General features: G+C 68.9%; 116 protein-coding genes, 1 pseudogene and 2 riboswitches (2 of these 119 only partly in view). Of the genes and pseudogenes, 46 read left to right on the top strand and 71 right to left on the bottom strand.

Going from position 1 to position 111,090, the window contains the following annotated elements:
* The 3 genes in view from G6N45_RS01705 to G6N45_RS01715 are tightly spaced (at most 5 nt apart) and all read left to right on the top strand, a layout consistent with a single transcriptional unit that may run on beyond the window.
* Positions 1-172 carry the 3' end of a peptide deformylase gene (locus G6N45_RS01705; protein WP_163720146.1) on the top strand. The gene continues 422 nt to the left of window position 1, outside the view, so only the last 172 of its 594 coding nucleotides appear in the window; its start codon lies off the left edge, out of view; it ends in the stop codon at positions 170-172.
* Between the two features lie 3 nt (positions 173-175).
* Positions 176-1,069 (top strand): N-acetylglutamate synthase, CG3035 family, encoded by an 894-nt coding sequence (locus tag G6N45_RS01710; protein ID WP_163720147.1) that lies wholly within the window; start codon positions 176-178, stop codon positions 1,067-1,069.
* Positions 1,070-1,074: 5 nt separating this feature from the next.
* Positions 1,075-1,878, top strand: a complete 804-nt coding sequence (locus tag G6N45_RS01715; RefSeq protein WP_163720148.1) for an exodeoxyribonuclease III — start codon at positions 1,075-1,077, stop codon at positions 1,876-1,878.
* A 3-nt stretch (positions 1,879-1,881) separates the two neighbouring features.
* Here G6N45_RS01715 and G6N45_RS01720 read toward each other — a convergent pair whose 3' ends face one another.
* On the bottom strand, positions 1,882-2,820 hold the full coding sequence (locus tag G6N45_RS01720; protein WP_163720149.1) for a lysophospholipid acyltransferase family protein: 939 nt from the start codon (positions 2,818-2,820) through the stop codon (positions 1,882-1,884).
* Between the two features lie 68 nt (positions 2,821-2,888).
* Here G6N45_RS01720 and G6N45_RS01725 point away from each other — a divergent pair, with 68 nt between their 5' ends.
* Complete coding sequence (locus tag G6N45_RS01725) at positions 2,889-4,490, top strand: HNH endonuclease signature motif containing protein (protein ID WP_179965257.1); 1,602 nt, start codon at positions 2,889-2,891, stop codon at positions 4,488-4,490.
* Here G6N45_RS01725 and G6N45_RS01730 read toward each other — a convergent pair.
* On the bottom strand, positions 4,487-6,244 hold the full coding sequence (locus tag G6N45_RS01730) for an MFS transporter (RefSeq protein WP_163720150.1): 1,758 nt from the start codon (positions 6,242-6,244) through the stop codon (positions 4,487-4,489). The genes G6N45_RS01725 and G6N45_RS01730 overlap by 4 nt on opposite strands.
* A gap of 142 nt (positions 6,245-6,386) precedes the next feature.
* Positions 6,387-6,498: riboswitch (TPP riboswitch) on the top strand.
* Here G6N45_RS01730 and thiD point away from each other — a divergent pair.
* The 6 genes from thiD to G6N45_RS01760 all read left to right on the top strand — a co-directional run bounded on the left by thiD (position 6,488) and on the right by G6N45_RS01760 (position 11,598).
* Complete coding sequence (gene thiD, locus G6N45_RS01735; RefSeq protein WP_163720151.1) at positions 6,488-7,327, top strand: bifunctional hydroxymethylpyrimidine kinase/phosphomethylpyrimidine kinase; 840 nt, start codon at positions 6,488-6,490, stop codon at positions 7,325-7,327. It overlaps the preceding riboswitch by 11 nt.
* A complete protein-coding gene (locus tag G6N45_RS01740; protein ID WP_163720152.1) occupies positions 7,320-7,931 on the top strand; it encodes an alpha/beta hydrolase family protein in 612 nt (203 codons plus the stop codon). Before thiD ends, G6N45_RS01740 begins: the two co-directional genes overlap by 8 nt.
* Positions 7,932-7,945: 14 nt before the next feature.
* Entirely contained in the window at positions 7,946-8,539 is a 594-nt protein-coding gene (locus G6N45_RS01745; RefSeq protein WP_163720153.1) for a septum formation family protein, read from the top strand.
* Positions 8,540-8,576: 37 nt separating this feature from the next.
* Positions 8,577-10,067 (top strand): flavin-containing monooxygenase, encoded by a 1,491-nt coding sequence (locus G6N45_RS01750; RefSeq protein WP_163720154.1) that lies wholly within the window; start codon positions 8,577-8,579, stop codon positions 10,065-10,067.
* A gap of 10 nt (positions 10,068-10,077) precedes the next feature.
* Positions 10,078-10,344, top strand: coding sequence for a DoxX-related protein (locus G6N45_RS01755; RefSeq protein WP_163720155.1), 267 nt, complete (start codon positions 10,078-10,080; stop codon positions 10,342-10,344).
* A 45-nt stretch (positions 10,345-10,389) separates the two neighbouring features.
* Positions 10,390-11,598, top strand: coding sequence for an APC family permease (locus G6N45_RS01760; protein WP_163727595.1), 1,209 nt, complete (start codon positions 10,390-10,392; stop codon positions 11,596-11,598).
* Here the strand turns inward: G6N45_RS01760 and G6N45_RS01765 are convergent.
* The 10 genes and pseudogenes from G6N45_RS01765 to G6N45_RS01815 all read right to left on the bottom strand — a co-directional run bounded on the left by G6N45_RS01765 (position 11,595) and on the right by G6N45_RS01815 (position 23,829).
* The gene (locus tag G6N45_RS01765; RefSeq protein ID WP_057150365.1) at positions 11,595-12,275 is read right to left on the bottom strand and encodes a response regulator; all 681 of its coding nucleotides are present in this window, start codon (positions 12,273-12,275) and stop codon (positions 11,595-11,597) included. The two genes, G6N45_RS01760 and G6N45_RS01765, sit on opposite strands and share 4 nt — an antisense overlap.
* Positions 12,272-14,815 carry a DUF4118 domain-containing protein gene (locus tag G6N45_RS01770; protein WP_163720156.1) on the bottom strand — a complete coding sequence of 848 codons (2,544 nt, stop codon included), beginning with the start codon at positions 14,813-14,815 and terminating at the stop codon, positions 12,272-12,274. Before G6N45_RS01770 ends, G6N45_RS01765 begins: the two co-directional genes overlap by 4 nt.
* Before the next feature lie 7 nt (positions 14,816-14,822).
* The gene (locus G6N45_RS01775) at positions 14,823-15,695 is read right to left on the bottom strand and encodes a potassium-transporting ATPase subunit C (protein WP_163720157.1); all 873 of its coding nucleotides are present in this window, start codon (positions 15,693-15,695) and stop codon (positions 14,823-14,825) included.
* Position 15,696: 1 nt separating this feature from the next.
* Complete coding sequence (gene kdpB / locus G6N45_RS01780) at positions 15,697-17,850, bottom strand: potassium-transporting ATPase subunit KdpB (protein ID WP_163720158.1); 2,154 nt, start codon at positions 17,848-17,850, stop codon at positions 15,697-15,699.
* The gene (kdpA, locus tag G6N45_RS01785) at positions 17,850-19,520 is read right to left on the bottom strand and encodes a potassium-transporting ATPase subunit KdpA (RefSeq protein ID WP_163720159.1); all 1,671 of its coding nucleotides are present in this window, start codon (positions 19,518-19,520) and stop codon (positions 17,850-17,852) included. The genes kdpB and kdpA overlap by 1 nt, the downstream gene beginning before the upstream one ends.
* Positions 19,520-19,609 carry a potassium-transporting ATPase subunit F gene (locus G6N45_RS01790; protein WP_057150360.1) on the bottom strand — a complete coding sequence of 30 codons (90 nt, stop codon included), beginning with the start codon at positions 19,607-19,609 and terminating at the stop codon, positions 19,520-19,522. Before G6N45_RS01790 ends, kdpA begins: the two co-directional genes overlap by 1 nt.
* 366 nt (positions 19,610-19,975) lie before the next feature.
* Positions 19,976-20,632 (bottom strand): GntR family transcriptional regulator, encoded by a 657-nt coding sequence (locus G6N45_RS01800; protein WP_163720160.1) that lies wholly within the window; start codon positions 20,630-20,632, stop codon positions 19,976-19,978.
* A 44-nt stretch (positions 20,633-20,676) separates the two neighbouring features.
* Positions 20,677-21,660, bottom strand: coding sequence for a transketolase family protein (locus G6N45_RS01805; protein WP_163720161.1), 984 nt, complete (start codon positions 21,658-21,660; stop codon positions 20,677-20,679).
* Positions 21,657-22,495, bottom strand: a pseudogene (locus G6N45_RS01810) (transketolase). The gene G6N45_RS01805 and the pseudogene G6N45_RS01810 overlap by 4 nt, the downstream one beginning before the upstream one ends.
* Complete coding sequence (locus G6N45_RS01815; RefSeq protein WP_163720162.1) at positions 22,495-23,829, bottom strand: MFS transporter; 1,335 nt, start codon at positions 23,827-23,829, stop codon at positions 22,495-22,497. Before G6N45_RS01815 ends, G6N45_RS01810 begins: the two are co-directional and overlap by 1 nt.
* Positions 23,830-23,998: 169 nt before the next feature.
* On the opposite strand from G6N45_RS01815, the gene G6N45_RS01820 reads away from it, so the two are divergent.
* From G6N45_RS01820 to G6N45_RS01830, 3 genes are read left to right on the top strand one after another with little or no spacing between them, the layout of a single operon-like run.
* Entirely contained in the window at positions 23,999-24,829 is an 831-nt protein-coding gene (locus G6N45_RS01820; protein ID WP_163720163.1) for a sugar phosphate isomerase/epimerase family protein, read from the top strand.
* Positions 24,830-24,841: 12 nt separating this feature from the next.
* On the top strand, positions 24,842-25,603 hold the full coding sequence (locus G6N45_RS01825) for an SDR family NAD(P)-dependent oxidoreductase (RefSeq protein ID WP_163720164.1): 762 nt from the start codon (positions 24,842-24,844) through the stop codon (positions 25,601-25,603).
* 9 nt (positions 25,604-25,612) lie between these two features.
* Positions 25,613-26,902 carry a uracil-xanthine permease family protein gene (locus G6N45_RS01830; RefSeq protein ID WP_163720165.1) on the top strand — a complete coding sequence of 430 codons (1,290 nt, stop codon included), beginning with the start codon at positions 25,613-25,615 and terminating at the stop codon, positions 26,900-26,902.
* Positions 26,903-26,924: 22 nt separating this feature from the next.
* On the opposite strand, the gene G6N45_RS28355 is transcribed toward G6N45_RS01830, so the two are convergent.
* Both G6N45_RS28355 and G6N45_RS28360 read right to left on the bottom strand, forming a co-directional pair.
* Positions 26,925-27,131, bottom strand: coding sequence for an acyl-CoA dehydrogenase family protein (locus G6N45_RS28355; protein WP_407664269.1), 207 nt, complete (start codon positions 27,129-27,131; stop codon positions 26,925-26,927).
* Positions 27,128-27,286, bottom strand: a complete 159-nt coding sequence (locus tag G6N45_RS28360) for a hypothetical protein (protein ID WP_163719573.1) — start codon at positions 27,284-27,286, stop codon at positions 27,128-27,130. Before G6N45_RS28360 ends, G6N45_RS28355 begins: the two co-directional genes overlap by 4 nt.
* A gap of 269 nt (positions 27,287-27,555) precedes the next feature.
* Between G6N45_RS28360 and G6N45_RS01845 the strand changes: the two genes are divergently transcribed.
* Entirely contained in the window at positions 27,556-28,179 is a 624-nt protein-coding gene (locus G6N45_RS01845) for a TetR/AcrR family transcriptional regulator (RefSeq protein ID WP_163720166.1), read from the top strand.
* Between the two features lie 356 nt (positions 28,180-28,535).
* Here G6N45_RS01845 and G6N45_RS01850 read toward each other — a convergent pair whose 3' ends face one another.
* The 10 genes from G6N45_RS01850 to thiO form a co-directional block, all read right to left on the bottom strand.
* On the bottom strand, positions 28,536-30,002 hold the full coding sequence (locus G6N45_RS01850) for a M28 family peptidase (protein WP_163720167.1): 1,467 nt from the start codon (positions 30,000-30,002) through the stop codon (positions 28,536-28,538).
* Complete coding sequence (locus G6N45_RS01855) at positions 29,999-31,516, bottom strand: M28 family metallopeptidase (RefSeq protein WP_246228841.1); 1,518 nt, start codon at positions 31,514-31,516, stop codon at positions 29,999-30,001. Before G6N45_RS01855 ends, G6N45_RS01850 begins: the two co-directional genes overlap by 4 nt.
* A 10-nt stretch (positions 31,517-31,526) precedes the next feature.
* The gene (locus tag G6N45_RS01860) at positions 31,527-32,426 is read right to left on the bottom strand and encodes an alpha/beta fold hydrolase (protein WP_163720169.1); all 900 of its coding nucleotides are present in this window, start codon (positions 32,424-32,426) and stop codon (positions 31,527-31,529) included.
* Between the two features lie 12 nt (positions 32,427-32,438).
* Positions 32,439-33,920: a flavin-containing monooxygenase gene (locus G6N45_RS01865; protein ID WP_163720170.1), complete on the bottom strand. Its 1,482-nt coding sequence runs from the start codon at positions 33,918-33,920 to the stop codon at positions 32,439-32,441.
* Positions 33,921-33,996: 76 nt separating this feature from the next.
* The gene (locus G6N45_RS01870) at positions 33,997-34,689 is read right to left on the bottom strand and encodes an ABC transporter permease (RefSeq protein ID WP_163720171.1); all 693 of its coding nucleotides are present in this window, start codon (positions 34,687-34,689) and stop codon (positions 33,997-33,999) included.
* Positions 34,686-35,600, bottom strand: a complete 915-nt coding sequence (locus G6N45_RS01875) for an ABC transporter ATP-binding protein (protein WP_163720172.1) — start codon at positions 35,598-35,600, stop codon at positions 34,686-34,688. Before G6N45_RS01875 ends, G6N45_RS01870 begins: the two co-directional genes overlap by 4 nt.
* Entirely contained in the window at positions 35,597-36,358 is a 762-nt protein-coding gene (locus G6N45_RS01880; protein ID WP_163720173.1) for an SGNH/GDSL hydrolase family protein, read from the bottom strand. The genes G6N45_RS01875 and G6N45_RS01880 overlap by 4 nt, the downstream gene beginning before the upstream one ends.
* Positions 36,355-37,122 carry a thiazole synthase gene (gene thiG, locus G6N45_RS01885; protein ID WP_163720174.1) on the bottom strand — a complete coding sequence of 256 codons (768 nt, stop codon included), beginning with the start codon at positions 37,120-37,122 and terminating at the stop codon, positions 36,355-36,357. The genes G6N45_RS01880 and thiG overlap by 4 nt, the downstream gene beginning before the upstream one ends.
* Positions 37,115-37,312, bottom strand: coding sequence for a sulfur carrier protein ThiS (thiS, locus tag G6N45_RS01890; RefSeq protein WP_163720175.1), 198 nt, complete (start codon positions 37,310-37,312; stop codon positions 37,115-37,117). The genes thiG and thiS overlap by 8 nt, the downstream gene beginning before the upstream one ends.
* Complete coding sequence (gene thiO, locus G6N45_RS01895; protein WP_246228842.1) at positions 37,309-38,346, bottom strand: glycine oxidase ThiO; 1,038 nt, start codon at positions 38,344-38,346, stop codon at positions 37,309-37,311. The genes thiS and thiO overlap by 4 nt, the downstream gene beginning before the upstream one ends.
* Positions 38,336-38,445: riboswitch (TPP riboswitch) on the bottom strand. It overlaps the preceding gene by 11 nt.
* 45 nt (positions 38,446-38,490) lie before the next feature.
* On the opposite strand from thiO, the gene thiE reads away from it, so the two are divergent.
* Positions 38,491-39,159, top strand: coding sequence for a thiamine phosphate synthase (gene thiE / locus G6N45_RS01900; protein WP_163720177.1), 669 nt, complete (start codon positions 38,491-38,493; stop codon positions 39,157-39,159).
* Here the strand turns inward: thiE and G6N45_RS01905 are convergent.
* Positions 39,143-39,634, bottom strand: coding sequence for an NUDIX hydrolase (locus G6N45_RS01905; RefSeq protein WP_163720178.1), 492 nt, complete (start codon positions 39,632-39,634; stop codon positions 39,143-39,145). The two genes, thiE and G6N45_RS01905, sit on opposite strands and share 17 nt — an antisense overlap.
* A gap of 168 nt (positions 39,635-39,802) precedes the next feature.
* Here G6N45_RS01905 and glnX point away from each other — a divergent pair, with 168 nt between their 5' ends.
* The 4 genes from glnX (at position 39,803) to G6N45_RS01925 (ending at position 45,027) form a co-directional block, all read left to right on the top strand.
* On the top strand, positions 39,803-41,122 hold the full coding sequence (glnX, locus tag G6N45_RS01910) for a protein kinase G-activating protein GlnX (RefSeq protein ID WP_163720179.1): 1,320 nt from the start codon (positions 39,803-39,805) through the stop codon (positions 41,120-41,122).
* Positions 41,123-41,125: 3 nt separating this feature from the next.
* On the top strand, positions 41,126-42,091 hold the full coding sequence (locus G6N45_RS01915; RefSeq protein ID WP_057150331.1) for a glutamate ABC transporter substrate-binding protein: 966 nt from the start codon (positions 41,126-41,128) through the stop codon (positions 42,089-42,091).
* Complete coding sequence (locus G6N45_RS01920) at positions 42,091-44,373, top strand: serine/threonine-protein kinase PknG (RefSeq protein ID WP_163727598.1); 2,283 nt, start codon at positions 42,091-42,093, stop codon at positions 44,371-44,373. The genes G6N45_RS01915 and G6N45_RS01920 overlap by 1 nt, the downstream gene beginning before the upstream one ends.
* Before the next feature lie 222 nt (positions 44,374-44,595).
* Positions 44,596-45,027 (top strand): STAS domain-containing protein, encoded by a 432-nt coding sequence (locus G6N45_RS01925; RefSeq protein ID WP_163720180.1) that lies wholly within the window; start codon positions 44,596-44,598, stop codon positions 45,025-45,027.
* Here G6N45_RS01925 and G6N45_RS01930 read toward each other — a convergent pair.
* The 4 genes from G6N45_RS01930 to fgd are packed head-to-tail and all read right to left on the bottom strand — an operon-like array spanning position 44,947 to position 50,243.
* On the bottom strand, positions 44,947-46,107 hold the full coding sequence (locus G6N45_RS01930; RefSeq protein WP_163720181.1) for an acetate kinase: 1,161 nt from the start codon (positions 46,105-46,107) through the stop codon (positions 44,947-44,949). The genes G6N45_RS01925 and G6N45_RS01930 overlap by 81 nt on opposite strands.
* Positions 46,104-48,191 carry a phosphate acetyltransferase gene (gene pta / locus G6N45_RS01935; protein WP_163720182.1) on the bottom strand — a complete coding sequence of 696 codons (2,088 nt, stop codon included), beginning with the start codon at positions 48,189-48,191 and terminating at the stop codon, positions 46,104-46,106. The genes G6N45_RS01930 and pta overlap by 4 nt, the downstream gene beginning before the upstream one ends.
* A gap of 56 nt (positions 48,192-48,247) precedes the next feature.
* The gene (locus G6N45_RS01940; protein WP_163720183.1) at positions 48,248-49,213 is read right to left on the bottom strand and encodes an endonuclease/exonuclease/phosphatase family protein; all 966 of its coding nucleotides are present in this window, start codon (positions 49,211-49,213) and stop codon (positions 48,248-48,250) included.
* A 19-nt stretch (positions 49,214-49,232) separates the two neighbouring features.
* Entirely contained in the window at positions 49,233-50,243 is a 1,011-nt protein-coding gene (gene fgd, locus G6N45_RS01945) for a glucose-6-phosphate dehydrogenase (coenzyme-F420) (protein WP_163720184.1), read from the bottom strand.
* Between the two features lie 23 nt (positions 50,244-50,266).
* Between fgd and G6N45_RS01950 the strand changes: the two genes are divergently transcribed.
* Positions 50,267-51,007, top strand: coding sequence for an MBL fold metallo-hydrolase (locus G6N45_RS01950; RefSeq protein WP_163720185.1), 741 nt, complete (start codon positions 50,267-50,269; stop codon positions 51,005-51,007).
* Here the strand turns inward: G6N45_RS01950 and G6N45_RS01955 are convergent.
* The 4 genes from G6N45_RS01955 to G6N45_RS01970 are packed head-to-tail and all read right to left on the bottom strand — an operon-like array spanning position 50,989 to position 52,537.
* On the bottom strand, positions 50,989-51,252 hold the full coding sequence (locus G6N45_RS01955; protein ID WP_048470673.1) for a hypothetical protein: 264 nt from the start codon (positions 51,250-51,252) through the stop codon (positions 50,989-50,991). The genes G6N45_RS01950 and G6N45_RS01955 overlap by 19 nt on opposite strands.
* A gap of 37 nt (positions 51,253-51,289) precedes the next feature.
* A complete protein-coding gene (locus tag G6N45_RS01960; RefSeq protein WP_246228843.1) occupies positions 51,290-51,763 on the bottom strand; it encodes a GNAT family N-acetyltransferase in 474 nt (157 codons plus the stop codon).
* Positions 51,764-51,773: 10 nt separating this feature from the next.
* Positions 51,774-52,208 (bottom strand): SRPBCC family protein, encoded by a 435-nt coding sequence (locus G6N45_RS01965; RefSeq protein WP_163720187.1) that lies wholly within the window; start codon positions 52,206-52,208, stop codon positions 51,774-51,776.
* Positions 52,205-52,537: an ArsR/SmtB family transcription factor gene (locus tag G6N45_RS01970; protein WP_163720188.1), complete on the bottom strand. Its 333-nt coding sequence runs from the start codon at positions 52,535-52,537 to the stop codon at positions 52,205-52,207. The genes G6N45_RS01965 and G6N45_RS01970 overlap by 4 nt, the downstream gene beginning before the upstream one ends.
* 88 nt (positions 52,538-52,625) lie before the next feature.
* Here G6N45_RS01970 and G6N45_RS01975 point away from each other — a divergent pair, with 88 nt between their 5' ends.
* Together G6N45_RS01975 and G6N45_RS01980 are read left to right on the top strand one after the other, a co-directional pair.
* Entirely contained in the window at positions 52,626-53,309 is a 684-nt protein-coding gene (locus tag G6N45_RS01975) for a DUF899 domain-containing protein (protein ID WP_163720189.1), read from the top strand.
* 131 nt (positions 53,310-53,440) lie between these two features.
* A complete protein-coding gene (locus tag G6N45_RS01980; protein WP_163720190.1) occupies positions 53,441-53,941 on the top strand; it encodes a nitroreductase family deazaflavin-dependent oxidoreductase in 501 nt (166 codons plus the stop codon).
* A gap of 175 nt (positions 53,942-54,116) precedes the next feature.
* Here the strand turns inward: G6N45_RS01980 and G6N45_RS01985 are convergent, their stop codons facing one another.
* On the bottom strand, positions 54,117-54,533 hold the full coding sequence (locus G6N45_RS01985) for a hypothetical protein (RefSeq protein ID WP_163720191.1): 417 nt from the start codon (positions 54,531-54,533) through the stop codon (positions 54,117-54,119).
* A 329-nt stretch (positions 54,534-54,862) separates the two neighbouring features.
* Here G6N45_RS01985 and G6N45_RS01990 point away from each other — a divergent pair, with 329 nt between their 5' ends.
* Positions 54,863-55,273: a hypothetical protein gene (locus G6N45_RS01990; protein ID WP_163720192.1), complete on the top strand. Its 411-nt coding sequence runs from the start codon at positions 54,863-54,865 to the stop codon at positions 55,271-55,273.
* 173 nt (positions 55,274-55,446) lie between these two features.
* On the opposite strand, the gene G6N45_RS01995 is transcribed toward G6N45_RS01990, so the two are convergent.
* Entirely contained in the window at positions 55,447-55,932 is a 486-nt protein-coding gene (locus tag G6N45_RS01995) for a hypothetical protein (protein ID WP_163720193.1), read from the bottom strand.
* 1,236 nt (positions 55,933-57,168) lie between these two features.
* Here G6N45_RS01995 and G6N45_RS02000 point away from each other — a divergent pair.
* A complete protein-coding gene (locus tag G6N45_RS02000) occupies positions 57,169-58,377 on the top strand; it encodes a type I restriction endonuclease (RefSeq protein WP_163720194.1) in 1,209 nt (402 codons plus the stop codon).
* 56 nt (positions 58,378-58,433) lie between these two features.
* Here the strand turns inward: G6N45_RS02000 and G6N45_RS27780 are convergent, their stop codons facing one another.
* From G6N45_RS27780 to G6N45_RS02020, 4 genes are all read right to left on the bottom strand, one after another.
* On the bottom strand, positions 58,434-58,637 hold the full coding sequence (locus tag G6N45_RS27780; RefSeq protein WP_179965258.1) for a hypothetical protein: 204 nt from the start codon (positions 58,635-58,637) through the stop codon (positions 58,434-58,436).
* A 272-nt stretch (positions 58,638-58,909) separates the two neighbouring features.
* The gene (locus tag G6N45_RS02010) at positions 58,910-60,145 is read right to left on the bottom strand and encodes an IS256 family transposase (RefSeq protein ID WP_163720195.1); all 1,236 of its coding nucleotides are present in this window, start codon (positions 60,143-60,145) and stop codon (positions 58,910-58,912) included.
* Between the two features lie 65 nt (positions 60,146-60,210).
* Positions 60,211-60,747, bottom strand: a complete 537-nt coding sequence (locus G6N45_RS02015; RefSeq protein ID WP_197746863.1) for a RelA/SpoT domain-containing protein — start codon at positions 60,745-60,747, stop codon at positions 60,211-60,213.
* A 73-nt stretch (positions 60,748-60,820) separates the two neighbouring features.
* A complete protein-coding gene (locus tag G6N45_RS02020) occupies positions 60,821-62,092 on the bottom strand; it encodes an HNH endonuclease signature motif containing protein (protein WP_163720196.1) in 1,272 nt (423 codons plus the stop codon).
* Between the two features lie 168 nt (positions 62,093-62,260).
* Between G6N45_RS02020 and G6N45_RS02025 the strand changes: the two genes are divergently transcribed.
* Positions 62,261-63,124: an SDR family oxidoreductase gene (locus G6N45_RS02025; protein ID WP_163720197.1), complete on the top strand. Its 864-nt coding sequence runs from the start codon at positions 62,261-62,263 to the stop codon at positions 63,122-63,124.
* Here the strand turns inward: G6N45_RS02025 and G6N45_RS02030 are convergent.
* Complete coding sequence (locus G6N45_RS02030; RefSeq protein ID WP_163720198.1) at positions 63,121-63,732, bottom strand: TetR/AcrR family transcriptional regulator; 612 nt, start codon at positions 63,730-63,732, stop codon at positions 63,121-63,123. The two genes, G6N45_RS02025 and G6N45_RS02030, sit on opposite strands and share 4 nt — an antisense overlap.
* 61 nt (positions 63,733-63,793) lie before the next feature.
* Here G6N45_RS02030 and G6N45_RS02035 point away from each other — a divergent pair, with 61 nt between their 5' ends.
* Positions 63,794-64,639, top strand: coding sequence for an alpha/beta fold hydrolase (locus G6N45_RS02035; RefSeq protein WP_163720199.1), 846 nt, complete (start codon positions 63,794-63,796; stop codon positions 64,637-64,639).
* Here the strand turns inward: G6N45_RS02035 and G6N45_RS02040 are convergent.
* The 7 genes from G6N45_RS02040 to G6N45_RS02070 are packed head-to-tail and all read right to left on the bottom strand — an operon-like array spanning position 64,636 to position 70,478.
* Complete coding sequence (locus tag G6N45_RS02040) at positions 64,636-66,273, bottom strand: amidohydrolase (RefSeq protein WP_163720200.1); 1,638 nt, start codon at positions 66,271-66,273, stop codon at positions 64,636-64,638. The two genes, G6N45_RS02035 and G6N45_RS02040, sit on opposite strands and share 4 nt — an antisense overlap.
* Before the next feature lie 19 nt (positions 66,274-66,292).
* Positions 66,293-66,697, bottom strand: coding sequence for a hypothetical protein (locus G6N45_RS02045; protein WP_163720201.1), 405 nt, complete (start codon positions 66,695-66,697; stop codon positions 66,293-66,295).
* A complete protein-coding gene (locus tag G6N45_RS02050) occupies positions 66,698-67,903 on the bottom strand; it encodes an O-succinylhomoserine sulfhydrylase (protein ID WP_179965259.1) in 1,206 nt (401 codons plus the stop codon).
* Entirely contained in the window at positions 67,900-68,313 is a 414-nt protein-coding gene (locus G6N45_RS02055; protein ID WP_163720202.1) for a rhodanese-like domain-containing protein, read from the bottom strand. Before G6N45_RS02055 ends, G6N45_RS02050 begins: the two co-directional genes overlap by 4 nt.
* 19 nt (positions 68,314-68,332) lie before the next feature.
* A complete protein-coding gene (locus G6N45_RS02060) occupies positions 68,333-68,776 on the bottom strand; it encodes an Rv0361 family membrane protein (RefSeq protein WP_163720203.1) in 444 nt (147 codons plus the stop codon).
* Positions 68,773-69,945 carry a formate-dependent phosphoribosylglycinamide formyltransferase gene (gene purT, locus G6N45_RS02065; protein ID WP_163720204.1) on the bottom strand — a complete coding sequence of 391 codons (1,173 nt, stop codon included), beginning with the start codon at positions 69,943-69,945 and terminating at the stop codon, positions 68,773-68,775. The genes G6N45_RS02060 and purT overlap by 4 nt, the downstream gene beginning before the upstream one ends.
* Entirely contained in the window at positions 69,942-70,478 is a 537-nt protein-coding gene (locus G6N45_RS02070) for a MarR family winged helix-turn-helix transcriptional regulator (protein ID WP_275996898.1), read from the bottom strand. The genes purT and G6N45_RS02070 overlap by 4 nt, the downstream gene beginning before the upstream one ends.
* A 36-nt stretch (positions 70,479-70,514) precedes the next feature.
* Here G6N45_RS02070 and G6N45_RS02075 point away from each other — a divergent pair, with 36 nt between their 5' ends.
* From G6N45_RS02075 to G6N45_RS02085, 3 genes are read left to right on the top strand one after another with little or no spacing between them, the layout of a single operon-like run.
* On the top strand, positions 70,515-72,599 hold the full coding sequence (locus G6N45_RS02075) for an MMPL family transporter (RefSeq protein WP_163720205.1): 2,085 nt from the start codon (positions 70,515-70,517) through the stop codon (positions 72,597-72,599).
* 29 nt (positions 72,600-72,628) lie between these two features.
* Entirely contained in the window at positions 72,629-73,855 is a 1,227-nt protein-coding gene (locus G6N45_RS02080; protein WP_163720206.1) for a cytochrome P450, read from the top strand.
* 50 nt (positions 73,856-73,905) lie between these two features.
* Positions 73,906-74,064: a ferredoxin gene (locus tag G6N45_RS02085; protein WP_246229001.1), complete on the top strand. Its 159-nt coding sequence runs from the start codon at positions 73,906-73,908 to the stop codon at positions 74,062-74,064.
* On the opposite strand, the gene G6N45_RS02090 is transcribed toward G6N45_RS02085, so the two are convergent.
* The 5 genes from G6N45_RS02090 to G6N45_RS02105 form a co-directional block, all read right to left on the bottom strand.
* Positions 74,006-74,677: a hypothetical protein gene (locus G6N45_RS02090; protein ID WP_163720208.1), complete on the bottom strand. Its 672-nt coding sequence runs from the start codon at positions 74,675-74,677 to the stop codon at positions 74,006-74,008. The genes G6N45_RS02085 and G6N45_RS02090 overlap by 59 nt on opposite strands.
* A 22-nt stretch (positions 74,678-74,699) precedes the next feature.
* Complete coding sequence (locus tag G6N45_RS02095) at positions 74,700-75,488, bottom strand: GGDEF domain-containing protein (protein WP_246228844.1); 789 nt, start codon at positions 75,486-75,488, stop codon at positions 74,700-74,702.
* Between the two features lie 21 nt (positions 75,489-75,509).
* Complete coding sequence (locus G6N45_RS27955; protein WP_179965260.1) at positions 75,510-75,812, bottom strand: hypothetical protein; 303 nt, start codon at positions 75,810-75,812, stop codon at positions 75,510-75,512.
* A 19-nt stretch (positions 75,813-75,831) separates the two neighbouring features.
* The gene (locus G6N45_RS02100) at positions 75,832-76,467 is read right to left on the bottom strand and encodes a PaaI family thioesterase (RefSeq protein ID WP_163727609.1); all 636 of its coding nucleotides are present in this window, start codon (positions 76,465-76,467) and stop codon (positions 75,832-75,834) included.
* A 62-nt stretch (positions 76,468-76,529) separates the two neighbouring features.
* Positions 76,530-77,819 (bottom strand): adenylosuccinate synthase, encoded by a 1,290-nt coding sequence (locus G6N45_RS02105; protein ID WP_163720209.1) that lies wholly within the window; start codon positions 77,817-77,819, stop codon positions 76,530-76,532.
* A gap of 90 nt (positions 77,820-77,909) precedes the next feature.
* Between G6N45_RS02105 and G6N45_RS02110 the strand changes: the two genes are divergently transcribed.
* From G6N45_RS02110 to G6N45_RS02120, 3 genes are read left to right on the top strand one after another with little or no spacing between them, the layout of a single operon-like run.
* A complete protein-coding gene (locus G6N45_RS02110) occupies positions 77,910-78,482 on the top strand; it encodes a peptidase M50 (protein WP_179965333.1) in 573 nt (190 codons plus the stop codon).
* A gap of 9 nt (positions 78,483-78,491) precedes the next feature.
* Entirely contained in the window at positions 78,492-79,271 is a 780-nt protein-coding gene (locus G6N45_RS02115) for a site-2 protease family protein (RefSeq protein ID WP_163720210.1), read from the top strand.
* Between the two features lie 42 nt (positions 79,272-79,313).
* Positions 79,314-80,219 (top strand): cation diffusion facilitator family transporter, encoded by a 906-nt coding sequence (locus G6N45_RS02120; RefSeq protein WP_163720211.1) that lies wholly within the window; start codon positions 79,314-79,316, stop codon positions 80,217-80,219.
* Between the two features lie 52 nt (positions 80,220-80,271).
* On the opposite strand, the gene G6N45_RS02125 is transcribed toward G6N45_RS02120, so the two are convergent.
* Positions 80,272-80,688 (bottom strand): DUF3151 domain-containing protein, encoded by a 417-nt coding sequence (locus G6N45_RS02125; protein WP_163720212.1) that lies wholly within the window; start codon positions 80,686-80,688, stop codon positions 80,272-80,274.
* 92 nt (positions 80,689-80,780) lie between these two features.
* Here G6N45_RS02125 and G6N45_RS02130 point away from each other — a divergent pair, with 92 nt between their 5' ends.
* Positions 80,781-81,530, top strand: coding sequence for an Rv0361 family membrane protein (locus G6N45_RS02130; RefSeq protein ID WP_163720213.1), 750 nt, complete (start codon positions 80,781-80,783; stop codon positions 81,528-81,530).
* Here G6N45_RS02130 and fbaA read toward each other — a convergent pair.
* Both fbaA and G6N45_RS02140 read right to left on the bottom strand, forming a co-directional pair.
* A complete protein-coding gene (fbaA, locus tag G6N45_RS02135; protein WP_057150298.1) occupies positions 81,527-82,564 on the bottom strand; it encodes a class II fructose-bisphosphate aldolase in 1,038 nt (345 codons plus the stop codon). The two genes, G6N45_RS02130 and fbaA, sit on opposite strands and share 4 nt — an antisense overlap.
* A 51-nt stretch (positions 82,565-82,615) precedes the next feature.
* A complete protein-coding gene (locus tag G6N45_RS02140) occupies positions 82,616-83,629 on the bottom strand; it encodes an alcohol dehydrogenase catalytic domain-containing protein (RefSeq protein ID WP_163720214.1) in 1,014 nt (337 codons plus the stop codon).
* Between G6N45_RS02140 and G6N45_RS02145 the strand changes: the two genes are divergently transcribed.
* Positions 83,628-84,353: a DedA family protein gene (locus tag G6N45_RS02145; RefSeq protein WP_163720215.1), complete on the top strand. Its 726-nt coding sequence runs from the start codon at positions 83,628-83,630 to the stop codon at positions 84,351-84,353. The two genes, G6N45_RS02140 and G6N45_RS02145, sit on opposite strands and share 2 nt — an antisense overlap.
* On the opposite strand, the gene map is transcribed toward G6N45_RS02145, so the two are convergent.
* Positions 84,310-85,080 (bottom strand): type I methionyl aminopeptidase, encoded by a 771-nt coding sequence (gene map, locus G6N45_RS02150; protein WP_163720216.1) that lies wholly within the window; start codon positions 85,078-85,080, stop codon positions 84,310-84,312. The genes G6N45_RS02145 and map overlap by 44 nt on opposite strands.
* A 52-nt stretch (positions 85,081-85,132) precedes the next feature.
* On the opposite strand from map, the gene G6N45_RS02155 reads away from it, so the two are divergent.
* Positions 85,133-85,399 carry a helix-turn-helix transcriptional regulator gene (locus G6N45_RS02155; protein ID WP_163720217.1) on the top strand — a complete coding sequence of 89 codons (267 nt, stop codon included), beginning with the start codon at positions 85,133-85,135 and terminating at the stop codon, positions 85,397-85,399.
* 10 nt (positions 85,400-85,409) lie between these two features.
* On the opposite strand, the gene nhaA is transcribed toward G6N45_RS02155, so the two are convergent.
* Both nhaA and G6N45_RS02165 read right to left on the bottom strand, forming a co-directional pair.
* Positions 85,410-87,266 carry a Na+/H+ antiporter NhaA gene (gene nhaA / locus G6N45_RS02160; protein ID WP_163720218.1) on the bottom strand — a complete coding sequence of 619 codons (1,857 nt, stop codon included), beginning with the start codon at positions 87,264-87,266 and terminating at the stop codon, positions 85,410-85,412.
* The gene (locus tag G6N45_RS02165) at positions 87,259-88,368 is read right to left on the bottom strand and encodes a glycoside hydrolase family 76 protein (RefSeq protein WP_163720219.1); all 1,110 of its coding nucleotides are present in this window, start codon (positions 88,366-88,368) and stop codon (positions 87,259-87,261) included. The genes nhaA and G6N45_RS02165 overlap by 8 nt, the downstream gene beginning before the upstream one ends.
* Positions 88,369-88,440: 72 nt before the next feature.
* Here G6N45_RS02165 and G6N45_RS02170 point away from each other — a divergent pair, with 72 nt between their 5' ends.
* Both G6N45_RS02170 and G6N45_RS02175 read left to right on the top strand, forming a co-directional pair.
* The gene (locus tag G6N45_RS02170; RefSeq protein ID WP_246228845.1) at positions 88,441-88,977 is read left to right on the top strand and encodes a TetR/AcrR family transcriptional regulator; all 537 of its coding nucleotides are present in this window, start codon (positions 88,441-88,443) and stop codon (positions 88,975-88,977) included.
* The gene (locus tag G6N45_RS02175; protein ID WP_163720221.1) at positions 88,974-90,563 is read left to right on the top strand and encodes an MFS transporter; all 1,590 of its coding nucleotides are present in this window, start codon (positions 88,974-88,976) and stop codon (positions 90,561-90,563) included. The genes G6N45_RS02170 and G6N45_RS02175 overlap by 4 nt, the downstream gene beginning before the upstream one ends.
* On the opposite strand, the gene G6N45_RS02180 is transcribed toward G6N45_RS02175, so the two are convergent.
* The 4 genes from G6N45_RS02180 to ttfA are packed head-to-tail and all read right to left on the bottom strand — an operon-like array spanning position 90,456 to position 93,594.
* A complete protein-coding gene (locus G6N45_RS02180) occupies positions 90,456-91,100 on the bottom strand; it encodes a TrmH family RNA methyltransferase (protein WP_163720222.1) in 645 nt (214 codons plus the stop codon). The genes G6N45_RS02175 and G6N45_RS02180 overlap by 108 nt on opposite strands.
* The gene (locus G6N45_RS02185) at positions 91,100-91,987 is read right to left on the bottom strand and encodes a hypothetical protein (RefSeq protein ID WP_163720223.1); all 888 of its coding nucleotides are present in this window, start codon (positions 91,985-91,987) and stop codon (positions 91,100-91,102) included. The genes G6N45_RS02180 and G6N45_RS02185 overlap by 1 nt, the downstream gene beginning before the upstream one ends.
* A gap of 6 nt (positions 91,988-91,993) precedes the next feature.
* Positions 91,994-92,770, bottom strand: coding sequence for an SDR family NAD(P)-dependent oxidoreductase (locus G6N45_RS02190; protein WP_163720224.1), 777 nt, complete (start codon positions 92,768-92,770; stop codon positions 91,994-91,996).
* 14 nt (positions 92,771-92,784) lie between these two features.
* The gene (gene ttfA, locus G6N45_RS02195) at positions 92,785-93,594 is read right to left on the bottom strand and encodes a trehalose monomycolate transport factor TtfA (protein ID WP_163720225.1); all 810 of its coding nucleotides are present in this window, start codon (positions 93,592-93,594) and stop codon (positions 92,785-92,787) included.
* Positions 93,595-93,702: 108 nt separating this feature from the next.
* Between ttfA and G6N45_RS02200 the strand changes: the two genes are divergently transcribed.
* On the top strand, positions 93,703-94,374 hold the full coding sequence (locus G6N45_RS02200) for an SDR family NAD(P)-dependent oxidoreductase (protein WP_163720226.1): 672 nt from the start codon (positions 93,703-93,705) through the stop codon (positions 94,372-94,374).
* Between the two features lie 75 nt (positions 94,375-94,449).
* On the opposite strand, the gene clpB is transcribed toward G6N45_RS02200, so the two are convergent.
* The 4 genes from clpB to G6N45_RS02220 all read right to left on the bottom strand — a co-directional run bounded on the left by clpB (position 94,450) and on the right by G6N45_RS02220 (position 98,929).
* Positions 94,450-96,996: an ATP-dependent chaperone ClpB gene (gene clpB, locus G6N45_RS02205; RefSeq protein ID WP_163720227.1), complete on the bottom strand. Its 2,547-nt coding sequence runs from the start codon at positions 96,994-96,996 to the stop codon at positions 94,450-94,452.
* Positions 96,997-97,143: 147 nt separating this feature from the next.
* Positions 97,144-97,521, bottom strand: coding sequence for a GtrA family protein (locus G6N45_RS02210; RefSeq protein ID WP_281353817.1), 378 nt, complete (start codon positions 97,519-97,521; stop codon positions 97,144-97,146).
* A gap of 53 nt (positions 97,522-97,574) precedes the next feature.
* Positions 97,575-97,928 carry a VOC family protein gene (locus G6N45_RS02215; RefSeq protein WP_163720228.1) on the bottom strand — a complete coding sequence of 118 codons (354 nt, stop codon included), beginning with the start codon at positions 97,926-97,928 and terminating at the stop codon, positions 97,575-97,577.
* A gap of 29 nt (positions 97,929-97,957) precedes the next feature.
* The gene (locus tag G6N45_RS02220; RefSeq protein WP_179965261.1) at positions 97,958-98,929 is read right to left on the bottom strand and encodes a putative antibiotic biosynthesis monooxygenase; all 972 of its coding nucleotides are present in this window, start codon (positions 98,927-98,929) and stop codon (positions 97,958-97,960) included.
* Between the two features lie 45 nt (positions 98,930-98,974).
* On the opposite strand from G6N45_RS02220, the gene G6N45_RS02225 reads away from it, so the two are divergent.
* A complete protein-coding gene (locus G6N45_RS02225; protein WP_163727622.1) occupies positions 98,975-99,646 on the top strand; it encodes a GAP family protein in 672 nt (223 codons plus the stop codon).
* On the opposite strand, the gene G6N45_RS02230 is transcribed toward G6N45_RS02225, so the two are convergent.
* Positions 99,641-100,276 carry a TetR/AcrR family transcriptional regulator gene (locus tag G6N45_RS02230; protein WP_163720229.1) on the bottom strand — a complete coding sequence of 212 codons (636 nt, stop codon included), beginning with the start codon at positions 100,274-100,276 and terminating at the stop codon, positions 99,641-99,643. The genes G6N45_RS02225 and G6N45_RS02230 overlap by 6 nt on opposite strands.
* 98 nt (positions 100,277-100,374) lie before the next feature.
* On the opposite strand from G6N45_RS02230, the gene G6N45_RS02235 reads away from it, so the two are divergent.
* Genes G6N45_RS02235 through G6N45_RS02245 form a run of 3 tightly spaced genes read left to right on the top strand, consistent with a single transcriptional unit; the run spans position 100,375 to position 103,482 of the window.
* On the top strand, positions 100,375-101,379 hold the full coding sequence (locus tag G6N45_RS02235) for an ABC transporter permease (RefSeq protein ID WP_163720230.1): 1,005 nt from the start codon (positions 100,375-100,377) through the stop codon (positions 101,377-101,379).
* 16 nt (positions 101,380-101,395) lie between these two features.
* A complete protein-coding gene (locus tag G6N45_RS02240; protein WP_163720231.1) occupies positions 101,396-102,556 on the top strand; it encodes an FAD-binding oxidoreductase in 1,161 nt (386 codons plus the stop codon).
* A gap of 23 nt (positions 102,557-102,579) precedes the next feature.
* Positions 102,580-103,482 (top strand): aldose 1-epimerase, encoded by a 903-nt coding sequence (locus G6N45_RS02245; RefSeq protein WP_163720232.1) that lies wholly within the window; start codon positions 102,580-102,582, stop codon positions 103,480-103,482.
* A gap of 77 nt (positions 103,483-103,559) precedes the next feature.
* Here the strand turns inward: G6N45_RS02245 and G6N45_RS02250 are convergent, their stop codons facing one another.
* Genes G6N45_RS02250 through dnaK form a run of 4 tightly spaced genes read right to left on the bottom strand, consistent with a single transcriptional unit; the run spans position 103,560 to position 107,613 of the window.
* On the bottom strand, positions 103,560-103,934 hold the full coding sequence (locus G6N45_RS02250; RefSeq protein WP_057150279.1) for a heat shock protein transcriptional repressor HspR: 375 nt from the start codon (positions 103,932-103,934) through the stop codon (positions 103,560-103,562).
* The gene (gene dnaJ, locus G6N45_RS02255) at positions 103,931-105,115 is read right to left on the bottom strand and encodes a molecular chaperone DnaJ (protein ID WP_163720233.1); all 1,185 of its coding nucleotides are present in this window, start codon (positions 105,113-105,115) and stop codon (positions 103,931-103,933) included. The genes G6N45_RS02250 and dnaJ overlap by 4 nt, the downstream gene beginning before the upstream one ends.
* Before the next feature lie 42 nt (positions 105,116-105,157).
* Complete coding sequence (gene grpE / locus G6N45_RS02260) at positions 105,158-105,757, bottom strand: nucleotide exchange factor GrpE (protein WP_163720234.1); 600 nt, start codon at positions 105,755-105,757, stop codon at positions 105,158-105,160.
* Entirely contained in the window at positions 105,754-107,613 is a 1,860-nt protein-coding gene (gene dnaK / locus G6N45_RS02265; RefSeq protein WP_163720235.1) for a molecular chaperone DnaK, read from the bottom strand. The genes grpE and dnaK overlap by 4 nt, the downstream gene beginning before the upstream one ends.
* A 309-nt stretch (positions 107,614-107,922) precedes the next feature.
* On the opposite strand from dnaK, the gene G6N45_RS02270 reads away from it, so the two are divergent.
* The 4 genes in view from G6N45_RS02270 to G6N45_RS02285 are tightly spaced (at most 45 nt apart) and all read left to right on the top strand, a layout consistent with a single transcriptional unit that may run on beyond the window.
* Positions 107,923-108,462 carry a hypothetical protein gene (locus tag G6N45_RS02270; RefSeq protein WP_163720236.1) on the top strand — a complete coding sequence of 180 codons (540 nt, stop codon included), beginning with the start codon at positions 107,923-107,925 and terminating at the stop codon, positions 108,460-108,462.
* A 45-nt stretch (positions 108,463-108,507) separates the two neighbouring features.
* Positions 108,508-109,908, top strand: a complete 1,401-nt coding sequence (gene zwf / locus G6N45_RS02275; protein WP_163720237.1) for a glucose-6-phosphate dehydrogenase — start codon at positions 108,508-108,510, stop codon at positions 109,906-109,908.
* A gap of 21 nt (positions 109,909-109,929) precedes the next feature.
* Positions 109,930-110,553, top strand: a complete 624-nt coding sequence (locus G6N45_RS02280; protein ID WP_163720238.1) for a TIGR03085 family metal-binding protein — start codon at positions 109,930-109,932, stop codon at positions 110,551-110,553.
* A gap of 15 nt (positions 110,554-110,568) precedes the next feature.
* Positions 110,569-111,090, top strand: the 5' portion of a protein-coding gene (locus G6N45_RS02285) for an LLM class F420-dependent oxidoreductase (RefSeq protein ID WP_163720239.1). It continues 411 nt past the right edge of the window; 522 of the gene's 933 nt are visible here — the first part of the coding sequence; it begins with the start codon at positions 110,569-110,571; the stop codon falls past the right edge of the window.

The following is a 111,090-nucleotide window of genomic DNA, read 5'->3' on the forward strand; positions in this document are numbered from 1 at the left end:
GTTCGCGCGGATGCTGCAGCACGAGACGGGTCATCTCGACGGCTTCCTGTACCTGGACCGGCTGGTCGGCAGGAATGCGCGCAGCGCCAAGCGGGCGGTGAAGTCGCACGGCTGGGGCGTGCCCGGTCTGACCTGGATGCCCGGCGAGGACCCCGATCCGTTCGGGCACTGAGCCGTGACGGATCTGCCGGCGCTCGGCGCGCGGGTCAGCCTGCGGTACCGGCTGCCGGTCGGCGAGACCCGGCCGTTCACCGACGTGGTCGGCCACGTCGAGCAGGTCGACCCGACGGTGCAGGTGCGTACCCGCCACGGTGAGGTGGTCACCGTCGGCCGCGACGATGTCGTCGCCTTCCGGGTGGTGCCCGAGCAGCCGGTGCGCGCGGGACAGATCCGCAACCTGGAGCACGCGGCGGCGCTGGCGTGGCCGGGCACCGAGCAGCAGTGGCTCGACGGGTGGTTCCTGCGCTTCGGCGACGGCGCCACCAGACGCGCCAATTCCGCTGTGCCGCTGCGGTTCACGTCGGTGGCCGAGATCGCCGCGGTTTCCGGCTGGTATGCCTCGCGCGGGGTGCCCGCGGTCATCTCCGCGCCCGACCGCCTGTTCCGCGTTCCCGCGGGGGTACCCACCGACGCCGAAAACCTGGTGATGACAACGGAAATCGGTCCGGGCGGGCAGGGCGAGGTGACGGTGTCGGCGGTCCCCGACGATGAATGGCTGACGCTGTACGAACGCGACGTCCCGGCACCGGTGCTGACCGCGGTCGTCGACGGTGAGGTCGGGTTCGGCACGCTGGCCGGTGCGGCGGTGGGCAGGGTGGCACTCACCGAGGCGCCCGACGGGACCCGCTGGGCGGGCGTGTCGGCGGTGCACGTCGTCGAATCCGCAAGGCGCCAGGGATTGGCGCGGAGGCTGTGTGAGGGGTTGCTGGCCTGGGCGGGCGACCGGGGCGCGACGCGCGCGTACGTGCAGGTCGTCACCGACAACGACGCCGCCCGCCGGTTGTACGAACAGATGGGTTTCACACTGCACCACCGCTCCCGCTATGTGCGGGCCGAGGACATAGTCTGAGGGGCATGCGACTGGCGACGTGGAACGTCAACTCGATTCGCGCCAGGGTCGATCGGGTCACCGATTGGCTGGAGCGCGCCGACGTCGACGTGCTGGCGATGCAGGAGACCAAGTGCTCCGACGAGCAGTTCCCGACGATGCCGTTCGCCGCGCTGGGCTACGAGGTGGTGCACTGCGGGTTCAATCAGTGGAACGGGGTGGCCATCGCCTCGCGGGTGGGCATCGATGACGTCGCGGTCGGCTTCGAGGGCCAACCGACGTGGAGTTCGGACGACAGCGTGGAGGCCGCGGCCGAAGCCCGCGCACTCGGCGCCACCTGCGGCGGGGTGCGGGTGTGGAGCCTCTACGTCCCCAACGGCCGTTTCGTCGGTTCGCCCCACTACGCCTACAAGTTGGAATGGCTTGCGGCGCTGCGCGACACCGCACAAACATGGCTCACCGACGATCCGGCCCTACCGATCGCGATGGTCGGTGACTGGAACATCGCCCCCACCGACGACGACGTCTGGAGCGTCGAGGCCTATCAGGACAGCACCCACGTCACGCCGCCGGAACGTGACGCCTTCGCCGCGGTCGTCGACACCGGTTTCGCCGACGTGGTGCGTCCGTTCACGCCGGGTCCCGGCGTCTTCACGTACTGGGACTACACCCGGTTGGCGTTCCAGAAGCGCCGCGGTATGCGCATCGACTTCATCCTCGGCTCGCCCGCGTTCACCAACCGCGTCACCCACGCCGAGATCGTCCGTGAGGAACGGAAAGGCAAGGGCGCCAGCGATCATGCCCCCGTGCTGGTGGAGCTCGCAGACTGAGCGTCAGCCGAACAGCGGGAAGGCCCGCTTGCGCGCCAGCTCGTCCATGCCGCGCTGAATGCTGTCCTGCACCTCGCGATACACGCGGTCCACATAGTCGGCGTCGTCGGCACGTGCCGGGTCGTGATCCACCTCGACCGCGGGCATCAACCGGGTCCGGATCTTCGCGGGCAGCGGGAGCTGCGGCAGCGCTGCGGGCGCGATCCCCCAGGGTAGCGATACGGCGATCGGAAAGACCTTGAGGCGCAACAGTTTGTCCAGACGGAGTGCCCGCGAGAGCCCGTCGCCGCGGATCAGCACCGGCATCGCGTCGGCGCCACCCACCGTCGCGATCGGCACGATGGGCACCCCCGCCTTGATCGCCATGGCCACGAAACCCTTGCGTCCCGCGAGGTTCGCCTGGTCCCGTTCGCTCCACGGCCGTAGTGAGTCGACTTCACCGCCGGGCCACAGCGCGACGTCGCGGCCTTCGGCCAGGGCGGTCGCGATGGAGTCCGGCGCGGCGGGCAGCACGCCCATCGCACGGAAGTACCGGCCGATCACCGGGATCGCCATCAGTGCGTCGTGCGCGGTGCCGTGCAGCGGACGCGCCTGACCGAACCGGCGCCACCACTGCACCCCGACGGTCCACGCATCCCAGACGAACGGCGCGCCCGAGTGGATCCCGACCAGCAGCACGGGCGAGTCGGGCAGGTTCTCCCACCCGTCGAACTCCATCCGGAACCAGTGGTCGACCAAGGTGTTCCAGAAGTACTTCTGGCGCTGCATCGTCGCCTCGTCCTGGCCCGCGAGGTCCCAGTCACCGGCGCGCTGCGCCACCCAGCCGGACAGCCCACCCTCGCTGCGGTCCCGCTTGGCGGCCATCGCCGTCCTTTTCTCCTGCGCGTGGTCGCGCGCCTGCACGCGCACCTGTTCGGGTCGGGTATCACTGGTGGTCGCCATGGGAGTGCGCATACCCACCATGTGTGCTGGGCCACACCTTGGCGTTGGCTGTGAAGCAGACCGCGTCGATGTCAGTGGACGCAGCTATACTCGAACACATATTCGACAATTGCTCCGACGGCGCCATCCTCGCGGTCGTCGAGGATGCGCTTCGTCAGGAGTCGATGCAGGTCGCGCGGAAGCTCGCGGCCATCGCGCAGTTGCTGCGCCGTCGGATCGACGAGGAGCTGGCCATCGACGCCGACGCACGCTCGATGATCACCGGGTTCGCCCGCACCACCGCCGAGGTCGCCGCGCTGATCAACATGTCCACCGCTGCCGCGCGGGCGATGGTGTTCGCCGCTGAGACCCTCGATCAACGGTTGCCGGCAGTGGGAGAGCTGCTTGCTCGCGGCGAGGTGAGCTGGCCGACGGTCGAATTGGTGATCAAGCGCACTGAACTGGTCGCCGACGACCTGATGCCCCAGATCGACCCCGACATGGCCGAGCGTCTCGGCAGCTGGTCGTCATGGTCACGGCGGAGGGTCATCGACGCCGTCGATCATGTGGTGAGCACCGTGGACCGCGATGGGGTGAAGAAGCGTCGCCAACGCGCCTATGACGAGCGCGGGGCGTACGTCAGCTCAGACGGCGACGGGATGGCCACGCTGCGGATCAAGCTTTCTGCGCCAGCGGGCAAGATGGTCGACGCCGAACTCTCGGCGATGGCCGCCTCGGTGTGTCCGGCGGATCCGCGCAGCCTGCAGCAACGCCGCGCCGATGCCTTCGAAGCCCTGGCCGAACGCCGCGGCCTCGAATGCCGCTGCGGTGCGTCCGACTGCCCCAAGAACGACCCGGCAACCGGTCAGCCCTCCGCGTCGTCGACGCAGGTCTCGCCGAAGGTGGTGCTGAACGTGGTGGCCGGCGCCGACACCGTGAACGGACAAAGCCAGGCGCCGGGATATCTGGTCGGGTTCGGGGTCATCGACGCCGAACTGGTCCGTGAACTGGCCCGGGACGCCACCCGCAGGCTGGTCGAGGAGCCCGTCGTCAGCCAGCACGAGGCACTGCGATACCGGCCGGGCGCCGCGCTGGCGCGCTGGATCCGCCTGCGCGATCTGACATGCCGGGCACCCGGATGCTCAGTCCCGGCCGAGCAGTGCGACATCGACCACATCACCCCCTTCAACCACCGCGACCCGGCAGCAGGCGGGCACACCGTGCCGTGGAACCTGGCCTGCTTCTGCCGACAACATCATCGCTGCAAGACTTTCGGCGGCTGGTGTGTCGAGCTCCTGGCCGACGGAACCATCGTGTGGACCTCTCCGACCGGCGCGGTATCGCGCACCACACCCGGCTCCACCGGCCTGTTCGGTATGACCGTTCGACCACGGCGCCGCGAAGACCGCACAAGGGTCGAACGCGCCCGCGCCCGGCTCTGCGCCCACCGGGCCACCACCGAGTACAACCGCTACCGTAACCAGGCCGCCACGCGAGAAATCAGAGACCGCCGATGGCGCAACGACACTCGCCGCTGGAGAGGGCTGTTTCACGGCCCGATCAGCGACAAGCCGTCGAACGCCCCCTACATGCAGTGGGTCAACGATCCGTTGGAACCCGAAGAGCTGCAACCGCATTGGCAACCGCCACCACGGACGCCTTCCGATCCCGACGAACCGCCACCGTTCTAGGCGTCGGCGCTGTCCTCGGCGTAACGCCCGGGGTTGAACATCGAGGCCACGGCGCCGATGAGCATCATCGCCGCCGCGGCGATGAACACGACCACCAGGCCGTTGTGAAACGGCTCCGTGATCAGCTCAGGGAAGAACGTCTTGCCGGTCAGCACGTCGGCGTTGACACCGGGCTGCTGCAGAGCGTGCGAGGGTTCGAGCAACTCGGCGATCGGGTTGTATCCCAGGAACGCCGCGAACAGGCTGCCCACCGGCGGCAGATTGGCGACGTCCTGTGCCACCGCGCTGGACACGCCCTGGGCCTGGAGGCCGCTGCTCATCGCGCCGGGCAGGGAATTGGCCAGTCCGACGATCATCAGCGAGAAGAAGATGCCGATCGACAGCGACGAGCCGGCGTTGAAGAACGTGGCCCGCACGCCGGAGGCCGCGCCGCGCTCGGCCGACGGGACGCTGGACATGATCGCCGCGGTGTTGGGCGCGGTGAAGATGCCGCCGCCGAGCCCGTTGAGGAAGACCAGCACCGCGAACAACCAGTAGTCGAAGTTCACCGGGATGAGCACCAGCGCCACGAACGTCACCGCCATCAGCAGCATGCCTCCGACGGTGAACGGCCGCGCACCGAAACGGTCCGACAGTGACCCGGCCAGCGGACCGGCGATCAGGAAGCCGGCCGTCATCGGCAGCATGTAGATGCCCGCCCACAGCGGGGTGGACTCGAAGCTGTAGCCGTGCAGCGGCAACCAGATGCCCTGCAGCCAGATGATCAGCATGAACTGCAGGCCACCGCGGCCGACCGACGACATCAGCCCGGCGAGGTTGCCCATGCCGAACGACGCGGAGCGGAAGAGCCGGATGTTGACCATCGGCTGCTTGACCCGCAACTCGACGAAGCAGAACACCACGAGCAGGGCCACCCCGAACACGATGGCGCCGAGCACCCACGGGTTCGTCCACCCGGTGGTCGACGACCCGTAGGGCTGGATGCCGTAGGTGATGCCGATCAGCAGCACGGTCAGTCCGACGCCGAAGGTCAGCGTCCCGGCCCAGTCCAGCTTGCCCGGCGTGCGCACCCCCAGCTCTTTGAGGGAACGCACGCTCCAGATGGTGCCGAGGATGCCGATCGGCACGCCGACCCAGAAGATCGCCTTCCAGTGCCATTCGGACAGGAAGCCGCCGATCAGCAGGCCCAGGAAGGATCCGGCCACCGCGGCCACCATGTTGACGCCGAGCGCCATGCCGCGCTGGTTGGCCGGGAACGCGTCGGTCAGGATCGCCGACGACGACGACATCAGCATCGCCCCGCCGATGCCCTGCACCACCCGCCACGCGATCAGCCAGATCGCGCCGCCGTCGAGCTGGAACGGGTCGAACGACAACGCGACCGCGGCGACGGTGAAGACCGCGAAGCCCAGGTTGTAGATCCGGACCCGGCCGAGCATGTCGCCGAGCCGGCCGAACGGCACCACCAGCACCGCGGTCACCACGAGGTAGCCCATCAGCATCCACAGCAGGTAGCTGACGTTGCCCGGCGCGAGGGGGTTGAGGCCGATACCGCGGAAGATGGCGGGCAGGGAGATCAGCACGATCGAGGCGTTGATGGTGGCCAGCAGCGTGCCCAGGGTGGTGTTGGACAGCACGATCCACTTGTAGAACGGGTGATCGTGGTCCATCCGCGCCCGCTTGATCGAGGTCTCGCTGAGTCCGGCGGTCGGGGCGGGTCCTGTCGCCGGAGTGGCTGGGGTCTCTGTCGTCATATCCGTCGTCGTTTCGTCGTCGCGTTTCGTAGCCATGACGGGCGCAACCCTGCGCCTGCAAAACACATATATTAGCTATACAAATCATCGACGCCAAAACGTATTCCCGCGGCCATCGGCCGGGAGGGGTCGGTTACGTTGAGGGAGTCCACGCGGGAGCGCGCGCCGAGCGCGCTGAGAGGACGGCTGACGCGCCGTCGACCGTACGAACCTGACCGGGTCATGCCGGCGTAGGGAGATGTCATGAATGTTCTGCCCCTGGCCCCGCCGGGGCGGGCGCCGTTGCGCGTCCTGACCATCGCAGGCTCCGATTCGGGCGGAGGCGCAGGCATTCAAGCCGATATGCGCACGTTCGCGCTGCTCGGCATGCACAGCCTCGTCGCGGTCACCGCAGTCACAGTGCAGAACTCGTTGGGCGTCAAAGGCTTCCACGAGATTCCGGTGGACATCATCGCCGGGCAGATCGAGGCAGTGGCCACCGACATCGGCGTGCAGGCCGCCAAGACCGGGATGCTGGCCTCGTCCGAGATCATCGACACCGTCGCCGACACCTGGGTGCGGCTCGGCCTCGCCGGGACGGTGCCGCTGGTCGTCGATCCCGTCTGCGCGTCGATGCACGGTGATCCCCTGCTGCACCCCAGCGCGCTCGAGTCGCTCACCGCGCGGCTGTTCCCGCTGGCCACCCTGGTCACCCCGAATCTCGACGAGGTCCGGCTGATCACCGGCATCGACGTCGTCGATGCCGACACCCAGCGCGCCGCGGCGCAGGCCCTGCACGCACTCGGCCCGCGCTGGGCGCTGGTCAAGGGCGGTCACCTGCGGTCCTCGTCGCACAGCCCGGACCTGCTGTTCAACGGCACCGACTTCTACGAGTACGACTCGGTGCGCATCGACACCCCGCACGACCACGGCGCCGGGGACACCCTGGCCGCGGCCGCCGCCGCCGCGCTGGCGCACGGATACCCGCTGCCCGACGCCGTCGCCTTCGCCAAGGCCTGGATCACCGAATGCCTGCGCGCGGCCTATCCGTTGGGCGGCGGCCACGGCTCGGTGTCGGCGCTGTTCCAGTTGTCCGATGGATGAGATCGCAGGCGTCGTCCACGAGCCGGCCGGCACACCGGCCGGGGCGGTCGCGCTGACGCACGGTGCCGGCGGCAGCCGCGACGCCCCGATGCTCGTCGCGCTGTGTGACGAATGGGCCCGGCGGGGATGGCTCGCGGTCCGCTACAACCTGCCGTACCGGCGGCGCCGGCCCAAAGGTCCGCCGTCGGGGTCGTCGGCCGCCGATCTTTCCGGCATCCTCGAGGCCATCGCGGCGGTGCGGTCCCTGACCGACGGACCCGTCGTCGCCGGCGGCCATTCTTACGGCGGACGGCTCACGTCGATGGCGGTCGCCGACCACGGACTGCGACCGGACGTGCTCACGCTGTTCTCCTATCCGCTGCATCCGCCCGGCAAGCCCGAGCGGGCCCGCACCGAGCACCTGCCGCGCATCACCGTGCCGACGGTGTTCACCCACGGCACCGCCGACCCGTTCGGCACGCTCGAGGAGCTGCGGCCGGCCGTCGCACTGATCGACGCCCCGACCACGATCGTCGAGGTCACGGGAGCCCGCCACGACCTCCGTTCGAAACGCCTCGATGTGCCCGCGCTCGCAGTCGAAGCGGCGCTGAAAATGCTGCCCTGAGTTATCGTCAGCTCGTGACGACTCCGCCGGGGCCACCCCCGCCGCCACCGCCGTATGGACCACCGCCGTACGGTCCCGGGGGGCCTGGCGGCGCCTACCCCCCGCCTCCGCCTCCTCCCCTGCCCTACCAGGGCCAACCCGGCCCTTACCCGCCGCCGCAGAAGAAGAAGTCGATCAAGTGGTGGGTCATCGGCGGCCTGCTGACCGTTGTTCTGCTCTTCGTCATCGGCGGGGTGATCGTGTGGGGTGTCGTCGATTCCGGCAACGTCACCGCGACCGATGTGAAGGTCGGCGACTGTCTGGCCGAGATCCCCGACGGCGACAAGGTGCTGCGGGTGCAGACCGTCGGCTGCGACCAGCCGCACGCGGGCGAGGTGTTCGCGGTGCTGATGATGCCCGAGGGCGACTTCCCCGGGCAGTCGGCCGTCGAGGCCTACCACGAGAAGTGCGGGCCCGAGCTGGCCAGTTACTCTCCGGCGGCGATGACCGACGACTCGGTGCAGCTCTACGTGCTCTACCCCACCGCCGAGACCTGGGCCAGCGGAGACCGAGCCGTCACCTGCATCGCCACGCTGGACCCGCCACGCACGGGCTCGCTGGCGGGCTGATCCCGCGGTTGGGGGGACCTCTAGTACCGTTTACCGCATGACGTCGGTGCAGTACGACGCGGTCATCGTAGGGGCCGGATTCGCCGGAATCGGGACCGCCATCGCGCTCAAGCGGATGGGCTACGAGAACTTCGTGATCCTCGACCGGGAAGACGACCTGGGCGGTACCTGGTACGTCAACCACTACCCCGGTCTGGCGGTCGACGTTCCGACCACCACCTACTCCTACTTCTTCGAGCCGAACCCGAACTGGTCGCGGCTGTTCTCCACCGGGACGGAGATCAAGCAGTACGCCGACAACGTCGCCGACAAGTACGACGTGCGCAGGCACATGCGGTTCCGGACTGTCGTCCAGGGCGCCCGCTGGGACGAGGAGGCCGCGGCGTGGCGGGTCTCCGTCGCCGACGGGGAGACGTTGACCGCGCGGTACCTGTTCACCGCCACCGGCTTCCTGTCCCAGCCGCGCCTGCCCGAGATCCCCGGGATCGAGAGCTTCGAGGGGCGGGTGGTTCACACCACCGCGTGGGACGACTCCTACGACCCGACGGGCGAGCGGGTCGGCATCATCGGCACCGGCGCGACCGCCGTGCAGCTCATCCCCGAGCTGGCCAAGAAGGCCGCCGACCTGACGGTCTACCAGCGCACCGCGATCTGGGTCGCCCCCAAGCTCGACTTCCGGATCTCGGAGCGCGCCAAGCGACTGTTCGCCCGGATACCGTTGACGCAGCGCGTCGTTCGCGCGGTCACCGACACCATCTACGAGATGATGATCAATGTCGGCGTGGTGCACTACCGGGTCCCGCTGTTCCGCCGGCTGAACATCTCGGCGATGGACCTGTGCAAGATCAACCAGTTCATCCAGGTTCGCGACAAGGAGCTGCGGCGCCGCCTGACCCCCGACTACGACATCGGGTGCAAGCGGCCGACCTTCTCCAACAGCTACTTCCGCACGTTCACCAAACCGCACGTGCACCTGCGCAGCGACGGCATCGACCACATCGTCGCCGATGGGATCGTCAACGCCGACGGCACCAAGACCGTCATCGACACCTTGGTGCTCGCCACCGGTTTCGACCTGTGGGAGGCCAACTTCCCCGCCATCGAGGTGATCGGCCGCGAGGGCCGCAATCTCGGAAAGTGGTGGCGGGAGAATCGGTTTCAGGCCTACCAGGGCGTGTCGATGCCCTACTTCCCGAACTACCTGTCGCTGGCAAGTCCGTACGCATTCCTCGGGCTGAACTTCTTCAACACCATGGAATACCAGATGCGGCTGATGGAACGGCTTTTCGGTGAGCTCCAGCGCCGCGGCGCCACCACCTTCGAGGTCACCGAGCAGGCCAACGCCGCGTACCTGGACCGGATGACCGAACTGCTCGGCGACTCGCTGTGGACACTGGGCAACTGCGCGTCATCGCGGTCGTACTATTTCAATCCGCACGGCGAACCGAGCCTGCTGCGGCCGATGTCGACGCGCGACGCCATCGCCGAGGCGTCGGGGTTCCCGCTCAGCGACTACCAGATCAGTTAGGACTTGCGAAGTGCCCGAACAGAATTCACGTACCGCGAAGGTGGCCGGCCTCGTCCTCGCCGGAACCGGCCTGTCCCACTTCGTCGTCCCGCAGGTCTACGAGGGCTTCACCAAGCCCGCGTTCCCGACGAACACCCGCACCCACGTGTACATCGACGGCGGGATCGAGACGGCCGTCGGCCTGGGTATCGCGGGGCGTAAGACCCGCAAGCTCGCCCTGCTCGGCCTGGTCGCCTACCTGGTGTACCTCGGCGGGAATGTGGTCCGCCAGAAATAGCGCTACCGTGTGCGCGTGAGCGCCTCCGGGCCGGGAGACAACGCCTTGCAGCGACGTCTCGGCACCCTCGACACGGTCGTCCTCGGGCTCGGCTCCATGATAGGGGCCGGCATCTTCGTGGCGCTGGCGCCCGCAGCGGCCGCCGCCGGGACGGGGCTGCTGATCGGGCTGGCGCTGGCCGCAGTGGTCGCGTCCTGCAACGCGATGTCCTCGGCGTGGCTGGCCGCCCGCTATCCGAGTTCGGGCGGCTCCTACGTCTACGGCCGGGAGCGGCTCGGGCCGTTCTGGGGCCACACCGCGGGATGGAGTTTCGTCGTCGGGAAGACGGCGTCGTGTGCGGCGATGGCGCTGACCGTCGGGCACTACGCGTGGCCGGCCCACGCCACCGCGGTGGCGGTGGCCTCGGTGGTGGCGCTGACCGCGATCAGTTATGCGGGCGTGCAGAAGTCGGCGCTGCTGACCCGTGCGATCGTGGCCGTGGTGCTGGCCGTGTTGGCGATGGTCGTGGTGCTGGCCCTGCGTTCCGGGGACGCCGACGCGGCCCGGCTGGTGGGTGAGGGCACGTCGTTCTACGGGGTTCTGCAGGCCGCCGGTCTGCTGTTCTTCGCGTTCGCCGGTTACGCCCGCATCGCGACGCTCGGCGAGGAGGTGCGCGACCCGGCAAGGACCATCCCGCGCGCCGTGATGCTGGCGCTGGGCATCACGCTGGTGGTCTATGCTGCAGTGGCCGTGGCGGTGCTCGTCCAGCTGGGCAGCGACCGGCTCGCCGCTGCCGGCGCGCCGCTGTCCGAGGCCGTGCGCGCGGCCGGGTTCGCCGGTCTGGTGCCGGTGGTCAGCGCCGGCGCCGCGATCGGCGCGCTGGGTGCCCTGCTGGCGCTGCTGCTCGGCGTCTCGCGCACCACGCTGGCGATGGCGCGGGATCACCATCTGCCGCACACGCTGGCCGCGGTGCATCCCCGCCTCGGCACTCCGCACCGCGCCGAGCTGGCGGTGGGCGCGGCGGTCGCACTGGTGACCGCGTTCGTCGACCTGCGCGCCGCGATCGGGTTCTCGTCGTTCGGTGTGCTGCTGTACTACGCGATCGCCAATGCGTCGGCGCTGACGCCGGGCCGTCGTGTGCTGCCCACCGTGGGCCTGATCGGTTGTCTGACACTGGCTTTCACGCTGCCGCTCAGCTCGGTGCTGGCCGGTGCCGCGGTGGTGATCGTCGGCATGCTCACCTACGCGGTGCAGGCCCGCAGGGCAGCGGCCTAGGGCCGGAAGCGGTGGCCCATCCCGGCCTCGGTCAGCAGGTGGACGGGGTGGGCAGGGTCGTCTTCGAGCTTGCGGCGCAGCTGAGCGAGATACACCCGCAGATAGTGACTCGACTTGGCGTACGTCGGTCCCCACACCTCGGTGAGGAGCTGTTCCCGGGTGACGAGCTTGCCGCTGTTGCGGACGAGGATCTCCAGGATGCCCCACTCGGTCGGGGTCAGGTGGATCTCCCGGCCGTTCTTGGTGACCACCTTGTTCGCCAGATCGACGGTGAACGAGGAGGTTTCGACGATCGGCTCGGAACTGGTCTCGGTCGTCGACGACCGGCGCACCGCCGCCCGCAACCGGGCGAGGAACTCATCCATCCCGAACGGCTTGGTGACGTAGTCGTCAGCGCCCGCGTCGAGAGCGGCCACCTTGTCGAAGGCGTCGGTGCGCGCCGAGAGCACGAGGACCGGCGCCGACGACCAGCCGCGCAGCCCACCCAGCACGTCGATGCCGCTCATGTCCGGCAGCCCGAGGTCGAGCACGACCACGTCGGGCCGGAAATCCGCTGCGGCCCGGAGCGCCTCGGCACCGGTGGCTGCCGTCCTGACGTCGTATCCGCGCACCGACAGATTGATGCGCAGCGCCCGCAGGATCTGGGGTTCGTCGTCGATCACCAATACGCGGGTCACGACCGGACCTCCTGTGGTGCGGCGAGGTCGATCTCCACCGTCAGACCGCCGCCGGGGGTGTCCCCGACCGAGATCGACCCGCCCATGGCGTGGACGAAGCCGCGGGCCACCGACAGGCCCAGACCGACGCCGGTGCTGTTGTCCTGGTCGCCGAGCCGCTGGAACGCGTCGAAGATCTGCTCCTCACTGCCGCGAGCGATACCGGGCCCCTCGTCGGCGACCGCGATCAGCACGCGATCGCCGACCTGTCCGGCCGAGACGCGCACCGGGCCGTCGGGTGCGTACCGCAGCGCGTTGTCGATCAGGTTGGCCAGCACGCGTTCCAGCAGCCCGCCGTCGGCCATCACGACCTCGTCCCCGACGTCGACCTTGACCCGCTCGAGCTCCGCGCGGCCGTAGCCGGTGGTTCCCCTGCTGATGCCGAGCAGAGCGCGCTGCACCGTCTCCTCCAGGTACACCTGGTGTAGCTCGGGCCGGACCACGCCGGCGGCCAGGCGCGACGAGTCGAGCAGGTTGCCGACCAGCGCGGTGAGCTGATCGATCGATTCCTCGACGGTGGCGAGCAACTCGGCGGTGTCCTCCGCGGAGAACGCGACGTCGGTGCCGCGCAGGCTGGACACGGCGGCCTTCGCGGCGGCGAGGGGGGTGCGCAGGTCATGGCTGACGGCCGACAGCAGCGACCGCCGCAGGTTGTCGGCCTGCGCGATCGCCTCGGCCTGCCCCGCCTCCGCGGTCAGTTCCCGCTGCCGGACCAGGCCGGCAGCCTGCTTGGCGACCGCGGTCAGCACGCGGCGGTCCCGGGCGGGCAGCGTCTTGCCCGCGAGCAGCAGCCAGAACTCGTCGTCGCCCACCTCGATCGCCGTGTCCGCAGTCTCGACGTCGACGCAGGGGTCCGCGCCCACGCAGCCCACGATGCGCTCACCGTCGCCGTCGCGGCGCATCAGGCTGACCGCGTGCTGCGAGTAGGTCACGCGGACCTTTTCGAGCAGCGTATCGAGGTCGGCGCCGCGAAGCACCGACCCGGCGAACAGGGCCAGCAGCTCGGCCTCTTGCGAGGCGCGCCGTGCCTCCCGGCTGCGATTCACCGAACTGTCGACCAGGGCGGCGACGGCCACGGCGACCATCAGCAGCACCACGATGGTGATGGCGCTGTCGGGTTCGGCGATCGTGAAGGTGTGGCGGGGCTCGACGAGGAAGTAGTTCAGCAGTAGACCGGACAGCACCGCCGACACTGCGGCGGGGGCGACGCCGCCGAGGAGCGCGACGACGAGAACCCCGACGAAGAACACCGCGCTCTCCCCGCTGACATTGAGGAAGGCGTCCAACACGAAAACGCTCAGGGCGCAGATTGCGGTGGGGACGATCACAGAGGCCAGCCAGGACACCAGGTGGCCGCTGCGCGGCGCCAACGAGGGCCACCGGAATCCGTGCGCGGCCTCCGGATGGGTGACCATGTGGACGTCGATCTTCTCCGAGTCCTGGACCACCGTCGCGCCGATGCCCTCGTCGAAGATGCGCGCCCACCGGGATCGCCGGGAGGTGCCGAGCACCAGTTGGGTGGCGTTCATCTCACGGGCGAAGTCGAGCAGAGCAGCCGGAACATCGTCGCCGACCACGGTGTGTAGCGTCGCGCCCAGACTGGCCACGAGTTCGCGGACCTTGCCCATGTGTGACGCGGACACGCCGGCCAGTCCGTCACCGCGGACGACGTGCACCACCATCAGCTCGGCGCTGGACTTGGACGCGATGCGAAACGCTCTGCGCAGCAACGTTTCCGACTCCGGCCCACCGGTGACCGCGACCACGACACGCTCGCGCGCCTCCCACGTCGCGGTGATGGCGTTCTCTTCCCGGTACTTCGCCAGTGCCGCGTCGACCTGGTCGGCCAGCCACAGCAGCGCCAGCTCGCGCAGCGCGGTGAGGTTTCCCCGGCGGAAGTAGTTGGACAGCGCAGCGTCGATCCGCTCCGGTGCGTACACGTTCCCGTGGGACAGCCTGCGGCGCAACGCTTCGGGGGTGATGTCGACGAGCTCGATCTGGTCGGCCGAGCGCACCACCTCGTCGGGCACCTTCTCCCGCTGCTCGATGCCGGTGATCTGGGTGACGACGTCGTTGAGGCTCTCCAGATGCTGCACGTTGACCGTGCTGACCACGGTGATCCCGGCGGCGAGCAGTTCCTCGACGTCCTGCCACCGCTTGGTGTTCGCGCTGCCCGGGGTGTTGGTGTGGGCGAGTTCGTCGACCAGGACCACCTGCGGGCGGCGGGCCAGGATCGCCGGCACGTCCAGCTCGGGGAAACGGCTGCCGCGGTAGGGGATGTAATGCGGCGGGATGACCTCGATGCCCTCGAGCAGTTCGGCGGTCTTCTTCCGGCCGTGGGTCTCGACCACACCCACCACCAGGTCGGTGCCGCGCTCCAGGCGCCGGTGCGCCTCACCGAGCATGGCGTAGGTCTTGCCGACGCCGGGAGCCGCGCCGAGGTAGATGCGCAGCTCTCCGCGTTTCGGCTTGTGGCCGACTGGGTCAGGCGACTCCGGCACGCTGAATTCAGCTCCTGGCGGGATACTGCTCGTCGAGGGCGAGGTTCAATTCCAGCACGTTGACGCGTGGCTCGCCGAGGAACCCCAGAGTGCGGCCCGAGGTGTGGTCGGCGACGACCGCCCTGACCGCGTCCGCCGACACCCCGCGCGCCTGGGCGACCCGGTTGATCTGCAGGTCGGCGTAGGCCGGCGAGATGTGCGGGTCCAGGCCGCTGCCGCTGGCGGTCACCGCGTCGGCGGGAACGGCCGGGTCCGCTGCGCTTCCGCGTATCGGCACGATCAGGCCGGCGCTGTAGTCCTCACCGGCTTTCGCGCACTCAACGCGCACTCCTTCGTAGGTGTCCACGAACGGGGCGGAGACGGCGTCGCATGCTTCGTTGACGCTGACCACCCGGGTCGGGTCGACGACGTTGCCGCGCGCGTCGCGCGGGCCGAAGACCGACAGCACCGCGCCGACGCCGCCGCCGGTGCAGTAGGGCCGCAAGCCGTCGACGCCCTCCAGCTCACCGACGGCCTTGCTGCGCGAGCAGACCAGCGTGAGCAGGCCGGCCTTGTCGGACGTGTCGACGATGCTCTCCGGACCCAGGTTGCTGGCGTTGGTGGCCATCGGGTCGTAGCCGTCGCCCGCTGCGGACGGCCGGCTCTGGAAGTACTGGGGCAGTGCTGCGCCGTCGGCATCGGTGAACGACTGGCCGATCAGGCTGCTGCCCACGGGTTCACCGTCGACCTCGACGACCGAACCGTCCGCGCGGTGCGAGAGACCGGGCAGCTGGGCCACCAGCCAGATGAACACCGGGTAGGCGATCCCGAGGATCACGGTGAGGACGAGCAGCGCGCGCAGCGCCGCCCAGTGCTGACGTAGAAGAGTGGAAATGTTCATCTCACATTCCTGGGAAGAGTTGGACGATCAGATCGATCAGCTTGATGCCGATGAAGGGTGCGAGGATCCCGCCGAGGCCGTACACGGAGAGGTTGCGGCTCAACAGCTTCGAGGCGCTGCCGGGCGTGTAGCGCACACCGCGCAACGCCAGCGGGATCAGCGCCACGATCACCAGCGCGTTGAAGATCACCGCCGACAGGATCGCCGACTGCGGGCTGTGCAGCCGCATGACGTTCAGCAGGTCCAGGCCGGGGAACAGCCCGACGAACAACGCGGGGATGATCGCGAAGTACTTCGCGATGTCGTTGGCGATGGAGAACGTGGTCAACGCACCGCGGGTGATCAGCAGTTGCTTGCCGATCTCGACGATCTCGATCAGCTTGGTCGGGTCGGAGTCGAGATCTACCATGTTGCCGGCCTCTTTGGCCGCCGACGTGCCGCTGTTCATCGCCACGCCGACGTCGGCCTGGGCGAGTGCGGGCGCATCGTTGGTGCCGTCACCGGTCATCGCGACGAGCTTGCCGCCGGCCTGCTCCTTCTTGATCAATGCCATCTTGTCTTCCGGGGTGGCTTCGGCGAGGAAGTCGTCGACACCCGCCTCATCGGCAATGGCCTTGGCGGTCAACGGGTTGTCGCCGGTGATCATCACAGTGCGGATCCCCATGCGGCGCATCTCGTCGAACCGCTCACGCATGCCCTGCTTGACGACGTCCTTGAGGTGGATGACACCGAGCAATTTCGCGTAACCGTCCCGGATCTCACCCACCGCCAACGGGGTGCCGCCGGCAGCGGAGATGTCGTCGACGACGTCACCGAGCTGGGTCGGCACGTCGACGCCATGGGAGCGTACCCACTCGGCGACTGACGCGGTCGCGCCCTTACGCAGCTGATGGCCGTCGTCAAGGTCGACGCCGGACATTCGGGTGGTGGCGGAGAACTCGATCCAGGTAGCGTGTTCCAACTCTCCCGGCGTGCGCGCCCGCAAGCCGTACTGCTGCTTGGCGAACACGACGATCGAGCGGCCCTCGGGCGTTTCGTCGGCCAGGCTGGACAGCTGTGCGGCGTCGGCGAGTTGCGCCTCGGTGACGCCGTCGAGCGGCACGAACGCCGCGGCCTGCCGATTGCCCAGCGTGATGGTGCCGGTCTTGTCGAGCAGCAACGTGTTCACGTCGCCCGCCGCTTCCACCGCACGGCCGGACATGGCCAGGACGTTGCGCTGCACGAGCCGGTCCATGCCGGCGATGCCGATGGCCGAGAGCAACGCGCCGATGGTGGTCGGGATGAGGCATACCAGCAACGACACCATGACGATTCCCGAGACGCCGTTCCCGTTGAGCGCCAAGCTGTCCGGCACACCGGGGTTGTTCATCTTGGAATAGACGGCCAATGGCTGCAGTGTCGCTACCGCGAACACGAAGATGATCGTCAGCGAGGCCAGCAGGATGTTGAGCGCGATCTCGTTGGGAGTCTTCTGCCGGTTGGCGCCCTCGACCAGGGAGATCATCCGGTCGATGAAACTCTCCCCCGGCTTCTGGGTAATCCGGACGACGATGCGGTCCGACAGCACCGTGGTGCCGCCGGTGACGGCCGACCGGTCACCGCCGGATTCCCGGATCACCGGTGCGGACTCACCGGTGATGGCCGACTCGTCCACCGAAGCGATGCCCTCGACGACGTCGCCGTCGCCCGGAATCACCTGTCCCGCTTCGACGACCACGACATCACCCTGCGCGAGTAAGGACGCGGCGACAGATTCTTCCACGTCCTCACGCCCGTACGCGCCCGGTTGCCAGTCGACGAGCCTGCGTGCCACCGTGGAGGTCCTGGTCTTGCGGAGCGACTCCGCCTGGGCTTTGCCGCGGCCCTCCGCGACGGCCTCGGCCAGATTGGCGAAAACGACGGTGAGCCAGAGCCATACCACGATCAACCAGCCGAACCAGGTGGGGTCGGCGATCGCGAGGATGGTGCTCCAGACCGCGCCCACTTCGACGATGAACATCACCGGGTTGCGCCACAGGGTGCGGGGATCGAGCTTGGTCAGCGCACTGGGCAGCGATTTCCACAGCATTCTCGGATCCAGCAGACCGCCCTGGATCTTGCCGGACGGCGCCGATGCCGCGTGATTGTGCGCGGCGTCGATGGTGGTCACAGACATCAGTGGATTCCTTCAGCGAGGGGCCCGAGCGCGAGCACGGGCAGGAAGGTCAGGGCGACCAGGATCACCGTCACGCCGGCGACCATGCCGACGAACTGCGGGCGGTGCGTGGGCAGCGTGCCGATCGACTCCGGTGTCTTGCCCTGGCGGGCAAGCGAACCGGCCAACGCGAGCGCGAAGATGATCGGCAGGAGCCGGCCGAACACCATCGCCAGGCCGAGGGCGGTGTTGTACCACTCGGTGTTGACGGTGATCCCGGCGAACGCGGAACCGTTGTTGTTAGCCGCGGAGGTGAACGCGTACAGCACCTCCGAGAGTCCGTGCGGTCCGGTGTTCAGCATGCCGGCCCGTTGACCGGGCATCGCCATCGCGACGGCGGTACCGGTCAGCACCAGTAACGGTGTGATGAGGAAATATGTTGCAGCGAGTTTGATTTCGCGCGGGGTGATCTTCTTGCCCAGGTACTCCGGCGTGCGGCCGACCATCAGGCCGGCAATGAACACCGTGATGACAGCCAGGATCAGCATCCCGTACAGGCCTGAACCGACACCGCCGGGCGCGACCTCGCCCAGCTGCATGTTGAACATCGCCATCATGCCGCCGAGGCTGGTGTACGAGTCGTGGAAGGAGTTCACCGCGCCCGTCGAGGTCAATGTCGTCGACGCGGCGAACACCGCCGAATCGGCCACTCCGAAGCGCTGTTCTACGCCTTCCATCGCGGCACCCACCGCGGTCGGCACCGTACCGTGCGCCTGCAACTGGAACAGCAGGGTCAGACTCCAGCTGATCGTCGCGATGACGCCCATCACGGCGACGATCGCGTAGCCCTGCTTCTTGCTGCCGACCATCCGGCCGAACGTGCGCGGCAGCGAGAATGCGATCACCAGGATCAGGAAGATCTCGATCCAGTTCGTCCACGTGGTCGGATTCTCGAACGGATGCGCGGAGTTGACGTTGAAGAACCCGCCGCCGTTGGTGCCGAGTTCCTTGATGACCTCCTGGCTCGCGACGGGACCGCCGGGGATGACCTGGCTGCCACCGGCGATCGTGCCGACCACCTGGTCGTGGAGCGCAAAGTTCTGGATCACCCCGCCGGCGATGAGCACGATCGCGCCGAGCACGGAGAGCGGCAACAGGATCCGGACACAGCCCCGCACGAGATCGACCCAGAAGTTGCCGAGCTCCCCGGTGTTGCGGCGGGCCAGCCCGCGCACGAACGCCATCGCCACAGCCATGCCGACAGCGGCGGAGACGAAGTTCTGCACGGCGAGGCCGGCCATCTGCACCAGGTGGCCCTGCGTGGACTCACCGGAGTAGGCCTGCCAATTCGTGTTCGTCACGAAGCTGACCGCGGTGTTCCACGCCAGCGCCGGGGTCATCGGTGTCGCCGGGTCGTTGAGGTGCAACGGCAGCCTGCCCTGCACCAATTGCAGAATGAACAGGAACAGGATGCTGATCGCCGAAAAGGCGAGCACGCTGCGGGCGTAGGCGCCCCAGGTCTGCTCCGCCTTGGGATCCGCGCCGATCAACCGGTAGATGGCGCGCTCCCCGCCGAAGTGCTTCGCGGACGAATAGACGCGGTACATGTAGTCGCCCAGCGGCACGTGGACGGCCGCCAGTGCGACGACGAGCGAAACGAGGAAGAGAATCCCCGCGGTGGTCGAGCTCACTAGAACCTCTCGGGAAAGAGCAGGGCGGCGAAGAGGAAGAGGGCGATGAGGATCGCGAGCACCAGGCCGACGATGTTGTCGTAGCTCATAGCCGCTCGACCAGCCTCTGCACCAGGCCGAGCAGGGCGAAGACCGCCACCGTCAGCACCAGAAAAATGACTACTGCCATGGGTTCTCCCACACGAGCGTGGGCCGGCGGATCTCGCAGGCCGCACTCAGCATCTGCCCGGCCCCCAGCCACCGCTAGGATCTTTATGCCTTTTTGACGGTCCGGCGCGACTCCTTAACGGCTTTCGACCGGAACCCCTACCGCCGGAGGGGCTTCGCCATATGCCCGGATCGCCATCTCGCATTGCACATCGCCGCCGCGGGGTGACTCGAGTTGGCGGAACGTGCGTCGGGCGGTTGATGCGGCCCGCGGAACCTTTACGGCATCACAGCGGCGGGGCCGCTCCTCACACGAGATTCGCGGCCGCGCCGGCCATGTGCTCGCGCACCGTGGCCGCCGCGGCGGTGCCGTTCCCGGCCTCGATCGCATCGACGATCGCCAGATGACGGTGGGCATCCATGTTCTTCAGCGCCCGGTCCACCCCGGCGAACATGATCGACATCCGGATACTGCCTTCCAGAGACGACCAGGAATGCAGGAGGGTCTCATTGCCCGTCAGCTGGCACATGGTCCGGTGGAACCTGAGGTCGGCCTCGATGCGGTCCTCCAGATTGGAAGCCGACCACCGATCCATGTCCTCGACGGCCCGGCGCAGCACCTGTGCAGTCTCCGCGCGGTCCGATCGCGCGGCCAACAGGGTGGCCGCCAGCGATTCCAGGGCGGCGCGGACGTCGAAGATGTCGGTGATCTCCTTGGCGTCGAGGTGACGCACCGACAACCTGCCCCGCGCGCCCGCCGAGATGAGACCCTCCTGCTGGAGTTGACGCATCGCCTCCCGCAGGGTGCCCCGGCTGATCTGCAGCGCTTCGGAGAGTTCGGTCTCCACCAGGTGCGTGCCGGGTGTCAGCGCGCCGGTGGTGATGGCCCGCCGCAACGCGGTCAGGGCCTGCTCCCGGAGACTGGTCTTCTCCAGTCGCAGCAGCGACGTCGACTCGACCGACATGAAGCGCTCCCTGACTGTCAACATTTGGCTGTCGACATCGAATCCTACAGTCGCTCGAGGACCGTCGCGACGATCCGCGGGGTGGACAGGCCGTAGCGCTCGTGCAGGGTGGGCAACGCACCGGCGGCGAGGAACTCGTCGGGAAGGCCGATCGGGGTGATCTGCGTGGCGATGCCGCGCCGCACCGCCGCTGCGGCAACCGTCTCGAACAGCCCGCCGACCACGGTATGGTTCTCGCAGGTGAGCACCAAGCGGTCCGAGTCGACCTGGGCGAGAACGGTTTCCGCGTCGAAAGGCTTGATCGTCGGAGTGTGTACGACGGCCACGTCGACGTTGTGGCCCGCGAGCCGGTCGGCCGCCTGCAGCGCGCGCATCGTCATCAGCCCCGACGAGATCAACACGACGTCGGTTCCGTCGCGCAGCACCTTCGCCTTGCCGAGTTCGAAGCGGTAGTCGTACTCATCAAGGACCGTTGGCACGTTGCCGCGCAACAGCCGCAGACACGTCGGGCCCGGGTGGTCGGCCAGCTGCGGGACGGCCTGCTCGATGTCGACCGAGTCGCAGGGATCCACGATGGTCAGGTTCGGCATGCCCCGGAAAATCGCGATGTCTTCGGTGGCCTGATGCGAGGGACCGTATCCGGTGGTGAGTCCCGGCAGCCCGCCGACGACGTTGACGTTGAGGTTCGGCTCAGCGATATCGAGGCAGATGAAATCGTAGGCGCGTCGCGCCGCGAACACCGAGTACGTCGACGCGAAAGGCACCAGGCCGGTCTCGGCCATGCCCGCGGCGGCGCCGAACAACAGCTGTTCGGCCATGCCCATCTGGAAGAACCGGTCGGGAAAGGCCTGGGCGAAGATGTGCATGTCGGTGTACTTGCCGAGGTCGGCGGTCAGCCCGACGATGCGGTCATCGCGCCGCGCGGCCTCGACCAGTGCGTGCCCGAACGGCGCCGGCGCGGTCTTCTGGCCCGGATCGGCGAACGACGCGATCATCGCCGAGGTCTTGAGCTTGGTTGCCGTGGTCATGCCGGTACTCCTCGGTATCCGTCGGTCAGCTGGTCGCGGCAGAGCTGCCACTCGTCGGCGTCGATGCGCATGAAGTGCGCCTTCTCCCGTTCCTCGAGCATCGGCACGCCGCGGCCGACCGTGGTGTCGCACAGGATGACCGACGGCTGTTGGATGCTGACGCCGTCGAATGCGGCCAGCAGGGCGTCGACGTCGTTGCCGTCCACCCGCTGGGCATGCCAGCCGCAGGCGGCCCACTTGTCAGCCACCGGTCAGCCACCGGTTCGGTGCGTAGCACCCCGGCGGTGGGACCGTCGGCCTGCAGCGCGTTGATGTCCACCATCGCGATCAGGTTGCCCAGCCGATGGTGGGAGGCGCCCATCGCGGCCTCCCACGTCGAGCCCTCGTCGAGCTCACCATCGGACAGGAAATTGATCACCCGGGCCTGCGACCCCTGGTGGCGCAGCCCCAGCGCCATGCCCACCGCCACCGTGAGGCCGTGTCCGAGCGATCCGCCGGAGATCTCCATTCCCGGTGTGTAGCTTGCCATTCCGGACATCGGCAGCCGGGAGTCGTCCGAGCCGTAGCTGTCGAGCTCATCGGGGTCGATGATGCCCGCCTCCGCGAGTGCGGCGTAGAGGCCGATCGCATAGTGGCCCGTCGACAACAGGAAGCGGTCGCGGCCCTCCCAGTGTGGGTCCTCGGCGCGGTAGGTGAGCTGGTCGACATACACGGCGGCGAGCATGTCGGCGGCACCGAGGGCCTGACCGACGTAGCCCTGGCCTTGCGCCTCACCCATGTTCAGCACGTGGTGACGCATCCGGTAGGCAGCGTCACGCACCCGTTGCGCGCGCATCAGGCGGCCAGCACATGGGACTGGCGGGCGGCGATGTCGGCGGCCTTGCGCTCGGCCGGCCCCCATGTCTCGCGGGTGGCCAGCGCGGCGATCAGACCGATCGCGGCGTATCCGGAGAACAGCAGCGCGGGGCCGATCCACCCGAAGGACTCGTACAGCAGCGTGGTGATGAACGGGGTGAAGCCGGAGACCATCGCCGAGATCTGGTAGGCCAGTGAGGCTCCGGAGGCGCGGGTGTTCGCGGTGAAGAGTTCGGGGAACCAGGCGCCCTGCGCGCCGGCGAGCGCGTTCTGGCAGACGCCGTAGGAGATCGCGAACGTTGCGATGACCACCAGGAACAGCCCGGTGTTGACGAGCATGAACATCAGCACACCGAACGGGATGCCGAAGGCGCAGACCGCGAGATAGACCGGCCGGCGGCCGAGCCTGTCGGTCAAGCGCGCCCACCCCATCGTGGCGAAAATGCCGAGGAACGACGCGATGCAGAGTGCCACGAGGGTTTCGGTCTTGGTGGCCAGGTCGGCGTTCTTCAGGTAGCTGATCATGTAGGTGATGGACACCGCGTAGCCGGCGGTCTCGGCGATGCGAAGACCGATGCCGCGCAGGATGTTTCGCCAGTCCTTCTTGACGACCTCGGCGACCGGGGACTTGACGATCGTGCCCGAGTCCTTGACGTCTTCGAACACCGGCGACTCGGGAACCTTGGCGCGAATGATGAGACCGACGATGACCAGGACGATGCTGGCGAGGAACGGCACCCGCCATGCCCAGTCGCCCCCGAGGTGGACGCTGACCAGGAACACCAGGTTGGCCAGCAGCAGACCGACCGGGAAGCCGGCCTGCACGATGCCGGTGAAGCGGCCTTTCTGCTTCCACGGTGCGTGCTCGTAGCTCATCAGGATCGCGCCGCCCCATTCGGCGCCGAAGGCGAGGCCCTGGATGATGCGGACGGTCACCAGCAAGATCGGCGCCAGCACCCCGACCGCGGCGTAGGTCGGCAGCAGGCCGATCGCGAAGGTGGCCAGGCCCATCACGATCAGTGACGCGACCAGCACGGGCTTGCGACCGACCTTGTCGCCGAGATGGCCGCCGATGATGCCGCCGAGTGGGCGGGCGGCGAACCCGACGCCGAGCGTCGCGAACGCGGCCAGCGTGCCGGCGACGGGACTGGAGTTCGGGAAGAACGCGGTGCCGAAGTACAGCGCGGCGGCGGTTCCGAAGCCGATGAAGTCATAGGTCTCGATGACGGCGCCAACCCCGGAGCCGATCGCGACCCGCTTGGCGTCCTTCGTGCCGTGCACCGGACCCCGCATCGTCAGAGCGTCATCGCTCATGATGGTCATCCTTTCAAAGATCTGCGTCACTGTCGACGGTCAACAGTGGGCTGCGTCACCTAGTGTGACCGCCGGCACATTCATTGTCAACAGTCAACATTTCGTAACCGTCGGTAGTTGACTGTCAACAGTTAACTGATCTAGTGTGGTCGTCATCACAGGAGGTGACATGACCGGACCGTTCGACTCCCGGCTGGGCTGCTCGACGATCAGCTTTCGGCATCAGCCGCTCGCCGATGCTCTCGCGACCATCGTCGGCCTGGGCTTTTCCGAGATCGACCTCGGCGCGCTGCCCGGGGTGTGCGACCACGTGCCCTACGTGCTGGATGAGCCCGCCGTCCGCACGGTGGCGGCCGCCGTCGCCGGCTCCGGCGTGCGGGTTCGCTCGATCAACGGCGACATCGGCGACCTGAACAAGCCACTGCACGCCGACGAGGCGGCCGCGCGCCGCCGGCACCTCGACATGCTCGTCGCGCTGGCCGCCGCCACCGGGGCGCGCGCACTGGTGCTGCCCTGCGGGGGCCCCGACCACGAACCGTTCACGTCACTGGACGACGACCTCGACCGGGTGGCCGACGAGCTCATCGCCGCCGCGCACGTGGCCGCGGCCTCGCGCGTCGAGTTGTGGACGGAGTCGCTGCACTTCCACCGGCTGTGCTTCGACATCGACCGCGCTCACGCACTCACCAGCAGGTTCGGCGCCGAGGTGGGCGTCGTCATGGACTTCAGCCACATCGTCGCCTCCGGCGGGGATCCGCTCGAGTTCGTCGCCCGCTTCGGCCCGCGCATCGCACACGTCCACATCCGTGACGCGGTGCCCGGCAACATCAATCTCTCAGTAGGCAACGGCGCCGTGGATTTCGGCGGTGGCCTCAAGGCGCTGGCCGACGCCGGCTACCACGGCCACTTCTCGCTGGAGCTCGAGACCCGCGACATCAGCAACGACCACCGACCTGACGCGACAGCCGCTGCCGCGCAATTGATTTCAGAACTGATCTAGGAGAAACCTGACATGAGAACCGCAGTGATCACCGGTGCCACCTCCGAGCGCGGCATCGGCATGACCGTCGCGCAACGCTATGCCCGCGAAGGGTGGGCCGTCGTCATCCTCGACCTGGACGGCGAGAAGTCGGCCAAGGTGGCCGCCGAGATCGGCAACCAGTACGCGGTGCCGGCCTTCGGGTGCGCGATCGACGTCACGGCCGAGGCGTCGGTGGATGCCGCCCACGACGCCGTCGCCGCCGAGGTGGCGTCGGGCAACCTGCCACCCGTCGGCGCGCTGGCCAACATCGCCGGGATCACCTCCCCCGTCCCGTTCCTCGAGACCACGCTGGAACTGTGGAACACCGTGATGGCCGTCAACGCCACCGGCACCTACCTGGTGACCCGCGCGTTCCTGCCCGACATGATCGCGCAGGGCAGGGGCCGCATCGTGAACATGTCCTCGGTGTCCGCGCAGCGCGGCGGCGGGGTGTTCGGCAAGGTGCCCTACTCGTCGGCCAAGGCCGCGATCCTCGGCTTCACCAAGGCGCTGGCCCGCGAGATCGCCGACACCGGGGTCACCGTCAACGCGGTCACACCGGGCGCGGTCGACACCAACATCAGAGTCGGATCCACCGACGAGCAGGAGGCCAAAATGGCCGCCGACATCCCCGTCGGCCGTACGGCGACCACCGAGGAGGTGGCGGCGGTGATCACCTTCCTGTCCGGAGACGACGCGAGCTACCTCACCGGTACGACCGTTGATATCAACGGAGGCAGCCACATTCACTAGAGTCGCAGGATGCCCGTCACCTGGAAACGTGTCGACTCACACGCCGATCCCGATGCTGTCGTCGCCCCCGATGAACGGCTGAGCTGGCCCCGCACCGTCGGGCTGGGCGCCCAGCACGTCGTCGCGATGTTCGGCGCCACCTTCCTGGTGCCCGTCCTGACCGGATTCCCGCCCGCCACCACGCTGCTGTTCTCCGGTGTGGGCACGTTGCTGTTCCTGCTGATCACCGGCAACCGACTGCCGAGCTACCTGGGGTCGAGCTTCTCGGTGATCGCGCCCATCACCGCGGCGGTCGCCTCGGACGGGGCGGGAAGTGCGCTGGGCGGCATCATCGCCGTCGGTCTGCTGCTGGTCATCGTCGGCGTCGTTGTGCACATCGCAGGCACCCACTGGATCGACCTGACCCTGCCGCCCGTTGTGACGGGCGCGATCGTAGCGCTGATCGGGCTGAACCTGGCCCCGGTGGCCAAGACCAATTTCGAGAAGGGCCCGGTGCTGGGCCTGGTCACCCTGGTGCTGCTGGTGGCGGTGCTGGCGTTCTTCCGCGGCATGATCGGCAGGCTGGCCATCTTCCTCGCGGTCGCGGTGGGGTACGCGCTGGCGCTGGTGCTCGGGGACGTCGACACCTCGGGCATCGCGTCCGCCCCGTGGATCGGGCTGCCCGAGTTCCAGGCCCCGACGTTCTCGCTGTCGGTGTTGCCTCTGTTCCTGCCCGCCGTGGCGGCGCTGATCGCCGAGAACATCGGCCACGTCAAGTCCGTGGGGCAGATGACCCAGCGCGACATGGATCCGCTGATGGGCCGGGCGCTGGCCGCCGACGGCGTCGCGACCACGCTGGCAGGGTTCGGCGGCGGCTCGGCGACCACGACGTACGCCGAGAACATCGGGGTGATGGCGGCGACGCGGGTGTACTCGACAGCGCCGTACTGGGTCGCGGCGGGGGTCGCGATCCTTCTGTCGTTGTGCCCCAAGGTGGGTGCGGCGATCTCGGCGGTTCCGGCGGGTGTGCTCGGCGGGGCGACGGTCGTGCTGTATGGACTGGTCGGCATCCTCGGCGTGCGGATCTGGCTGACCAACCACGTCGACTTCTCCCAGCCGGTCAATCAGATGACCGCGGCGATCCCGTTGGTCATCGGCATCGCCGACTTCACCTGGACCGCAGGCGATCTCCAGTTCACCGGGATCGCCCTCGGATCGATCGCCGCGCTGGTGATCTACCACGGCATGCGGCTGCTCGGTTTCAGAGCGGATCGAGAAGCGCGGCCGGACCCCGATTCATCAGTTGACGCGCCACGATGATGCGCTGAATCTCGCTGGCGCCCTACCAGATTCGCTCGACGCGTAGCTCGCGGAACAGCCGCTCGGCGACGTTCTCCCGCATGTAACCGCGGCCGCCGAAGATCTGCACCGCTCGGTCGGCCGCCCGGCCGGCCATCTCAGAGCAGTACAGCTTGGCCATATCGAGCAGATCGGACGGCCGGCGTGAGCCGATGGCGGGCGGCACCTGGCTGAGCAGGGGGCCCGTCACATCGGCGATGCCCTCCAGCCACGCGCGTTCCACCGCGGCCAGGCCTCGGCGTCCTTCTTCGACCACTTCGCCAGCTGCTCGTGGGTCCGTGCGGGGTCGTCCTCGTAGATCGTCAGCGAACCACCTTCGGCAAACGCCTGATAATAGGAGCCCATCGGGTGCACCTTGTACCCATGGCGTTGCAAATGCAGTTCTCGCACGATCGTGGGCGGCATCAGGCTCATGACATAGGACAGCCGCGTTACCCGCAAATGCGGGGCGTCCTCACACGCTGTTTCCGTGGTGGCCGCCACCGATCACGAGAGCGTCGCAGTTGTGGGGCAATCGATGACCTCTCCCGAGCATCCTGACTGACTGTTCAATCTAACGCAGTGTTAGGCTGCAGAGAAGGGGCTGCGCCGCACATGATGGGAGGATCGCCGCCATGGCAGAACCCGCGCCCGCGACCGAGCAGAACGAGGGTCGGCGCATCGAAATGCTCCGTGCCGCAGCCGAGCTGATCTGCGAGCGCGGCTTCGGTGACACGCGCATCGCCGACGTGGCCAAGCGTGCCGGCGTGAGTTCGGCGCTCGTCATCTACTACTTCGGCACCCGGGACCGCCTGCTCGTCGACGCGTTGCGGTACTCGGAGGAGTCGTTCTACGAGGCCGCCGAGAAGATGCTCGCCGAGGTGCCCTCGCTGCGTGAGCGGTTGTCCCTGCTGATCCGGTGGACCTGCGTCCCCGGGACCGACGACGAGATCCCCGGCGCCTGGGGGCTGTGGTTCGACCTGTGGGCGCAAGCCTTTCGGCACGACGAGATCAAGGCCGGCAGGGTCGAACTCGACGCGCGGTGGCGCACGATGATCGTCGACGCGGTGCGCTCGGGCGCCGATCAGGCCAATGTCGATCCGCGGATGTTCGCCCTCGAGTTCGCCGCGCTGCTCGACGGGCTGTCGATTCAGGTCGCGCTCGAGGATCCCGAGGTCGATTCCGAGGTCGCCTACGACATCGCGATGCGCTTCGCCGAGCGCGAGCTCAACCTCGAGCCCACCGCTAAGCGGGACTGAGGGCCGACACCGGATCGGGCGACGGGGACGGCGGTGCTGCGTTGCAGCACCCGCACCGCGTCGTGGGTGCAGACGCACGCCACCCGCTGTCCCGGCGCGTGGGTCACCGACGCGGGCCCGCGGCGGTTGGGCACCTCGACCACCAGATCGGCCCTGGCCCCGACAGCGGGTGTACCTGAGTGGAATTACTCAGATAGACAACGTGTTTGACGGTGCCGCCACGACGTTCGCGCCCGCGGAGGTGGAATTCCCATTGTCCTGCAGGGTGATTCGCTCCGGCCGGATCACGACTGCGGCGGCGCCCGGGGCCGGGGCCCCGGACGAGGACGGCGTGTACCAGTTCGTCACGCGGGCGGCTAGGGCGTACGCCGATTCCGTTGGTCGTGCGCCGGAACCCCGTTGACGCCCTCGATCGACTGCGCGTAACCGCCCACCGCGTACGCCGCGGTGGCGGCCATGATGCCGAGAGCATCCCGGTCGACGTTGTCGATGGTGTCCGCCCGGGTGTGGTAGTTCCGGTCGAAGGGCACGCCCGCCTTCCCACCCCAGATCCGGGCCTGTACCTCCGATTTGCGCTGCGACGTGCCGGTCGTCACCCCACCCACTGGCACGCCCGCGGCCAGGAACGCGGCGTAGTCGGTGCCGCGCGTCAGCGGCATGTCGGCCGGCCGCACGCCCTGCGCGTACAGCCGTCCTGCCAGGGTGCGCTCGATGCCGGCGGAGCCCTGCGGCAGAGCGGGGACCGTGGTCGCCGTCTGTGCGGACTGGTCCCCGTCGTCGGTGAAGTAGCCCGCGTTGATCGACCCGAGCACGTCGAAGTCCAGGTACAGCGCGACGGCGTCGAGCTGGCTCTGGTCGAGTGATCGCAGATAGCTCGTCGAGCCGTCGGCGGACACCTCGCCGGCGCCCCAGAACGCGAACCGCACGGCGTTGGCACCGCCGGGCTCCGGGCCCATCTGGAGCGCTGTCTCCAATACGGTGGCGACCCCGGTGCCGTTGTCGTTGATCCCGGGCCCCGAGCTGACACTGTCGAGGTGGGCGCCGACCACCACCACGCTGTCGGGGTCACCGGAGCGGGTCTGGGCGATCACGTTGCGCGAGGTGGTCATCACCGGTTTGTTGTCCAGCACCAGCGTGACCGGCGCTTCCGTCCGGCGCAGCGCGGCGTCGGCCGTCGGATCGATGACGCCGACCGGGATCCTCATGTTCTGGTAGTACCCGGGGGTGAACAGGCCCGGCGGGGCACCCACCGGGCGGGTGGGCGTGGCCTGGCTGACCACGAGCATACCCACGGCGCCGCGGGCCACGGCCGCGTCGTGTTTGGCCACGATCGAACACGAGGTGTCGTCGACAACGGCGATGGCGCCCTTGACCGCCACGGTCCCGTAGTCGGACGCTGTGCACCCCGCGGGCTTGCGGGGCCGCAGTGTGATCGCCCGCAAGCCACCCGGGTCGGTGGTGAGCAGCAGCGATGCCTGATCCGTGCGGTAGCTCCGTCCCGCGACCGTCAGCGCCGGCTTTCCGCCCCGTGATCCGGACAGTCGCTGAAACTCCGGAGTCTGCACATCGAAGCCCTTGTCGCGCAGCATGTTCGCGACATAGTCCACGCTCGCCTGGTAGCCGGGAGTGCCGTCGGCACGGTTACCGTCGTGAGCGTCGGCGATCTTCTGCAGCTCCGTCAGGTGGCGGAAGACACCGTCGACCGTCACCTTCCCGGCCAGGTCGGCCCCCAGGTCAGCCGGCGGCGCGGGCGCGTTCGACGAGCAGGCGGCCAGCGCGCAGCACACCAGCGCCAGAACGGCCGCGACGTGCCTGCGCGTCATGACTCGGGCAGTTGATGGCGGGTGCGGTCGTCGCGCACCGGAATCCCGTTGCGACCGCGCTGATCCTGTGCGTACAGACCCACCGAGTACGCCACCCCGCTGCCGTGGATCTGCAGGGCGGTGCGGTCGACGTGGTCGAGCGTGTCGGTGTCCTTGTGATAGTTCGGGTCGAACGGTTGATCCGCGGCGCCGCCCCAGATCTCGGCCTGCCGGACGGTCTTCTTCTCTTCGGCTCCCGAGAACAGGCCCCCGGCAGGCACTCCCGCCTTCGTGAAGTCGTCGTAGTCCGACCTGCCGTCGAAGGAGGTGTCCTCGGCCGGTTTGCCGGCGCGGTCGAGGTAACCGACGAGCACGCGCTCGATGCCCGCCGAGCCCTCGGGCACCCGCGGAACACCGTCCTGCGGGCCCGGCGCGGTAGACTGGTCGCCGTCGTAGGTGAAGTATCCGGGATTGGGCGAGCCGAGCATGTCGAAGTTCAGGTACAGCGCGATGTCCTTGAGCGCCTCGACGTCCAGCGATCCGACGTAGTCGCTCGATCCCAGCAGGCCCAGTTCCTCGGCGCCCCAGAAACCGAACCGCACGGCATTGGCGACCTGAGGCGAACTGCCCAGCTGCAGAGCGGTTTCCAGGGTGGCGGCGACACCGGAGCCGTTGTCGTTGATGCCGGGCCCGTCCGGCACGCTGTCCAGGTGCGCGCCGACCATCACGACATCCGACGTCGAACCGGTCGCGGTCTGGGCGATCACGTTGCGGGTCTTCTCGACGCGGACGCCGGCGTTCATGACGATCGTTGCCGGCGCACCCGCCTCGCCGCGCAGTCGGGCCCCGTCGGCCTTGGGGACGCTGATCACCGGGATCTTCACATCGGTGTTCTGGCCGAGGGTGCCTCCGCTCATCTCACCCTCCTGGTTGTTCGCGACAATCAGCGCGACCGCGCCGCGCGCGGCGGCAGCCGTCTGCTTGGCCCCGAACGGGCACGACCCGCGATCGACCAGCACCACCGCCCCCTGCGTCGGCAGCCCGTCGTAGTCCTCGGCCGTGCATCCCGGGGTGTCCTCGGCGCGGGCCGCGACGATCGGGCCGGACACGCCCTCACCGGGCGCACCGACCGTGTACTCGAGGGGCTTGGCGGTGACACGGGCGCCGGCCACGGTCAGCACCGGGGCGTCGGCCCAGGGCAACTTCACCTCGAACTCCGGCGTCTGGACATCGAAACCCTTGTCGCGCAACGCCTTGGCGACATAGTCCACGCTGGCGTCATAGCCGGAGGTGCCGAGCGCGCGGTTCCCGCCGTTGGCGTCGGCGATGTCCTGCAGGGCGCGCAGGTGTTTCATCGTCGCATCGACGGTGACCTTGCGCGAGAGCGCATCGGCGAAGTCGGCGGCGGCGCCCGCATCGGCGGCGGGTGGCGGTGACGAGGGGGCGGGTCGGTTCTGATCGCCACAGCCGCTGGTCGCCAGCAGCGCGACGGCGAACAGGGCAGCCAGCCGTACCGCCGGTCGGGTGGGGGTCACGGGCACCACGTTAGCGCGCGCCGAGATGGTCCAGCACCGCCTCGGCGGCGAGCCGGGGCTCCTCGATCTGCAGGAAGTGCCCAGCCGTCGGCAGCGTGACCACCCGGCTGCCCGCGGGCAACACATCGGTGATCGACTCGGCGTAGGCCGCCAGCATCGCGCCGTCCTGCAGGCCCTGCACGTGCAGGATCGGCACCCGCGGGAGTTCCAGCGCCCACCGGTGTAGATCGGCGTACCGCGCGGCGGGCCGGCCCGGCCGCACCATCGCGCGGTAGTAGCCGACCGCCGCCCGCCGGTGCACCGGGCTCGGCAGCGCAGCCAGCGCGGCGTCGAGTTCGGCGTCGGTGGCGAAGCCGGGCGGCCCCCAGTCCCGCCAGAGCCGCGGAATCACCCGCGACACAAGGTTTTCCGGCAGCGCGGGCAGCTGGAAGAACAGGATGTACCAACTGTTGCGCAGCTGCCTGGGCAGCATCCGCAGCTGCCTGCCGGCGTCGCCGCGGGTACGAATGATCGCCCCGATCGGAGCGACCGCCATCGTGATGTGGGTGGCGAACGGCGAGTCCGGCGACGCGGCCAGTCCCGCGGCGGTGAACGCGCCCCAGTCGTGTCCGATCAGCACCGCGTCCGTCGGTGCGCCGAGGGCGCCGTGGACCGCCAGGGCGTCGTACATCAGCGCGCCGATGTGGTAGTCGCCGTCGGGGGCGGGGCCGGTCGGCGCGTAGCCGCGGGAGAACGGGGCGACCACCCGCAGGCCTCGTTCGGCCAGCAGCGGCGCCACCTTCTGCCACCCCCACGCACTGTCCGGGAAGCCGTGCAGACACAGCACCAACCGGCCGTCGGCCGGCCCCCAGGACAGCGCGTGGATCTTCAGGTGAGGGAGGTCGAACACCAGCCGTTGCGCAGTGGTCATCCCCTCATCGTCTCAGCCGCGCGACGACGCCTTCGCCAGGGCCGGGTGCCTGCTGAACTCCAGCGTGCCGTCGTCGATCCTGCAGTTGCGGATCACGCGGAGGTCGACCAGGTAGTTCTGCTTGAGCCGCCACGGGGTCTTCGACCCCGACTTCGGCAGCTTGTCCAGCGAACGCTTGATGTAGCCGGAGCTCAGGTCGACGAACGGGAGTTGCTCGACGTCGTCGCCCGGGTCGCGCGGCACCACGGTGTCGTAGCCCTTGCTCTCCATGAAGTGCAGAAGGCGGCTGACGTACTCCGAGGTCAGGTCGGCCTTCAGAGTCCACGACGCGTTGGTGTAGCCGAAGGTGAACGCCACGTTCGGCAGACCCGAGAGCATCAGCCCCCGGTAGGCCACCGACGTCGACAGGTCCTGCGGTTCGCCGTTGCGCAGCACCTGGGCGCCGCCGAAGAACTGCACGTTCAATCCCGTTGCGGTGACGATGATGTCGGCCTTCAGGTGCTCACCGGACGTCAGGGCGATACCGTCGGCGGTGAAGCGCTCGATGGTGTCGGTGACGACGTCGGCCTTGCCCTTGCGGATGGCCTTGAAGATGTCGCCGTTGGGGGCCAGGCAGACGCGCTGATCCCACGGCTTGTAGCTGGGGCTGAAGTGCTTGTCGTAGTCGAAGCCGTCCGGCAGCCGCCGTTCGGCCATGGTGCGCAACGCCTTACGGAAGACGCCGGGCAACGTGCGGGCGAGCTGATACTGGGCGGTGGCCTGCAGGATCGCCTTCCAGCGCACCGCGGTGTAGGCCGTCTTCTCCGGCAGCAGCCGGAAGGCGCGGGCGGCGAAGGGATCCTTGTCGGGCAGCGACCCGATGTAGGTGGGGGTGCGCTGCAGCATGGTGACGTGGCCGGCGCCGCTGTCGATCAGCGCCGGGATCAGCGTGATGGCGGTGGCGCCGCTGCCGACGACGACGATCTTCTTACCCTGGTAGTCGAGGTCCTCGGGCCAGTGCTGCGGGTGCACGATGGTGCCGCCGAAGTCCTCGGCGCCGGGGAACTCGGGCGAGAAGCCCTCGTCGTAGTTGTAGTAGCCGCTGCACGCCCACAGGAAGTTGGCGTGGATCTCGGTCTGCTCGCCGCCGCGCTCGACGGTGAGTTCCCACCGGCTGTGCTCGTCGGACCAGTTCGCGGCGAGGACCTTCTGCCCGTAGCGGATGTGCTTGTCGATGCCGTTCTCCGTCGCGGCCTCGTTCAGGTAGTTCCAGATCGACGGGCCGTCGGCGATCATCTGATCGGTCGCCCACGGCTTGAAGTGGAACCCGAGGGTGTACATGTCGGAGTCCGACCGGATACCCGGGTACTTGAAGAGGTCCCAGGTGCCGCCGAGGGTCTCACGGCGTTCGAGGATCACGTAGTCCTTGTCCGGGCACTGCTGTTGCAGGTGCCAGGCGGCGCTGATGCCGGAGATCCCGGCCCCGACAATGACGACATCGACAAATTCGGTCATGATGTAAAGCTATCAACATCGTGTCGACGTGGTCAACAGTGTGTTGAGTAAATCGACAGACTGTTCACCAGCGACCTCACGCGTCGCGGCGGTTCACCACGATGAGCGCGGCGGCGAACACCACCGCGACGAGCGCGGTGAAGTACGCCAGCGAGCCCGTCGTCCCCCAGTGCCATGCGTAGCCGGGGAAGAGCCACTGCACGTCGAGGAACCGGAACATGTTGGCGAACGGCAGGTACGGCCCGACCTGCGGTCCGCGACCGGGCAGGTTACCCACCAGCGGCTCCACCAGCAGCGGCCACAGCAGCAGCACCGACACCGCGCCGGCGCTGTGCCGCAGCAGTGCCCCCACCCCCACACCGAGGATCGCCGCCAACGCCGCATAGAGCGCGATCGCCGCGACGGTGCGCGCCGCCAGCGGCTCCCGGGCGACCAGAAACGAGCCGATCACCATCAGCGCGGCCGACAGCCCGCAGAACACTGCGGCGACGGCGGCTTTGGCGCACAGCACCACCGACCGGGCGGGTGTGGCCAGAAACGTCGTCGCGATCATCCGGGTGCGGTACTCACCGGTGACCGTCAGCGCGGCGACCACCATCAGCACCGGCACCCCGAAGGCCGCGACACTCAGCGCCGCGGTCCGGGGCTGCATCCCGGCCACGCCCAGGGTGAGCGCCGCGGCCAGCACCACCGACCAGATCGGCGAGCGCAGCGTGGTGATCTTGATGCGCTCGGCGTTCAGCGCGGCCAGCGCCGAGGACGCGGTCACGGCGCCGCCCGGTAGGTGACGTCGCCCGCGGTCGACGACAGGTAGGCCTGTTCCAGCGACGCCTGCTCGAGTCGCAGCTCGTGTACCACGATCGCGTGCCGGGCGGCGAGCTCGCCGACGGCCTCGGTGGTGGCGTGCGCGACGCGCAGCGCCTCGCCGTCGCCGGTCACCGTCATGCCCTCCGCGGTCAGCGCCGCCCGCAGAGCGCCGGCCTGCGGGCTGCGCACCAGCACACCGCCGCCGCCGGAGCGGCCGACGAACTCGCCGACGGTGGTGGACGCGATGAGCTTTCCCCGGCCGATCACCACCAGCCGGTCGGCGGTGTCGGCCATCTCGGAGAGCAGGTGGCTGGAGACGAACACCGTGCGGCCCTCACCGGCCAGCGTCCGCATCAGCGACCGCACCCAGTGGATGCCCTCGGGGTCCAGGCCGTTGACCGGCTCGTCGAACAGCAGCACGGGCGGATCGCCGATCAGCGCCGCGGCGATACCCAGCCGCTGACTCATCCCCAGCGACAGTGCGCCGGCCTTGGTGCCTGCCGCCGGGGTCATTCCGACCATGTCGAGCACCTCGTCGACGCGCCGGGCCGGGATCCGGTTGCTGGCCGCGATCCAGCGCAGATGGTGGCGTGCCGACCGGTTGGGATGCACCTGCCTGGCGTCGAGCAGCGCACCGACGGTCCGCAGCGGGTGGGTGAGGTCCCGGTAGCTGCGGCCGTCGATCCGTGCGGTGCCGGAGGTGGGGCGGTCCAGCCCGAGGATCATCCGCATCGTCGTGGTCTTGCCCGCACCGTTGGGTCCCAGGAACCCGGTCACCACGCCGGGCTCGACCGTGCATGTGAGCCCGTCGACAGCGCGGGTTGCCCCGGAGGTCCCCCTGAATGTTTTGGTGAGCGCGTCGAGTTCGATCATTCGGCGGCCGCCGCCACCACGAGATCGGCCACGGCACGCATCCCGGCCGCGTTCGGGTGCAGCGGCGCCGGCCTGCGCGGCACCGGCCAGCCGAAGCGCGTGGTCCACGGGTCCGCCGACCACCCGTGGTGCGCACGGCTGGCCGCGCCCGCCCGCACCAGCCCGCACCCGGTCGTCGAGGCCGCCTGCGCGGTCAGCCGTTCCAGCTCGAGCGCCAGGTGCCTGCCCAGCGTCGTGTCGTGATCGCTCAGCGGCGACGCGGGCCCGGCCGGCGGCAGCAGCGTCAGGTAGTCCACGAACAGCACGGTGGCCCGTGGTGCCCGCTGCCGCACCGTGCGTCCCACCTCGACGAGCGCCGCCCCGACCTCCTCGAGCGCGACGTAGCGCTCGGCCGGGTTCAGCAGATGGCGGATCCTGCCGCCCAGCAAAGGGATTCGTTGCACGGGGCGAGGCAGGCCCGCCGCGAACAGCATCGGCACATAGCCCACGTCGTTGCCGCCGATGGTGACGGTGACGAGTGACTCGGACCCGTCGAGCGCGTCGACCTGCGGTGCGGCGCCGCGCTGGGTGTCGGTGAGCACGTGAGCGGTGGTCGCCCCCGAGTAGGTGACGTCCACGAGGTCCAGGCCGAGCGCGGCCGCCACCAGGTGCGGGTAGTTGCGCGCCGACCGGCCGGCGGCACGCGGCGAGCCCGCCGCCCTTGGCTGGATCCCCGGCCCGGCGGCCATCGAACTGCCAAGCGCCACATACCTGTTCATAATGCCGGGCTGGAGGCCTGCGCCCAGAACCGCTTCGGGATCCGGCCCGCACGCCGCGCCAGGTAGCCGGCCCGGACCGCGGCCGACATCGCCGAGGCCATCCCCGCCGGGTCGGCGGCGCGGGTGACCGCGGTGGCCAGCAGCACCGCGTCGCATCCGAGTTCCATCGCCAGCGTGGCGTCGCTGGCCGTACCGATCCCGGCGTCCAGGATCACCGGCACGCCGGCCCGGTCCACGATCATCTCGATGTGGTGTGCGTTGGCGATGCCAAGGCCGGTGCCGATCGGCGAGCCCAGCGGCATCACCGCCGCGCACCCGGTGTCCTCCAGTCGGCGCGCCAGCACCGGGTCGTCGTTGGTGTACGGCAGCACGACGAAGCCGTCGTCGACGAGTTGTTCCGCCGCCCTGACCAATTCGATCGCGTCGGGCAGCAACGTCCGCTCGTCGGCGATCACCTCGAGCTTCACCCAGTTGGTCTGCAGCGCTTCGCGCGCGAGCTGCGCGGTCATCACCGCCTCGGCGGCACCCCGGCACCCCGCGGTGTTGGGCAGCGGCGTGATCCCCAGCCGGGTCAGCAGATCGAGGACGCCGGTGCCGCCGTCGGCGTCCACACGGCGCATCGCCACGGTAGTCAGCTCGGTCCCCGACGCGACGAGCGCTTCCTCGAGCACGGCGAGGTTGGCCGCCCCACCGGTGCCGAGGATCAGCCGCGAACCGAACTCGCGGCCGGCGATGCTCAGCTTGCCTGTCGTGTGCTCAACCACCCTGCACCGCCGCCAACACGTCGACCTTCGCTCCGTCGGTCAGCTCGATGTCCCACTCCGAGCGAGGAATCACGGCCCAGTCCACCGCGACCGCGATGCCCTTGACCGGGTAACCGAGCCGGTCCAGCAGCGCGGCGACGGTGATCCGCCCGTCGACCTCGACCGCCTCGTCGTTGACCGTCAGCTTCACGGCGTCACCCCTTCCAGCACCCCCGGCACCGGCGCACCGCGCAGCTCGGCGGCGATCGCCTCCGCGGTCCACGGCGCCAACAGGAATCCCGACCGGCCGTGCCCGGTTGCCACCAGCGTGCGCGCATCGAGCCGGCCGACGAGCGGGACGTTGTCGGCCGTCATGGGGCGCAGCCCGGCCGCGCATTCGGCGAGCTCGTACTCGCCCAGTGCCGGCACCACCGCGCAGGCGTCGTCGAGCAGCTCCCGCACCCCCGTCACCGTGGGGGCGGTGTCGCGGCCGTGTTCGTACTGGGTGGCGCCGACCACGACGCCGTCGCGGCGCGGGACCAGGTAGACCTGCCTGCCGCGCACCCGGGCGCGGATCACCCGCTGCGGGACCGGCAGGCAGCCGCGCCGCCAGCGGAGCCGCAGCACCTCACCCTTGACCGGCCGCACCGGCAGGCCGGGCCACAGCGCGGGCGCGTCGATGCCGTTGGCGATCACGACGGCGTCGGCGTCGGCCACCTCGTTCAAAGCGGCGACCGCCGGCGCCCACTCGACGCCCAGGCGCTCGGCGTGTGCCGCCAGCGCGTCGACCACCGCCCGGTTGTCGACGGCGAGCTCGGTCTGTGCGCGGAAGCCGTGCCGGATGCCCTGGGCGAGAAGGGGTTCGATGTCGCGGGCGGCCGTGGTCGGGGTGACGGGATGACCCTGGGCGGCCAGCCACTCCCCGACCGTCTTCAGGTCGGCGGCGTCGGCCCGGTCGACGGCGACCACCAGCGACTCGCGCGCGGTGACCACCTCGGCCGGGAGGCCGTCGAGAAATCCGCTGTGCCACAGGTCCAGCGACGCCAGCCCGAGCCGCAGGAGCCGTTCCTCCCCGGGCCAGCCCTCGCTGTGCGGGGCGAGCATGCCGCCGGCCACCCAGGACGCGCCCGGTGCCGGGGTGCGGTGCACGCGCACGCGCCAGCCGTCCTGCGCGGCGCGGCGCGCCACGGCGAGTCCGATGACGCCGCCGCCGATGACGGCGAGCCGCTGGGCGGGATCCGGCACTGCTACTCCCTTCGCCGGCATGACCCGGATCAGGTGCGACGGTCAGAGCCGGCGGGCTCACTCTCAGTCCCCGTACCCGGGACTCCCGTGTGGTCGGTGTTGTCGTTCCCAGCCTACGTCCGCCGTCGCGCTACCGTTCGCGGTGTGCGTGACGCCCTGCTGTACCTGTGCACCGACGCCCGCCGGGAGCGCGACGACCTCGCCGAGTTCGCCGATGCCGCGCTGGCCGGCGGAGTCGACATCATCCAGCTCCGCGACAAGGGGTCGGCCGGTGAGCGCGAGTTCGGCCCGCTGGAAGCCCGTGCCGAGTTGGCCGCGCTGGAGGTGCTCGCCGAGGCAGCACGCCGCCACGACGCCCTGATCGCGGTCAACGACCGCGCCGACGTCGCGCGCGCGGCCGGCGCCGACGTGCTGCACCTCGGCCAGGACGACCTGCCGCTGCCGGTCGCCCGGGAGATCTTCACCGGAGTCGTCGGGCGGTCGACCCACGACATCGACCAGGTGCGCGCGGCGATCGCCGGCGACGCCCCCGACGGCCCGGACTACTTCTGCGTCGGCCCGTGCTGGCCCACGCCGACCAAACCGGGCCGGCCCGCACCGGGCCTGGACCTGATCCGCGCGACCTCTGAGTTGACACAAGCGCTGGCGCCGGCCAAGCCCTGGTTCGCGATCGGGGGCATCGACGCGGCCCGGCTGCCCGAGGTCATCGAGGCCGGCGCGCGCCGCGCGGTCGTGGTCCGCGCGATCACGGCGGCCGATGACCCCGAGGCCGCGGCCGAGGAGTTGAAGACGATGCTCAGCTCTGCCCGTTGACCAGCGGCGGGAGCGCCGCGGCCACCTCGCGCAGCCGCGCCCAGCTCGCGGCGAACCCCGGGTGCAGCGGCAGCTCGGCGACTTCGTCCTCGGGCACCCACCGCAGCTCCGCGCTCTCCCGGTTGGGCACCGTCTCGAGCTGATGCTCGGCGTCGGCGATCACGGTCGTGTAGCTCCAGCCGCTCACCTGGGCCGTGACGACCGTGGTCCGCACGATCAGCCGGTGGGCTTGCAGGCCGGCCTCCTCGTGGGCCTCGCGCACCGCCGCCTGCTCCGGGGTCTCGTGGCTGTCGCGGGCGCCGCCCGGCAGACCCCACGTCCCGCCCTGGTGACTCCACGGTGCCCGGTGCTGCAGCAGCACGGCCAGCGAGCCGTCGGACCGGGGGGCTCTCAGCAACAGTCCGGCGGCTCCGTGCCTACCCCAGTAGGCCGCCCCGTCGGCCGATACCACCCAGCCGTCACCGTCGCCGCGCACGCGTCCAGCTTAGGGAACGGATCTCGAAATAGGGCGAGTCGCAGCCGGGAATCCCCACACTCCGGACGAGGAGCTCTTAGAATTCCCTCAGAGAATTGGCGCAGTTAGAGTTGGGCCAGTCGACATGACCGCCGAAGAGAACGAGACCGGGATGAGGTCCGCGCAAACGTGACTGTGGAGTTGGCGCACCCCTCGACGGAGCCTCTTGCGTCGCGGTCGCCGACGGCCACCGCGCATCCCCGGTGGTGGTTCCTGTGGACGACCCCCGGCCGGATCCTGACGATCGGGCTGGTGCTGGCCGCCCTGGTCATCGCCAGCGCGTTCGCCACCTCGACCACGATCAACGACCGTCAACAGGCGCTGACCACCGTGCTCAACCGCACCGAGCCGCTGGCCTTCGCCGCCGGTCAGCTCTACACCACGCTGTCGGTCGCCGACGCCGCCGCCGCAACCGCGTTCATCGCCGGCGCCGAGCCCCGTGCGGTCCGGCAACGCTACGAGCAGGCGATCACGGATGCGGCGGTGGCCGTCGCCCGGGCGTCCAGCGGTCTCACCGACGAGCCGCTGGTGCAGCTACTCGGCCGGATCAACGCCCGGCTGGCCGTCTACACCGGGCTGGTGGAGACGGCGCGGACCAACAACCGCGCCGGCAATCCGGTCGGCTCGTCGTACCTGTCCGAGGCGTCGTCGATGATGCAGCAGCAGATCCTGCCCGACGCCCAACGCCTCTACGAGCAGACCTCGGCGCGCGTCGACGCCGAGACCACCGCCTCGACGCGAATCCCCGGGCCGGTGATCCTGATCGTGCTCAGCACGCTGTTGTTCGGCGCGTTCGCCAACCGGTGGCTGGCCAAACGCACCCGGCGACGGGTCAACATCGGTTTCATCGCCGGCGGCATGGCCGTGCTGATCATGCTGATCTGGGTGGGCACGGCGCTGATCATCTCGACCACCGACAGCCGAAGCGCCAAGGAGACCGCGGCCGAATCCCTCAAGACGGTGACCACGCTGGCGATCACGGCCCAGCAGGCCCGCGCCGACGAGACGCTGTCGCTGATCCGGCGCGGCGACGAGAACGTCCGCAAGCAGTCCTACTACCAGCGCATCGACCAGATGCAGCAGCAGCTGAACCGGTATCTGTCCAACGACAACTCGATCGACAAGACCGGTCTGGCCGACGCGGACGGGCTGCTCAACCGGTGGCGGGCCGCCGACGACCGGATCACCGCCTACATCGCGGTCGGCAACTACCAGGCCGCGACGCAGGTCGCCCTCGGCGTCGGGGAGGACGATGCGACCCCGGCCTTCGACAAGCTGGACGAGGCGCTGACCAACGGCATCGAGCAGAGCCGCGCCCAGCTGCGCAACGAGATCGTCAATGCCCGCCGGGTGCTCTCCGGCGCCACCGTCGGGGCAGCCGCGCTGTCGGTGATGGCGGCGATCGCCGTGGCACTGGGCATCTGGCCCCGGCTGAGTGAGTACCGGTAAGCCATGAGGAAGCGAGCAGCGACCCTGACGGCCATGCTGGCCACGCTGCTGGTGGCGTGCGGCCAGACCGCGTCGGTGGTGCCGACCCCGACCGTCACGCTGGCGCCGCCCTCACCCTCGGGGATGGGCGAGCTGCCGCCCGGTCCGGCCCAGCCTCCGGCCTCGCTCGACGATGATTGCGATCGCACCGCGAGCCTGCGGCCGTTCGACACGAAAGCCGAGGCCGACGCGGCGGTCGCGAACATCAAGGGCCGCGGCCGGCTGATCGTCGGGCTCGACATCGGCAGCAACCTGTTCAGCTTCCGCGACCCGATCAGCGGTGAGATCACCGGCTTCGACGTCGACATCGCCGGCGAGATCGCCCGCGACATCTTCGGGACCCCGTCTCAGGTGGAGTACCGCATCCTGTCGTCGGCCGACCGCATCGCCGCGCTGCGCAACAACGAGGTCGACGTGGTGGTCAAGACGATGACCATCACCTGCGAACGCAAGAAGCTGGTCAATTTCTCCACGGTGTACCTGACCGCGGACCAACGCATCATGGCGCCGCGCGACTCCACGATCCGGCGGTCGTCGGACCTGTCGGGTAAGCGAGTGTGCGTGGCCAAGGGCACCACGTCGCTGCAGCGCATCCAGGAGATCACCCCGCCGCCGATCATCGTCGGCGTGGTGAGCTGGGCGGATTGCCTGGTCGCCGTGCAGCAACGTCAGGTCGACGCGGTCAGCACCGATGACTCGATCCTGGCCGGGCTGGTGTCCCAGGACCCCTACCTGCACATCGTGGGACCGTCGATGAACGAGGAGCCCTACGGCATCGGGATCAACCTGCAGAACACCGGCCTGGTCCGCTACGTCAACGGCACGCTGGAGCGCATCCGCCGCGACGGCACCTGGAACACGCTGTACCGCAAGTGGCTGACCGTGCTCGGGCCGGCGCCGTCCCCACCGGTGGCGAGGTACTCGGACTGATGACCGACGAACACACTGACGATTACGCCGACGACCCCGGGACCCAGCCGGCCAACTTTGACGACCTCGGGATGGACTCGATGTCGACGATGCGGCCGATGGCCACCCAGGCGGTGTTCCGGCCCAACTTCGACGACGACGACGACAGCGACTCGCAGTACCACTCCGGTGACACCGAGCCGCAGGACCAGACGACGACGGTGACCCGCGCCCTGTCCCCGACGCGGCGGCTCGGCGGCGGCCTGGTCGAGATCCCGCGGGTGCCGGCCCGAGATCCGTTAACGGCGTTGATGACCGACCCGGTGGTGACCGAGTCGAAGCGGTTCTGCTGGAACTGCGGCCGGCCGGTGGGCCGGTCGTCGCCGGAGGGCAAGGCGCTGTCGGAAGGCTGGTGCCCGCACTGCGGCAGCGCCTACTCGTTCCTGCCGCAGTTGTCGGCCGGCGACATCATCGCCGACCAGTACGAGATCAAGGGCTGCATCGCCCACGGGGGGCTGGGGTGGGTGTATCTGGCGTTCGACAAGAACGTCAACGACCGGCCGGTGGTGCTCAAGGGTCTGGTGCACTCCGGTGACGCCGAGGCCCAGGCGATCGCGATGGCCGAACGCCAATTCCTGGCCCAGGTCACCCATCCCGGCATCGTGAAGATCTACAACTTCGTCGAGCACGAGGACAAGCACGGCAACCCCGTCGGCTACATCGTCATGGAGTACGTCGGCGGCACGTCCCTCAAGCAGGCGACCCACCTGAGGTCCACCGAGCGCACCCGGCTGCCTGTCGCCGAAGCCATCGGCTTCATGCTCGAGATCCTGCCCGCAATGGGTTATCTGCATTCCATCGGGCTGGTCTACAACGATCTCAAGCCCGAGAACATCATGGTCACCGAGGACCAGCTCAAGCTCATCGACCTCGGCGCGGTGTCGCGCATCAACTCGTTCGGATACCTCTACGGCACACCGGGTTACCAGGCGCCCGAGATCGTGCGGACCGGTCCGACGGTCGCCACCGACGTCTACACGGTGGGCCGCACGCTGGCCTCTCTGACGCTGCGGATGCGGACCCGCCGAGGCCGTTACATCGACGGTCTGCCCGAAGACGACCCGGTGCTCGCCGAATACGACTCGTTCGCCCGACTCCTGCGCCGCGCGATCGACCCGGATCCGCGCAGGCGTTTTCAGAGCGCCGAGGAGATGTCGAGTCAGCTGATGGGCGTGCTGCGCGAGGTGGTCGCGCAGGACACCGGGGTGCCGCGGCCGGGTCTGTCGACGACGTTCAGTCGGTCCCGGTCGACGTTCGGAGTGGATCTGCTCGTCGCCCACACCGACGTCTATCTCGACGGCCAGGTGCATTCGGAGAAGCTGACCGCCCAGGAGATCGTCAAGGCGCTGCAGGTCCCCCTGGTCGACCCGACCGACGTCGGCGCCACCATCTTGTCGGCGACGGTGCTGAGTCAGCCTGTGCAGACGCTGGATTCACTGCGCGCGGCGCGGCACGGGGCGCTGGACTCCGAGGGCATCGACCTGTCGCAGTCGATCGAGCTGCCGCTGATGGAGGTGCGCGCGCTGCTCGATCTCGGCGACGTCGCCAAGGCCACCCGTAAGCTCGACGAGCTCGCGGAACGTGTCGGCTGGCGCTGGCGGCTGGTGTGGTTCCGCGCCGTCGCCGCCCTGCTCACCGCCGACTATGATTCGGCGACAAAGTATTTCACCGAGGTGCTCGACACGCTGCCCGGTGAACTGGCCCCGAAACTGGCCCTGGCGGCCACAGCCGAGCTCGCCGGTGATGCCGACGAGCAGAAGTTCTACAAGACGGTGTGGGGCACCGACAACGGGGTGATCTCGGCGGGCTTCGGCCTGGCCCGCGCCCAGTCCGCCGCCGGCCAGCGCGACGCCGCGGTCCGCACACTCGACGAAGTACCCGCCACCTCACGGCATTTCACGACGGCACGGCTGACCAGTGCGGTCACGCTGCTGTCGGGCCGGTCCACCGGCGAGATCACCGAAGCCCACATCCGCGACGCCGCCCGTCGCGTCGAGGCACTGCCCGACACCGAACCCCGGGTGCTGCAGATCCGCGCGCTGGTGCTCGGCACCGCGATGGACTGGCTCGCCGACCACACCGCCAGCACCAACCACATCCTCGGTTTCCCGTTCACCGAGCACGGTCTGCAGCTCGGGGTGGAGGCGTCGCTGCGCAGCCTGGCCCGGGTGGCGCCCACCCAGGCGCACCGCTACGCACTGGTCGACCTCGCGAACAGCGTGCGACCGATGTCGACATTCTGAGCAAACAACGGAATCCGTTGCCAAACTGTCTATACCTTATGTCGAGGCACCCGCGAGGCGGCACCCCCTGCCAATATTGACGCAGAAGTGCTGGTGAGGACCCATCACTCGGAACTTGATCAAATTATGGTCAAGCTACTGATTCCGTAGTATCGTCTACCCCACGCTTTAAGACCCTAGGGCTCCTTTCCCCTGACGGCATCCTTGCTGAGGGAGGCCTCGATGAGCACACAACGGGTGTTCCGCCCGGACCCGACGTCGTTCGAGCTGCGGGAAGAACACCACCGCGCCACCTTCTCGGCCTGCGAACTGCCGCCGCACACCGTGCTGGTCACCATCCACGGTGAGATCGACGCGACCAACGCCCCGGCACTCGCCCGCTACATCGAGAAGCGGCTCGGTGGTTCCCGCAGGCTGATCCTCGACCTGCAGACCGTGGAGTTCTTCGCCGCGTCCGGTTTCGCCGCGCTGACCAACATCGACGTGGTGTGCACGCGCGCCGGCGTGCGGTGGTCGCTGCTGGCGGGTTCGCATGTGCGGCGGCTCCTGCGCATCTGCGATCCGAAACGCGAACTACCGGTCGCCGCGGCTGCCGCCAAGTACACCCGCACACGCCCGAGCGATCGCAAGCTCCTCGTTGGTGGGAACCACTAGCACCGTCGTCGGCGCCCCCTCGGGCGAGATCCGCCGGGCCGCGCGGCCCGGGCTGTCGTTGAGATGCTCGTCGATCTCGATGCCGAACGCGCCCAGCCCCGACAGTGCGTCGCGGCGAACCAGCGCGTCGTTCTCGCCGACACCGGCGGTGAACGTGATGACGTCGGCGCCGCCGAGCACGGCCAGATACGCACCGATGTACTTGCGGAGTCGGTGGATGTAGACGTCGTAGGCCAGCTGCGCCGCCGCCTCACCGGCGGCGATCCGCTGATGCAGTACTCGGAAGTCGATCTCGCCGCCGAGTCCGCGAACCCCTGAGCGACGGTTCAGCATGGACTCGATGTCCTCGACGCTCATCCCCGCCTCGCGGACCAGATAGGTGAGGATGCCGGGGTCCACGTCCCCGGATCGCGTGCCCATCACCAGTCCCTCCATCGGTGTCAGCCCCATCGACGTCTCGACCGGCCGCCCCCCGACGATGGCCGAGGCCGAGGCTCCGTTGCCCAGGTGCAGCACGATCTGGCGCAGCGACGCGGCCGAGGTTCCCATGAACTCCGCGGCCTGCTCGCTGACGTACTGGTGCGAGGTGCCGTGGAATCCGTAGCGCCGGATGTGCCAGCGCTCGGCGATCTCGCTGTCGATCGCGTACGTGGCCGCGGCCGGCGGCAGGTCGTGGAAGAACGCGGTGTCGAACACCGCGATGTGCGGTAGATCGGGAAGTGCCTCGCGGGCCACCTCGATCCCGAGGATCGCGGGCGGATTGTGCAGGGGCGCCAGCGCCGCCAGGTCTTTGAGCCGAGCGATCAGATCGTCGTCGACGACCGTGGGCCGGTACAGGTCCGGGCCGCCGTGCACGACCCGGTGCCCGACCGCCACCAGACCGAGCTCGTCGAGGTCATGGCCATCGTCGGCGAGGGCACCGAAGACCACCTCAAGCGCGGCCCCGTGATCGGGCACACCGGAGGCGTCCCCGATCCGCTCGACGATCCCGTCGGCCACGGTCGCACCCGATTCCAGTTGAACCACTGAATATTTCACCGAGGATGAGCCGGAGTTGAGCACCAGCACCGACGAGGTCACTGCTTGCGCCCCTGCGCCTGGATCGCGGTGATCGCCACGGTGTTGACGATGTCGGAGACCAGGGCGCCCCGCGACAAGTCGTTGACCGGTTTGTTCAGCCCCTGCAGCACCGGCCCGATCGCGATGGCGCCCGCGCTGCGCTGCACCGCCTTGTAGGTGTTGTTGCCGGTGTTGAGGTCGGGGAAGATCAGCACCGTCGCGTGCCCGGCCACATCGGAGTCGGGCATCTTGGTCGCCGCCACCGACGGCTCCACCGCGGCGTCGTACTGGATCGGACCCTCCACCAGGAGCTCAGGTTCGCGGGAGCGCACCAATTCCGTTGCCTTCCTGACCTTGTCGACGTCGGCGCCGGTCCCCGAAGTTCCCGTGGAGTAGGACAGCATCGCGACCCTGGGTTCGATGCCGAACTGGGCGGCGGTGCGCGCGGAGGAGATCGCGATGTCGGCGAGCTGCTCGGCGGTGGGGTCCGGGACGATCGCGCAGTCGCCGTAGGCGAGTACCTCGTGGGCGAGGCACATGAAGAAGATGCTCGAGACCGTCGAGACATCGGGGAGGGTCTTGATGATCTCGAACGCGGGCCGAACAGTGTGCGCAGTCGTGTGCCTGGCGCCCGACACCATGCCGTCGACCATCTCGTTGTGCACCAGCATCGTGCCGAAATACGAGACGTCGTGCATGGTCTCGCGGGCCTGCTCGACGCTGACGCCCTTGTGTTTGCGCATCTCGGCGTACTGTTCGGCGAACTGATCGCAGAGCTCGCTGCGCTGCGGGTCGAGGATCACCGCGTCCGACAGGTCCACCCCGAGTTCGGCGGCGCGGGCCCGCACCTGCTGCTCCTCGCCGAGGATCGTGAGCTCGGCGACGTTGCGTTTGAGCAGCCGGCCGGCCGCCTTGAGGATGCGGTCGTCGTCGCCTTCGGGCAGCACGATCCGCTTGCGGTCGACCCGGGCCTGATCGATCAACTGGTAGGTGAACATCTGCGGGGTGATCACCGTGGGGATCGGAATGGCCAACTGCGCCAACAGATCCGCGGTGTCTACATAGGTGTCCATCAGCGCCAGCGCGGTGTCGACCTTGCGCGGCGAGTCCGCGGTCATCCGGCCGCGCGTGGCCGCCACCCGGCTCGCGGTCTCGAAGGTGCCGAAGCGGGTCTGCAGGATCGGCAGGCGCAGTCCGAGGCCGGTCACCAGGGCCTCGATCGCGGGGTGCAGCGGCAACCCGCCGTTGAGGATGACGCACGACAGCGACGGAAACCCCTCGGCCGCATGGGCGCTGAGCACGGCCAGCACCACGTCGGAGCGGTCACCGGGGGTGATCACGGCGACGCCCTCGGTCAGCCGTTCCAGCACGTGCTCGGCGGTCATGCCGGCCACCAGCACATCCTCCGCCTCCCGTACCAGCAGCGCCGCATCGCCTTTGAGGACGGTGCCCTCCACGGCGGTCTGCAGTTCGGCGACCGACGGCGCCACGAGCAGCGGCTCCTCCGGGAGCACGTAACTGCGCAGCGGCAGATCGGCCAACGCGGCGCCGACGTCGGCCATCTGCGCCGGGTCACACCGGTTGACCACGACGGCCGCGGTGTGCGCGTGCTGCGCGGCGATCTCGTCCATGCAGAGCTCGACGACCTGCTCGACCTGCGCGGGCGTGCGGTCCTTGGCCTTGACCGCGAGCACGACGGGCGCGCCGAGGTTGGCGGCGATGCGCGCGTTCATCGAGAGCTCGCTGGGGGTGGCGACGTCGGTGTAGTCGCTGCCGACGATCAGCACGGCGTCGCACCGGTCCGCGACGTGATGGAACCGGTCGACGATGTCGGCGAGCGCAGCCTCGGGGTCGTCGTGCAGCTGCTGATAGCTGACGCCGACGCACTCCTCGTACGGCAGATCGGCGGTGGTGTGGGTCAGCAGGAGATCCAGGATGTAGTCGCGGCCCTCGCTGATGCGGGTGATCGGCCGGAACACCCCGACCCGGGCGACGGTCGCGGCGAGCCGGTGCAGGATGCCCAGCGCGATCGTCGACTTTCCGGTGTCCCCCTCGGGCGAGGCGACATAGATCGTGGAGATCGCTGATCGGGGCGCATCGGGCACAACTGGAGAGCCTGCCGCATCGCGCCGCCGAAGGCCAGCGCGGGTGATCCGGCGCGTCAGCTCGCCGTCATGTCGACCGGCAGCCGCAGCGTGGCCAGCAGGCCACGATGGTCGGCGCCGGGCACCGACACCGTCCGCGCCGACGCACCGTCGGCATTCTTGACCAGGATGTGGTCGATCCCGATGAGCGGCAACCACATTCCGCGAGCAGGGTAGGTCCGCGCCAGGCCCGCACCGGCGACGGTGTCGGTGTAGCCGCCGTCCAGCAGCGCACGGAACGGCGCCATGTCGGCGGTCGCGTTGAAGTCGCCGGCGACGATCACCGCACCCGCTCCGGCGGCGCGGCCCACCTCGTCCAACGTGCCGGGCAGCCGCCCGATGTCGGCTCGCCAGTGATCCATCGGCTGGGGCCACGGCGCGGCCAGGTGCACCGAGAGCACCGTGGTGTCGACGACGACGCCGGGGATCCGGATCCGGGTGCCGATCATCGGCAGGGCGTACCCGTCGATGCGGCCCGAGTTGACGATCGGGTGCCTGCTCCAGATCCCGATACCCGACGCCAGCGCCGCCGGCGCGATCACCCGGTACGGGAACGCGGTGTCCATCCCCGCCGTCGACAGTCCGACGGCGGCGTCCTGGGTCATCTCCTGCACCGCGACGATGTCCGCCCCGTCGCGCGCCAGCGCCACGAACTCCTGCGAATCCGCCTGTCCCATACCGAGATTGGTGGTCAGTACCCGGACCTCCACCGACCGGACCGCCGGTGCGCCGGGAACCTGGTAGCGCGGCAGATACACCAGCACCCCCGCGGCGGTGACGGCCACCGCGACCACGACCAGCAGCCAGCGCCGGCCGAGCAGCAGCAGCACCGCCGCGACCGGGGCGGCCAGCGTCAGGTAGGGCGCGGCCGCGGCGACGATCAGCACCGGCTGCGACGGCAGGGGCACGTGGCGGACGCCGAGGCCCACCAGCGCGGCGGCGAGCCCGAGCAGGCCGAGCACCGTCGCGAGAATGCGGATCATCTCGCGGGTATCGGGTGAGTCAGGCCAGGCGCCGCAAGCGGGGTTCGAGGTCGCGCTGGAACAGCTCGAGGAAGCGCTTCTGGTCGTGGCCCGGCGCGTGGAAGACCAGGTGATTGAGGCCGTAGCCGACGTAGTCCTTGACCTTGTCCACGGCCTCGTCGGGATCGGAGGCGACGATCCAGCGCTTGGCGACCTGCTCGATCGGCAGTTCGTCGGCGGCCTTCTCCATCTCCATCGGATCGTCGATCGAGTGCTTCTGCTCGGCGGTCAGCGACAGCGGCGCCCAGAACCGGGTGTTCTCCAGCGCGAGCTCGGGGTCGGTGTCGTAGGAGATCTTGATCTCGATCATCCGGTCGACGTCGTCGGGGTTCTTGCCCGCGGCATCGGCGCCTTCGCGCATCGCCGGGATCAGCTTGTCCTTGTACAGTTCCTCGCCCTTGCCCGAGGTACAGATGAAGCCGTCGCCGGCGCGGCCGGCGTACTTGGCGACCTGCGGGCCACCGGCGGCGATGTAGATCGGGATGCCGCCCTCGGGCACGTCGTAGATCGAGGCGCCCTTGGTCTTGTAGTACTCGCCGTCGAAGTCCACGCGGTCACCGAGCCACAGCTCGCGCATCAGCCGGACCGATTCGCGCAGCCGGGCGTAGCGCTCCTTGAACTCCGGCCACTCGCCCTCGTAGCCGGTGGCGATCTCGTTGAGCGCCTCGCCGGTGCCGACGCCGAGGAAGATGCGGTCGGGGTACAGGCAGCCCATCGTGGCGAAGGCCTGGGCGATGACGGCCGGGTTGTAGCGGAACGTCGGGGTGAGCACCGACGTGCCGAGCACCAGCCGCTTGGTGCGCTCGCCGACCGCGGTCATCCACGCCAGCGAGAACGGCGCATGCCCGCCCTCGTGGCGCCAGGGCTGGAAGTGGTCGCTGACCGTCGCGCTGTCCATGCCGTGTTCCTCGGCCAGCACCGCGAGTTCGACGAGTTCACGGGGCGCGAACTGCTCCGCCGACGCCTTGTAGCCCAGTTTCAGTTCAGCCATACCTATGTTTCTACACTCGCCTGATGCCACCGGTTGTCACGGCCGTCACCGATCGCGTCCACTTCGTCGAGACCGATCTCGTGAACTGGACGCTGGTCGCCGGAGACTCTGGGGCGGTGCTGATCGACGCTGGCTTCCCCGGCAGCCGCGACGACGTGCTCTGGTCGCTCGACCGGCTCGGCTTCGGCCCGGCCGACGTGCAGGCGATCCTGTTGACCCACGCGCACATCGACCACCTGGGCACGGCGATCTGGTTCGCCCGGGCGCACGGCACGCCCGTGTACTGCCACGGCGCCGAGGTGCGCCACTCCCGGCGCGAGTACCTGGAACAGGCCTCGCCGCGCGACGTCGTCGCCCGCGCCTGGCAGCCGAAGTACCTGAGGTGGTCGGCGGCGATCATGCGCAAGGGCGCGCTCACCCACGAGGGCATCCCGACCACGCAGGCGCTGACCGATGAGGTCGCCGCCGGGCTGCCCGGCGCGCCGCTGGCGATCGCCACACCGGGGCACACGGGCGGGCACTGCTCGTATCTGGTGGACGGGGTGCTCGTCAGCGGCGACGCGTTGATCACCGACCATCCCGTCGCATCCCGGCCCGGGCCGCAGCTGCTGCCGTCGATCTTCAACAACGACGAGGAAGCGTGCCTGCGCAGCCTGGACACGCTGGCGGCCGTCGAGGCCGAGGTGATGCTGCCCGGGCACGGACCGCTGTGGCGCGGCCGGGTGGCCGAGGCGATCCGGGCGGCTCAGACCAGGGTGTCGTAGCCCAGCAGGAAGATCGCGGTCAGCGCCAGACCGCAGGCGACGACGATCGAGGGCATCAGGATCATCGTGTCGAGTTCGTCATCGTTGAGCACGTCGTCGTCGAATCGGCCGAACAGCACCCGGGCGATACCGGTGCGCCGGAAGGCGTGCACGAGCCGGCGGACGCCCTTGGTGTAGCGGCGGCGGCCGATGAACACGCGGGACAGGCCGCCGAGGCCGAAGATCAATGCGGCAGCGGCCAGCATCAACCATCCCACGGTCGCCTGCGACACATCGGCAAGCCTATCGGGCCGTGTCTGCCAGCACCTTCAGGAAGGCGACGGAGTAGACCTCGCCCTCGGCGGGCAGGGGCTCGTCGAGGCGGGTGTAGCCCATCGAGAGGTAGAGCGCTTCGGCTTCGGGTTGGCGGTCGCCGGTGGTCAGGTAGATCCGCTCGTAGCCGCGGGCGGCGATCTCGGCCTCCAGCCGGGCGACCAGTGTCTTGGCGTGGCCGCGGCGCCGGTGCCGGCTGTCGGTCCAGATGCGTTTCAGCTCGGCGGTGTCGGCGTCGAAGCGCCGGAAGGCGCCGCCGGTGACCGGTTTTCCGTCGAGCAGCCCGATGAGCAGGCCGCCGGCGGGCGGCTCGAACTCGGCGGCCGGGTAGCCGCGCAGCCACGCGTGCACCCGGTCGCGCAGGCCGCCGTACCGCTCGGCGTACTCGACGGCGAGTTCGTCGATCAGGGGCGCGGCGAGCGGGTCGTCCTGGTGGACGGCCACGAACGACACCTCACCGACGCCTGACACGGTCCACCAATTGATCCGCGGTGACCGCCCAGCCGTGGTCGTGGTCGGCGAATCCCTCGGCAGGCAGCAGCGAGTGTTCGATCGACATCAGCGTCTCGCTTTCGCCATGCGGCTCGAACGCCACGTCGACGATGCTCGTCGCCGTCGGATCGGCCCAGCCGGAGTGACTCCAGGTGAATCGCAGCCGGTGCGGTCGGTCGATGTCGAGGAACTGTCCGGTGATCAGAACGAGGCGGCCGGAGTCGTCGACGTCGAACCGGACGCGACCGCCGACCTGCGCCTCGACGGTGACCGCGACGCACCGCGAAGGCCGCGGGCACATCCACTCGGCGAGGGCATCGGGGTCGAGCCACTCGTCGAACACCACCTCGGGCACGGCGGGCAGAACGCGGCGCACCCGCACGACGGGATCGGTCATCGGGGTGTGGCTTTGCGGCGCAGGCGCTCGGACAGTGCGTCGGCACGCGCCGACCAGAAGTCGCTCTGCTCGTCGATCCATTGGCGCGCGGGCGACAAGCCGTCGGGTTGCAGTGACAGCCAGTGTTCGCGGCCGCGGACCTCGCGGCGCACCAGGCCGGCCGATTCCAGCACGCCGACGTGGCGGGAGACGCCGGCGAAGCTCATCGTCAGCGGCGCGGCGAGATCGGTGATGCGCGCATCGCCGTCGCGCAACGCCTCCAGCAGTCGCCGGCGGGTCGGATCCGAGAGCGCGGCGTACGCCCGGTCCAGCGTCGGATCTTCAACCATTCTGTTGACTATAGCGGTGCGGAGTGGTGTGCTGAAGCTCGCAACATTCAACGCTTGTGTTGAACTTCTTCGACGGAAGGGAGTACCGATGGATCCCCGCATCGTGTCGGCGCAGGAGTGGGAGACGGCGTTGGCCGACATGCTGGTTCAGGAGAAGGAGTTCACGCGGGCGCGCGATGCGCTGGCGGCGACGCGGCGGCGGATGCCGTGGACGCCAGTGCAGAAGACGTACCGGTTCGAGGGGCCCGATGGGCCGGCCACGTTGCTCGACCTGTTCGACGGGCGCCGTCAGCTGATCGTGTACCGGGCGTTCATGGATCCCGGCGTCGGCGGCTGGCCGGATCGCGGCTGTGTGGGGTGTTCGCTGATGGCCGACCACATCGGAAACCTGTCGCACCTGAACGCCCGCGACACCACGCTCGTCTACGTATCCCGCGGCCCGCAGTCGGACATCGCCCGCATCAAGTCGACGATGGGCTGGAACATGCCTTGGTACACCATGATTCCCAGTGAGGATGGCATGTTCGACGTCGACTTCGGTGTCGACGAGTGGCATGGCACCAACGCGTTCATCCGCCGGCCGGGTTCCGGTGCCGACGAGATCTTCCGCACCTACTTCATCAACAACCGCGGCGACGAGACGTTCGTCAACACCTGGAACTTCCTTGACATCACCGCCCTGGGTCGCCAGGAGACCTGGGAGGACTCGCCGCCGGGATACCCCCAGACGGCGCCTTATCAATGGTGGCGACATCACGACCTGTACCCGTAGGCCATCAGAACGGTGGTGGGTCGTCGCCGTAGTCGGGTGGCGGTGACGGCAAACTGCCCTACCGGAAACGCCTCGCCCCCGAAATGCGGAATGCGACTCTTCAGGAGGCCAGACTTCGGGACAATTCCGCCATGCCAGGCCGCTCTTTCGACGATGCAAGTCTGTTTCATAGAGCGATGCGTGGTGTTGCCGCCACGAAAGCGGGCCGCGTGTTGTTCAAGCCGACAGCTCACAGGCTAGATCAGCTGGTCAGTGAGTTGACCGGCGGCAAGCATAGTTTCGCCGGAATCGCGGCCGGCCTGCCGACGGTCATCCTCACCACCACCGGTGCCAAGTCGGGGAAGCCCCGGACCGTGGCACTGTTGGGCATTCCACATCTCGACGGTGTAGCCGTAGTGGCGGCTAACTACGGCGATGCCAGACACCCCGGCTGGTACCACAACCTCAAAGCAAATCCAGCGGCAACGGTGACGATCGAGGGCGACACGTGGTGCGCCACCGCCCGCATCGCCACTCCCGGCGAACGTGAAGAGATATGGAAAAAGGGCGTCGAACTGTACCCCGGTCTGACCAAAGAACAGGAGTGGGCGGGCAACCGGCAGATCGAGGCCTTCATCTTGAAGTGGTGCTGAGGAGGTTCGGCGGATGGCAACGGTATTCCAGTGACGATTCAGGGCTGGTGCCGTTGCTTTTCGGCCTCTGGGCAGGACTAGACAATGAAGCCGGCGGCGTCCAGGACCTGGGCACACCGCGAGTGCGTGGAGAGTCCACCGGTTGCGACGAAGCGACCGATCTGCGTCGGACCCGTTAGAAGGGTGGTGGGTCGTCGCCGTAGTCGGGTGGGGGTGTGCCGGTGGCGTCGAGGTAGCTGGGTCGGGTGTGGTGTTGTCGGGCTTGGCGGTTGGCTTTGCTTTCGGCGGCGGCTTGGGCGGCGGCCTCGTCACGCTGGCGTTGGATCGCGTTGAGTTCGCGTTCGCGGGTGATGCGGGCGGCGCGGTTCTGGGCGCGGGTGCGCCTGCGGGTGGGCATCATCAACTCCCGCCCCGGACGGCGCGGCGGTGTCGGTCCCGATGCCGGCGGAGGAGGTTCGGTGGTGGTGTTCCAGGACGGGAACAGCAGCGCCGAGAACGGTTTGGTGGTGTAGGTGTGCCCGGTGGGTGTGGTGACATGCACCGCACCCGAGGGGCTTTGGGTGTCGGTCCAGCCTTCCCAGAACGTTTTCACCAAATGATGGCAACGGCTGCATAAACAACGTTTCAATCAGCGAGATGCCGGTTGCCCGCCCATCGGTGCCGGTGCGACACTGGTCATCGACGCACCGCTAGCGCGGTCTGTCTCCCGCCCCGGCCCGGGGATCACTCCCTGGGTCGGGGCACATCCGTCTGGTTCATCTTCTGTAGAAGATGAACCAGACCTACGGGCACATCCGGTTCTACTTTCGACGCGGATATACAGACGGCCCCGCCTGGTCCCTCTCCGCACATGGCGGAAATCCGCCACCTGGGCCAGGCACGACCCTGCAAGTTGTCGGACCCGCGAGGGACAATCGACTCATGGGCGACGAGGACTATGACCACTACAGCAACCTGAAACTTCTGTGGGGTCTGTTGGGGGCGGCGCAGGACGCGCCGGAGGCGACGGACTTCGCCGGTCAAGTCTCGTCGTTGATCGAAGAGAAGACGGCCCGGTTGTCTGACGCGGACATGGCACAAGTGACCGCGTCGCTCCAGAACTTCGTCCTCAAGTACGAGGTCCAATTCCTTGGACGAGAACCGTCCGATTTCGCGCCCACCGAGACCGGCGGCGAGGTGCTGTGGCGATTGACGGAGGCGCGTCGGTTCGACACCCGCGAGCGAATGCGAGAACTTGCTTCTGAGTCACTCATCGACGCCGGGACAATCATTCGAGCGGCTGAGGCGTCGGGGATGAACATCGGCCGTTTCACCGACGACGCGAACTCGTAGCGCGTCACTCCCGATGTGTTACTCGAAGGCTCTTGGCCAAATCTTCCGGTTCCACGGAGTCACCCCGGATGCGAGCCGGGAAGATTTTACGTGCCCCCCGAGGATGGTCAGATGCGTATGCGAAAAACGTTATGCTACAACACTATTGTTGTTGATGCCCAGGTGATGGTCGGTCAGGGGCGCGTCTCGCAATGACCACGGGAAAGAGTGAGCGCCCTCATTTGAGCGTTACTTCCTCCCCATTGCATGAAGCTGATGCTGTTGGTGGCTTCACCATTTGTCCACGCCTCCGAGGCGTCGCCCGGACACCGTGTCCAGCCCCAGCCCGAATAAAGGGCCGCGAACTGCGCCGTGACGTTTTCCCGATGGTTCGGGTAGCGCCCCATGAACGCGCTGTACGGATAGGACCATTCCTCTTGGGTCCACTTATTGCCAGTCTTACGGCTTGTGAGGACGAACCCTTCGGGAAGGGGCATCCCCAGAACTCCCGAATACGGCGCAGACGCTTCCCCCGTCACGGTGGCACTGGCCGACTGCGACGCCCTCATATCGTCCATCGACTCGTTGACGGCCTCCTGCGCGATTTCGTCGATGTCGTGAAAGAAGCACCCCGATGTGAGCAACGCCGCCAATGCGGCGATAGCAATGGTGATTTTCATGATCGGAAAATACCTCGCGGTCCGGCGTTACGCGGGGATTTTGCCGTCGAACATAGTGCCGTAACGCGCGGTCTTGACGCGTCCGAAAATTCCAAAGTCTTTCCCTCTAGCAACGCAGGCCCGCGAGGCGCACACTTCGAGGTGGACGATGAGAGGTTGAGAGCGGGCCGCGCTCTGGTTCACGTCTAGGTGACCCGGCGGGCGCGGCCCCCAGGCGTTGAGGAAACAGCTCCTGACCCAACGGTTCACCGCCTCGTCCAAGGCGGGCTATCGCTACCTAGCGCGCTTGGAGCGCGACCTATTCGTCACTACGCGGTCGTCTCCGAAGCTGACGTCTAACCAGTGGTCGCGCGGGAGGTCGTAGATGTGCCCGGCGGGGTCGGTTGCGGTGATGTTCCCAGTCGAGCCGATGTGTAGAGCGGAGCCCGTCGCGTAGCTGAGGCGCTGATTGTCGGCGAGTCGAATAATGAATTTGCAACCGTCGTAACGACGTGAGCCGGGCACCACTGGATCATGTCAGGTATCGGATCGCCGCGCGGGTTTTCGTTGTGACACGTAACAACTCAAAGCGTGCTGCGGTCCTCCGGTACACCGCGAACTGCGGTGTGTCTTCGGTGCCGTACTCGATGTCGCGCGGCTTCGTCGTCGTTTAGTAGCAGTGCCCGGGGGAGCCCACCGGGCAGTGTTCAAATTGTATTCGATCAGGTGCCAAGTCTTTGGCGCGCCTGCCTTCACGTCGATGTTGCCGTACTAGTAGATGACCTCCAGACGCTGGATTCCCCAGCATCTCGGTTACCGAGAAGCTGTGGGTCTCGTCATCGCTTAACGAGACCCACAGCCCCGGGCTATCTTCGGCCGATTGGATCGACCCATGATCTTGCTCTATCTGAGAGCGCAATCGGTCAAAGATGCTTTCTCCGAACACCGTTGAGGAAGGATGACGCAACGATGTCCGGGAGTGTCAGCGGCTCGTCTGAGCCGTGTATGAGGCGAACGCAAGATCGGCGGCGGCCTGCAAGTCTGGACGCGCCCCCAGGAAGTCGCGTGTCGACTTCCTGGGTGGCGGGCGGCCCCCGAATCGAGGCGCACGCTAGGACGTCAGCGCGCGCTAAGGCGTTACTGCGGGTAAATCGCGACGCCGACATGCTGCGCCTGGCGACAGGAAGCAAATCAGCGTGCTCGTCCTCTGAGTCATCTAAAGTTTGCCTTGGGGAAAGGCTCAGAGGAGGGGAAATTATGGCGTTCTCGGACGGACTTGCCACTATCGCTCAGAAAATACGTGATATGCGGGACTCGGTGCTGACGGAGGAAGCGACTAAGAACGCGTTCATCATGCCGTTCATATCGAACGTACTTGGTTACGACGTGTTCAATCCTTCCGAAGTCGTGCCCGAGTTCGTCGCTGATGTTGGCGTGAAGAAGGGCGAGAAGGTCGACTACGCAATCTTTAAAGACGGGCAAGTCCAGATCCTGATCGAGTGCAAGAAGATCGGCGACCCCCTGGACCTCCGGTATGCGTCGCAGTTATTTCGGTACTTCGCGGTCACGTCCGCGCGCATCGCCATCCTGACCAACGGTCAGCAGTACCACGTCTATACAGACGGCGACGCGCCGAATCGCATGGACGAGAAGCCATTCCTCATCTTCGACCTGCTGGACATCGACCGGACGCTGGTCCCGGAGATTCAGAAGTTCTCCAAGGAATCGTTTGACATTGAGTCAGTGGTAAACGCCGCCGAGGAACTCAAGTACATCGGCGGCATACGTCGGATCATCGCGACTGAGGTAAAGGACCCCTCGGAGGAATGGGTACGATTCTTCGTCAACCGCATATATGAGGGTCGTACAACTCAACGGATCATTGACCAGTTCCGCCCGCTCGTCGCGAAGGCACTCAATCAATACGTTGGCGATCAGGTCAACAGTCGGTTGAAAACCGCTCTCGGTGACGATGCTCCTGATCCCAATCGCTCAACCGAAATCCCCCCGTCGGCGACAACAGCTCAGCCGGCGGCAGTTGAGCGGGCGGTGATCGCCGATGCAGCTGTCGAGGCCGACGGCGTCACCGATCCTGGCGTCGTCACAACGGACGAAGAGATTGAGGGTTTCAATATCGTTCGCGCAATTGCTGTTTCGGAGGTTGCTCCCGAGCGCATCCATTATCGAGACAGTAAGTCCTATTTCGCAGTTCTCCTAGACGACAATAACCGTAAGCCGATTATCCGACTCAACTTGAACGGCAAGAGCGTTAAGTTCGTAACTACCTTCGAGCAAGGTAAGGATGCGGGCGTTCGGCGCGACATCACGTCGGTGGTCGACATCTATAAGGTCGCAAGCGAAGAGATTCGCCAGACCATCCGGCGTTACGAGAGCGGGGTCAGCGCGGCGGTGACTACCGAGTCTATAGACGCTGAACTCGACGGCGCGTCCGACATAAATCCTTAGACAGGTGTTGTTTCGTCATCCGTGCGAATCGTCTTGCCCCGTCCGCGACTGCGAGTTCACGAGGCGCTGTCATCAATGCCAATCTGCGACTGGACGAAGCTGGCGAATCGGCTGGTGTCGGCGTAGTAGTTCGGGTAGGCGTCCTGCAACTGGCTGATCCGCGCAATGTTTACGAGCACAACGTCCAGGTTCGGATCGTCGCGAGCTTCCAGTTCGGTCAGACGGGCCTCAGCCTCTGCGAGAGTCTCATGGACCGACACTGTTAGTTCACCCTCCTGGCGAAGGAGCTCCAAGGTAAGAGCGTTACGACGGTCAGTCTTTGCGTGTTGACTCACAATCGACGCATAGCCTCGCAGGCGTTGGAGCACTGCTACGTCTGATTGCGCCAATTCCGAAGTCAATTCTTTGTAGGAGCCTAATGCTCCCGGAACCAGGGCAGTCCCCTCCTGTAGAGCCATCAAAGAGCTAACCAGAAGGTCAAGTCCAGGGACGTGGTGTACGACGCCGTTGTGTGATTCTTCGAGGAGATGGTTCAGGCGGTCAGTGCCGCCCCGGTGTCCTCCTGTTCTGTCGGGGTTTCATTGACGGTGCGTGATTTGCTGAGAACTTCGAGGCCGAGGTAGCGCCGGGATTCGGCCCATTCGTCGTGTTGTTCGGCCAGCACTGCCCCGACGAGGCGGATCAGGGCGTTGCGGTCGGGGAAGATGCCGACGACGTCGGTGCGTCGCCGGATTTCCTTGTTGAGCCGCTCCTGGGGATTGTTCGACCAGATCTGGCGCCAGATCTGCTTGGGGAACGCGGTGAACGCCAACAGATCAGGCCGGGCAGCTTCCAGGTGGTCGGCGACCCTGGGCAGTTTATCGGTGAGCGCGTCGATGATCCGATCATATTGGGCGGCAACCGATTCAGCATCAGGCTGGTCGAACACCGAGTGCAGCAGGGTGCGCACCCATGGCCAGGAACTCTTGGGAGTGACGGACATCAGGTTGGTCGTGTAGTGCGTGCGGCACCGCTGCCAGGCCGCTCCGGGCAGGGTGGCGCCGATCGCGGCGACCAGCCCGGCGTGAGCGTCGCTGGTGACCAGCTTGACCCCGGAGAGGCCGCGGGCGGTCAGCGAGCGCCAAAAGGTCAGCCAGCCGGCGCCGTCCTCGGCAGTGGTGACGTCGATGCCCAGGATTTCGCGGTAGCCCTCTGCGTTGACCCCGACGGCGATCAGGGCGTGCACGTTGACCACTCGGCCCTGCTCGCGGACTTTGAGCACCAGGGCGTCAGCGGTGACGAATGTATAGGGGCCGGCGTCCAGTGGCCTGGTGCGGAATGCCTCGACAGCGGCGTCGAGTTCCTTGGCCATCACCGAGACCTGCGACTTTGACAACGACGGAATGCCCAACGTTTCGACGAGCTTGTCCATCCGCCGTGTGGACACCCCGAGCAGATAGCAGGTGGCCACCACGGTGGTCAGGGCCCGCTCGGCGCGCTTACGGCGTTCCATCAGCCACTCCGGGAAGCAGGAGCCGTGTCGCAGTTTGGGGATCGCTAGGTCCAATGTGCCTGCTCGAGTGTCGAAGTCACGGTGGCGGTAGCCGTTGCGGGAGTTGGTGCGCTCGGCGCTGCGCTGGCCATATCCAGCACCGCACAACGCGTCAGCCTCCGCGCCCATCAGCGTGTGGATGAACGTGGCGAGCAGCTCACGCAACACGTCGGGATGGCAGGTGGTGAGTCGTTCGGCCAGCATGGCAGGCAGGTCGATATTGTGGGCAGCGGTCATCGCGTTGATTCCTTTGCTCGAGTGACTTTGGTCGGTCCCTCGAAGAATCACGCGATGACCTTCAATCACTCGGCTACGACACGCCGGTACCGCTGATCAGGTCCGACTCGTACACCACCTTGGTGGACGCAACCAACCAGAACGAAGTATCGGAGCACCTCTGGCTCTCCCTTGCCGTACTTCAACCGGCTCCCTGAAAACAGGTCCATTGTCTCGACTGCTGTCGCCCACGCGTGCTGCAATTCAGTGCGGATTTGCAATTCGATGCGCAAGCCACGGTATTCCACCTTCGAAGGACCGTACTCATAGACAAGGTGAACGCCTCTGTAGCCAGACGGGCGCGGCCCCGGATCGTCGCGGAGATAGTCGTACACCTTCGTCACACGATTCTTGCTTCGCGGTAGGTCACGAAGCACATTCGCGAGCTGCTCAACCTCGGGCACGTTCTTGAGCACGACTCGGCAGCCCCCAAGGTCCTGCATGGTCGTCACGCTCATTGTCGGGTGCCGCTTGAGCTTGTCCAGGATTGTAGGGAGGCGCTTTCTCCGTTCCGCGACAATCGCATTCGGATTCACAGCCAGCGCCCGCTGCTTAACCGTCATGGTCACCGCATTCAGCGGGAAGGCATGCGCGAGCCGGTAGTTACTAAGAACCTCACGCGCCGCCTGTATCTCCTCAGGTGGAGCAGTGCCTTTGCCGATCGTGTTTGCGGCAGTAACATTTGATGCCGGCCGGGTGGGTGGCGCCGTGCGGGTAGGGCTGGGTGTGGTCGATGTCGGCGAACACCGCGGCCCGGTCGCAGCCGGGGAAACGGCACGTCAGATCCCGCGCGCGGACGAAGCGGTCCAGCGCGGCCGAGGGCCGGTAGCCGTCGGTGGCGGTGATGGCCTCGATGTTGTCCAGCACGCGCACGCCGGCGCCGTGGGCGATCAACTCGGCCAGCAGCGGCGCCGGCACGATCGCGCACCCGAAGCCGGGGATCACCGCCGCAGTACGCCGCTCGGGCGCAGGTGACGGTGCGGGGTCGGGCTGTGCCGCCGGTTCTGACGGTGGTTCTGGCTGCCGGGCTTCCGGCTCAGGCTGCGAATGGGTGGGGTCGCCGTGCATCTGGGGGTCGGGGCTGGCGTCCAGGGCGCTGCGGTCGGCGACGACGCCGATCCTGAAACTCGACGCGCGCCCGTCATCGACCTGCGCGGCCGGGCAGTCGGTGGTGCTGCAGCGGCAGGACAACACCAACGATCCGGCCGCGATCGCCCCGAGTGAATCGGCGCGGCGCTGATCCATCGTGCGCGGGTCGTCCTCGCACACCGAGGAGACCATCACGCCCAGCCGGTGGGCCAACAGCGCCGCATCCGGGGTGGCCAGTCTCCCGAACGCGCTGGTCAGCCCGGTGCGGTCGTCGCGGTCGCCGAGGGTGAACGAGCGGCCCGCCATCCCGGTGCGCAGTCGGCGCACCGCATCGGGGTCGTACCGCTCGATCCACGCGTCGATCGCGGTCTCGAGTTTTTTCTGCGACAGCAGCCCCCACGCGCGCACGGCATCGACGAACACGCCGTCCAACCGGGCCAGCACGGCGGGATCGACCACCAGGGCGGCGCGGAACACGATCGTCGTCACCAAGGTCACGGGCACCTGCCCGGCCGCCAACAGCCGCCCCAGCCTCGGGAAGCGGTCACGTAACGCCAACCCCAGATCCATCTGTCCCGAGGCGCGGCCGGAGCTGATGTTCAGCGCACACCCGATCTCGGCGGCTGTGGCATCCCAGTCATCACAGGCCCACCGCGCCCGCTCGGGCCGGCGGCGGCGCTCCCACAACTCGACGATCGCGGCCAGCTTGACCGCCTCGGCCCGCGCCGCCGCCGCACCACACCCGCGCACGATGTCGACCAGATCCGCATCCCCGGCACCAGCCAGCGACGCCACCGCCGGCACCACGGAGTCGTACATACGTTCGATAATATCGAAATCTATGCAGCTCAGCGGCCTCCGACATCGCGCTGTGGATAAGTCGGGCGGTGCCAAGAAATCTGTGGATAGATGCTCTACGGGGGTTCAAACAGGTGTACGCACCCGGGCACTTCCGCCCAAAACTTGACACGTGTAAAGTTCGGCCGCATGGACAACATCCGCGGTAAGACCATCGCCATCACCGGGGCGGCACGAGGCATCGGATACGCGACCGCCACCGCCCTGCTCCAGCGCGGCGCACGCGTCGTCATCGGCGACCGCGACGTGGCCCTGCAGCAATCGTCGGTCGCCAAGCTCTCCAGCCTCGGACCGGTGTCCGGCTACCCGCTGGACGTCACCGATCGCGAGTCGTTCGCGACCTTCCTCGACAAGGCCCGCACCGACGGTGGCGGCCACATCGACGTGCTGATCAACAACGCCGGCGTCATGCCGATCGGGCCGTTCCTCGAGCAGTCCGAGCAGTCGATCCGGTCGTCGATCGAGGTCAACCTGTACGGCGTCATCGCCGGATGCCAACTCGCCCTGCCCGACATGATCGCCCGCCGGCGCGGCCACATCATCAACATCGCGTCGCTGTCGGGCGTCATCCCGGTGCCGGGACAGGTCGTCTACGTGGGAGCGAAGTTCGGCGTCGTCGGACTGTCCGCCGCGCTGGCCGACGAGGCCGCACCGCACGGCGTGCATGTGTCGGTGGTGATGCCGCCCTTCACCAACACCGAGCTCATCTCCGGCACGAAGGAGACGCCGGGCACCAAACCCGTTGAGCCCGAAGACATCGCGGCGGCCATCGTGAAGACACTCAACAAGCCCAAGACACACGTGTCCGTGCCGCCGTTCCTGCGGTTCACCGCGCAGGCCGCCCAGATGCTGGGCCCGCGCGGACGACGCTGGATGAACCGGAAGCTCGGCCTGGACAACGTCTTCCTCGAGTTCGACACCACCAAGCGGCAGAGCTACGAACAGCGCGCGCAGGCAGCGCTCGGTGTCGTCGAGGGTGCCGAAAAGAACTAGCGTGCGATGCCGTCGATGAGGCGGTCGCACACGGCGTACATCTCCTGCTTCGCGGCAGCCTGATCCTCGGCGCGGGAGATGTACAGCGCCGCCTCATCGAGTGCGCCGAGCAGCACGTGCGCCGTGGGCCGCCGCGGTTGATCCGGGATCACACGGTCGGCGATGGCCTGACCGAGCATCGCCTCGATGACGCCGAGGCCGTACTTCATCCCGACGGCGCGCCACCGCTCCCAGCCCAGCACCGCAGGCGCGTCGATCAACATGATCCGCTGCACCTCGGGCGCAGAGCAGAGGTCCAGGAACAGCCTGGCGCCGGCCTTCATCGCCTGGCGCTGATCAGACGGAGCCGCGTCCCCGAGCCGCGTGACGATGTCGGCGACCAGCTCGGCCTCGATCTCCTCGTAGACCGCCGCGAACAGTTCCGTCTTGTCGGCGAACTGGTGGTACAGCGCGCCGCGGGTCACCCCAGCAGCCTCGACGATCGACTGCGTCGAAACATCGGCAAACCCGTTGACAGAGAACAACTTCCGGGACGCAGCGAGCAGACTCGTACGCGTGGCCGCGGTGCGCTCTGCCTGGGACCGCCGGGGCGGGGGGTTGACTTTCATACAGTCTGTACGTAACTTTCGTACTCAGTGTTCGCAAATGTCGACGAAAAGGATAACGCCGATGCCCACCGTCTCCTTGCCTGCGGCCACCGTCGAATACCGCGAGTCGGGCCCGAAGGACTCCGCGTACCCACCCGTGGTCTTCGTGCACGGCGCCCTCGTCGACTCCCGGCTGTGGGACGCCGTCGCCGCCGACCTCGCCGGGCAGGGCTTTCGCTGCCTGCAACCCGACCTCCCACTCGGCGCGCACCGGATCCCGGTCGACGACCGCGCCGCACTGACCCCCACCGGCGTGGCGGATCTGGTGCACGACTTCCTCGTCGCGCTCGAACTCGACGACGTGACGCTGGTCGGCAACGACACCGGCGGCGGCGTGTGCCAGTTCCTGATCGACGCCCACCCCGACCGCATCGGACGCCTCGTCCTGACGAATTGCGATGCGTTCGACAAGTTTCCGCCCTTCCCCTTCAATGCCGTCTTCGCGATGATGCGCACCCGTCCGGCCGTCACCGCACTGATGGCGACCATGGGCCCGACGGCACTGCGGCATTCGCCGGTCGGCTTCGGCCTGCTGGCGAAGAATCTCGATCCGGCGCTGACCGCATCCTGGCTGACGCCTGCGCGGACGGACCGGCGCATCGCCCGTGATTTCGCCGCGCTGGCACGGGGAATCGGCCGCACCGACCTCACCCGCGTCGCACCCCGGCTGCACCGCTTCACCAAACCGGTGACGGTGGTGTGGGGGCAGAGCGACCGCTGCTTCACCCCGGCACTCGGCCGCCGCCTCGCAGCGCTGTTCCCCGACGCGAAAACCGTTGAGGTGCCCGGAGCGTCGACGTTCGTGCCGCTGGACGCGCCCGGCGCGGTCCGCGATGCGATCATGCGGACGGCCGGAGCCAGAACCTAGGCCTTGTAGACGGTCTCGCCTTCCTTGATGGTCTCCAACACCGCGATGTCCTTGATCGCCATCGGGTCCACCGTCAGCGGATTGGCGTCCAGCACCACCAGATCGGCGAGCTTGCCGGCCTCGAGCGAGCCCTTCCGGTCGCCCTCACGGTACTGAGCGGCGGCATTGATGGTGATGGACTCGAGCGCTTCCCACGGCGTGACGCGCTGATCAGCTCCGATCACCTCACCGCCGCGCGAGATCCGGTTCACCGCGGTCCATACCAGAAACATCTGGTCCAGCGGGGTGACGACGAAATCGGTGTGGTTGGTCGGCCGCAATCCCAGGTCGATCGCGGCCCTCATCGGTGACAGGAAATCCGCCTGTTCCTTGCCACGCAACTGCACGTGAGCATCCCCGAAGTAGAAGGTGTGCTCGGTGAAGAACGACGGGATGATCCGGTACTCGACGTAGCGGGCCAGCTGATCGCGGCGAACGAACTGCGAGTGCACCATCACGGTGAGCCGGTCCCTGCCGAGATCCTCGGCCGCCGCGAACTCGTGTGCGGTCAGTGCGACGTCGATGGCGGCGTCGCCGTTGGCGTGGATGTCCAGTGGCAGGCCGAGGTCGTACACCTGCTTGAACCACCCATTCACAGTGTCCTGGGTGAACGGCAACTCGCCGCACCAGTTCCGCTGTCCGTCAGGGCCTTCCAGAAGATAGGGCGTGGTGAAGTAGGCGGTCCTGCCCTGCGGAGAACCGTCGAGTGTCACCTTCACGCCGCCGAGCTTGACGCGGTCGACGTACCGGCCGAACGTCTCCGGTGGGTTCGCCGACAGGATCTCGTCCAGGTCGAGGATGAACGGATAGGCGACGACGTCGATCAGGCTCGCGCCACCGGCGGCGGCGCGCTGCATCAGGGCGATGTCGGCCGCGTGCGAAGCGCCCTCGTGCGCGGTGGTGATACCCGCAGCGGCGTAGAGCATCTGGCCGGCCCTGCTCCACTCGACCTCCTGTGCGGGAGTCGGCTTCGGCATGGCCGCGAAGATCGGCAGGAAGGCGGTCTCCATCACCAGTCCGTCGGGGTCGTTCGAGCCTTCCTTGCGGACGATCACCCCGCCCGGCGGAGTCTGCGTCTCGGCGGAGATTCCGAACGTTCGCAGCGCCGCGCTGTTGAGCACCGCGCCATGCATCGAGACGTGCCCGACCAGGACGGGCATGTCGGGGAAGTCCGCGTCGAGGTCGTCCTTGCTCAGGGTGCGACCGCCGGGCATCATCGTGTCGTCATAGCCGTACGCGACGAGCATGTCGCCCGGTGGAATCGGATGGGAATCACGAAACCCTCTGAGCGCCGCCACGATCGCCGGGACGTCGGCGCCTGGCCCAGCGGGTGGCGCGAACACGTTGACCTGGTTGGCGACGCTGAGTGCGTTGATGTAATGGCTGTGCGGGTCAACGAACCCGGGCAGCAGCGTCGCACCACCGAGGTCGACGATCTCGGTGGCCGGGCCCTGCTGAGCCGCGACGACGTCGGCGCGATCGCCCACGGCGGTGATCCGGCCGCCCCGCACCGCGAGGGCCTGCACAGCCGGTGCGGCTCTGTCCATCGTGACGATGTCGCCACCGACGTAGATCGTGTCCGCGGGGTCGGCCATGGCCTCAGGGTAGCCACGACTAGCCGAACTGCGGCAGTGGTTCTCCGAATCGGTAGGCCTCGATCGTGTCGAGGTGGTCGAACAACTCGGAGAGGTTGAACTGGTAGTCGTCAGCGGTGCCGACGAACACCACGTGGGCCACCTCGCCCTCGTCCTCGGGGGTCAGCAGCACCACGGTCACGTTGACGACCTCGTCCTCGTCGCCGACGTCGGCCTCCGATGCCGGCCAGTACCAGGCGGCGCCGGTCTCGTCGTCGACGTCCTCGGAGAACTCCCAGCCGCGCTCGGTCAGACGGGCGTCGAAATCCTCGAGCTCGGCGGCGATTTCGAGCTGCTCGGCGACACGCGCCGGAATCCAGGCATCGTCGCGGACCGCACGCCGCTTCTTGCGGCGGGCCTTCTTCTGCTCCGATCGGCGTGACACCTACGCCAGCGCCTGAGCCAGATCGGCGATCAGGTCCTCGGTGCCCTCCAGACCGATCGAGATGCGAACGACGCCGTCGCCCAAGCCGATCGCGGCCCGCCCCTCGGGCCCCATCGCGCGGTGCGTGGTGGTCGCCGGGTGGGTGATCAGCGACTTGGCATCGCCGAGATTGTTCGAGATGTCCACGATCTGCAGCTTGTCGAGCACCTCGAACGCACGCTCCTTGGTGCCGCCCGCGAGCTCGAACGTCACCACCGTGCCGCCGCCGGTCATCTGCCGTTTGGCCAGGTCGTATTGCGGATGTGATTCCAGGAACGGATATTTCACCCAGCTGACCGCCGGACTCGATTCGAGGAACTCCGCGATGCGCAGCGCCGACGCATTCTGGTGGTCCACCCGCAGCGCCAACGTCTCCAGTCCCTTGAGCAGCGTCCACGCGTTGAACGGGCTCAGCGCAGGCCCTGTGTGGCGCATGAGCTTCTGCACCGGCCCGTCGATGTACTCCTTGTCACCGAGGACGGCGCCGCCGAGCACCCGGCCCTGCCCGTCGATGTGCTTGGTCCCCGAGTAGACGACGACATCGACACCCAGCGGGAAGCCCTGCTGCAGGATCGGGGTTGCGAAGACGTTGTCCAGCACCACCTTTGCGCCCGCCGCATGGGCCAGGTCGCAGACCGCACCGATGTCGACCAGCGACTGCATCGGGTTCGACGGCGTCTCGAAGAACACCGCCTGGGTGGGAACGGACAAAGCCTCCTCCCACTGGGACAGGTCCTCGCCGTCGACGAACACCGTCTCCACGCCCCAGCGCGGCAGGATCTCGCTGCACACCACGAAGCACGAGCCGAACAGGCTGCGAGCGGCAACCAACCGGTCGCCCGCGCCGAGCAGCGCGCCGAGCGCGGTGAACACCGCCGACATCCCGGTGGCCGTCGCGAAACAGGCCGGGGCGCCTTCGAGCAGGCGCAGTCGCTCCTCGAATATCGAGATCGTCGGGTTGCCGTAGCGCGAGTAGACATACCGGTCGACCTCGCCGGTGAAGGCCTTCTCCGCGTCGGCGGCCGTCTCGTACACATAGCCCGACGTCAGGTACATCGCCTCGGAGGTCTCCTCGAAGCCCGACCGCAACAGCCCGCCCCGGACGCCGATGGTGGCCTGGCTGACGCCGTCGGGCAGCGGGGCCGGGGTGCGTACCGACTCGCTCACGACTGCGTCCAGGGCAGGCCGACGGCTTTCCACCCGGTGCCGCCGCGATGCCTGTGCTCGTCGAGGTTGCCCTCGAAGCCGTCGAGGATGTTGTAGGACGGGCCGATGCCCGCGTCCGTGGCAGCCTCCGCGGCGCCGATCGAGCGGTTGCCGGACCGGCACAGGAAGGCCACCGGCCGATCACCCGGGGTGACCCCGGCGGCCAGCAGGTCGTCGACGAAGCCCGCGTTGCGGGAGCCGTCCGTGCGACTCCACTCGATGAACACCGTGTCGCGCTGCAGCGACGACAGGTCGGGCACGCCGACGAAGCGCCACTCGGCGTCGGTGCGGACGTCCACGAGCACCGCATCGGGGTTCTCGCTCAGCAGCTTCCAGGCCTCCTCGGGCGTGATGTCTCCGGCGTAGCTCACGGTCGTGAGTGTCCCACAGCTAGCTGGGACCGGTCGAACAGACCTTCCATGCTCCGGCCTCCTTGAGAAAGGTCACGTCGACGGTCTGCTTCGCGTCGGGGTCCTTGTCGAAATGGTAGGTGACGGCCGCCGTCGCCCGGTCCCCTTCGACGGCGACGTCGGAAACGCCGTCGACGAACCGTTCGCCCCGCTTGGCCACCGAGTCACGATGCGCCGCAGTCACTTTCGTCTCATCACCGGCCTCGGCCGCGCAGGTGAACGACCGGAAGTCCGCGAAGTCACCGCGCTGCAGCGCGTCGTTCTGGCCGGCTGCCGCCCGGCCGATCTGCTGGGAGTCGGTGAGCTCGTCGTGGGAGAACACGTTGAACAGCCAGATTGCGATCACGATGGCCACAATGATGGCCAGCGCACCCAGGAAGGGCGTCGCGGTCGAGCCGGCCGACGCGTCGTCGGATTCGGTCACGACAACCTGCGCAGGGCGGACGCCACCCGGCGGGCACGGTCGCGGGCCACGATCGGATCCGGGGCCGTGGCCGTGGACAGCACCCGCCGGCCGCGCCCCTCCCCCGCCGGGAACAGCCGGAGGTCGCTCTCGGCGACCGCCAGCGCGTCGGCCAGCACGGCGCGCAGCGTGGCATCGCCGATGTCGGAGTCGGTGTCCGGGTCCGCGTCGACGTCGGCGATCTCGATCGCGCCCGGCGAGATCATGATGGTGTCGACCGGCAGGCCGAGGATGGCCCTGGCGTGCAACTCGAATGCCGACAGCCGCTGGGAGCGCAGCGTCACCAGCGCGCTGTCCTGCGGCCGCGGCCGGACATCGGTGAAGTAGACCTCGTCGCCGCGCACCAGAAGCTCGACCGCGAACACACCGCGTCCGCCCAGCGAGTTGACGATGCGCGCAGCGATCGACTTCGCCGCGTCCAGCGCCGCCGGCGAAAGAGCATGGGGCTGCCAGGATTCCAGCGCGCCAGGAGTGGGCCGGTGATGACCGATCGGCTCACAGAAGTGCACGGTCGGACCGGCGGGGCCGGTGGTGCGCACCGTCAGCAGCGTCACCTCCACGTCGACGTCGACCACCGTCTCGGCCAGCACGCGGTGCAGGCTGAGCCGGCCGCCGGCGACCGCGCGCCGCCACGCGGGCTCGACGTCGTCGGAGCGCAGCACCACCGACTCGCCTTCACCCGGTGCCGCGGCAACCGGTTTGACCAGCAGCGGGAAACCGGCGTGCTGGACGATCGCGGTGAGCTCGTCGACCGACCCGGCGAACCAGAACGGCGCCGTCGGCAGACCGAGCTCGTCGGCGGCCAGCCGGCGCAGGCCCTCGCCGTCCACGGACAGCCGCAACGCACGCGGGGTGGGGAACACCTCGACGTCCTCGCGCTCCGCCGCGGCCAGCAGCGCATCGGTCGCCACGCCGCCCGCATCCGCCACCACGAACCGTGGGCGGATCGCGTCGATGAGGGCGGTCAGCGCGTCGGCGTCGGTCCTCGCGGCCATGTCGTCGGAGACCGTCACCCGAGCACCCAGCCGCTCGAAGGCCGGCGCCAGCTCACGCGTCCGTTCCCCACCGCTGAGCAGCAGCACCGAAGTCGGCTCGGCCGCCGTCGTCTCACCCTCACTCGTCTCACTCATCGAGCCCCCAGCCTGCCAGAACCACCGGCAGGCTCGCCCGCAAGATCGTCCCGAAACGCCCCCATCGCGTCGACAACGGCGCCGAACACCCGGTGCGCGGCGCGCAGATCCTCGTCGGGAAGCTCGGCCAGCGCGCCGCGGAGGTGTTCGGCCAACGGCGTGAAGAAGTCGCGGGCCACCTCGCGGCCGTGCTCGGCGACGCGCAGTTTCACCTTGCGGCGGTCGGCGGGATCGGGCTCGCGCAGCAGGTGACCGGACGCGATCATCCGCTCGACGAGGTACGTGATCGCAGCGCCGGACATGCCCATCCGGGTCCGCAGCTCGCCGGCCGCCAGCGGCTCGCCGGCGGTCTCGGCCACGGTGATGTGCAGCAGCGCGCGGAAGTCGTTGGCCGTCATCGCGTGGCGCCCGGCGAAGTCGTGGCCGATCTGATCGGACTGCGCGGTCAGCGCCCGCACGTCGGCGGCTATCAGTGCCTCCAGCGTCGGCCGGTCGTGATGCTGCACGGTCCCCACCTTAGCCGGAAAGTTCATTTGATTAATTGTTAATTATCTGAAATATTCGACGGCATGAGCCGACGACTTTCCTGGCTGATCGCTCTCGTCGTCATCGTCGCGTCCGGTGCGCTGATGGGTCTCCTCGGCGGCGGCGACTCCGGCGATCAATCCCCCGTGCCCGTACCCACCGATGCCGAATCGGCCCGTGCCGACGCCGTCCGTGCCGAGTTCCCGGGCGGCGATCAGGCTCCGGTCCTGTTGGTGCTGACCCGCGACGACGGCGCAGCCCTGTCCCCGGCCGACCGGGGCGCGGCCGATCAGGCGCGTCAGCGGATGCTGACCGCCGCAGGCGCCGGGAACGCCGGACCGCCCGTGCAGGTCTCCGAGGACGGGCAGGCCGCCATCGCGGTGGTGCCGCTGACGTCGGACCTGTCCGGTTTCGCGCTCACCGACGAGGTGAAGGCGCTGCGCACCGCGGCCACCGACGGCCTGCCCGACGGCCTGAGAGCTCAGGTCACCGGCGGACCGGCGTTCGGTGCCGACATCGCCGACTCGTTCTCCGGCGCGAACTTCACCTTGCTGGCCGTGACCGCGGCGGTGGTCGCGCTGCTGCTGATCGTCACCTACCGCTCTCCGGTGCTGTGGCTGGTGCCGCTGCTGGTCATCGCGTTCGCCGACCGGGTGGGTGGCGTGGTCGGCAGCGCCGTCGCCGAGGGGCTCGGTATGTCACCGGACGGGTCGACCACCGGCATCACCAGCGTGCTCGTGTTCGGCGCGGGCACCAACTACGCGCTGCTGCTGATCTCCCGCTACCGAGAAGAGCTGGGCCGCAACGAGTCCCACCACGACGCGCTGCGCACCGCGGTCCGCCGCGCCGGACCGGCGATCATCGCGAGCAACGCGACCGTGGTGCTGGCCCTGCTGACGCTGCTGTTCGCGACCTCCCCGAGCACCCGCAGCCTCGGGGTGCAGGCGGCGTCCGGCCTGGTCGTCGCCGCGGTCTTCGTGCTGCTGGTGCTGCCGCCGCTGCTCGACCTGTTCGGCCGGAAGCTGTTCTGGCCGTTCATCCCCCGCGTCGGGGCGAGCGCGCTCACCGAAGGCGGGGCGTGGCACCGGGTCGCCGACGGCGTGGCGCGGCGGCCTGCGCTCGTTTCCGTCGTCGCGATCGGCGCCCTCGCGCTGCTGTGTACCGGGCTGCTGCGCACCCCGATCGGCCTGTCGCAGACCGAACAATTCCGGGTAGAGGCCGAGTCGGTCAGCGGTTTCGACACGCTGGCCGACCACTTCCCCAGCGGCCTGACCGATCCCACCCTGGTGATCGCCTCCACCGACCGCACCGCCGAGGTGCAGCGCGCGATCACCGGCACCCCCGGCGTCGTCTCCGCCACCCCCGCGGGCACCTCGCCGCAGGGCCTGACCCAGTGGTCGGTGGTGCTCGCCGCCGCGCCCGCCACCGACGAGGCGTTCGACACGATCGACGCGCTGCGCGACGCGGTGCACGGCGCCGACCCCGACGGTCTGGTGGGCGGATCGGACGCCAAGGCCCGTGACGCGGCCGGGGCCGCAGGCCACGACCGTGCGGTGGTGGTGCCCGCGATTCTCGCGGTGGTACTCCTGGTGCTGTTCGTGCTGCTGCGCTCCGCTCTGGCACCGCTGGTCCTCGTCGCCGTCACGGTGCTGAGCGCACTTGCCGCGCTCGGGCTCGGCGGCTGGGCGAGCGTGCACCTGTTCGGGTTCCCCGCCCTGGACAACAGCGTTCCGCTGTTCGCGCTGCTGTTCCTGGTCGCCCTCGGCGTCGACTACACGATCTTCCTCGTGACCAGGGCGCGGGAGGAGACACCCGCGCACGGCACCCGCGACGGCATCGTGCGTGCCGTGTCGGCCACCGGCGCGGTGATCACCAGCGCGGGCATCGTGCTGGCCGCGGTGTTCTGCGTGCTCGGCGTGTTGCCGCTGATCGCGCTGACCCAGGTCGGCATCATCGTCGGCCTCGGCATTTTGCTGGACACCTTCGTGGTGCGCACGGTGGTGATCCCGGCGCTGTTCACCCTGATCGGCCCGAAGATCTGGTGGCCTGCGCTGCGCGACGCCGACGACGGGCACGACGCCGCCGGGGCCGGCGGACGGCACCGTGCCGGGGCGGCGGCGCAACCGTAGCTGCGCCGCCTTGCCGGTAGCGTCGAGAGATGAGTCAGGCCGACACCCGCGCCGAACCCGAGCCCGGGCTGCCCCCGCTGCACATGCGCCGCGACGGACTCGATCCGACGCCGGCGCTGCGGCAGATCCGCGACAGCGTGGGCGTGCAGAGCGTCACCAACGCGTTCGGCATGCGGGTCTTCCTCGTCACCCGCTATGACGACGTCAAGACGGTGCTGTCGGATCACGCCCGGTTCTCCAACGGCCGGCCGCCCGGTTTCGTCGTGCCCGGCGCGCCGCCGATCGACGAGCAGGAGGCGGCCCGCAACCGGGCCGGGAACCTGCTCGGGCTGGATCCGCCGGAACATCAACGACTTCGGCGCATGCTGACCCCTGAGTTCACGATCCGGCGCATCAAGCGGCTGCAGCCCCGCATCGTCGAGATCGTCGACGCACAGCTCGATGCGCTCGCCGCCGCAGGCCCGCCGGCCGACCTGGTCGAACACTTCGCGCTGCCGATCCCGTCGCTGGTGATCTGCGAACTGCTGGGCGTGCCCTACGCCGACCGCGACGACTTCCAGCGCCGCAGCGGCCGTCAGCTCGACCTGTCGATCCCGATTCCCGAACGTCTCGAGCTGCAGCAGGAGGGCCGGGCCTACATGGCGTCGCTGGTCACCCGCGCCCGCGCCGAGCCCGGCGACGACATCCTCGGCATGCTGGTGCGCGACCACGGCGACGAGCTCACCGACGACGAGCTGATCGGTATCGCCGGTTTGCTGCTGCTGGCCGGCCACGAGACCACCTCGAACATGCTCGCGCTGGGCACGCTGGCGCTGCTGCGCCACCCCGAACAGCTGGCCGCGATCCGCGACGACCCGACCGCGGTCGCCCCGGCGGTCGAGGAACTGCTGCGCTACCTGTCGATCGTGCAGACGTCGATCCCGCGCATCACCACCACCGACGTCGAGATCGCCGGTGTCGAGATCCCCGCGGGCCGACTGGTGTTCGCGTCACTGCCCGCGGGCAACCGCGATCCCGGGTTCATCGACGACCCGGAGACGCTCGACATCGGCCGGGGGGCTCCCGGGCACCTGGCGTTCGGCCACGGCGTGCATCACTGCCTCGGCGCCCCGCTGGCCCGGATGGAGATGCAGATCGCGTTCCCGGCGTTGCTGCACCGGTTCCCGGACCTGGCGCTGGCCGAGGATTTCGACGACGTGGCGTATAGGTCGTTCCATTTCATCTACGGTCTGAAGTCGTTGGAGGTGTTGTGGTGAGCAGGGTTTCGGCCGACCGGGAGCTGTGCATCCAGGCCGGCAACTGCGTGATGGTGGCGTCCGAGGTCTTCGATCAGGACGACGACGGCATCGTGGTGGTCCTCACCGAGGAGGTCGACGGGGAGGCTGCCGACCACGCCCGCGAAGCCGTCAAGCTCTGTCCGGCAAGCGCGTTGACGCTGCAGGAGCGAACAGCAGCAGCAGGCTGACCAGCAGCACCCACACCGGGAAGGCGACGGTGGTCCACGGGCTGACGTCGCTGGCGACCAGCACGGCGATCGCGACTAGGTAGGTCACCACCACCAGCCAGCGCGGCATCAACCCGGTCCGCAGCCAGATCGTGGCCACCGACATCATGAACACCGCCGCCATCCGCAGCGCATAGGTGTCGGTCAGCGCCAACAACAGGCCCTGCCCGAACGCCGCCACCTCGGTGCGGGTTCCGGCCTCGGCGACGAACTGCTTGCTGGCCAGCAGGCCCGCCCCCACCGCGGTCGACGTGAAGATCATCGCGAGAAACAGGAACCCGCTGCCGATGAAGACCGTCGTGAAGAACTGGTCCTCCAGCTGGCCCAGACCGTCGCGCAGCACGCCGATGAACCAAAGGAACGCGATGCCGGCGAACGGTGTCAACACGATCGCCAGCTTCAACCGGCCGCTCGACCCGTCGCTCCACTGCGATCCCAGCTGCGCGCCCGGGGGCAGCGAGGTGCGCATCACCACCAGCACGACGCCGAACAGCAGCGCGAACGCCACCCCGGCCAGCGCCGCCGCCCGCGGCGTGGTCAGGCTACGCAACTGGCGGCCGGTGGGGTGTGTCATCGGGTCATCGTGGCACGCCGGCTCACTCCCCGGCGGGAACTGCGTCATCTGCGCTGACCGTGCAATTGCCGCCGACGCCCTTGGCGCGGTACATCGCGGCGTCGGCACGCTCGATCAGGGCCCGGACCGCCGTCGGCACTCCCCCGCCGGACGCCCAGCCCGTCGCCACGCCGATGCTCACCGTCGGGACGACGGTGGCGTCACAGCGGGCCACCGCCTCGTGCAGCCGGTCGGCCACCTCGGGCACCGTGCGGGGGCCTGCGTCGACGACGAGGACGAACTCCTCGCCGCCGGTCCGGGCGATCACCGACCGCGCCCGCAGCGACGTCACCGCATCGCGCGCGGCGTTGGCGACCGACACCAGCACCCGGTCCCCGGTGTCGTGGCCGTGGCCGTCGTTGATGGCCTTGAACTTGTCGATGTCGACGGCCAGTACCGAGAGGTGGGTGCCGCCCGCGGGCACCAGACCGGTGACCTCGTCGTCCAGTCCGCGCCGGTTGAGCAGCCGGGTCAGCGGATCGTAGAGCGCGTCGACCGCTCCCATCCGCAGCGCCAGCAGGTACGACTGCACGATCACCGGGACCCCGACGACCGTGGGCAGCAGCACCAGCAGGCGCACCGTGACCACGCTCGGCTCGGCGGTGTCCTGGGCGAGTGAAAGCCCGTACAGCCACCCGAACGCCGCGACGGTGAACAGGAGATGCAGCGCCAGCGGGCGCGGGCCGTGGACCACCACGATGTAGATGCCGTTGGCCGCCAGCAGCGCCAGGCCGGGCATCGCGGTGAAGGCGTCCTGATAGCAGGCGATCACGGCGAGCACCGCGAGGTCGGCCTAGACCGCGAAAGCCGCCGACTGCCGTTCCGTCGGGAACGGGCCGAAGATCCAGATGAGCCCCAGCACCGCCGAACTGATCGCGACGACCAGCACCAGCGGCTGCCCGTTGACCGCGCCGCCGTCGCGGGACGCCCACAGCATCGTCAGCAACGCGATGAGCCCGTAGAGCAGCGAGAAACCACCGATGAAGACCTGATGGATGCGCAGCATTCCCCTGGAGCGCAGATGTCTTGCCGTCCAAGCGAAGTCGAACGGCTGCCGCCACCAGATCAGCAGGAAGTCACGAAGGCCCTTCTCCATCGCCCCCCTGAAGCCGGCGTCACGGCTGTCCGGGGAGCAGCCGAATCATCAATCCGTTCGCCTCGGCGAGCAGGTCGCCGTCCGGATTGCGCAGCTCGGCGTTGACGAACGCCTTGCGGCCCTGCGCCTCGCGCAGCCAGCCCCGCGCGGTGAGCACCGTGTCGATCGGGGTCACCTTGCGGTAGTCCACGTGCAGGAATGCGGTCCGGCTGATCGGGCGCCCGGTCGCGTGGATCACCATCCCGAACACCGAGTCGAACAGCAGCGGCAGCACACCGCCGTGCACGGCGTGGTTCCCGCCCACCGAGAACCGGCTGAACTGTACCTGCAGCTCGACGCCGTCGGCGGTGAATTCGGCGACACGGTACGGGGGCATCAGCAGGCTGCCCGCGCCGGGCAGCGAGGGCACCCGGTTCGCCGGACCCACTCCTTCGGCGGCGTCGGCCGGCGCCAGCAGGTCGACCAGCGACTCGGCCAGGTCGGCGGCGCGGTCCCAGGTGCCGGCGTCGGGGTTCGCCGACACCGCCAGGTCCTGGGCGCGGCGCATGGCCGTCAGGAAACGTCCGAAACCGGGGCCGGGAGTGGCGGGCTCGAAGTTCGGGAAGCCACCGTGGCTGTCGTAGTCCGGATCGAGTGTCCGGGGATCGTCGGTCATCTGCTCGTCGCGCGAGCGCTCATCGGCGGTCATCTGCTCTTCGCGCGAGCGCTCATCGGCCGTCACGCCAGCACGTCGCGGCGCACGATCGTCTGATCGCGCCCGGGGCCGACGCCGATGCACGAGACATGGGCGCCGGCAAGCTCTTCCAGACGCAACACATAGTCGCGGGCCTTGGCGGGCAGGTCGTCGAACTCGCGGGCCCCCGAGATGTCCTCCCACCAGCCGGGCAGTTCCTCGTATACGGGCTCGGCGCGTGCGATGTCGCTCTGGGTCATCGGCATCTCATCGGTCCGCTTGCCGTCGACGGTGTAGCCGACGCAGATCGTCACCGTCTCCAGGCTCGACAGCACGTCGAGTTTGGTCAGGAAGTAGTCGGTGATGCCGTTGACCCGGGTGGCGTACCGCGCGATGACCGCGTCGAACCACCCGCAGCGACGGCGCCTGCCGGTGGTGACCCCGACCTCGCCGCCGGTCTTGGCCAGATACTCGCCGTACTCGTCGAACAGTTCGGTGGGGAACGGCCCCGACCCGACGCGCGTGGTGTAGGCCTTGAGGATTCCCAGCACCGTGGTGATGCGGGTGGGCCCGATGCCTGAGCCGACGGCCGCCCCTCCGGACGTCGGATTTGATGACGTCACAAAGGGATACGTGCCGTGGTCGACGTCGAGCAGGGTGCCCTGCGAACCTTCCAGAAGGACCGTCTCGCCCCGCTCGAGCGCGGTGCCCAGCAGCAGCCGGGTGTCGGCGATGCGGTGCCGGAAACCCTCGGCCTGCGCCAGCAGGTTCTCCACCACCTCGCTCGCGTCGAGCGCCTTGCGGTTGTAGATCTTGACCAGCACCTGATTCTTGAATTCCAGTGCGCCCTCGATCTTCTCGGCCAGCGCCGCCGGGTCCAACACGTCGGCGACACGGATGCCCTGCCGCGCGATCTTGTCCTGGTAGCACGGGCCGATGCCGCGGCCGGTGGTGCCGATCTTCTTACTGCCGGCGTACCGTTCGACGACCTTGTCGATCGCGACGTGATAGGGCATCAGCAGGTGCGCGTCGGCCGAGATGAGCAGGCGTTCGGTGTCCACGCCGCGCTCTTCGAGGCCGCGCAGCTCGGTGAGCAGCACCCCGGGGTCGACGACGACGCCGTTGCCGATCACGTTCGTCACGCCCGGGGTGAGAATCCCCGACGGGATGAGGTGCAACGCGAAGTTCTCCCCCGTCGGGAGGACCACCGTGTGGCCGGCGTTGTTACCCCCCTGGTACCGGACCACCCACTGAACCCGGCCACCGAGCAGGTCGGTGGCCTTACCTTTGCCCTCGTCGCCCCACTGGGCGCCGATGAGGACTATTGCCGGCATGCCGCGCCTCTTCCGCTCGTCTGCTGTGCATAGTGTGTGCAGCCGGTGAGCTACCTTATCCGATCGCGGTCCCAGACCCCGCCCGTCGCGCTGCTGACCTTCGGCGACCGCCGGGCGCCCCGCGCGCTGCGCGAGCTGCCCACCACCGGACTGGACGGCATCACGGCCTGGCGCCGGGTCGTCGTGGTCGGCTCGTCCGCAGACCTGGCCGCCACGCTGACCGCCCTGCTGCGCGCGGACCGGCTCGACATCGAGGTGGCCCACGTCCGACGGCACTGGCGGGCACGGCAGGCACTGACGTCGCCCGCCACCCGGGTGCCGCTGATCAGGGACGAGACCGGCACCGTCGTCGTCGGGGCGGCACAGTGGCGGCCCGCCGAGGGGCAGCGCACGATCCGCGGCGAGGCCGTCGTCGACGACACCGTGCTGTTCGACGGCGAGGCCCCCGCGGTCCGCATCGAGCCGACCGCGAAGCTGCCCGGCCTGCGCGCCGCCGTGCTCCCGGGCCGGTGGCGACCGCGGCGCTGGGTGGCCGGGCGGGCCGCGCAGTTGGGCACGACGGGCGCGCTGGTGACCCGCGACGGCGTGACCGGCCCGCGGCCGCTCCGGCGCTCGACGTTCTACCGGCACACGGAGGGCTGGTTGCGGGTCGGCCGCAGGTAGCTTGGGTGAGTGAGCATCCGTCCGCTGCACCAGTCGGTGCGGCCGAGTCCCCCCTTCCTGGCGCTGATCGCGGTGACGGCCGCCGGCGGGGTGCTCGCCTGGCTCTCGGCCGCGCAGGCCGCACCGATGGCGTACGCCGGGGTGTTCGTGTTCGTGATCTTCGGCTGGCTGGTGTCGCTGTGCCTGCATGAGTTCGGCCATGCGTACTCGGCCTGGCGGTTCGGCGACCGTGACGTGGCCGCACGCGGCTACCTGACGCTCAATCCGCTGAAGTACTCACACCCGCTGCTCTCGCTGGGGTTGCCGATCCTGTTCATCGCGCTGGGCGGCATCGGTCTGCCCGGCGGCGCGGTGTACGTGCAGACCGGCTGGATGACCGCGCGGCAGCGCACGCTGGTCAGCCTGGCCGGCCCGGCGGTCAACCTGGTGTTCGCGGTCGTGCTGCTGGCGTTGACCCGGCTGCTCTACGACCCGGCGCACTCGGTGTTCTGGGCCGGGGTGGCGTTCCTGGGGTTTCTGCAGGTCACCGCGTTCCTGTTGAACATGCTGCCTATTCCGGGTCTGGACGGGTACGGCGCGTTGGAGCCGCATCTGAGCCCGCAGACGCAGCGCGCCGTGGCGCCGGCCAAGCAGTGGGGCTTCCTGATCCTGCTGCTGCTGTTGTTCGCCCCCGGCGTGAACCAGTGGTTCTTCTCGGCCGTCTACTGGCTGTTCGAGCTGTCCGGGGTGCCGTCGTACCTGTCGGCCGTGGGCGGGCAACTGACCCGGTTCTGGTCGGCCTGGCAGTAGGCCCCTTGCCACATATGCGACTTTGCGCATATATTCGGCCCCATGGGTGCGGGACACGACCACAGTCACCGGAACGACCCTGACGCCCGCGTCTCCCGCATGCTCATCGCCGCGGGGATCCTGACGATCTTCTTCGCCGTCGAGCTGGGTACCGCGTTGGCGATCAACTCGATCGCGCTGCTGGCCGACGCCGGGCACATGCTCACCGACCTGGTCGCGATGTTCATGGGCCTGACCGCGGTGCTGCTCGCCAAACGCGGCAGCGCGTCGCCGTCGCGGACCTACGGCTGGCACCGCGCCGAGGTGTTCACCGCGGTCGCGAACGCGGTGCTGCTGATGGGCGTGGCCTGCTTCATCCTCTACGAGGCCGTCGAACGCCTCGGCGGCGCGCCGGAGGTGCCCGGCGTGCCGATGATCGTCGTCGCGCTCGCCGGCCTGCTCGCCAACGCGGTGGTCGTGCTGCTGCTGCGGTCGCAGTCCAAGGACAGCCTCGCGGTCAAGGGCGCCTACATGGAGGTCGTCGCCGACACCGTCGGCAGCATCGGCGTGCTGATCGCGGGCATCGTCACCGTCACCACCGGATGGCCGTACGCCGACGTCGTCGTCGCCGTGTTCGTCGCGCTGTGGGTGCTGCCGCGGGCGATCTCGCTGGCCCGGGCCGCACTGCGGATCCTGTCGGAGACCTCGCCGAGCCACATCGACGTCGACGAGCTGCGCGCGGCGCTGTGCGCGGTCGAGGGCGTCACCGAGGTGCACGACCTGCACGTGTGGACGCTGGTGCCGGGCAAGGACATGGTCACCGCGCACCTGACCAGCAAGGGCGACTCCGCGAGGGTGCTCGACGACGCGCGCGCGGTGCTCGCCGCGCGCGGCCTCGACCATGCGACCGTCCAGGTCGAGCCGCCCGATGCGGCCGCCGACTGCGAGTGCGAAAGCCAGAACCGGTAGCCCCGCCACGCCTGCCGATCGCTGTGCGCGCGGCGGTCGAGAAGCGGTGAGATCAGGCCAGGCCGAGTTCGGCGCGGGCCGCCGGATCGCAGTCGTCGAGCAGGTCCAGGCAGCGCTGGTACTCCGGAACCTCCCCGATCGCGTCGGCGGCGCGGGCCAGCGCGGCGACGCAGCGCAGGAAGCCGCGGTTGGGCTCATGGCGGTAGGGCACCGGGCCGAAACCCTTCCAGCCATTGCGGCGCAACTGGTCCAGCCCGCGGTGGTAACCGGTCCGGGCGTAGGCGTACGCGGTGATGGCCTGGTCGTCGGCGAGCGCATCCTCGGCCAGCGCCGCCCAGGCGATCGACGCCGACGGGTGCGCCGCGGCCACGATGGCCGGGTTCTCCGCGGCGTCCAACTCGGCTTCGGCCTCCGGGTCACCCGGCAGCAGTGCCGGTTCCGGTCCCAGGAGATCGCCCATCCGAGTCATGGGCACCATTGTGCCGTGCGGGGTTACTCAGTCGTCACCGCGGATGGATAAGCTTCGGCCATAGCGCCGTCAGGGAGGACCGCAGCACTCCGATGTCGAACCCCACAGGCCCGGATCAGCCGGACCAGCCCACCGACTCCGACCACGAGCCCGCCACCGAGGTCTTCGCGCCCGCTGATCCCGCCGAGCAGGATCCGTCGGCGCAGTCCCAGGAGGAGCGCCGCTTCACGGCACCCGGTTTCGACGCGGGTTCCACCCAGATCATCAACCGGCCCACCGAGCCTGCCACCGAGGTGTTCGGCACCGGTGGCCATGCCGAGACAGAGGCCTTCCCGGCGCAGCCCGTTGCGCCGCAGAAGATCCCACCGCGCGGTGACGCGCCGAAGCCGCCCGGCAAGAAGCGCAGCTGGGGCTGGGTGATCGCGATCGTGCTGGTGATCGCCGCGCTGGCCGCCATCGCCATCGTCGGCACGATCCTGCTGACCCGCGGCTCGTCACCGTCGGCGTCGCAGGAGGACCAGGTCCGCGACACGATCCAGAACTTCGACGTCGCCGTGCAGAACGGGGACCTGGCGACGCTGCGCAGCATCACCTGCGGCACCACCCGCGACAGCTACGTCGGCTACAGCGACAAGTCGTGGGAGCAGACCCACGCGCGGGTCGCCGCGGCCAAGCAGTATCCCGTCGTCGCCAGCATCGACCAGGTGGTGATCAACGGCGACCACGCCGAGGCCAACGTGACCACGTTCATGGCCTCCGCACCGCAGACCCGCTCGACGCGCAGCTTCGACCTGCAGTTCCGCGACGACCAGTGGAAGATCTGCCAGGCCCCCAGCAGTTAGCCGGCGGTGACGCTGCGGCCGGCGCTGTGCAGGTCGTTGCACGCCTCGACCACACGCTCGGCCATTCCGGCCTCGGCCTTTTTGAAGTAGCTGCGCGGGTCGTAGACCTTCTTGTTGCCGACCTCGCCGTCGACCTTGAGCACGCCGTCGTAGTTGGTGAACATGTGGCCGACGATCGGCCGGGTGAACGCGTACTGGGTGTCGGTGTCGACGTTCATCTTCACCACGCCGTACTTGAGTGAGTCCTCGATCTCCGACTTCAGGGATCCCGAGCCGCCGTGGAAGACGAAGTCGAACGGCTTGGACCCCTCGGGCAGACCGAGCTTGGCCGAGGCCACCTTCTGCCCCTCGGCGAGCACCTCGGGGCGCAGCTTGACGTTGCCGGGCTTGTAGACGCCGTGCACGTTGCCGAACGTCGCGGCGAGCAGGTACTTGCCCTGCTCACCGGCGCCGAGCGCCGCGATGGTCTTCTCGAAGTCCTCGGGCGTGGTGTAGAGCTTGTCGTTGATCTCGGCCTCGACGCCGTCCTCCTCGCCGCCGACCACCCCGATCTCGATCTCCAGAATGATCTTCGCCGCAGCGGCCTGCTTGAGCAGCTCCTGCGCGATCGACAGGTTCTCGTCGATCGGCACCGCCGACCCGTCCCACATGTGTGACTGGAACAGCGGGTTCTGCCCCTTGGCGACGCGGTCGGCCGAGATCGCCAGCAGCGGCCGCACCAGACCGTCCAGCTTGTCCTTCGGGCAGTGGTCGGTGTGCAGCGCGACGGTGATCGGGTAACGCTCGGCGATCACGTGCGCGAACTCGGCCAGCGCCACCGCGCCGGTGACCATGTCCTTGACCCCCAGGCCGGACGCGAATTCCGCTCCGCCGGTGGAGAACTGGATGATGCCGTCGGATCCGGCGTCGGCGAAACCCTTGATCGCGGCGTTGACGCTCTCCGAGCCGACACAGTTGATCGCCGGGAAGGCGAAGGAATGCTCCTTGGCCCGGCCGAGCATCTCGGCATAGACCTCCGGCGTGGCGATGGGCATGGCGGTTCCTCTCGGCTGGGGTGGTTGGAGTATCTCAGGAACGGGGTGCGCTCACACGGTCAGAACCATCCGGTAGCGGGCGCGCCCGGCGTCCATTGCCGCGAAGGCCTCGGCGGCCTCGGCCAGCGGCCGCTCCTCGACCATCGCCCGCACCCCGCTCAGCAGCGCGAAGTGCAGCGTCTCCTCGACGTCGCGCGATGTGCCGGACGGGTGCCCGCTCACCGACAGCCCCGCGTTGATCAGGTCCAGGGGGCTGATCGGCAGATTCTCCGGCGTGACGCCGACGGCGACCAGTTCGCCGGCCGGACCCAGCCCGGCCACGGTGGCCGCCATGGCGGCGGCGTTGTTGGCGGTGGCCAGCACCACCGCGGCGCCGCCGAGCTTCTGCAGTTCCGCGGCGACGTCCTGCTCGGTCGAATCGATGTAGTGGTGCGCGCCGAGTCGCCTGGATTCCTCGGCCTTCCCGGTGCCGCGCGCGATCGCGACCGTCTCGAAGCCCATCGCCCGGGAGAACTGCACGCCGAGATGGCCGAGGCCGCCGACACCCAGGATCGCGACCAGGTCGCCGGCCTTCGCCCGGGTCTGGCGCAGCCCGTTGAACGTCGTCACCCCCGCACAGCCCATCGGGGCCGCCTCGACGAACGACAACCCGTCGGGGATGCGGGCCAGTGCGGTGGCGGGCGTGACCACCGACTCGGCATAGCCGCCGGGGTAGTGCCAGCTCGGCACCTCCATCCGCTCGCACTGCATGAACCGGCCTTTGCGGCAGGGGACGCAGCGATTGCAGTTGCCGCCGAACCAGCCGACCGCCACCCGATCCCCGACCGCGAAGTCCTCCACCCCGTCGCCGACCTCGGCGATCGTCCCGGCGATCTCGTGGCCGAGCGTCAACGGCCACTGCAGCCCGGGGAAATGGCCTGCGTGGAATTCGCGGTCGGTGCCGCAGACGCCGCAGGCCGCGACATCGATGCGGACGTGACCCGGGGCCGGGGACGGCGTGTCGACCTCGACCAGGGCCAGCGGTGCCTCAGCTTCAGCGACGTGGACAGCCTTGTGGGTGGGCATGCCTCACTGTAGAGCGCCGGTACCCTTGAGACCCGTGGTCGTCGACACTCTCGCGCTGATGCCGGACTTTCTGGACCCGATCAACCTCATCGGGTACTTCGGCACCTGGGCACTGGTCGGCATCCTCGTCGTCGTCTTCGTCGAATCCGGCGTGCTGTTCCCGATCCTGCCCGGCGACACGCTGCTGTTCGTGGCGGGCATGCTCGCCGCGGGCACGGCCGCCCGCGCCGACGCCGTCGATGCGAACTTCCACCTCTGGCAGCTGCTGGTGTTCATCCCGATCGCGGCGATCCTCGGCGGACAGGTGGGGTACTGGATCGGCCGCAGCCTGGGCACCGCGATGTTCAAACCCAACGCGCGCGTGCTCAAGCAGCGTTACCTCGACGAGGCGCACCTGTTCTTCGAGCAGCGCGGGCCGTTCGCGATCGTGATCGCCCGCTTCGTGCCGATCGTGCGGACGCTGGCGCCGCTCACCGCGGGCGCCGCACGCATGAGCTACGGCCTGTTCACCGCGTTCAACGTGCTCGGCGCGGTGCTCTGGGGAGTCGGCCTGGTGTTGATGGGCTACGGCCTCGGCCAGTTCGAGGTGGTGCAGAAGCTCCTCGAGCCGATCTTCATCTTCATCGCCGTCGCGTCGATCACCCCGATGATCTGGGAGTGGTACAAGCGCCGCAAGGCCGCTAAGCAGGCCGGCCCGTCAGCACCAGAGCCGCACCATCCGTGACCGCGATCGTGTGTTCGCTGTGCGCGGTGCGTGACCCGTCGGCCGACCGGATCGTCCACCCGTCTCGGTCGTAGACGATCTTCTTGGTGCCCTGGGCAAGCCACGGCTCGAGCGCCAGGGTCAGGCCCGGCCGCAACTCCATGCCGCGCCCGGCGCGCCCGACGTTCGGCACGTGCGGATCCTCGTGCATGGTGCGGCCCAGCCCGTGGCCGCCGAAGTCGGTGTTGACCGGATAGCCGTAGTCGGCGGCCACCGCGCCGATCGCCGCCGAGATGTCGCCGAGGCGCCCCCCGGGCCGCGCGGCGGCGATCCCGGCGGCCAGCGCCTGTTCGGTCGCCTCGATGATCCGCTGGTCCTCGGCGCGCGGCGTGCCGACGATGATGCTGCGCGCCGAGTCGGCGACCCATCCGTCGATCGAGACCGCGATGTCCATGCTGAGCAGGTCGCCGTCGCGCAGCACATAGTCGCGCGGCAGCCCGTGCAGCACCGCGTCGTTGACCGACAGGCAGATGACATTGCGGAACGGCCCGCGACCGAACGACGGCGCGTAGTCCCAGTAGCACGATTGCGCGCCGCGTTCGGCGATCATGTCCCGGGCGCGCTGCTCCAGGTCCAGCAGGTTCACCCCGACCGCGGCGCGCTGCGCCAGGTCGTCGAGCAGCTCGGCGATGAACGCCCCGGTGACTCGCATGGCCTCGATCTCCGCCACCGTCTTCAACTCGACCACTAGCACACCCTTTCATTGACCGGTATAGAAATACCAGTCTATCCTCAGCCCCATGGTGCGATCCCCTTTGACGCCGCAGCAGCGCGCCGCGGGCCGCCGGCTCGGCGCCCACCTGCGTGACGCGCGGGGCGAGCGCAAGGCCGCCGACGTCGCCCACGCCGCGTCGATCTCTCCCGAGACGCTGCGCAAGATCGAGACCGGCCGCCTTGCCACCCCGGCGTTCACCACGGTGGCCGCCCTGGCGGCGGTACTGAACATCCGCCTCGACGAGCTCGCCCGCATCTGCCTGCCCGAGTGGGACCTGGAGAACACCGGCTAGCGGCGCCCTTCTACAACCGCGCGGTCCGGGACTGTTCGAGCGCGCGGATCAGGCTCGCGGCATCCCAGGGTCCGCGGTGCCGCTTGCCGTTGACGAACAGCGTGGGCGTCGCGTTGAGGTCCATCGCCTCGGCGTCCTCTGCGTCGTCGGTGACCCGGTGCAGCACCTTCGACGAGTGGACGCGCACATCGGCGTCGAACCGTTCGATGTCGCAGCCCGCCGCGACCGCATACCGGTAGATGTCGGACCACTCGAGGTCATCCTGGTGGGCGAACAGTTGACGGGCCATCTCCCAGAATCTGCCCTGCAGCGCCGCGGCCTCGCTGGCCCGGGCAGCGTCGAACGCCCGCGGGTGGGCCCGCTCGAGCGGGAAATGCCGCCACACGTAGAGCAACTCATCGCCGAAGTGCGCCCGCACCTCGTCGATCGAGCCGGTCGCGCGGCTGCAGAACGGGCACTCGAAATCGCCGTACTCGACGAGGGTCAGCGGTGCGTCGGGCTCTCCACGGGCATGGTCGCGCTCGGGGTCGATCGGGCGGAGCAGATGCAGACCGACGGGCTCGGGCGGGCTGAGCCAGTCGGTGATCCGGAAGATCGCCCACCCGAAGACGAACGCGAGCACCGAGGCCGCGAGCACGCCGATGCGGGCCTGGTCCTGCCGGCCGGGATCGGTGATGGCGATGTCGACGATGAACAGCGAGATCGTGAAGCCGATACCCGACAGCGCGGCACCGCCCATGATCCGGCGCAGTGTCAGACCCGGCGCCAGCACGCCCAGCCCGGTGCGCCGCATGAACCACGTGGCGCCGGTGATGCCGACGAACTTGCCGATCACCAGGCCCGCGACGATCCCCCACGTCAGCGGGGAGCGCAGCGCCGCGCCGAGGCTCTGCGCGTCCAGCCGCACCCCCGCGTTGACCAACGCGAACAACGGCAGGATGCCGAACGACACGATCGGCCCGACCGTCGTCTGCAGTCGTTCGTTGATCGAGATCGACTCCTGCAGTGAGCGACTCGCCGCCCGCGCGTACTGCGAGTTGGGCGATTGCCGGAACGCGCGGATCTGCTCGACGGCCCGCTCCACCGGGCGCCGTTCCGGGGTGAACACCGGGATCAGCAGCGCCACCGCGACCCCGGCCAGCGTCGGGTGCACCCCGCCCAGGTACAGCGCGATCCACAGCGCGACGCCGAGCACCGCGTAGGCGGGTCCGCGTGCCTTCGGCAGATACCGGACCAGAGCCAGCGCGACGAGCAGCACCACCGCCACCACCAGGGGGGCGACGCGAATCTCGTCGGAGTAGAACAGCGCGATCACGCACAGCGCGCCGACGTCGTCGACGACGGCCAGTGTCAGCAGGAACAGCCGGACCCGCGCGGGGAACACCGGCTTGATGATCGCCAGCGCCCCCACCAGGAACGCGGTGTCGGTGGAGATCACCACCCCCCACGCCTGGGCGTTCTCCCCCAACGGGTTGAAGACCAGGAACACCACGGCCGGCAGCACCAGACCGGCGATCGCCGCGACCACCGGAACCGCGGCGCGCGACCGGTCGGTCAGTTCGCCGATGGTGAACTCGCGCGTCACCTCGAGACCGACGATGAAGAAGAAGAACGTCATCAGCGCGTCGTTGACGAGGTGCTTGACCGACATCTCGACGTGATGCTCGCCGAGGCTGACCCCGACATCGGTCTCGAGCAACGTCGAATAAGCATGCGCCCAGGGCGAATTCGCCCACAGGATGGCGATCACGGTGAACGTCAGCAGCAGCGCCGCGGCCGTGTTATCGGTGGTCTTGTTCGCGGTGCTTCCGCGGCTCAGCCTCGAGGGCCGCAGCGGGAATCCGCGCTGGGTGGCCGGTTCAGTCACGGGCACCGGCGACGGTGTGAGCGGCTTCCATCACCATCCAGCCTGCCAGCTGGACGGACAGATCGCGCTCCGGGATCTCCGAAGAGTTCACCGCACCCTCGACGAACTGCGCGTCCTGGGTACCTGCCGTCGGCACCTGGGCGTCCCGCTCCCAGAACGCGCTGAACAGCGGCAGGTCCTCGACGGTCGCCCGGTTGTCCCACGCCGCCTGCGCCGAGGACAGCACCAGTGATCCGGCGGTGGCGCGGGCCGCCTCGTCCTCCGGCCCGCCTGCGGGCAGCGCGGTGGCCGCCAACGCGAGGTAGCGCGCCAGGATGCCGTGGAACAGGCCTCCGTCACCGCCGCCGGCGCCTTTGAGCACGCCGTCGGGCGCCATGTGCTCGGCGACCGCGGCGACCAGGCGGTGCACCCGCTCGGCGTGGCGGGGATCCTCGGTGCGTACCGCGAGTTCGGTCTCGAGCCCGAGCACCACCCCCTGGCAGTAGGTGTACTGGGCACGCACCAGCGAACCGCCCTTGATCCCGTCGAACACCAGATGGGTCTCCGGGTCGATCAGTGTCTCGTCGATCCAGTCGGCCATCTGCTGCGCTCGGCGCAACCGCCCCTCGGTGCGGGCGAGGAAGATGCCCGCGGGCCCGTTGGCGGGGGCGTTGAAGAACTGGTCCTGTTTACGCCACGGGATGCCGCCACCGTCCTCGGGCACCCAGGACGTCAGGAACTGGTCGGCGAGCGTGTCGAGTGCCTTGGGCCGTTCCACACCGGCGAGCCGGCCCGCCCGCTCCAGCGCGAGCGCCAGCCACGCCATGTCGTCGTAGTAGTCGTTGGTCCACCGGCCGATGTTGCGCAGCCGGTGCCCGCGGACCTGGCGGACGATCCTGTCGAGCCGCTCGGGCTGCGGGTCCCGCACCTGCGCGTCGACCAGGTTGTCCAGCAGATGGGCCTGCCACCAGTAGTGCCACGTCCCGAAGCGGCGCTGCTTGCCCGCGGCCGGCCATGCCACGACGCCGAGCTGGGTGCCCGGCAGTCCCCAGAGCTTGCGGAGGTGGCGGGTGGTGATCGCGGCTTCGGCGCTGGCGGCGCGGTTGGCCCACATCTGATCCATGGGTCGATCCTGCCTCACCCCGCGCCGCGAATCCATGAGACAAATATGTCTCATCTGAGCTATAGTCGTCTCATGTCCAGTCGCGACGATCTACTTCGCGCGGCGGCCGACTACCTCGGTCGCCGACCGAACGCGACGCAGGACGAGATCGCGGCCGCCGTCGGCGTCAGCCGCGCGACGCTGCACCGGCACTTCTCGGGCCGCGTCGCGCTGATGGCGGCGCTCGAGGAACTCGCCATCGCCGAGATGGGCACGGTCATCGCCGCCGCCCGGCTCCACGAGGACAGCGCCGCCGAGGCGCTGCGCCGACTCGTCACCGCCTGCGAACCGGTGTCGCCGTACCTGGCCCTGCTGTACAGCCAGAGCCAGGAGGATCCGGCCGCCTGCCTCGAGGTGTGGGAGGAGATCGACGGCGCGATCACCGACCTCTTCCTGCGGGGACAACGCGACGGCGAGTTCCGGCCCGAGCTGCCCGCGGCGTGGCTGACCGAGGCGTTCTACAGCCTCGTCACCGCGACCGACTGGTCGATCCGCGTCGGCCGCGTCGCCGCCCGCGACTTCGGCCGCATCATCACCGACCTCCTTCTGAACGGAGTACGACCCTCATGACCCGCCGTTGGTTCGCTCTCGGCGTCCTCACCCTTGCCGTCCTGCTCATCGGCGTCGACGGCACCGTGCTGGCGCTGGCGACACCGTTCATCAGCGCCGACCTCGGCGCCACCGGCACGCAGATCCTCTGGATCGGCGACATCTACTCGTTCGTGCTGGCGGCGCTGCTGATCAGCATGGGCAGCCTCGGCGACCGCATCGGCCACAAGAAGCTGTTGCTCTGCGGCGCAACGGCTTTCGCCGCCTTCTCGGTGTTCACCGCCTACTCGACGAGCCCGCAGATGCTGATCGGCACGCGCGCGCTGCTCGGCATGGCCGGCGCGACGCTGGCCCCGGCCACGCTCGCGCTGATCCGCGGGATCTTCGCCGACCAGCGGCAGCGCAGCATCGCCGTCGGCATCTGGGCGTCGGCATTCTCGGCCGGCGCCGCACTGGGCCCCGTGGTCGGCGGCGTGCTGCTCGAACACTTCTGGTGGGGATCGGTGTTCCTGATCAACATCCCGGTGATGGTGGTCCTCGTGGTCGGCGGCATCGTGCTGCTGCCCGAGCACCGCGACCCGCAGCCGGGTCCCTGGGATCTGCCCAGCGTGGCGCTGTCCATGGTCGGCATGATCGGCGTGGTCTACGCGATCAAGGAGGGCTTCGCCGGCCTGAGCCACGGCATCGGCGGGGACGTGGTGATCGCCGGGGTGCTCGGCGCCGCGGCGCTGACGCTGTTCGTGCGGCGGCAGCTGCGGCTGCCGCACCCGCTGATCGACGTGCGGCTGTTCGCCAACCCGCGGTTCTCCGGCGTGGTCGCCGCCAACCTGCTCTCGGTGCTCGGCCTGTCCGGGCTGGTGTTCTTCCTGTCCCAGTACTTCCAGCTGGTGCACGGCTACGGGCCGCTGCACGCCGGGCTGGCGGAGTTGCCCGCCGCGGTGACGGCCACGGTGTTCGGCGTGATCGCCGGCCTGCTCGTGCGTCGCCTCTCCCACCGCCTGGTGTTGACGGTCGGGCTGGCGCTGGTGGGCGTCGCGATGGCCGGGATGATGGTCTCGCTGCTGGTGTTCACGCCGATCGCGCCGTACCCGCCGCTCGGGATATCGCTCTTCGTCGTCGGAGTCGGGCTCGGCCTGGCGTTCACCGTAGCCAGCGACGTGATCCTCGCCAGCGTCCCCAGAGAGCGGGCCGGTGCGGCCGCGGCCGTGTCGGAGACGGCCTACGAGCTCGGGATGGCGCTCGGCATCGCCGTGCTGGGCTCCATCGTCACCGCGGTCTACCGCACCGTCGTCGTCGCCCCGGGAATCCCCGGCCCGGCGGCCGCCCAGGCCCGCGACTCGCTGGCCAGCGCCGTGCACGCCGCCGACACCCTGCCTGCGGCGCAGGCCGAGGGCCTGCTCGACGCGGCCCGCACCGCGTTCACGCACGGGCTGTCGGTCGCCTCCGGGGTGGGCGCGCTGCTGCTGCTCATCTCGGCGGTCGGGGTCTGGATCCTGCTGTCACCACGCCCGGCCGAGGTCGGCGTGCTGGCGGATCCAGGTGTGCATCGCGATCCCCGCGGCGACCGCCGCGTTGATGCTCCGTGTGGAGCCGAACTGCGCGATTGACACCGTCAGCGCGGCACCGGCCCTGGCGTCGTCGGTGATGCCGGGCCCCTCCTGGCCGAAGACCAGCAACGCCTCGCGCGGCAGCGTCACCTCCTCGATCCGGGCGGCGCCGGGCACGTTGTCGACCGCCACCACGGTCAGCCCCTCCCGGGCCGCGGCGTCGAGCAGCGCCGCGGTGCTGTCGTGGTGACGCAGCCGCTGGTAGCGGTCGGTCACCATGGCGCCGCGGCGGTTCCAGCGCCGCCGCCCCACGATGTGCACGGTGTGTACCGCGAAGGCGTTGGCGGTGCGCACCACGCCGCCGATGTTGGCGTCGTTGCCGAAGTTCTCGATCGCGATGTGCAGCGGATGCCTGCGCTCGTCGATGTCGGCGACGATCGCCTCGCGGGTCCAGTACCGGTAGGCGTCGACGACGTTGCGGGTGTCGCCGTCGCGCAACAGCTCCGGGTCGAAACGGGCGTCGGCGGGCAGCGGACCCGGCCACGGCCCGACGCCCGGACCGTCCCCCCACTCGGTGGGGCCGGGCTCGTCGGTCATCAGCGCGTCCACAGCACGGCGTGGGTGCCCACCACCGACACCGTGGCGTACAGCAGCGCCTGGTTGATCTCGCCCTGTGTGCACAGCGAAGCCCGGACCTGCACGCCCTCCCGCGACGCCTCGGGCAGCACCAGCAGCGAGGCGCCGTAGACGCTGCAGGCGTGACTGAGTCCCCGGCCAGGCAGCGTCGGGGCGGCCACCACCATCAGCGGACCGCCCCGCGCGGCGGAGTCGTCCCGGTAGCGGGCCGCCAGTCCGCTGATGTCGAGACCGATCAGCATGTAGCCCTTGCCCGAGAAAGCCTCGGGATCGCCCAGCGCGGTCGGGTCCAGCGCGGTGCCGTCGGCCCGGAACGCGTCCAGGCTGGTGGCCTTGATGCTCAGCCCGGTGTCGTTGGCGTTGATCTGCGGCAGGCCGATCGGGAAGGCCGCCGGGTAAGCGATCGTCGTGCCCGGCATGCGGTCGCGGGGCGAGTAGGCGTACACGCCGCGCACCTGAGCTTGGTCCCGGAACGGGCCGATGCACACCGTGCCGGACATCCGGTCCGGCGTCGGGGCCGAAAGAGGTTGCAGCGCAAGAGTTGTGACGTCCTCGCAGCCGCCGAGCGCATTCGCCTCGACAGGGTGGTCGAGTGCGCCGTAGAGGCCGAAGCGGATGTCGGAGGGCTTGGCGTGCGCCCCGCCCTGCTGCGACGGTGCGGCGTCGACGTCGATGAGCACGTAGTCGGCGTCGAACCGCAGGTTGGCCACCGACATGTTCCACCCGAGGGTGGCCAGCGATTCTCCGATCGCCGCGGTCGCGGCCGAGTACACGTCGTCGTCTGCAGGCTCACCCGAGCAGGAGGTGGCGGTCAGCACGAGCGCCAGCAGGATCGCGATCAGCCGCACGGTGTCTCAGGTCCGGCCACGGCCCTTGCCCACGACTCTGGTCAGCGCGCGCACGACATTGCGCGGCACCAGGCGACCCCCGGTGGTCAGCGCCTTGTACTGCAGGCCGGGGATGATGACGACCCGGCCCTTGGCCATGTCGGCCATCGTCTCGCGGACCACGTCGTCGACGTCGAGCCACAGGAACGACGCGGTCCCGGCCATGTCGATGCCGGCGCGCGCGTGGAACTCGGTGCGAACGAAGCCGGGACAGAGCGCGTGAACCCCCACGCCGGTGCCGCCCAGCCCGTTGGCCAGTCCCTCGGAGAACGACACCACCCACGCCTTGGACGCCGAGTACGTCGAGCCGCGCCCGGGCAGCAGGCCCGCGACGCTGGCCACATTGAGCACCGTGCCCTCTCCGGCGGCGAGCATGGCGGGCAGCGCGGCATGGGTGAGCGCCATGACGGCGGTGACGTTGACGTCGAGCTGGGCCTGCAGCTGTTCGTAGGGTGCCGACCAGAACTCTCCGGCGGTGCCGAAGCCGGCGTTGTTGACCAGCACCCGCACCCCGGCGCGCAGCCGCGCGGCAACCGCCTCCCGGTCGGCGGACTCGGACAGGTCCGCGCGGATCACCTCGACCCGGGCGCCCTGTTCGTCGCGCAGTTCGGCGGCGAGGCGCTCCAGCCGGCTGACGTCACGGGCCACCAGCACCAGGTCGTAGCCGTCGACGGCGTAGCGGCGCGCGAAGCCCTCACCGATCCCGGACGTCGGTCCGGTGATCAGAGCGACGGGGCGAGACATGCCCCAGAGAATACTTATCGCTGATAGTTCGGCGATTGCCGCCCGTTGCGGGGGGCCGGCGGGACCGGCTGCACCGGCGGCTGGGGGCGGCGCTGCGGGCTGTGCCGACCCGATTCGGGCGGGGGCGGCGCGTCGCCGCGATGGGCCGGGGCCGGGGTGAGCGGGCGACTCGGGGAGCCGCTGCGCCGCGCGACGGGCTGACCGGTGGCCGCGGACGGCAACGGCGGGAGCACGCGCAGCAGGTCGTTGAACTGGCGCACGGTGCGCAACCCCTCGTCCCACTGGGCGCGGGTGCTGGTCACGGGCATGCTGATCAGCGTCCAGTTCTGCTCGTTCCACATGATCTCCGCGCAGTCCGGGGCGGTGTGGGCGAACGTCACCATCCGGCGGTCGCAGGCGCGGCGGGCAGCGTCGAGGTTGGTGGAGTACACCATCCGGGGCCCGATCGCGCCGAGCAGCCAGATGTCGCTCTCGCGGGGCTCCTTGATGCCCTTGAGCCGCATGTCCACCACGACGTTGGTGCCGACCTTGCGATGCAGCGCGATCACGGTGGCGACGTCTTCGAGGTCGAAGATGAACACGGCCTCGCCGCGGATCTGTCCGAGCACCACGTTCTTGGCGGTCACGTTGCCGACGGTGGACATCACGCCGCGTTTCCAGCGCGTGAGAATGTCGGCGGATTCCTGCTCGTAGTCGAATCCGTGCGACTTCGCCCACGACTTGCGGCGCCGGCCCAGACCGCGGCGGCGGTCGTGGTCGACGTACAGAAGTACCGCCGCACCCACGAAGCAGAGTGCGGACAGCGTGAACCAGAGCGGAACCATTGCGTTCAGAGTATCCGCTTCCGACGGTCCGGTCCGAATCCGAATGGGTCACAACCCGGTCACCTTCTCCGGGATCTCCCGTCGGCGCTGGCCACGCATACTGACCGGATGACCGACCTGTCGGGTAAGGCCTACCTCGTCGTGGGGGCGAGCGGCGCGCTCGGATCGCTCATCGCGCGGTTGCTGGCGGACCGCGGCGCGGACCTGACGGTGACGGGTCGCTCCGCCGACGCGCTGGCCGCGATCGGCGACGTCCATGCCGTGACCGCCGATCTGCGCGACCCCGACGCCGGGCGGACCGTCGTTGAAGCGGCCCGCGAGAAGCACGGCCGGCTCGACGGGGTGGTCATCGCGGCGGGGGTGGTCGCGTTCGGACCGCTCACCGACATCGACGACGACACCGTCGACGACCTGGTGCTTGTCGATTTCCTGGCGCCGCTGCGGGTGCTGCGCGCCGCGCTGCCGGTGCTCGAGCCGGGCGGGGTGATCCTCGGCATCAGCGCGGTCGTCGCGGAGAAGCCGATGCCGAACATGGCGGTGTATTCCGCGGTCAAGGCGGCGACGGCGGCGCTGTTCACCGCCGCGCGCACCGAGGCGCGACGGCGCAGGATCCGCGTCGTCGACGTGCGGCCGCCGCACACCGAGACGGGCCTGGCGGGCCGGGCCATCGCCGGTGATCCGCCGCGCCTTCCGACGGGCCTGGACCCCGACGCGGTCGCCGAGCGCATCGTCGCGGCGCTGCTCGGCAGCGAGACCGAGCTCGCCAGCACCGACTTCTGACTTCCGCCGAGCAGACACAAACTCGCGCGCTTTCCGCAGAAAACGCGCGAGTTCGTGTCTGCTCGCGGTCGGAACTCAGCCCAGGACCAGGCGGTCTCCGTCCGGGCTGACGTTGACGGGCACCACGTCGCCGTCGTGCACGTCGCCGGCCAGCAGCATCTTGGCCAGCTGGTCGCCGATGGCCTGCTGCACAAGGCGGCGCAGCGGCCGTGCCCCGTAGAGCGGGTCGAAGCCGCGGTCGGCCAGCCACTTCTTGGCGGGCAGCGACACCTCGAGGGTCAACCGGCGCTGCGCCAGCCGCTTGGCCAGCTGCTCGAGCTGGATGTCGACGATGGACACCAGCTGCTCGGGGTCGAGCGCGTCGAACATGATCACGTCGTCGAGACGGTTGATGAACTCCGGCTTGAAGGCCGAGCGCACCGCCGCCATCACCTGCTCCTCGGAGCCGCCGGCCCCCAGGTTCGACGTCAGGATCAGGATCGTGTTGCGGAAGTCGACCGTGCGGCCCTGCCCGTCGGTCAGCCTGCCCTCGTCGAGGACCTGCAGCAGCACGTCGAACACGTCCGGGTGTGCCTTCTCGATCTCGTCGAACAGGATCACCGTGTACGGACGCCGGCGCACCGCCTCGGTCAGCTGACCGCCCTGGTCGTAGCCGATGTATCCGGGAGGGGCACCGACCAGCCGAGCCACCGAGTGCTTCTCGCCGTACTCGCTCATGTCGATGCGGACCATCGCCCGCTCGTCGTCGAACAGGAACTCCGCCAGCGCCTTGGCCAGCTCGGTCTTGCCGACACCGGTCGGGCCCAGGAACATGAACGAGCCCGTCGGCCGGTTCGGGTCGGCGACACCGGCCCGCGACCGGCGCACCGCGTCGGACACGGCCTGCACGGCCTTGCGCTGGCCGACGACGCGCTTGCCCAGCTCGTCCTCCATGCGCAGCAGCTTGGCCGTCTCACCCTCGAGCATCCGGCCGGCCGGGATGCCGGTCCACGCGGACACCACCTCGGCGATGTCGTCGGGGCCGACCTCCTCCTTGAGCATCACGCCTTCCTGCGCCTGCGCGGTCGGGATCGCCGCGTCGAGCTTCTTCTCGACCTCGGGGATGCGGCCGTACCGCAGCTCGGCGGCCTTGGCCAGGTCGCCGTCGCGTTCGGCCCGGTCCGCCGCGCCGCGCAGCGTCTCGAGCTGCTCCTTGAGCTCACGGACGATGTCGATGGCGTTCTTCTCGTTCTGCCACCGGCTGGTGAGCTGGGCCAACTCCTCTTTCTTGTCGGCCAGCTCGGAGCGCAGCTTCTCCAGCCGCTCCTTGGACGCGGCGTCCTCCTCCTTGGCCAGCGCCATCTCCTCGATCTCGAGGCGGCGCACCAGACGCTCGACCTCGTCGATCTCGACGGGACGGGAGTCGATCTCCATCCGCAGCCGGGATGCGGCCTCGTCGACCAGGTCGATGGCCTTGTCGGGCAGGAACCGCGCGGTGATGTAGCGGTCCGACAGCGTCGCGGCCGACACCAGCGCGGAGTCGGTGATGCGCACGCCGTGGTGCACCTCGTAGCGCTCCTTGAGACCACGCAGGATGCCGACGGTGTCCTCAACGGACGGCTCCCCGACGAACACCTGCTGGAAGCGGCGCTCCAGCGCGGCGTCCTTCTCGATGTACTTGCGGTACTCGTCGAGCGTGGTCGCGCCGACCAGCCGCAGCTCGCCGCGCGCCAGCATCGGCTTGATCATGTTGCCGGCGTCCATCGCGGACTCGCCGGTCGCGCCGGCGCCGACGATGGTGTGCAGCTCGTCGATGAACGTGATGATCTGCCCGGCCGAGTTCTTGATGTCGTCGAGGACGGCCTTCAGCCGCTCCTCGAACTCACCGCGGTACTTGGCGCCTGCCACCATCGAACCGAGGTCCAGGGAGACGACGGTCTTGTCGCGCAGGCTCTCCGGCACGTCACCGGCCACGATGCGCTGGGCCAGGCCCTCGACGATCGCGGTCTTGCCGACGCCGGGCTCACCGATGAGCACGGGGTTGTTCTTGGTGCGACGGCTCAGCACCTGCACGACGCGACGGATCTCGGTGTCCCGGCCGATGACCGGGTCGAGCTTGCCCTCGCGCGCCCGCGCGGTCAGGTCGGTGGAGTACTTTTCCAGGGCCTGGTAGGTGCCTTCGGGATCGGGGCTGGTGACGCGGGCGCTGCCGCGAACCTTGACGAACGCCTCCCGCAGGGCCTGCGGCGACGCGCCGTGGCCGGTCAGCAGCTTGGCGGTGTCGCTGTCCCCGGTGGCCAGGCCGACGAGCAGGTGCTCGGTGGAGACGTACTCGTCGTCCATCTCGGTGGCCAACTGCTGGGCCGCAGTGATGGCCGCGACGGACTGCGGCGCGAGTTGGGGCTGCGACGCCGATCCGGTGGCGCTGGGCAGCCGGTCGAGCAGTCGCTGCGCCTCGGCGCGCACGGTCGCGGGTTCGACGCCGACAGCCTCGAGCAGCGGGGCGGCGATGCCGTCGTTCTGCGTCAGCAGCGCCATCAACAGGTGAGCGGGCGTGATCTGCGGGTTGCCCGCGGCAGTGGCCGCCTGCAGCGCCGAAGTCAGGGCCGCCTGAGTCTTGGTCGTCGGGTTGAACGAGTCCACGACACCTCACTTTCATGTCCGATGGGCCGCAGAAAGTGGCCCGTCAAATGCTTGTCCGCTTCTACAACGTCATCAATCTTGAGTCTGTTCCGCTCAACTTTAACTTTTTTGCGTCGGTCGCACTAGGGACCAACGGCACCGCAAAGGTCAACGGCGGAAAACCACCCACCGCAGCGCGCAGTACATGAAGACGGCCTCGCACGCCCCGGCTGCCATCCGGGCCACCCGGTAGTCCACGCCGAGAACGTTCAGCGCGGTCGAGAGCGCCAGGATGAAGGCCAGGTAGTTGACGATCACCACGGCGAGAAAGACGGCGACCTGCGGACCGACCGGCGCGTGCGACCGGAAGTTCAGGGTCCGGTTCAGGACGTAGCTCAACGCGAACGCACAGCCGTACGCGAGGGTGACCGCGACCGGATAGGGCGCTCCGACCGCGCCGTGCAGCACGGTCAGCAGCGCCAGGTCGACACCGAACGTGAACCCGTTGATCAGGCCGAAGCCCACCAGCGTCGGGGGGATCGACACATCGGTCACGGTCCCGCGCGCAGGTGTCGGGCCCGTGACCGCCGGACCAACGCTCAGTAGCGGACCCGGAACCCGCCGATGAGCGTGACCGCGTTGCCGTCGGGATCGGTCAGCGCCGAGAGCCGAACGCCCTTGTTGGCGTCGGTGATTGCGCCGGGATCCAGACCGCGGTCGCCCAGCGCGGCAAGGTGGCCTTCGAGATCGTCGACGGCGAGGTTGAGCAGGCCCGAGCCGGCGCGGGCCTCGTCGTGGAAGACCTGCACCCACGCGCCGGGCAGCACCTGCCACTCGACCAGCGACGGCATCGGGTTGTTGTCCTCGGGGCGGCCGAACAGCGACGCGTACCACTGCCGGCTGGTCGCGATGTCGGAGACCGGCACGACGGCAAGAAGGTGGTTGATCGACATACCGTTCCGACCTGGTCGGCCGTGCGGACTCATCGTAAGTCCCCGTAATCCCAGAACTGCAGCTCGTGCACGGTGGCGAACAACGCCAGCGTCACGGCATAGGCGACGAGGATCGCGGCGGCGCCGGCCAGGCCGACCCGGGCGCCCGCCCCGTCCACCGGATCCAGCCAGCGGTGGAAGGGCCGCGACGCCGCGGGCATCAGCCACCACTGCATCAGGGTGACGCTCACGATCTGGCTGATCCACAACCCCAGCCACGGTTGCGCGCCCAGATGGTCGACGACAGGGCCCAGGAACCGCGACATCAGCATCACCGTCGGGTACAGCACGGCGAGCACGAGCATCGCCGACTTCCAGTTGGGTGTCATCAGCGTGCGGCCGTCCCGCACCCGCACCGTGGTGCCGAACGGCGTGGTTCCGGAGACGATGTCGAAGTCTCTGCTCAGAGTTTCGCGCAGGTTCTCCAGTGCCGCGCCCCGCTCGTCGGACCCGATCCAGCGCGCCAGCTGCGCACCGGTGCGGAACCGCACCATCGACGTCCACTCGCCGTCCCGATCGGCAGGCAGCAGCACGGTGCCCTGATACCCGGGCTGCGTGGCCGCCGCCGCGCACAGCCGCATCTGCGTGGCGAGGAAGCCGTCCTCCCGGCCCGCGGCGACCGCATGCCGGAACACCCCGATACCCGCGGTACCCGCACCCTCCTCGCTGAGGATCAGGTCGGTGCACGACTGCCAGAACCCCCGCAGCGCTCCCTCGCCGAGGATCTCGGCGCGCTGACTGCTGTCGAGCCAGGTGTGCAGCGCGGCCTCGTCCGAGAACGTCACTGCGACAGCGCGATCCAGGGTGGCGGCACCCGGCGACGCCGTACGTCCGGACAGGTGGCCGGCCCCGACGGCCGCGGATCTCAACAGCTCCTGTGCCCACCGCTCGAACGCCCCGTCGTCACCGCCGGGATGGAAGACGGTCACCGCTGTCACCGGGCGCGGACCGGGCTGGATCATCGACCGACGATACCGGTGGTCCGCAGGGCCCCACCCTGCTACGTTCTGCCGGTGTCGTGGGGACCGATCTTGACCGAGCTCGTGCCGTTGGCACTGGTCGTCGCGCTGTCGCCGCTGTCGATCATCCCCGCGGTCCTGGTGTTGCACACCCCGCGGCCCCGCCCGACCGGACTGGCCTTCCTCGCCGGCTGGCTCGTCGGCCTCGCGGCGCTGACAGCGATCTTCGTCGAACTGTCCAACCTGCTCGGCGGCGTCGGCGACAAGCCGCCCAGCTGGGCGTCGTGGCTGCGCATCGTCGTCGGTGTGGCTCTCGTCGCGTTCGGCGGCTACCGGTGGGCCACCCGGAAGAAGTCCGAGCACATGCCCGGCTGGATGACGCGCATGACGTCACTCACCCCGGCCAAGGCCGCCATGACCGCCGTCGCGCTGACGGTGGTCAACCCCAAAGTGCTGTTCCTTTGTGCCGCAGCAGGATTGGCGATCGGTTCGGCCGGTATCGACTCGCCCGAGGTGTGGATCGCGGAGGCGTGGTACGTCGTGGTGGCGGGCTCGACGGTGGCGCTGCCCGTGCTGGGCTATGCCGTGTCCGGTGACCGGCTCGACCCCGCGCTGACGCGCCTCAAGGACTGGCTGGAGCGTCAGCACGCGACGCTGGTCGCCGTGATCCTGGTGGTGATCGGACTTCTGGTGCTGTACAAGGGCGTTCACGGCCTATAGCGGTAAGCCCAGTTCGGCGGCGTCAGCGGTCAGATACCGCGTCACCGTGGGCGCCACCAGCCGGACGACATCGTCGGTGGGCAGCTCCGACAGAGGCGCGACACCGATGACGTAGCGGAGCATCGCGGTGCCGACCAGGCTGCTCGCCGCCAGCATCGCGCGCAACCGCGCCTGTTCGCCGCCGCCCAGGATGTCGGAAACGGCGGCGAGCACGTAGTCCTGGACGAAGCCGCGGAAGGCGTCGTTGGCCTCGGGATGCGACGTCGCCGATGCCACCATGGCGCGGATGCTGGCCGCGGTCTGCGGCGCCTCCCACAACCCCAGGTAGGTGCGGACCATCCGCTCGCCGATGTCCGGCCCGTCGTCCTCGGCGCCTGCGAGCGCCGCGACCAGCATGTCCGGGTCGAGGATCAGCTGCAGCGACTCGCGGAACAGCTTCTCCTTCGATCCGAACAGGTACACCACCATCGCGGCGTCCACGCGCGCGTCGTCGGCGATGGCACGCAGCGTGGTCTTGTCGTACCCGTCGCGGGCGAAGCGCGTCGTGGCGGCGGCCAGCACCTGCTCGCGGGGCACGGGACCGCCCTGCCGGCGGCCACGGCGCTTCACGGTCTCCGCTGGTCGAGGCACCGGTGCACCGTAACATTTCAACGAGTATTGAATTCTAGCCCCATGCGCTCTACGCTGCACCCACACCGTAATTCAACAGTCAATGAAAAGAGGTCGTCGTGACCACTGCAACTACTCGCCACCACCGTTCTGCCGACGTCGCTCATCCCTCCTCCGCCACGGCCCGCGCGGCCGGCGTCATCCTCGCGATCACGGCCGCGCTGGCCATCGTCACGATCGCGTTCGCCCTGCCCGCAGCACGGTCGGGACCGCACGACCTCCCCATCGGCGCGGCCGGCCCACAGGCCGCCAGCGGACGGGTCGCTGCCATGCTCGACGAGAAGGCACCCGGGGCGTTCGCCGTCACCTACTACCCCGGCGCGGACGCGCTCGCCGACGCCATCCGGAATCGCGAGGTGTACGGCGGGCTGGTGCTGCCCGCGCATTCCGACCAGCAGCCCACGCTGCTGATCGCGTCGGGGGCGAGTCCGGCAGTCGCGCAACTGCTCACCCAGATCGCCGGCCGGACGCCGACTCCACTGCGGATCGACGATCTGGCGCCGCCCACCGCCCGTGACCCGCGCGGCGCCGGCATCGCCGCGTCGGCGCTGCCGATCACGCTGGCAGGCCTGCTGCCGGCGATCGCGCTGCTGCTGCTCCTGCCGACCGAGCACGGCATCCGCTTGGCAGCCGCGATGGTGTCCGCAGGCGCCGCCGGCCTGACCATCGCCGCACTGCTGCGCTATGTGCTCGGCTCGATCGATCAGCACTTCTGGGCCGTCGCCGCCGGGCTGAGCCTCGGCGTGGCCGCCGCTCTGGTGTTCGTCCTCGGCCTCGGTGCGCTCTTCGGCCGGGCCGGCCTGGCGGTCGGTGCCCTGCTGGCCCTGCTGGTCGGTAATCCGCTGTCCGGGCTCGCCAGCGCGCCACAGATGCTGCCTGCCCCGTGGGGGGAGGTCGGACAGTGGCTGCCGCAGGGCGCGACCGCGACACTGCTGCGCTCCACGGCGGCCTTCGGTGGCACAGGCGCCTCGATGGCGATCGTCGTTCTCGTCGCCTGGCTGACAGCCGGATCGGCACTCGTGGTCACCGCCGCTGTTCGTCACCGGAAGCCGGCCGCGATGTGACCTAGGATCGTGCGGCGTGGGCCTCGAAGACCGCGACTCGATGCGCATCCTGCGGGATGCGCTCGACTCCGGCGCCGAGCAGCTCGTCGCCGAGTTCTACACCCGCTGGTTCGCCGCCGACCTCTCCGCGCGCGATCTGTTCCCGCCGGACATGACGACCCAGCGCAAGGTCTTCGGTCACGCGCTGAACTGGCTGTGCGACGAGCTCATCGCCCAGCGCGCCGAGGAACCGGTGGCCTTCCTCGCCCAACTGGGCCGGGACCACCGCAAGTACGGCGTCACCCCGGGCCACTACGACACCCTGCAGACCGCGTTGCTGGCCACCCTGCGCAGCCATCTGGCCGACCGATGGGACCGCAGGCTCGCCGAGGCCGTCACCGACGTCATCACGCTGATCGTGGGCGTGATGAGCGGCGCCGCGGACGCCGAGACCAGCCCACCGTTCTGCGACGGCACGGTGCTCGAGCACCTGCGGCCGGCCCGCGACGTCTCGGTGATCCGATTGAAGATGGACCACGCCCTCGGCTACCAACCCGGGCAGTACCTGCCTGTGCAGGTCCCGCAGTGGCCGCGCCGGTGGCGCTACCTCAGCCCGTCGATCCCCGCCGATCCCGCCGGCTACCTCGAGTTCCACGTGCGGTCGGTGCCCGGCGGCATGGTCAGCACCGCGATCGTCGGTGAGGCCCGTCCCGGGGACCGCTGGCGGGTGTCCAACCCCCACGGCGCACTGCACGTCGACCGCGACGACGGCGACGTGCTGATGGTCGCGGGCAGCACCGGTCTGGCGCCGCTGCGAACGCTGATCATGGATCTGACGCGGTTCGGCGAGAACCCCCGCGTGCATCTGTTCTTCGGCGCCAAGCACCCCTGTGAGCTCTACGATCTGCGCACGCTGTGGGAGATCGCGTCGACCAATCCGTGGCTGTCGGTCACGCCGGTGTCGGAGTTCGCCTTCAATCCGCCGTGGGCCGCCCGGTACCCCGACGTCACGCCGCCCCGCGGCCTGCACGTCCGCCAGACCGGCCGGCTTCCCGAGGTGGTGACCCGGTACGGAAACTGGGGCGACCGGCAGATCCTGGTGTGCGGCGGGCCGGCCATGGTGGCCGCGACCAAGGCCGCGCTGATCGCCAAAGGCGCGCCCGCCGAACGAATCCGCCACGATCCGCTGGCGAGCTGAGCACACGTGGCAGGATCTGGGGCATGGACGCGTTCGAAACCGTCACGCTGCGTGATCCGTCGTCCCCGCTGACCGCAACCTACGTGCCCGAGGCAGGAATGGTCGGCACCTCCCTGTCCGACGACGGCGTCGAGTTGCTGGGCCAGCGCCGCGGACTGCAGGCCTACGTCTCCAACCACAAGACCATGGGCATCCCGATCCTGTACCCGTGGGCTAACCGGCTCAGCAGCATGGGCTACGGCGTCGACGGCGCGGTGGTCACCCTGACGCCCGGCACCGGCGGTGTGCGCACCGATCAGCACGGCGTTCCGATCCACGGCACGTTGGCCGCGTACAAGGACTGGACCGTCACGACGCTGCTCGAGTCCCAACTGACCGCCGAGCTGGACTTCGCGGCGCGGCCCGCGCTGCTGGCGACGTTCCCGTTCCCGCACCTGCTGACGCTCGACATCACGCTGGCCGACCGGACGCTGACGGTGACGACGACGGTGACCGCGACGACAGGTTCGCGGGTGCCGATGTGTTTCGGATTCCATCCGTATCTGCAGCTGCCGGGCGTGCCGCGCGCGCAGTGGCGCATCGAGACGCCTGCGATGCGGTATCAACCCGTCAACGCCTGGGGCATCCCCACCGGGCGGGTCGAGCAGCGTGCCGCCGCGTCGGAGTTGTTGGGCGACAGGTTCATCGACGAGGGGTTCGACGAAGTCGCCCCGGCCTCGGTGTTCGCACTCTCCGGCGGCGACCGGCGCATCGAGGTGCACTTCGACGAGGGCTTCACCGCCACGCAGGTGTTCGCGCCGGGCGATGACGACGTCGTGTGCTTCGAGCCGATGGCCGCACCCACCGACGCGCTGCGGCGCGGCGGCTATCGCGAGGTGCAGCCCGGCGAGTCGGCGGTCTCCCGCTTCCGCATCACGGTCAACTGACCGCTCCCCCGCCGAGACTGTATTCCGCGCGGAAAATCCCGAGATTTCGCGCGTGGAATACAGTTTCGGCGGAAGTCCTAGCGCTTGTTGCGCGGCTGCCAGACCACCAGCGCGGTGCTCTTCGGTCGCGGCTGGGCACGCAGGTGCTCGACCTCGGCGGTGAGTTCGCGCAACCGGGACTGCAGCGCCTCGACCTGATTGGTCAGCTCGATGATGCGCTTGATGCCGGCGAGGTTGACGCCCTCGTCCTGGGACAGCCGCTGCACCTCACGGAGCAGATCGACGTCCCGCTGCGAATAGCGCCGTCCCCCACCGGAAGTGCGCTCCGGGCTGACCAGGCCGAGCCGGTCGTACGTGCGCAGCGTCTGCGCGTGCATGCCGGCCAGCTCAGCAGCCACCGAGATCAGGAACGTCCTCGCCTGGTTGTTCGCGTCGTTGCGGCCGGCGCTCATTGCGCACCTGCCCATCCCGCCCTCGGGTCGAAGCCGCTGGCGCGTTCGGCTTTGGCGTAGGCCTCCAGGGCCTCGGCGGCCTCACCCTCGAGGTTCGAGGGCACCGCGACCTTGACGGTGACCAGCAGGTCGCCGTGACCGCCGGAGCGCTTCGGCACACCGCGGCCCCGCACCCGCAGGATCCGGCCGTCGGACGTGCCCTTGGGCACGCGTACCCCGACCTTGCCTTCCAGCGTCGGCACGGAAAGCGTTGTCCCCAGCGCCAACTCGTGGAAACTGACAGGGACGGTGACGGTCAGGTCGTCGCCGTTGCGCCCGAACACCTTGTCCGGCCGCACATGCACGGTGACGTAGAGGTCACCCGACGGGGCGCCCCGCAGACCGGCCTCGCCCTGTCCGGCCAGCCGGATGCGCTGCCCGTCCTCGACTCCCGGCGGGATCCGCACGTTGATGGTGCGGGTGCGGGTGGTCACCCCGGTGCCCCTGCACTCGTCGCACGGGTTCTCGATGATCGACCCGCTGCCACGGCATTCCGTGCACGGCTCGGAGAATCCGAACGCGCCCTGGTTGCGGCTGACGACGCCGGCGCCGTTGCAGTTCGGGCACACCTTCGGGCTGGTGCCCGGCCGCGCGCCGCTGCCATGGCAATTGGTGCACGGGGCGGGACTGGTGAGCCGCAACGGCATCGCCACGCCCTTGGTGGCCTCGAGGAAACTCAGCTCGGTCTCGGTCTCGAGGTCGTTGCCCCGCCGGGGGCGGCTCGGGCGCGGCTGTTGCGCGCCGCGGCCGAACAGCCCGCCGAACAGGTCACCGATGTTCGCGCCACCCTGTTGGCCTGCGGCGTCGAACAGGTCGTTGAGGTTGAACTCCTGACCGTCGCCTCCGCCGAATCCTCCGAAACCACCGCCGCCGCCGCTGTAGCGCCCCCGACCGAACCCGCCGCCGGCGAAGAGCCGACGGGTCTCGTCGTACTCCTTGCGTTTGGCGGGGTCGGTGAGCACTTCCTTGGCCTCCGAGGCGGACTTGTACCGCTCCTCGGCCGCGGCGTCACCGGGATTCCGGTCCGGGTGGTTCTCGGCGAGAATCTTGCGGGCGGCCCGCTTGATCTCGTCCTGGCCGGCGTCGGAGGCGACGCCGAGCTCCTTGTAGAAGTCCTTCTCAACCCATTCGCGCTGGGCCATACCGCGTCACCTCCTCACCTGCTCGTCGTGAATGGTCAATTTCTATGATTCTGAGTGCTGTTGCGATTCCGAGTCGGCATTACCGGCCTCGGCCGCGTCGGGCACCGTGTCCACGACGCCGACCATCGCGTGGCGGACCACGTGGTCACCGACCCGGTAGCCGCGTCGCATAACAGTCCCGACCACCGGGTGCGTGCCGTCGCCCTCGTGCTGCACGGCTTCGTGCAGCGACGGGTCGAACACGTCGCCCTCTTCGCCGAACGGACTCAGGCCCAACCCCTCGAGGGTCGAAACCAGCTTGTCCGCAACGGCTTTGAGAGGCCCGGAGTCGAGGTCGCCGTGCGCGCGGGCCCGCTCGAGGTCGTCGAGCACCGGCAGCAGCTGGGTCACCACATGGGCCTTGGCCCGCTCGGTGGCCACCTGCTGATCGCGCAGCGACCGCTTGCGGTAGTTCGCGAAGTCGGCCTGGACCCGCTGCAGGTCGGCGATCAGTTCGGCCGCCTTGTCCTGCGACTCCTCCGAGACCGTCGGCACTTCCTCGGCCGGCCCGGAGGCCGGCTCAGGTGCGTCACGCACCTGGCCGGTCTGCGGGTCTATGCGGCGCTTGTCGGTGACGGTGATCGGCTCTTGATCGTCGCTCACTTGCGCTCCTGGTCGTCCTCGACCACCTCGGCGTCGACCACGTCATCGCTGGAGTCGGAGGGACCCGCGCCGTCACCGCCGGACGGGCCCTGCTCGGCCTGGGTGGCCTCGTAGATCGCCTGGCCCAGCGCCTGGCTCTCCTGGCCCAGCTTCTCCATCGCGGACTTGATGGCCGAGATGTCGGTGCCGGCCAGCGCCGTCTTGGCTTCGGCGATCGCGCCGTCGACCTTGGTCAAGGTGTCCTCGGAGACCTTCGATCCGCCCTCGGCCTCACGCTGCTCCTTGACGAACTTCTCCGTCTGGTAGACCAGCGACTCGGCCTGGTTGCGGACATCGGCCTCTTCGCGACGCTGACGGTCTTCGTCGGCGTGCGCCTCGGCGTCCTTGATCATCCGGTCGATCTCCTCCTTGGAGAGGCCGGAGCCCTCCTGGATCTTGATCGTGTTCTCCTTGCCGGTGCCCTTGTCCTTGGCCGTGACGTGCACGATGCCGTTGGCATCGATGTCGAACGTGACCTCGATCTGGGGCACGCCGCGCGGGGCCGGCGGGATACCGGTCAGCTCGAAGCTGCCGAGCAGCTTGTTGTGCGCGGCGATCTCACGCTCGCCCTGGAACACCTGGATCTGCACCGACGGCTGGTTGTCGTCTGCGGTGGTGAACGTCTCCGAACGCTTGGTCGGGATCGTGGTGTTGCGCTCGATGAGCTTGGTCATCACGCCGCCCTTGGTCTCGATGCCGAGGCTCAGCGGGGTGACGTCTAGCAGCAGCACGTCCTTGACCTCGCCCTTGAGCACGCCGGCCTGCAGCGCGGCGCCCACGGCGACGACCTCGTCGGGGTTGACGCCCTTGTTGGGCTCCTGACCGCCGGTCATCTCCTTGACCAGCTCGGACACCGCGGGCATGCGGGTCGAGCCGCCGACGAGCACCACGTGGTCGATGTCGCCGACGGCGATGCCGGCGTCCTTGATGACCTGCTGGAACGGATTACGGGTGCGGTCGAGCAGATCCTGCGTGATGCGCTGGAACTCCGCGCGCGTGAGCTGCTCGTCGAGGAACAGCGGGTTCTTGTCCGCGTCGACGGTGATGTAGGGCAGGTTGATCGACGTGCTCTGCGAGCTGGACAGTTCGATCTTGGCCTTCTCGGCCGCTTCGCGCAGCCGCTGCATCGCCATCTTGTCCTTGGTCAGGTCGATGCCCGACGTGCCCTTGAACTTGTCGACGAGCCATTCGACGATCCGGTCGTCCCAGTCGTCGCCACCGAGGTGGTTGTCACCGGAGGTGGCACGCACCTCGACGACACCCTCGCCGATCTCGAGCAGCGACACGTCGAACGTGCCACCACCGAGGTCGAACACCAGGATGGTCTGTTCCTTCTCGCCCTTGTCCAGGCCGTAGGCCAGGGCGGCCGCGGTCGGCTCGTTGACGATGCGCAGCACGTTGAGGCCGGCGATCTGGCCGGCTTCCTTGGTGGCCTGACGCTGGGCGTCGTTGAAGTACGCGGGCACGGTGATGACCGCGTCGGCGATGTCCTCGCCGAGGTAGCTCTCGGCGTCGCGCTTGAGCTTCATCAGCACGCGTGCGCTGATCTCCTGCGCGGTGTAGTTCTTGCCGTCGATCTCCACACTCCAGTCGGAGCCCATGTGCCGCTTCACCGAACGGATCGTCCGGTCGACGTTGGTCACCGCCTGGTTCTTGGCGGGCTGACCGACCAGCACCTCGCCGTTGCGCGCGAACGCGACGACCGACGGAGTGGTGCGGGAGCCCTCGGAGTTCGCGACGACGACGGGATCGCCACCTTCGAGAACTGAGACGACGGAGTTGGTGGTCCCGAGGTCGATGCCGACCGCACGAGCCATAGTTACTGCCTCCTGAATAGACGAATCATGTGTACTGAGTGCACCGGGCTCAAGACTGCTCCTGTCGGCTACGCCGTGTCAAGCCAAACTTGAGTCTGATTCACTCAACTGTCGAAGTGGTCAACGGGGTCGCCACGCGATTTGTTCCCGACATTCCCCGCGAACGTGCACCCAGCGTCGCGCAGTGGCGTCGTCGACTACCGTCACGGCACGTTCGCGTCAGCCACGAATGCGGCCACGAATGAGGACATCTACCCGCCCGCGAGTCACTTCCGTCACACCGGCCACACTCTGCGTACGCTGGACCAGATGAAGATGCGGCTGGCGGCGGCGGGGGTACTGGCCGTCGCCGTGCTCGCCGGCTGCCAGTCGTCGATCGAGGGCACCGCCACCCGCACGCCCGACACCGGCATCGAACCCGACTTCCCCACGCCACGGCCGAGTCGGTCGACTCCCCCGCCGGCCACCACGGCACCCGCGCCATCGCCGGCGCCCACCCGCGAGCCCTCGGGCGAGGTGCTGAGCCCGCAGGACGGCTACGTGTTCATCCAGACGAAGTCCGGCAAGACGCGCTGCCAACTCGACGAGCAGGAGGTCGGCTGCGAGTCGGCGTTCACCAACGCACCCGAGGTCGAGGGCGAACCGGCCAACGGCGTGCGCCTCACCGCCGACGGCCGGGTCAGCTGGGTGCTGGGCAACCTCGGCGCGATCCCGGCCGTCACCCTCGACTACCGCACCTACTCCGCGCTCGGCTGGACCATCGACGCCGGCGAGGACGGCACCACGTTCACCAACGACGGCACCGGCCACGGCATGACGATCAGCGTCGAGGGTGTCGCCAGCTTCTAGCCCGGTCGGGGTTTGACCCGCCCCGTCGGCCGGGAACAGGCTGGGATGCGCGCACACGACCCCGTCGTCCTCGTGCTCTTCGGCGCCCGCGGCGATCTCGCGCGCCGGATGCTGTTCCCCAGCCTGTACCGGCTGGCCGCCGGCGGACGGTTGCCGGACGAGTATGCCGTCATCGGGTCCGGTCGCAGCGCCCCCGGCAGCGACGACGAGTTCCGAGACTCGGTGCGGGCCGGTCTGACCGACTCGATCGACGGCGTCGACGACGCGGTGGTCGATACATTGTTGCCCCGCTTGACGTTTCAGTCGGCCAGTGCCGACGACGGAGCAGCCCTGGCGGACGCTGTAAGGCGAACCCGGGAATCCCTCGGACCGAGGACCACCACGCTGATCTACCTGTCGGTTCCGCCGACCGCGATGGAGCCGATGATCGCCATGCTCGGCAGGGAGGGTCTGGCCGAGGGCGCCCGGTTGATCGTCGAGAAGCCGTTCGGCACCGACCTCGAGAGCTCCCGCGCACTACAGCAGACCATCGCGTCGGTCGCCGACGAGGACAGCATCTACCGCATCGATCACTTCCTCGGCAAGGAGGCCGTGCAGAACATCCTCGCTCTGCGTTTCGCCAACGGTCTTCTCGAACCTGCCTGGGACGCAGCGCATCTCGAATCCGTACAGATCGACGTGCCCGAGGAGCTGGCCCTCGAGGGGCGGGGCAGTTTCTACGAGTCGACCGGCTGCCTGCGCGACATGGTGTCCACCCATCTGTGCCAGGTCCTGGGTTTCGTCGCCATGGAGCCGCCGACCACCATGGACGCCGTCGCGCTTCGCGAGGCCAAGGCCGCGGTGTTCGCCGCCATGCGGCCCCTCGACCCGGCGCGGGTGGTGTTCGGCCAGTACCGCGGATACCGCGACGACGACGACGTCGCCGACGATTCCGATGTCGAGACATTCGTCGCGCTGGAGGCCTTCGTCGACAACGAACGGTGGCGCGGCGTTCCGTTCTACCTGCGGACCGGAAAAGCCCTGGACGACAAACGCCGTACGGTCACACTCACCTTCCGGACCCCGCCATCCCCGTTTCCCGGGGATCTCCCCGCACCCGATGAGTTGGCACTCGAGCTGACCGACGCCCCCGTCGCCACCCTCGACCTCAACGTCAAACGCCCCGGCCCCGACACAGCGGTCGAGCGCCTCAGCTCTCGGCTCGAGCTGACCCGGTCCGACCACGCCGACGACTCGCTGGCCGCCTACGAACGCCTGCTGCTCGACGTCATCCGCGGTGACCAGACCCTGTTCGCGCGCTCCGACGAGGTGGACCGGCTCTGGGAGGTGTGCCAGCCGGTGCTGGACGACCCGCCGCCGGTGCAACCTTACGAAAAAGGTTCGTGGGGGCCCGAATCCGCCGTGCAGCTGCCCGGGCCGCGTGGTTGGCGGCTGCCCGACGGCTGAGCGCCCGGCTAGGCTCGTGGCATGACCGTTGCTCAGCGAGAACGCGCCGCCCTGGTGGCGACGTTCCGCGAAACCGCACCCGATTCCCCGACACTCTGCGAGGGCTGGGACGCCCGCGACCTGGCTGCCCACCTTGTGGTGCGGGAGCGCCGGCTCGACGCCGCGCCCGGCATCCTGATCCCCGCGTTCGCCGACTACACCGAGCGGGTGCAGAAACAGGTGTCTGCGTCGACGGACTGGGACGCCCTCGTGGAACAGGTGGCCGACGGGCCGCCGCTGTACTCGCCGTTCAAGCTGCTCGACCCGATCGCGAACGTGGCGGAGATGTTCATCCATCACGAGGACGTACGGCGGGCGCGGCCCGGGTGGGAGCCGCGGCCCCTCGACGAGCAGACCACCGGCTCGCTGCGCCGCCCGGTGGGGATGATGGCGCGGCTGACGCTGCGCCGCGCGCCCGCGAAGGTGGTCATGCGCACCCCACAGGGCGACACGGTGGCCACCGCCGGGCGCGGGCCGACGCTCACCGTCACCGGCGAGCCCGGCGAGCTGCTGCTCTTCGCGGCCGGACGCGACGAGGCCCGCGTGGAGTTCGACGGCCCCGCCGACCTGGTCGAGAGGGTGAAGGCGTCACGCGGCGGACTGTGACCCTAGGCTGAGGACGTGGACTTCCGCATCTTCGTCGAACCTCAGCAGGGCGCCACCTACGCCGATCAGCTCGCGGTCGCGCAGACCGCCGAGAGCGCCGGGTACTCGGCGTTCTTCCGGTCGGATCACTACGTCGCGATGAGCGGGGACGGGCTGCCCGGCCCGACCGACTCCTGGGTGACGCTGGCGGGTCTGGCGCGCGAGACGTCGTCGATCCGGCTGGGCACCATGGTCACCTCGGCGACGTTCCGCCATCCCGGGCCGCTGGCCATCTCGGTCGCGCAGGTCGACGAGATGAGCGGTGGCAGAATCGAATTCGGTATAGGAGCCGGCTGGTTCGAAGCCGAACACAAGGCGTACGCGATCCCGTTCCCGCCGCTGGGCGAGCGGTTCGACCGGCTGACCGAGCAACTGGAGATCATCACCGGCCTGTGGACCAACGAGGCGGGTCAGACGTTCGACTACACCGGTGAGCACTACAGCGTCGCCGACTCTCCCGCGCTGCCCAAGCCGGTCCAGTCCCCGCACCCGCCGATC

The sequence above is a fragment of the Mycolicibacterium psychrotolerans genome, assembly GCF_010729305.1.
GTDB lineage: Bacteria > Actinomycetota > Actinomycetes > Mycobacteriales > Mycobacteriaceae > Mycobacterium > Mycobacterium psychrotolerans.

Excerpts from the sequence above, each read along its gene's own strand:
- G6N45_RS01715 (WP_163720148.1), top strand. The coding sequence starts at position 1,075 with ATGCGACTGGCGACGTGGAACGTCAACTCGATTCGCGCCAGGGTCGAT.
- G6N45_RS01720 (WP_163720149.1), bottom strand. The coding sequence starts at position 2,820 with ATGGCGACCACCAGTGATACCCGACCCGAACAGGTGCGCGTGCAGGCG.
- G6N45_RS01725 (WP_179965257.1), top strand. The coding sequence starts at position 2,889 with ATGTCAGTGGACGCAGCTATACTCGAACACATATTCGACAATTGCTCC.
- G6N45_RS01730 (WP_163720150.1), bottom strand. The coding sequence starts at position 6,244 with ATGACGACAGAGACCCCAGCCACTCCGGCGACAGGACCCGCCCCGACC.
- thiD (WP_163720151.1), top strand. The coding sequence starts at position 6,488 with ATGAATGTTCTGCCCCTGGCCCCGCCGGGGCGGGCGCCGTTGCGCGTC.
- G6N45_RS01740 (WP_163720152.1), top strand. The coding sequence starts at position 7,320 with ATGGATGAGATCGCAGGCGTCGTCCACGAGCCGGCCGGCACACCGGCC.
- G6N45_RS01750 (WP_163720154.1), top strand. The coding sequence starts at position 8,577 with ATGACGTCGGTGCAGTACGACGCGGTCATCGTAGGGGCCGGATTCGCC.
- G6N45_RS01775 (WP_163720157.1), bottom strand. The coding sequence starts at position 15,695 with ATGAACATTTCCACTCTTCTACGTCAGCACTGGGCGGCGCTGCGCGCG.
- kdpB (WP_163720158.1), bottom strand. The coding sequence starts at position 17,850 with ATGTCTGTGACCACCATCGACGCCGCGCACAATCACGCGGCATCGGCG.
- G6N45_RS01790 (WP_057150360.1), bottom strand. The coding sequence starts at position 19,609 with ATGAGCTACGACAACATCGTCGGCCTGGTGCTCGCGATCCTCATCGCC.
- G6N45_RS01800 (WP_163720160.1), bottom strand. The coding sequence starts at position 20,632 with ATGTCGGTCGAGTCGACGTCGCTGCTGCGACTGGAGAAGACCAGTCTC.
- G6N45_RS01805 (WP_163720161.1), bottom strand. The coding sequence starts at position 21,660 with ATGACCACGGCAACCAAGCTCAAGACCTCGGCGATGATCGCGTCGTTC.
- G6N45_RS01815 (WP_163720162.1), bottom strand. The coding sequence starts at position 23,829 with ATGAGCGATGACGCTCTGACGATGCGGGGTCCGGTGCACGGCACGAAG.
- G6N45_RS01820 (WP_163720163.1), top strand. The coding sequence starts at position 23,999 with ATGACCGGACCGTTCGACTCCCGGCTGGGCTGCTCGACGATCAGCTTT.
- G6N45_RS01825 (WP_163720164.1), top strand. The coding sequence starts at position 24,842 with ATGAGAACCGCAGTGATCACCGGTGCCACCTCCGAGCGCGGCATCGGC.
- G6N45_RS01830 (WP_163720165.1), top strand. The coding sequence starts at position 25,613 with ATGCCCGTCACCTGGAAACGTGTCGACTCACACGCCGATCCCGATGCT.
- G6N45_RS28360 (WP_163719573.1), bottom strand. The coding sequence starts at position 27,286 with ATGGGCTCCTATTATCAGGCGTTTGCCGAAGGTGGTTCGCTGACGATC.
- G6N45_RS01845 (WP_163720166.1), top strand. The coding sequence starts at position 27,556 with ATGGCAGAACCCGCGCCCGCGACCGAGCAGAACGAGGGTCGGCGCATC.
- G6N45_RS01850 (WP_163720167.1), bottom strand. The coding sequence starts at position 30,002 with ATGACGCGCAGGCACGTCGCGGCCGTTCTGGCGCTGGTGTGCTGCGCG.
- G6N45_RS01860 (WP_163720169.1), bottom strand. The coding sequence starts at position 32,426 with ATGACCACTGCGCAACGGCTGGTGTTCGACCTCCCTCACCTGAAGATC.
- G6N45_RS01865 (WP_163720170.1), bottom strand. The coding sequence starts at position 33,920 with ATGACCGAATTTGTCGATGTCGTCATTGTCGGGGCCGGGATCTCCGGC.
- G6N45_RS01875 (WP_163720172.1), bottom strand. The coding sequence starts at position 35,600 with ATGATCGAACTCGACGCGCTCACCAAAACATTCAGGGGGACCTCCGGG.
- G6N45_RS01880 (WP_163720173.1), bottom strand. The coding sequence starts at position 36,358 with ATGAACAGGTATGTGGCGCTTGGCAGTTCGATGGCCGCCGGGCCGGGG.
- G6N45_RS01915 (WP_057150331.1), top strand. The coding sequence starts at position 41,126 with ATGAGGAAGCGAGCAGCGACCCTGACGGCCATGCTGGCCACGCTGCTG.
- G6N45_RS01920 (WP_163727598.1), top strand. The coding sequence starts at position 42,091 with ATGACCGACGAACACACTGACGATTACGCCGACGACCCCGGGACCCAG.
- G6N45_RS01925 (WP_163720180.1), top strand. The coding sequence starts at position 44,596 with ATGAGCACACAACGGGTGTTCCGCCCGGACCCGACGTCGTTCGAGCTG.
- G6N45_RS01940 (WP_163720183.1), bottom strand. The coding sequence starts at position 49,213 with ATGATCCGCATTCTCGCGACGGTGCTCGGCCTGCTCGGGCTCGCCGCC.
- fgd (WP_163720184.1), bottom strand. The coding sequence starts at position 50,243 with ATGGCTGAACTGAAACTGGGCTACAAGGCGTCGGCGGAGCAGTTCGCG.
- G6N45_RS01950 (WP_163720185.1), top strand. The coding sequence starts at position 50,267 with ATGCCACCGGTTGTCACGGCCGTCACCGATCGCGTCCACTTCGTCGAG.
- G6N45_RS01955 (WP_048470673.1), bottom strand. The coding sequence starts at position 51,252 with ATGCTGGCCGCTGCCGCATTGATCTTCGGCCTCGGCGGCCTGTCCCGC.
- G6N45_RS01965 (WP_163720187.1), bottom strand. The coding sequence starts at position 52,208 with ATGACCGATCCCGTCGTGCGGGTGCGCCGCGTTCTGCCCGCCGTGCCC.
- G6N45_RS01970 (WP_163720188.1), bottom strand. The coding sequence starts at position 52,537 with ATGGTTGAAGATCCGACGCTGGACCGGGCGTACGCCGCGCTCTCGGAT.
- G6N45_RS01975 (WP_163720189.1), top strand. The coding sequence starts at position 52,626 with ATGGATCCCCGCATCGTGTCGGCGCAGGAGTGGGAGACGGCGTTGGCC.
- G6N45_RS01980 (WP_163720190.1), top strand. The coding sequence starts at position 53,441 with ATGCCAGGCCGCTCTTTCGACGATGCAAGTCTGTTTCATAGAGCGATG.
- G6N45_RS01990 (WP_163720192.1), top strand. The coding sequence starts at position 54,863 with ATGGGCGACGAGGACTATGACCACTACAGCAACCTGAAACTTCTGTGG.
- G6N45_RS01995 (WP_163720193.1), bottom strand. The coding sequence starts at position 55,932 with ATGAAAATCACCATTGCTATCGCCGCATTGGCGGCGTTGCTCACATCG.
- G6N45_RS02000 (WP_163720194.1), top strand. The coding sequence starts at position 57,169 with ATGGCGTTCTCGGACGGACTTGCCACTATCGCTCAGAAAATACGTGAT.
- G6N45_RS02010 (WP_163720195.1), bottom strand. The coding sequence starts at position 60,145 with ATGACCGCTGCCCACAATATCGACCTGCCTGCCATGCTGGCCGAACGA.
- G6N45_RS02015 (WP_197746863.1), bottom strand. The coding sequence starts at position 60,747 with ATGACGGTTAAGCAGCGGGCGCTGGCTGTGAATCCGAATGCGATTGTC.
- G6N45_RS02020 (WP_163720196.1), bottom strand. The coding sequence starts at position 62,092 with ATGTACGACTCCGTGGTGCCGGCGGTGGCGTCGCTGGCTGGTGCCGGG.
- G6N45_RS02025 (WP_163720197.1), top strand. The coding sequence starts at position 62,261 with ATGGACAACATCCGCGGTAAGACCATCGCCATCACCGGGGCGGCACGA.
- G6N45_RS02030 (WP_163720198.1), bottom strand. The coding sequence starts at position 63,732 with ATGAAAGTCAACCCCCCGCCCCGGCGGTCCCAGGCAGAGCGCACCGCG.
- G6N45_RS02035 (WP_163720199.1), top strand. The coding sequence starts at position 63,794 with ATGCCCACCGTCTCCTTGCCTGCGGCCACCGTCGAATACCGCGAGTCG.
- G6N45_RS02040 (WP_163720200.1), bottom strand. The coding sequence starts at position 66,273 with ATGGCCGACCCCGCGGACACGATCTACGTCGGTGGCGACATCGTCACG.
- purT (WP_163720204.1), bottom strand. The coding sequence starts at position 69,945 with ATGAGTGAGACGAGTGAGGGTGAGACGACGGCGGCCGAGCCGACTTCG.
- G6N45_RS02070 (WP_275996898.1), bottom strand. The coding sequence starts at position 70,478 with ATGAACTTTCCGGCTAAGGTGGGGACCGTGCAGCATCACGACCGGCCG.
- G6N45_RS02075 (WP_163720205.1), top strand. The coding sequence starts at position 70,515 with ATGAGCCGACGACTTTCCTGGCTGATCGCTCTCGTCGTCATCGTCGCG.
- G6N45_RS02080 (WP_163720206.1), top strand. The coding sequence starts at position 72,629 with ATGAGTCAGGCCGACACCCGCGCCGAACCCGAGCCCGGGCTGCCCCCG.
- G6N45_RS02085 (WP_246229001.1), top strand. The coding sequence starts at position 73,906 with ATGGTGGCGTCCGAGGTCTTCGATCAGGACGACGACGGCATCGTGGTG.
- G6N45_RS02090 (WP_163720208.1), bottom strand. The coding sequence starts at position 74,677 with ATGACACACCCCACCGGCCGCCAGTTGCGTAGCCTGACCACGCCGCGG.
- G6N45_RS27955 (WP_179965260.1), bottom strand. The coding sequence starts at position 75,812 with ATGGAGAAGGGCCTTCGTGACTTCCTGCTGATCTGGTGGCGGCAGCCG.
- G6N45_RS02100 (WP_163727609.1), bottom strand. The coding sequence starts at position 76,467 with ATGACCGACGATCCCCGGACACTCGATCCGGACTACGACAGCCACGGT.
- G6N45_RS02105 (WP_163720209.1), bottom strand. The coding sequence starts at position 77,819 with ATGCCGGCAATAGTCCTCATCGGCGCCCAGTGGGGCGACGAGGGCAAA.
- G6N45_RS02120 (WP_163720211.1), top strand. The coding sequence starts at position 79,314 with ATGGGTGCGGGACACGACCACAGTCACCGGAACGACCCTGACGCCCGC.
- G6N45_RS02125 (WP_163720212.1), bottom strand. The coding sequence starts at position 80,688 with ATGACTCGGATGGGCGATCTCCTGGGACCGGAACCGGCACTGCTGCCG.
- G6N45_RS02130 (WP_163720213.1), top strand. The coding sequence starts at position 80,781 with ATGTCGAACCCCACAGGCCCGGATCAGCCGGACCAGCCCACCGACTCC.
- fbaA (WP_057150298.1), bottom strand. The coding sequence starts at position 82,564 with ATGCCCATCGCCACGCCGGAGGTCTATGCCGAGATGCTCGGCCGGGCC.
- G6N45_RS02145 (WP_163720215.1), top strand. The coding sequence starts at position 83,628 with ATGCCTCACTGTAGAGCGCCGGTACCCTTGAGACCCGTGGTCGTCGAC.
- G6N45_RS02140 (WP_163720214.1), bottom strand. The coding sequence starts at position 83,629 with ATGCCCACCCACAAGGCTGTCCACGTCGCTGAAGCTGAGGCACCGCTG.
- G6N45_RS02155 (WP_163720217.1), top strand. The coding sequence starts at position 85,133 with ATGGTGCGATCCCCTTTGACGCCGCAGCAGCGCGCCGCGGGCCGCCGG.
- G6N45_RS02165 (WP_163720219.1), bottom strand. The coding sequence starts at position 88,368 with ATGGATCAGATGTGGGCCAACCGCGCCGCCAGCGCCGAAGCCGCGATC.
- G6N45_RS02170 (WP_246228845.1), top strand. The coding sequence starts at position 88,441 with ATGTCCAGTCGCGACGATCTACTTCGCGCGGCGGCCGACTACCTCGGT.
- G6N45_RS02175 (WP_163720221.1), top strand. The coding sequence starts at position 88,974 with ATGACCCGCCGTTGGTTCGCTCTCGGCGTCCTCACCCTTGCCGTCCTG.
- G6N45_RS02180 (WP_163720222.1), bottom strand. The coding sequence starts at position 91,100 with ATGACCGACGAGCCCGGCCCCACCGAGTGGGGGGACGGTCCGGGCGTC.
- G6N45_RS02190 (WP_163720224.1), bottom strand. The coding sequence starts at position 92,770 with ATGTCTCGCCCCGTCGCTCTGATCACCGGACCGACGTCCGGGATCGGT.
- ttfA (WP_163720225.1), bottom strand. The coding sequence starts at position 93,594 with ATGGTTCCGCTCTGGTTCACGCTGTCCGCACTCTGCTTCGTGGGTGCG.
- G6N45_RS02200 (WP_163720226.1), top strand. The coding sequence starts at position 93,703 with ATGACCGACCTGTCGGGTAAGGCCTACCTCGTCGTGGGGGCGAGCGGC.
- G6N45_RS02215 (WP_163720228.1), bottom strand. The coding sequence starts at position 97,928 with ATGTCGATCAACCACCTTCTTGCCGTCGTGCCGGTCTCCGACATCGCG.
- G6N45_RS02220 (WP_179965261.1), bottom strand. The coding sequence starts at position 98,929 with ATGATCCAGCCCGGTCCGCGCCCGGTGACAGCGGTGACCGTCTTCCAT.
- G6N45_RS02245 (WP_163720232.1), top strand. The coding sequence starts at position 102,580 with ATGGACGCGTTCGAAACCGTCACGCTGCGTGATCCGTCGTCCCCGCTG.
- G6N45_RS02250 (WP_057150279.1), bottom strand. The coding sequence starts at position 103,934 with ATGAGCGCCGGCCGCAACGACGCGAACAACCAGGCGAGGACGTTCCTG.
- dnaJ (WP_163720233.1), bottom strand. The coding sequence starts at position 105,115 with ATGGCCCAGCGCGAATGGGTTGAGAAGGACTTCTACAAGGAGCTCGGC.
- dnaK (WP_163720235.1), bottom strand. The coding sequence starts at position 107,613 with ATGGCTCGTGCGGTCGGCATCGACCTCGGGACCACCAACTCCGTCGTC.
- G6N45_RS02270 (WP_163720236.1), top strand. The coding sequence starts at position 107,923 with ATGAAGATGCGGCTGGCGGCGGCGGGGGTACTGGCCGTCGCCGTGCTC.
- zwf (WP_163720237.1), top strand. The coding sequence starts at position 108,508 with ATGCGCGCACACGACCCCGTCGTCCTCGTGCTCTTCGGCGCCCGCGGC.
- G6N45_RS02280 (WP_163720238.1), top strand. The coding sequence starts at position 109,930 with ATGACCGTTGCTCAGCGAGAACGCGCCGCCCTGGTGGCGACGTTCCGC.